General features: G+C 73.1%; 98 protein-coding genes, 3 tRNA genes and 4 pseudogenes (2 of these 105 running past the window's edge). 47 read left to right on the top strand and 58 right to left on the bottom strand.

Annotated elements, in window-relative coordinates:
- From ADK41_RS24320 to ADK41_RS43420, 3 genes and pseudogenes are all read left to right on the top strand, one after another.
- A protein-coding gene (locus ADK41_RS24320; RefSeq protein WP_030818231.1) for an SCO2521 family protein crosses the window boundary here: on the top strand, positions 1-784 show its 3' portion. 224 nt of this gene lie to the left of the window's left edge; only the last 784 of its 1,008 coding nucleotides appear in the window; its start codon lies off the left edge, out of view; the stop codon is at positions 782-784.
- 80 nt (positions 785-864) lie between these two features.
- Positions 865-2,085, top strand: coding sequence for a hypothetical protein (locus ADK41_RS24315; protein WP_030818228.1), 1,221 nt, complete (start codon positions 865-867; stop codon positions 2,083-2,085).
- Positions 2,086-2,356: 271 nt separating this feature from the next.
- Positions 2,357-2,473, top strand: a pseudogene (locus tag ADK41_RS43420) (DNA-binding response regulator); the annotation flags it as partial.
- A gap of 10 nt (positions 2,474-2,483) precedes the next feature.
- Here ADK41_RS43420 and ADK41_RS43415 read toward each other — a convergent pair.
- Positions 2,484-2,804 carry a hypothetical protein gene (locus ADK41_RS43415; protein ID WP_030818222.1) on the bottom strand — a complete coding sequence of 107 codons (321 nt, stop codon included), beginning with the start codon at positions 2,802-2,804 and terminating at the stop codon, positions 2,484-2,486.
- A 344-nt stretch (positions 2,805-3,148) separates the two neighbouring features.
- On the opposite strand from ADK41_RS43415, the gene ADK41_RS24300 reads away from it, so the two are divergent.
- Positions 3,149-3,652, top strand: coding sequence for a GNAT family N-acetyltransferase (locus ADK41_RS24300; protein ID WP_030818219.1), 504 nt, complete (start codon positions 3,149-3,151; stop codon positions 3,650-3,652).
- A 146-nt stretch (positions 3,653-3,798) separates the two neighbouring features.
- Here the strand turns inward: ADK41_RS24300 and ADK41_RS24295 are convergent, their stop codons facing one another.
- From ADK41_RS24295 to ADK41_RS24270, 6 genes are all read right to left on the bottom strand, one after another.
- Positions 3,799-4,899, bottom strand: a complete 1,101-nt coding sequence (locus ADK41_RS24295; protein WP_030818217.1) for a serine hydrolase domain-containing protein — start codon at positions 4,897-4,899, stop codon at positions 3,799-3,801.
- 227 nt (positions 4,900-5,126) lie between these two features.
- Positions 5,127-6,605, bottom strand: a complete 1,479-nt coding sequence (locus tag ADK41_RS24290; RefSeq protein WP_030818214.1) for an alpha/beta hydrolase — start codon at positions 6,603-6,605, stop codon at positions 5,127-5,129.
- Between the two features lie 114 nt (positions 6,606-6,719).
- The gene (locus ADK41_RS43410; RefSeq protein WP_051842731.1) at positions 6,720-7,139 is read right to left on the bottom strand and encodes a DUF4328 domain-containing protein; all 420 of its coding nucleotides are present in this window, start codon (positions 7,137-7,139) and stop codon (positions 6,720-6,722) included.
- A 9-nt stretch (positions 7,140-7,148) separates the two neighbouring features.
- Positions 7,149-7,424 (bottom strand): hypothetical protein, encoded by a 276-nt coding sequence (locus ADK41_RS43405; RefSeq protein ID WP_234318493.1) that lies wholly within the window; start codon positions 7,422-7,424, stop codon positions 7,149-7,151.
- A 118-nt stretch (positions 7,425-7,542) separates the two neighbouring features.
- Positions 7,543-7,818, bottom strand: a complete 276-nt coding sequence (locus ADK41_RS24275; RefSeq protein ID WP_030818212.1) for a DUF397 domain-containing protein — start codon at positions 7,816-7,818, stop codon at positions 7,543-7,545.
- Positions 7,800-8,633, bottom strand: a complete 834-nt coding sequence (locus ADK41_RS24270; RefSeq protein ID WP_030818209.1) for a helix-turn-helix domain-containing protein — start codon at positions 8,631-8,633, stop codon at positions 7,800-7,802. The genes ADK41_RS24275 and ADK41_RS24270 overlap by 19 nt, the downstream gene beginning before the upstream one ends.
- 115 nt (positions 8,634-8,748) lie before the next feature.
- On the opposite strand from ADK41_RS24270, the gene ADK41_RS24265 reads away from it, so the two are divergent.
- The 4 genes from ADK41_RS24265 to ADK41_RS24250 are packed head-to-tail and all read left to right on the top strand — an operon-like array spanning position 8,749 to position 10,802.
- Entirely contained in the window at positions 8,749-8,958 is a 210-nt protein-coding gene (locus tag ADK41_RS24265; RefSeq protein WP_030818207.1) for a hypothetical protein, read from the top strand.
- Positions 8,955-9,170 carry a hypothetical protein gene (locus tag ADK41_RS24260; protein WP_030818205.1) on the top strand — a complete coding sequence of 72 codons (216 nt, stop codon included), beginning with the start codon at positions 8,955-8,957 and terminating at the stop codon, positions 9,168-9,170. The genes ADK41_RS24265 and ADK41_RS24260 overlap by 4 nt, the downstream gene beginning before the upstream one ends.
- A 21-nt stretch (positions 9,171-9,191) precedes the next feature.
- Positions 9,192-9,938, top strand: coding sequence for a DNA repair protein RecO (recO, locus tag ADK41_RS24255; protein ID WP_030818202.1), 747 nt, complete (start codon positions 9,192-9,194; stop codon positions 9,936-9,938).
- A 21-nt stretch (positions 9,939-9,959) separates the two neighbouring features.
- Positions 9,960-10,802 carry an isoprenyl transferase gene (locus tag ADK41_RS24250; RefSeq protein ID WP_030818199.1) on the top strand — a complete coding sequence of 281 codons (843 nt, stop codon included), beginning with the start codon at positions 9,960-9,962 and terminating at the stop codon, positions 10,800-10,802.
- 24 nt (positions 10,803-10,826) lie between these two features.
- On the opposite strand, the gene ADK41_RS24245 is transcribed toward ADK41_RS24250, so the two are convergent.
- The 4 genes from ADK41_RS24245 to ADK41_RS24230 all read right to left on the bottom strand — a co-directional run bounded on the left by ADK41_RS24245 (position 10,827) and on the right by ADK41_RS24230 (position 13,992).
- Entirely contained in the window at positions 10,827-11,237 is a 411-nt protein-coding gene (locus tag ADK41_RS24245; protein WP_030818196.1) for a Fur family transcriptional regulator, read from the bottom strand.
- Between the two features lie 63 nt (positions 11,238-11,300).
- Positions 11,301-12,203, bottom strand: a complete 903-nt coding sequence (locus tag ADK41_RS24240; protein ID WP_030818194.1) for a metal ABC transporter permease — start codon at positions 12,201-12,203, stop codon at positions 11,301-11,303.
- The gene (locus ADK41_RS24235; RefSeq protein WP_030818191.1) at positions 12,203-12,970 is read right to left on the bottom strand and encodes a metal ABC transporter ATP-binding protein; all 768 of its coding nucleotides are present in this window, start codon (positions 12,968-12,970) and stop codon (positions 12,203-12,205) included. The genes ADK41_RS24240 and ADK41_RS24235 overlap by 1 nt, the downstream gene beginning before the upstream one ends.
- A gap of 23 nt (positions 12,971-12,993) precedes the next feature.
- A complete protein-coding gene (locus ADK41_RS24230; RefSeq protein WP_030818189.1) occupies positions 12,994-13,992 on the bottom strand; it encodes a metal ABC transporter substrate-binding protein in 999 nt (332 codons plus the stop codon).
- Between the two features lie 161 nt (positions 13,993-14,153).
- Between ADK41_RS24230 and ADK41_RS24225 the strand changes: the two genes are divergently transcribed.
- Complete coding sequence (locus ADK41_RS24225) at positions 14,154-15,536, top strand: glycine--tRNA ligase (RefSeq protein WP_030818187.1); 1,383 nt, start codon at positions 14,154-14,156, stop codon at positions 15,534-15,536.
- A gap of 49 nt (positions 15,537-15,585) precedes the next feature.
- Here ADK41_RS24225 and ADK41_RS24220 read toward each other — a convergent pair whose 3' ends face one another.
- Both ADK41_RS24220 and ADK41_RS24215 read right to left on the bottom strand, forming a co-directional pair.
- Positions 15,586-15,828: a hypothetical protein gene (locus ADK41_RS24220; RefSeq protein WP_030818184.1), complete on the bottom strand. Its 243-nt coding sequence runs from the start codon at positions 15,826-15,828 to the stop codon at positions 15,586-15,588.
- 345 nt (positions 15,829-16,173) lie between these two features.
- Complete coding sequence (locus ADK41_RS24215; protein ID WP_030818181.1) at positions 16,174-17,619, bottom strand: MFS transporter; 1,446 nt, start codon at positions 17,617-17,619, stop codon at positions 16,174-16,176.
- A gap of 107 nt (positions 17,620-17,726) precedes the next feature.
- Here ADK41_RS24215 and dusB point away from each other — a divergent pair, with 107 nt between their 5' ends.
- Entirely contained in the window at positions 17,727-18,893 is a 1,167-nt protein-coding gene (gene dusB / locus ADK41_RS24210) for a tRNA dihydrouridine synthase DusB (protein WP_030818179.1), read from the top strand.
- Positions 18,894-18,903: 10 nt separating this feature from the next.
- Here dusB and ADK41_RS24205 read toward each other — a convergent pair whose 3' ends face one another.
- Positions 18,904-20,580 (bottom strand): CDP-alcohol phosphatidyltransferase, encoded by a 1,677-nt coding sequence (locus tag ADK41_RS24205; RefSeq protein WP_234318490.1) that lies wholly within the window; start codon positions 20,578-20,580, stop codon positions 18,904-18,906.
- A 569-nt stretch (positions 20,581-21,149) separates the two neighbouring features.
- On the opposite strand from ADK41_RS24205, the gene ppdK reads away from it, so the two are divergent.
- Positions 21,150-23,870, top strand: coding sequence for a pyruvate, phosphate dikinase (gene ppdK, locus ADK41_RS24200; protein WP_030818174.1), 2,721 nt, complete (start codon positions 21,150-21,152; stop codon positions 23,868-23,870).
- Positions 23,871-24,163: 293 nt separating this feature from the next.
- Positions 24,164-24,412 carry a hypothetical protein gene (locus ADK41_RS24195; protein ID WP_030818171.1) on the top strand — a complete coding sequence of 83 codons (249 nt, stop codon included), beginning with the start codon at positions 24,164-24,166 and terminating at the stop codon, positions 24,410-24,412.
- Positions 24,413-24,558: 146 nt separating this feature from the next.
- On the opposite strand, the gene ADK41_RS43400 is transcribed toward ADK41_RS24195, so the two are convergent.
- Both ADK41_RS43400 and ADK41_RS43965 read right to left on the bottom strand, forming a co-directional pair.
- Positions 24,559-24,921 carry a hypothetical protein gene (locus tag ADK41_RS43400; protein ID WP_234318505.1) on the bottom strand — a complete coding sequence of 121 codons (363 nt, stop codon included), beginning with the start codon at positions 24,919-24,921 and terminating at the stop codon, positions 24,559-24,561.
- Between the two features lie 50 nt (positions 24,922-24,971).
- Positions 24,972-25,490, bottom strand: a pseudogene (locus tag ADK41_RS43965) (hypothetical protein); the annotation flags it as partial.
- Between the two features lie 16 nt (positions 25,491-25,506).
- Here ADK41_RS43965 and ADK41_RS24185 point away from each other — a divergent pair.
- Positions 25,507-26,127: a hypothetical protein gene (locus ADK41_RS24185; RefSeq protein WP_051842727.1), complete on the top strand. Its 621-nt coding sequence runs from the start codon at positions 25,507-25,509 to the stop codon at positions 26,125-26,127.
- 32 nt (positions 26,128-26,159) lie between these two features.
- Here the strand turns inward: ADK41_RS24185 and ADK41_RS24180 are convergent, their stop codons facing one another.
- Entirely contained in the window at positions 26,160-26,603 is a 444-nt protein-coding gene (locus ADK41_RS24180) for an excalibur calcium-binding domain-containing protein (protein ID WP_030818162.1), read from the bottom strand.
- 173 nt (positions 26,604-26,776) lie between these two features.
- Here ADK41_RS24180 and ADK41_RS24175 point away from each other — a divergent pair, with 173 nt between their 5' ends.
- Complete coding sequence (locus ADK41_RS24175; RefSeq protein WP_030818160.1) at positions 26,777-27,361, top strand: DUF6461 domain-containing protein; 585 nt, start codon at positions 26,777-26,779, stop codon at positions 27,359-27,361.
- Positions 27,362-27,403: 42 nt separating this feature from the next.
- Here the strand turns inward: ADK41_RS24175 and ADK41_RS24170 are convergent, their stop codons facing one another.
- From ADK41_RS24170 to ADK41_RS24155, 4 genes are all read right to left on the bottom strand, one after another.
- Positions 27,404-28,561, bottom strand: coding sequence for an alkaline phosphatase PhoX (locus ADK41_RS24170; RefSeq protein WP_030818156.1), 1,158 nt, complete (start codon positions 28,559-28,561; stop codon positions 27,404-27,406).
- 319 nt (positions 28,562-28,880) lie between these two features.
- A complete protein-coding gene (nirD, locus tag ADK41_RS24165; RefSeq protein WP_030818153.1) occupies positions 28,881-29,231 on the bottom strand; it encodes a nitrite reductase small subunit NirD in 351 nt (116 codons plus the stop codon).
- Positions 29,228-31,834 (bottom strand): nitrite reductase large subunit NirB, encoded by a 2,607-nt coding sequence (gene nirB / locus ADK41_RS24160; protein WP_030818151.1) that lies wholly within the window; start codon positions 31,832-31,834, stop codon positions 29,228-29,230. The genes nirD and nirB overlap by 4 nt, the downstream gene beginning before the upstream one ends.
- Positions 31,834-33,051, bottom strand: coding sequence for an NAD(P)/FAD-dependent oxidoreductase (locus tag ADK41_RS24155; protein WP_030818149.1), 1,218 nt, complete (start codon positions 33,049-33,051; stop codon positions 31,834-31,836). The genes nirB and ADK41_RS24155 overlap by 1 nt, the downstream gene beginning before the upstream one ends.
- A gap of 206 nt (positions 33,052-33,257) precedes the next feature.
- Between ADK41_RS24155 and ADK41_RS24150 the strand changes: the two genes are divergently transcribed.
- Positions 33,258-34,040, top strand: coding sequence for a sulfite exporter TauE/SafE family protein (locus ADK41_RS24150; RefSeq protein ID WP_030818146.1), 783 nt, complete (start codon positions 33,258-33,260; stop codon positions 34,038-34,040).
- Positions 34,041-34,170: 130 nt separating this feature from the next.
- On the opposite strand, the gene ADK41_RS24145 is transcribed toward ADK41_RS24150, so the two are convergent.
- The 6 genes from ADK41_RS24145 to ADK41_RS24120 all read right to left on the bottom strand — a co-directional run bounded on the left by ADK41_RS24145 (position 34,171) and on the right by ADK41_RS24120 (position 39,532).
- Positions 34,171-34,821, bottom strand: a complete 651-nt coding sequence (locus tag ADK41_RS24145; RefSeq protein ID WP_030818139.1) for a class F sortase — start codon at positions 34,819-34,821, stop codon at positions 34,171-34,173.
- A 116-nt stretch (positions 34,822-34,937) separates the two neighbouring features.
- A complete protein-coding gene (locus tag ADK41_RS24140; RefSeq protein ID WP_030818136.1) occupies positions 34,938-35,483 on the bottom strand; it encodes a hypothetical protein in 546 nt (181 codons plus the stop codon).
- 385 nt (positions 35,484-35,868) lie between these two features.
- Positions 35,869-38,031, bottom strand: coding sequence for a molybdopterin oxidoreductase family protein (locus ADK41_RS24135; RefSeq protein ID WP_051842725.1), 2,163 nt, complete (start codon positions 38,029-38,031; stop codon positions 35,869-35,871).
- A 114-nt stretch (positions 38,032-38,145) separates the two neighbouring features.
- A complete protein-coding gene (locus tag ADK41_RS24130; protein WP_030818132.1) occupies positions 38,146-38,547 on the bottom strand; it encodes a hypothetical protein in 402 nt (133 codons plus the stop codon).
- Complete coding sequence (locus ADK41_RS24125; RefSeq protein ID WP_030818128.1) at positions 38,544-38,792, bottom strand: hypothetical protein; 249 nt, start codon at positions 38,790-38,792, stop codon at positions 38,544-38,546. The genes ADK41_RS24130 and ADK41_RS24125 overlap by 4 nt, the downstream gene beginning before the upstream one ends.
- A gap of 32 nt (positions 38,793-38,824) precedes the next feature.
- On the bottom strand, positions 38,825-39,532 hold the full coding sequence (locus ADK41_RS24120) for a SanA/YdcF family protein (protein WP_030818125.1): 708 nt from the start codon (positions 39,530-39,532) through the stop codon (positions 38,825-38,827).
- A gap of 212 nt (positions 39,533-39,744) precedes the next feature.
- On the opposite strand from ADK41_RS24120, the gene ADK41_RS24115 reads away from it, so the two are divergent.
- The 6 genes from ADK41_RS24115 to ADK41_RS24090 all read left to right on the top strand — a co-directional run bounded on the left by ADK41_RS24115 (position 39,745) and on the right by ADK41_RS24090 (position 47,608).
- Complete coding sequence (locus ADK41_RS24115) at positions 39,745-40,524, top strand: sirohydrochlorin chelatase (RefSeq protein WP_037803066.1); 780 nt, start codon at positions 39,745-39,747, stop codon at positions 40,522-40,524.
- Between the two features lie 139 nt (positions 40,525-40,663).
- A complete protein-coding gene (locus ADK41_RS24110) occupies positions 40,664-41,938 on the top strand; it encodes a deoxyguanosinetriphosphate triphosphohydrolase (RefSeq protein WP_030818121.1) in 1,275 nt (424 codons plus the stop codon).
- A 93-nt stretch (positions 41,939-42,031) separates the two neighbouring features.
- On the top strand, positions 42,032-43,297 hold the full coding sequence (locus ADK41_RS24105; protein WP_030818119.1) for an NAD(P)/FAD-dependent oxidoreductase: 1,266 nt from the start codon (positions 42,032-42,034) through the stop codon (positions 43,295-43,297).
- A 154-nt stretch (positions 43,298-43,451) separates the two neighbouring features.
- The gene (gene dnaG, locus ADK41_RS24100; protein WP_030818116.1) at positions 43,452-45,377 is read left to right on the top strand and encodes a DNA primase; all 1,926 of its coding nucleotides are present in this window, start codon (positions 43,452-43,454) and stop codon (positions 45,375-45,377) included.
- Positions 45,378-45,548: 171 nt separating this feature from the next.
- Entirely contained in the window at positions 45,549-46,697 is a 1,149-nt protein-coding gene (locus tag ADK41_RS24095; protein WP_234318502.1) for an RNA polymerase sigma factor, read from the top strand.
- Between the two features lie 173 nt (positions 46,698-46,870).
- Entirely contained in the window at positions 46,871-47,608 is a 738-nt protein-coding gene (locus tag ADK41_RS24090) for a hypothetical protein (protein ID WP_063756453.1), read from the top strand.
- A 43-nt stretch (positions 47,609-47,651) separates the two neighbouring features.
- Here ADK41_RS24090 and ADK41_RS24085 read toward each other — a convergent pair whose 3' ends face one another.
- The 4 genes from ADK41_RS24085 to ADK41_RS24070 form a co-directional block, all read right to left on the bottom strand.
- Positions 47,652-49,580: an ABC transporter ATP-binding protein gene (locus ADK41_RS24085; protein ID WP_030818110.1), complete on the bottom strand. Its 1,929-nt coding sequence runs from the start codon at positions 49,578-49,580 to the stop codon at positions 47,652-47,654.
- Positions 49,580-51,313 carry an ABC transporter ATP-binding protein gene (locus ADK41_RS24080; RefSeq protein WP_030818108.1) on the bottom strand — a complete coding sequence of 578 codons (1,734 nt, stop codon included), beginning with the start codon at positions 51,311-51,313 and terminating at the stop codon, positions 49,580-49,582. Before ADK41_RS24080 ends, ADK41_RS24085 begins: the two co-directional genes overlap by 1 nt.
- Before the next feature lie 115 nt (positions 51,314-51,428).
- Positions 51,429-52,880: an FGGY family carbohydrate kinase gene (locus ADK41_RS24075; protein WP_030818105.1), complete on the bottom strand. Its 1,452-nt coding sequence runs from the start codon at positions 52,878-52,880 to the stop codon at positions 51,429-51,431.
- Positions 52,881-52,942: 62 nt separating this feature from the next.
- Positions 52,943-53,248 carry a YtxH domain-containing protein gene (locus tag ADK41_RS24070; RefSeq protein ID WP_030818103.1) on the bottom strand — a complete coding sequence of 102 codons (306 nt, stop codon included), beginning with the start codon at positions 53,246-53,248 and terminating at the stop codon, positions 52,943-52,945.
- 169 nt (positions 53,249-53,417) lie between these two features.
- On the opposite strand from ADK41_RS24070, the gene ADK41_RS24065 reads away from it, so the two are divergent.
- From ADK41_RS24065 to ADK41_RS24055, 3 genes are all read left to right on the top strand, one after another.
- A tRNA-Asn gene (locus ADK41_RS24065) sits at positions 53,418-53,490 on the top strand.
- Positions 53,491-53,495: 5 nt separating this feature from the next.
- Positions 53,496-53,568 (top strand) — tRNA-Asn (locus ADK41_RS24060).
- A 177-nt stretch (positions 53,569-53,745) separates the two neighbouring features.
- A tRNA-Ile gene (locus ADK41_RS24055) sits at positions 53,746-53,822 on the top strand.
- A 380-nt stretch (positions 53,823-54,202) separates the two neighbouring features.
- Here the strand turns inward: ADK41_RS24055 and ADK41_RS42230 are convergent.
- Both ADK41_RS42230 and ADK41_RS24050 read right to left on the bottom strand, forming a co-directional pair.
- Positions 54,203-54,367, bottom strand: a complete 165-nt coding sequence (locus ADK41_RS42230) for a hypothetical protein (RefSeq protein ID WP_167353485.1) — start codon at positions 54,365-54,367, stop codon at positions 54,203-54,205.
- A 64-nt stretch (positions 54,368-54,431) separates the two neighbouring features.
- Positions 54,432-55,112: an ANTAR domain-containing response regulator gene (locus tag ADK41_RS24050; RefSeq protein ID WP_030818102.1), complete on the bottom strand. Its 681-nt coding sequence runs from the start codon at positions 55,110-55,112 to the stop codon at positions 54,432-54,434.
- Between the two features lie 226 nt (positions 55,113-55,338).
- On the opposite strand from ADK41_RS24050, the gene ADK41_RS24045 reads away from it, so the two are divergent.
- On the top strand, positions 55,339-55,695 hold the full coding sequence (locus ADK41_RS24045) for an STAS domain-containing protein (protein ID WP_030818101.1): 357 nt from the start codon (positions 55,339-55,341) through the stop codon (positions 55,693-55,695).
- Entirely contained in the window at positions 55,692-56,645 is a 954-nt protein-coding gene (locus tag ADK41_RS24040; RefSeq protein ID WP_030818099.1) for an anti-sigma factor RsbA family regulatory protein, read from the top strand. The genes ADK41_RS24045 and ADK41_RS24040 overlap by 4 nt, the downstream gene beginning before the upstream one ends.
- A 20-nt stretch (positions 56,646-56,665) precedes the next feature.
- Here ADK41_RS24040 and ADK41_RS24035 read toward each other — a convergent pair whose 3' ends face one another.
- The 7 genes from ADK41_RS24035 to ADK41_RS24005 form a co-directional block, all read right to left on the bottom strand.
- Positions 56,666-57,703 carry a rod shape-determining protein gene (locus tag ADK41_RS24035; RefSeq protein WP_030818097.1) on the bottom strand — a complete coding sequence of 346 codons (1,038 nt, stop codon included), beginning with the start codon at positions 57,701-57,703 and terminating at the stop codon, positions 56,666-56,668.
- 127 nt (positions 57,704-57,830) lie between these two features.
- On the bottom strand, positions 57,831-62,810 hold the full coding sequence (locus ADK41_RS24030; RefSeq protein ID WP_051842718.1) for an SAV_2336 N-terminal domain-related protein: 4,980 nt from the start codon (positions 62,808-62,810) through the stop codon (positions 57,831-57,833).
- Complete coding sequence (locus ADK41_RS24025; protein WP_030818093.1) at positions 62,800-63,864, bottom strand: AAA family ATPase; 1,065 nt, start codon at positions 63,862-63,864, stop codon at positions 62,800-62,802. The genes ADK41_RS24030 and ADK41_RS24025 overlap by 11 nt, the downstream gene beginning before the upstream one ends.
- A gap of 32 nt (positions 63,865-63,896) precedes the next feature.
- A complete protein-coding gene (locus tag ADK41_RS24020) occupies positions 63,897-65,594 on the bottom strand; it encodes a trypsin-like peptidase domain-containing protein (protein ID WP_030818091.1) in 1,698 nt (565 codons plus the stop codon).
- Positions 65,591-65,932, bottom strand: a complete 342-nt coding sequence (locus ADK41_RS24015; RefSeq protein ID WP_030818088.1) for a CU044_2847 family protein — start codon at positions 65,930-65,932, stop codon at positions 65,591-65,593. Before ADK41_RS24015 ends, ADK41_RS24020 begins: the two co-directional genes overlap by 4 nt.
- A gap of 75 nt (positions 65,933-66,007) precedes the next feature.
- Positions 66,008-67,369, bottom strand: a complete 1,362-nt coding sequence (locus ADK41_RS24010; protein WP_030818084.1) for a carboxyl transferase domain-containing protein — start codon at positions 67,367-67,369, stop codon at positions 66,008-66,010.
- Positions 67,362-68,843, bottom strand: coding sequence for an acyl-CoA synthetase (locus ADK41_RS24005; RefSeq protein WP_030818081.1), 1,482 nt, complete (start codon positions 68,841-68,843; stop codon positions 67,362-67,364). The genes ADK41_RS24010 and ADK41_RS24005 overlap by 8 nt, the downstream gene beginning before the upstream one ends.
- A 292-nt stretch (positions 68,844-69,135) precedes the next feature.
- Here ADK41_RS24005 and ADK41_RS24000 point away from each other — a divergent pair, with 292 nt between their 5' ends.
- Entirely contained in the window at positions 69,136-70,008 is an 873-nt protein-coding gene (locus ADK41_RS24000; RefSeq protein ID WP_030818078.1) for an ATP-grasp domain-containing protein, read from the top strand.
- Here ADK41_RS24000 and ADK41_RS23995 read toward each other — a convergent pair.
- Positions 69,989-70,620, bottom strand: a pseudogene (locus tag ADK41_RS23995) (hypothetical protein). The gene ADK41_RS24000 and the pseudogene ADK41_RS23995 sit on opposite strands and share 20 nt — an antisense overlap.
- Before the next feature lie 166 nt (positions 70,621-70,786).
- Between ADK41_RS23995 and ADK41_RS23990 the strand changes: the two are divergent.
- Together ADK41_RS23990 and ADK41_RS23985 are read left to right on the top strand one after the other, a co-directional pair.
- Complete coding sequence (locus ADK41_RS23990; protein WP_030818075.1) at positions 70,787-71,554, top strand: IclR family transcriptional regulator; 768 nt, start codon at positions 70,787-70,789, stop codon at positions 71,552-71,554.
- 1 nt (position 71,555) lies between these two features.
- Positions 71,556-72,410 (top strand): SMP-30/gluconolactonase/LRE family protein, encoded by an 855-nt coding sequence (locus tag ADK41_RS23985; protein ID WP_030818072.1) that lies wholly within the window; start codon positions 71,556-71,558, stop codon positions 72,408-72,410.
- 131 nt (positions 72,411-72,541) lie between these two features.
- On the opposite strand, the gene ADK41_RS23980 is transcribed toward ADK41_RS23985, so the two are convergent.
- The 5 genes from ADK41_RS23980 to ADK41_RS23960 all read right to left on the bottom strand — a co-directional run bounded on the left by ADK41_RS23980 (position 72,542) and on the right by ADK41_RS23960 (position 78,177).
- The gene (locus ADK41_RS23980; RefSeq protein WP_106979337.1) at positions 72,542-73,945 is read right to left on the bottom strand and encodes an FAD-dependent monooxygenase; all 1,404 of its coding nucleotides are present in this window, start codon (positions 73,943-73,945) and stop codon (positions 72,542-72,544) included.
- Positions 73,935-75,134: an MAB_1171c family putative transporter gene (locus ADK41_RS23975; RefSeq protein WP_030818067.1), complete on the bottom strand. Its 1,200-nt coding sequence runs from the start codon at positions 75,132-75,134 to the stop codon at positions 73,935-73,937. Before ADK41_RS23975 ends, ADK41_RS23980 begins: the two co-directional genes overlap by 11 nt.
- Positions 75,135-75,165: 31 nt before the next feature.
- Positions 75,166-76,347 carry an MAB_1171c family putative transporter gene (locus ADK41_RS23970; RefSeq protein WP_030818065.1) on the bottom strand — a complete coding sequence of 394 codons (1,182 nt, stop codon included), beginning with the start codon at positions 76,345-76,347 and terminating at the stop codon, positions 75,166-75,168.
- The gene (locus ADK41_RS23965; protein WP_234318489.1) at positions 76,344-76,841 is read right to left on the bottom strand and encodes a toxin; all 498 of its coding nucleotides are present in this window, start codon (positions 76,839-76,841) and stop codon (positions 76,344-76,346) included. Before ADK41_RS23965 ends, ADK41_RS23970 begins: the two co-directional genes overlap by 4 nt.
- Positions 76,842-76,950: 109 nt before the next feature.
- Positions 76,951-78,177 carry an MAB_1171c family putative transporter gene (locus ADK41_RS23960; RefSeq protein WP_030818060.1) on the bottom strand — a complete coding sequence of 409 codons (1,227 nt, stop codon included), beginning with the start codon at positions 78,175-78,177 and terminating at the stop codon, positions 76,951-76,953.
- A 301-nt stretch (positions 78,178-78,478) separates the two neighbouring features.
- Between ADK41_RS23960 and ADK41_RS23955 the strand changes: the two genes are divergently transcribed.
- Both ADK41_RS23955 and ADK41_RS23950 read left to right on the top strand, forming a co-directional pair.
- Positions 78,479-78,751 (top strand): family 43 glycosylhydrolase, encoded by a 273-nt coding sequence (locus ADK41_RS23955; RefSeq protein WP_030818058.1) that lies wholly within the window; start codon positions 78,479-78,481, stop codon positions 78,749-78,751.
- Positions 78,752-78,846: 95 nt separating this feature from the next.
- Complete coding sequence (locus ADK41_RS23950; protein ID WP_030818055.1) at positions 78,847-80,352, top strand: alpha-N-arabinofuranosidase; 1,506 nt, start codon at positions 78,847-78,849, stop codon at positions 80,350-80,352.
- Positions 80,353-80,370: 18 nt separating this feature from the next.
- On the opposite strand, the gene ADK41_RS23945 is transcribed toward ADK41_RS23950, so the two are convergent.
- Positions 80,371-83,211 (bottom strand): glycoside hydrolase family 35 protein, encoded by a 2,841-nt coding sequence (locus ADK41_RS23945; protein ID WP_030818053.1) that lies wholly within the window; start codon positions 83,209-83,211, stop codon positions 80,371-80,373.
- 293 nt (positions 83,212-83,504) lie between these two features.
- Between ADK41_RS23945 and ADK41_RS23940 the strand changes: the two genes are divergently transcribed.
- On the top strand, positions 83,505-84,155 hold the full coding sequence (locus tag ADK41_RS23940) for a DUF4360 domain-containing protein (protein ID WP_030818051.1): 651 nt from the start codon (positions 83,505-83,507) through the stop codon (positions 84,153-84,155).
- Between the two features lie 66 nt (positions 84,156-84,221).
- Here the strand turns inward: ADK41_RS23940 and ADK41_RS23935 are convergent, their stop codons facing one another.
- From ADK41_RS23935 to ADK41_RS23920, 4 genes are all read right to left on the bottom strand, one after another.
- A complete protein-coding gene (locus tag ADK41_RS23935; protein WP_030818048.1) occupies positions 84,222-85,433 on the bottom strand; it encodes a helix-turn-helix domain-containing protein in 1,212 nt (403 codons plus the stop codon).
- A gap of 217 nt (positions 85,434-85,650) precedes the next feature.
- Positions 85,651-86,592 carry a hypothetical protein gene (locus tag ADK41_RS23930; protein WP_030818045.1) on the bottom strand — a complete coding sequence of 314 codons (942 nt, stop codon included), beginning with the start codon at positions 86,590-86,592 and terminating at the stop codon, positions 85,651-85,653.
- A gap of 38 nt (positions 86,593-86,630) precedes the next feature.
- On the bottom strand, positions 86,631-88,214 hold the full coding sequence (locus ADK41_RS23925) for a DUF6801 domain-containing protein (RefSeq protein ID WP_030818043.1): 1,584 nt from the start codon (positions 88,212-88,214) through the stop codon (positions 86,631-86,633).
- Positions 88,215-88,320: 106 nt separating this feature from the next.
- Entirely contained in the window at positions 88,321-88,956 is a 636-nt protein-coding gene (locus ADK41_RS23920) for a hypothetical protein (RefSeq protein WP_030818041.1), read from the bottom strand.
- A gap of 719 nt (positions 88,957-89,675) precedes the next feature.
- On the opposite strand from ADK41_RS23920, the gene ADK41_RS23915 reads away from it, so the two are divergent.
- The 15 genes and pseudogenes from ADK41_RS23915 (at position 89,676) to ADK41_RS23845 (ending at position 104,236) form a co-directional block, all read left to right on the top strand.
- A complete protein-coding gene (locus tag ADK41_RS23915; protein ID WP_030818038.1) occupies positions 89,676-90,686 on the top strand; it encodes an ABC transporter ATP-binding protein in 1,011 nt (336 codons plus the stop codon).
- Complete coding sequence (locus ADK41_RS23910) at positions 90,683-91,447, top strand: MlaE family ABC transporter permease (protein WP_030818036.1); 765 nt, start codon at positions 90,683-90,685, stop codon at positions 91,445-91,447. The genes ADK41_RS23915 and ADK41_RS23910 overlap by 4 nt, the downstream gene beginning before the upstream one ends.
- A 6-nt stretch (positions 91,448-91,453) precedes the next feature.
- Positions 91,454-92,260 carry an MlaE family ABC transporter permease gene (locus ADK41_RS23905; RefSeq protein WP_030818033.1) on the top strand — a complete coding sequence of 269 codons (807 nt, stop codon included), beginning with the start codon at positions 91,454-91,456 and terminating at the stop codon, positions 92,258-92,260.
- Between the two features lies 1 nt (position 92,261).
- Positions 92,262-93,515 (top strand): MCE family protein, encoded by a 1,254-nt coding sequence (locus tag ADK41_RS23900; protein ID WP_030818027.1) that lies wholly within the window; start codon positions 92,262-92,264, stop codon positions 93,513-93,515.
- On the top strand, positions 93,512-94,570 hold the full coding sequence (locus tag ADK41_RS23895) for an MCE family protein (protein ID WP_030818024.1): 1,059 nt from the start codon (positions 93,512-93,514) through the stop codon (positions 94,568-94,570). The genes ADK41_RS23900 and ADK41_RS23895 overlap by 4 nt, the downstream gene beginning before the upstream one ends.
- Positions 94,567-95,652 (top strand): MCE family protein, encoded by a 1,086-nt coding sequence (locus ADK41_RS23890; RefSeq protein ID WP_030818023.1) that lies wholly within the window; start codon positions 94,567-94,569, stop codon positions 95,650-95,652. The genes ADK41_RS23895 and ADK41_RS23890 overlap by 4 nt, the downstream gene beginning before the upstream one ends.
- Positions 95,649-96,671, top strand: a complete 1,023-nt coding sequence (locus ADK41_RS23885; RefSeq protein WP_030818021.1) for an MCE family protein — start codon at positions 95,649-95,651, stop codon at positions 96,669-96,671. The genes ADK41_RS23890 and ADK41_RS23885 overlap by 4 nt, the downstream gene beginning before the upstream one ends.
- Positions 96,668-97,987: an MCE family protein gene (locus ADK41_RS23880; protein ID WP_078661724.1), complete on the top strand. Its 1,320-nt coding sequence runs from the start codon at positions 96,668-96,670 to the stop codon at positions 97,985-97,987. Before ADK41_RS23885 ends, ADK41_RS23880 begins: the two co-directional genes overlap by 4 nt.
- Positions 97,984-99,261, top strand: coding sequence for an MCE family protein (locus tag ADK41_RS23875; protein WP_030818016.1), 1,278 nt, complete (start codon positions 97,984-97,986; stop codon positions 99,259-99,261). Before ADK41_RS23880 ends, ADK41_RS23875 begins: the two co-directional genes overlap by 4 nt.
- Positions 99,258-99,773 (top strand): hypothetical protein, encoded by a 516-nt coding sequence (locus ADK41_RS23870; protein WP_030818007.1) that lies wholly within the window; start codon positions 99,258-99,260, stop codon positions 99,771-99,773. Before ADK41_RS23875 ends, ADK41_RS23870 begins: the two co-directional genes overlap by 4 nt.
- A 437-nt stretch (positions 99,774-100,210) precedes the next feature.
- A pseudogene (locus ADK41_RS44100) lies at positions 100,211-100,726 on the top strand (nuclear transport factor 2 family protein); the annotation flags it as partial.
- 27 nt (positions 100,727-100,753) lie between these two features.
- The gene (locus tag ADK41_RS23860; RefSeq protein ID WP_030818003.1) at positions 100,754-101,302 is read left to right on the top strand and encodes a nuclear transport factor 2 family protein; all 549 of its coding nucleotides are present in this window, start codon (positions 100,754-100,756) and stop codon (positions 101,300-101,302) included.
- A gap of 45 nt (positions 101,303-101,347) precedes the next feature.
- Positions 101,348-102,127, top strand: coding sequence for a hypothetical protein (locus ADK41_RS23855; protein ID WP_030818000.1), 780 nt, complete (start codon positions 101,348-101,350; stop codon positions 102,125-102,127).
- Between the two features lie 63 nt (positions 102,128-102,190).
- Positions 102,191-103,447 (top strand): lytic transglycosylase domain-containing protein, encoded by a 1,257-nt coding sequence (locus ADK41_RS23850; RefSeq protein WP_030817997.1) that lies wholly within the window; start codon positions 102,191-102,193, stop codon positions 103,445-103,447.
- A 225-nt stretch (positions 103,448-103,672) separates the two neighbouring features.
- Complete coding sequence (locus ADK41_RS23845) at positions 103,673-104,236, top strand: hypothetical protein (protein WP_030817994.1); 564 nt, start codon at positions 103,673-103,675, stop codon at positions 104,234-104,236.
- Between the two features lie 7 nt (positions 104,237-104,243).
- On the opposite strand, the gene ADK41_RS23840 is transcribed toward ADK41_RS23845, so the two are convergent.
- The 7 genes from ADK41_RS23840 to ADK41_RS23810 all read right to left on the bottom strand — a co-directional run.
- On the bottom strand, positions 104,244-106,046 hold the full coding sequence (locus ADK41_RS23840) for a pyridoxal phosphate-dependent aminotransferase (protein ID WP_030817990.1): 1,803 nt from the start codon (positions 106,044-106,046) through the stop codon (positions 104,244-104,246).
- 158 nt (positions 106,047-106,204) lie between these two features.
- Complete coding sequence (locus tag ADK41_RS23835; protein ID WP_030817987.1) at positions 106,205-107,359, bottom strand: aldose epimerase family protein; 1,155 nt, start codon at positions 107,357-107,359, stop codon at positions 106,205-106,207.
- Between the two features lie 55 nt (positions 107,360-107,414).
- Positions 107,415-108,662 carry a multiple monosaccharide ABC transporter permease gene (gene mmsB / locus ADK41_RS23830; RefSeq protein ID WP_030817983.1) on the bottom strand — a complete coding sequence of 416 codons (1,248 nt, stop codon included), beginning with the start codon at positions 108,660-108,662 and terminating at the stop codon, positions 107,415-107,417.
- Positions 108,659-110,209, bottom strand: a complete 1,551-nt coding sequence (mmsA, locus tag ADK41_RS23825) for a multiple monosaccharide ABC transporter ATP-binding protein (RefSeq protein WP_030817980.1) — start codon at positions 110,207-110,209, stop codon at positions 108,659-108,661. Before mmsA ends, mmsB begins: the two co-directional genes overlap by 4 nt.
- A 32-nt stretch (positions 110,210-110,241) precedes the next feature.
- Positions 110,242-111,351, bottom strand: a complete 1,110-nt coding sequence (gene chvE / locus ADK41_RS23820; protein ID WP_030817977.1) for a multiple monosaccharide ABC transporter substrate-binding protein — start codon at positions 111,349-111,351, stop codon at positions 110,242-110,244.
- Between the two features lie 140 nt (positions 111,352-111,491).
- Complete coding sequence (locus tag ADK41_RS23815) at positions 111,492-112,460, bottom strand: hypothetical protein (RefSeq protein ID WP_030817974.1); 969 nt, start codon at positions 112,458-112,460, stop codon at positions 111,492-111,494.
- Positions 112,461-112,583: 123 nt separating this feature from the next.
- Positions 112,584-112,968 carry the end of a zinc-dependent alcohol dehydrogenase gene (locus ADK41_RS23810; protein WP_030817970.1) on the bottom strand. Its footprint extends 620 nt past the window's final position, so 385 of the gene's 1,005 nt are visible here — the last part of the coding sequence; the start codon falls outside the window, past its right edge; the stop codon is at positions 112,584-112,586.

Below are 112,968 nucleotides of genomic sequence, written 5' to 3'. Positions count from 1 at the left end.
GATCCGCGCCGTCGGCACCGTCGCCGCCCGGGCCTCGCTCACCGAGGGGCGCGTCCTGCAGAGCTCCGCCCACTTCCGCGTCCCCGCCGCCGGCCCCGACCACCGACGCCCCTGGGGCCACTACCTCGTCCGGCCCGGAACGGTCGAGCCGTTCGGGAGACTGCCGCACGAGGCGGTCGCCCAGGGCCTGCTGAACGGCGGGCGGCACGGCGAACTCGACGTCGGGCTGATCGCCGACGGACTCCTCACCCGCCTGCTGCGCCACCCCCTGCTCGACCAGCGCCCGCCCCTGAAGTCCCGTCCCACCCGGCTGCGCTGGGTGGCCCTGCCCGCCGAACGCGACGAAGGGCCGTCGATCGAGCGGTTCACCCTCGCCGAGGACGAACTGCGCACCGTGCGGCTCCGCGTCCCCCCGGGCACGCCCAGCGGCGAGGTCGCCGGGCTCTGCGACGACCTCGCCCTGCACGACTGGCTGCTCACCACCGTCGTCCGCATCCTGGACGGCATCCGGCTGGGCGCCGCGGAACCGCCCGCCCGGCCGCGGCCCCGGCCCGGCGAGGACCGCCCCGCCGTCGTCACGGCGCTGCGGCCCGCCGTCGACCACCTGCTGCACCTGTGGATGCCACGGGCCCGCGTCGCGCACGAACTCGCCCCCCTCTGGGAGGCGCTGGAGGACCGGCCCGGCTTCACCCGCCAGTGGCGGACCCTGGTGCAGCGCATCCGGGACCAGCTCGCCCTGCACGCGATCCCCCCACTCCACCGGGAGGCCGAGATGACCCCCTGACCGCGGGCCCGGCCCGCACCACCCCGACGCACATCCCCGCACCCCGATCCGACGCGTATCCCAACGGGGGGAGAAGCGAGATGAGCACGGCACAGTCACCCCAGCCCGAGGAGACGGCACCCCCGCCCGGCGCGGGGGGCGCGCCCGGGAGCGAGGGCGCCCCGGCGATCCCCGGCCCGACCCGGCCGCCCGGCGCCCCGGACGGCACACCCGCACGCCCCCGGGCGCAGTCGCCCGACCGGGCCGAGTGGACGCGCAGACTCCTGACCGGCCTCACCGTCGGCCTCGTCGTCTGGGGCGTCGCCGCACTGCTGAGTCCGGGGGCCGGGGCGCTCAGGCAGCTCGCCGCCGCCGCACTCTGCGCCACCGCCGCGGTGGCCGTCCCCCTCCTCCTCGCCCGGGACCGGGGACCCGACGAACAGACCCTGCGGACCCAAAGCGCCCTCGCCGAGACCGCCGCCACCGTGCGGGACGGGCTGGAGCGGCACGACGACGACCTGCGGGCCGCCCTGGAGCGGCACGACGACCACCTGCGGACCGGCCTGGCCCGGCACAGCGAGGACATCCGGCAACTCGTCGAGAACCGCCTCGCCCAGCAGGCCCCGCCCCCCGAGTCCTACCCGCCGCTCGACCGCGTCCGCACCGAAGGCGTACCGGAACTGGCCAAGCGGTTCGCCGAGGCCCTCTCGCCCGGACCGTCCATCCTCTACACGTTCGTCCGCCTGGAGATGCAGCGGGTGCTCGGTCACATGGCGGCGCTGACCAGCATGAGCGTGGAGTGCCACGGCGAGAACCACGACTGGATGCTCACCCTCACCCACGCCGCCGAGCGTTCCGTCGACGCCATCAGCACCTCCGTCGACCGTGAGTTCTGGAACAGCGAACCCGCCAGCCGCTACCTCGACGCCCAGCGGGAGGCGATCGAGGAACACGGGGTGCCCGTGCGGCGGCTGTTCCTGCTGGCGAGCGCGCGCGAACTCGACGACCGGCTGCTGCGGCTGTGCGACGAGCAGCAGGCGCTGCACATCGAGGTCCGGGTGGCCGTACTGCCCGAACTGCCGCCGCACCTCCAGCGCGGCACCACCGACGACTTCATCGTCTACGACGAGGAGGTCTCCTTCGAGATCGAGCAGGACCTGCGCGACGTCAACGTCAGGACCCGGCTCATCGCGCGCCGGGACCACGTCCAGGACCGGATGAAGCGCTTCCGGGAACTGTGGGAGGCGGGCATGAGCATCCGTGAACTGGAGGTACGGGTCGACGACGAGGAGGACGGCACCTGGATGGTCGACCGGGCGTAGCTCCCGGCGTTACTCCCCCGGGAGCAACGCCGTCCCCGTGCCGCCCTCCGGAGTACCCCGCAACTCGATCCCACGTCCGACGATCCGCGCCCCTTCCGCCGGGAGTCCGGGAACCGACCCGGACACCCGAGCGGAGGGGAGCTGCGACCCATGGGGGACGCAAGGACGGACGGACGACGACGGCGCCTCGTGCCCTGGCCGGTGGTCGGGCTGTGGCTGGCCGCGCTCGTGCTCGTCGGGCCGCTCGCCGGCGAGTCCACCGACCTCGTGCCCGCTCACCGCGAAGACCCACGTCAGCCGGACCATGGGCAGGCTCGGGGCGCGGGACCGGGCCCGACTGGTCATCGTGGCGTACGAGTCGGGGCTGGTGGCGCCGGGGAGGGCGTGAGCCCGCCGCATCAGAGGGAGTGGTGCAGCCAGCGCTGGATGGTGCTGTTGACGCTGCCGGACAGGGCGCTCAGGCTCTCGATGGCCTCACGGTCCTCGGGCCGGGGCGGGATGCCGGCGGCGGTCAGGGCGGCGTGCAGCTCCAGCCGGCGGCGGTCGCGCGGGTCGATGCCGGTGTTCAGCCGGGTGGCCGGGTCGGGCGGGGCCAACAGGTAGTCGCCCTCCGACTGTCCGCCCGCCGGGGGCCACCAGACGGTGGCCCCTCCGCCCTCGACGGCGCAGGGGTCGACGAAGGCAGGGTTCGGGCCATGCTCGAAAGCGGTCGCGGTCACGTCGGTCTCCTCACCGAGGGGTGTCGGTTCTGCAGGACAGGAGACCGGTCGTGGGAGGACCGGTTGCGACCCGGGGGAAACGTCACGCCAACGGAGTCATCGGCAGCTCATCGTCCGGTCCGACGAACGCCTCCGGACGCCGTCCGCCTCCCCGGATCGCCCGGTGACCCGACAACGGGGCGGCACGGGGCGGCTGTTGGTAACATCGCGCCGACGCGACAGACGCGTGATCACGGGACAGGGAGGTTGATGAATATGGCCGCCGTCGGCCCTCATCGGCATGCCCTTGTCCGGCCCGCGACAGCAGAGCGCGGCCCGGTCGTCTCAACGACCAGGAGAAACACGTGTCTTCTTCTTCACCCGCCCACGCCGACCTGACCACCGAACGTCTCGTCCTTCGGCCCTGGACCATGGACGAGGTCACCGCGGTCCTGGACGGCACCAGGTCCGCCCACTGGGCGGAGGACTTCCCCGCCGAAGGCGACCGCGTCATCGCCGGTCTCTTCGACCAGCACCCCGTCTGGCTCACCCCGTACGGCCACCGTCTGGTCGTCGAGCGCGCAAGCGGCTCGGTGGTGGGCTCCATCGGCCTGTTCTGGCCCCCGAGCGAGGGCGTCCTCGAAATCGGATACGGCATCGTGGCCTCCCGCCGCGGTCGCGGCTACGCCACCGAAGCCACCCGGGCCCTGACCGGGCTCGCCCTCACCGCACCGGACGTCCACACCGTGTCCGCCCACGTCGAACCGTCCAACCCGTCCTCGGTTCGCGTCCTGGAGAAGGCCGGCTTCCAGCAGTGGGCCACCGAAGGGGACACGATCCGGTACAGGATCACGAACCCGGGCAGCTGACGGCGACCGCCCCCGGGCCCTGGAGGCGGTGTCTCCAGGGCCCACCGCCATGACCGGGCGCCGGCCGGACCGGCGGAACGGGCCCCGGGCGGAACGCGGAGGCGACGCCGACGCGTCCGGGTGGTCGAGGCGTCCGCGCGGCCCCGTCACCGGCTCCCGGCACACAGGGCCGCGTCCACCGCTCGCTGGAGATGGCGCAGGCTGTCTCCCTCGGCCGCCCAGGTCGTGGTGTAGACGGTCACGGTGCCGCGACCGCCCGTGGCCCTCCCGCCGCCCACCGAGTTGCCCGGCAGATCGCCGCCGTGGCCCCAGTAGGAACCGCCACAGCTGAGCGGGATCGAGGCGACGCCGTAGCCGTAACGGCTGCCCGCCGGATAGACGTCGCGGCCGCTGACGTCGGTGGTGTCCCGGGTCATCAGGCGCACCGCCCAGCCGGGCAGCAGCCGTCCGCCGAACAGGCCGTCCCAGAACGCGTTGAGGTCCTCGGGCGTGGAGACGAGTCCGCCGGACGCGCCGAACTCGTACCCCGGCAGCTCGGTCACGTCCACCCGGCCCGCCTGCGGGTACGCCGGGTGAAGACCGTAGTTGCGGGCGTGCGGTCCGCGCAGGGTGAACTCACCGGGCGCGGGCCAGTAGGTGTCGTCCAGGCGCAGCGGGCGCAGAATCGTGCGTTCGACGTACGTGCGGAAGTCGGTCCCCGACACCCTGTCGATCACCATGCCCAGCACCAGGTAGTTGGTGTTGGAATAGTTCCAGTCGGTGCCGGGCTCGAAGAGGGGTTCCTCCTTGAGCGCGAGGGCCAGATAGTCCTCGGACGTGCCGGGCCGGCTCCAGTCGACCAGCCCGGAGTACTCCGGCAGGCCGCTGGTCTGCTTGAGCAACTGCCGTACGGTGACGGTGCGCCCGGCGAGCTGGGGTACGTAGGTGCCCGCGCGGTCGTCGAGCCGTATCCGTCCGTCCACCACCAGGCGCATCACGGCTGCCGCGGTGAATGCCTTGGTGTTGCTGGCCAGCCGGAACCGGCCCTGCGAACCGGCCATCGCACGGCCCGATTCCAGGTCCGCGACGCCGGCGGTACGCGTCCTCCTGCCGTCGTACGCGAGGGCGCCCGGCACCCCGTCCTCCTCGACGAGCAGATCCAACTGCTGCTGTACCGGGTCGGACTCGCGGGCCGCCGCCGCGGGCGCAAGGGCCCCGGTGATCGTGGCGGCGAGCAGGACTGCGACGGCGAAGCGTTTGCGATGCATGTGTGTTCCCCCTGGTAGTGGCCGACTGGCGCGGCCGGAGCGTTCGCTCACCCACGACTTTGTCAAGCACCCGCCCGGAGATCACTACGGCCAGAACCCGAATCGGATTGGGGTCAACCCCCTTGACAGAACCCGGTGTCCGATGGCTTCGACCGAGGACATGAGGGACGGCCGGCATACGCGCCTGCGGAGGCGGCTGTGACCGGCCGCGCATCGGTTCTCGTTCCCTAGCGGCAGTACGTGTCCTGCCGGGGGCGCTCGCCGGTGGCCAGGTAGTGGGAGACCGTGCGGTCGCCGCACTCGTTGCCGTTGGCCAGGTAGGCGTCGTGGCCGGTGGAGTCCACGGTGACCATGACGGCGCGGCGGCCGAACGCCTCGCGGAGCTTCAGGGCGCCGCCGAGCGGAGTGGCGACGTCCCGTTCGTTCTGGATCAGGAGGACGTTGGACGGTCCCCGGCCGGTGATCCGTACGGGCGCCTCGCGGGGCTGGTACGGCCAGGCGGCGCACGGCATCGCGTTGCGGGGCATGCCGGCGGTGAGCGGGAACTTCGCCCGGCTCTCGGCGACGTCCTTCCGGTACACGGCGGCGGACCCGGGCCAGGCCACGTCGTTGCAGAGCGTCCCGACGCCGACGGCGGTCACGTTCTGCAGCACCGACTCGGGCGGGGCGGCCGGTGCGGGCGGTACGGTGCCCTGCCGGGCGGCCCGCATCAGCTTGGCGAGGGTCGGGTAACGGCTGGGCCGGTAGAGGCTGTCCAGCATGGTCTGGCGCAGGACGTTGCCGTTCAGCTCCTCGGGGTTGGCACCGGGCCAGGGGATCGGTTCGCGGTCGAGGCGGGCGGCGAGCCGCAGGAACAGCGGACGGACCTCGGCGGCCGTGTCCGCGACCCGGTCCGGGTTGCCGGGCGCCGACGCCCACGCCGCGAAGTGCGGGAACGTGTCCTCGACCCCCTGCTCGTGCCCGGCGAGCCAGGCGCGGGCCACGCGGGTGGGGTCGGGGTCGTCGTTGCTGTCCAGCACGATCCGGTCCGTGCGGTGCGGGAACATCTGGCTGTAGACGGCTCCGACGTACGTCCCGTACGAGACACCCCACGCGGAGATCCTCCGCTCGCCCAGCGCGGCGCGGAGGCGGTCGAGGTCGCGGGCGTTGTCGCGCGTGCTGAGGTGGCGGATCAGCTCACCGCCGTTGCGTGCGCAGGTGGTCGCGACGCGCTCGGCGGTGGCGATGTTCCCGTCGATCGAGCCGTCCGGGGCGGGCCAGGGGCGCAGCTTGGAGGTGGCGAGGTCGGCGTGGTCCAGTCCGCAGCCGACGGAGGCGGAGGGGGAGACGCCGCGGGGTGCGAAGCCGATCAGGTCGTACTGGTCGCGTACGCCCTGCGGCAGCTTCTGTCCCTTGCCGGAAGGGTCGTTGAGGCTGGAGCCGCCCGGTCCGCCGGGGATGAGGAAGAGGGCGCCGCGGCGGGATGTGGGGTTCTCGGCGGGGATGCGGGAGACGGCGAGGGAGATCTGCGGGCCGTCGGGGTCGGCGTGGTCCATGGGGACCCGGAGGGTGGCGCACTCCTGGCGGGGGTCGGCGCCGGCCGTGCCCGCGCAGGATCCCCAGGCGAGGGACGCGGGTACGGCTTGGGCGGTCAGGGGTGGGAGCAGGGCGACGAGGAGGGCGGCGGGTACGGCGGTGAGGGCGAGGGTGCGTGTGGTTGACGGCATGCGTACGAGCTTTGTCGCAGCACGGCCCCGCTCACATCCGGGCAACGCCCCTGTTCTTGTTGGGGTTTGCCCCAGGGGGTTGTGAGGGGCGCCTGTCTGCGCGTGGCTCGACGGTCACGCCTCGACCGGCGTCCGGGACAGACCCTCGGTCGCCTTCAGCCGTTGCAGGGCTGTCAGCCGTACGGCGAAGACCACGGCGGCCCCGGCGGTGGCGGCGTACAGAAGGTCGACGGCGAGGTACAGCGTCACGGCGTCGCTGAGCCCGGCGAGCGAGTCGGTCATGTCGAGGCGTGCGGAGGTGTACCGGCCGAGCAGGGTCGCCCCGACGAACAGGCCCCACCACAGGTTCACCGGCCACATCGGCAACCGGTGCGATCTCCCCTCGGTCGGCAGCAGTGCGCAGGCATTCCACATGTCGGCCGCGATGCGGTACGGCAGCCACAGGTTGGCCACGGGGATGAACCAGGCACCGATCGCCCACCCGGGTCCCTTGCGGAACCAGTTCGGTGCCAGGGGCTCGATGCGACGGCGCATCAGGAAGAATCAGGTGATGAAGAGCACCGCGCAGAACAGGCTCGTGACCACCTGGACCCGCCCCGCACTCTCGTACAGCGAGTACGCGGCCTCCAGGTTCGACGCGGTCACGTCGCCGTCGATCACCGCGTGGAGCCGGACACCGGTGTACACGGCGAACAGGTCGCCGAGCGCGGTGGCGGCGAACGCCGCCACCACGGCGACGAGGAGGCCGCGCGAGGCGAGTGGCGGCATGCCGCCGGGCAGCGGCGGACGCGGTCTGAGTTCATCCTTGGATGTGAGCATGGCGATGGCCCCCCACGGGCGGTAAGACGGCAGACACCCGCGGAAGATCGCGCGCGGACGCACGATACGTCGGACGGCGAGCGGCCGTTCACATCAATTCGCCTGCTGTCAGGGCCTCTTAGCGACCGATGCCGCCCATGAACTCCGTCCAGGCCACCGACCCGACGACGATCACCGGACCGCCGGTCACTTTGCTGTCCCGGACGGGGACGACACCGGGGAGTCCGGCGGCGACTTCGACGCATTCCTCGCCGCCACTGCCACCGCTGTACGTGCTCTTGCGCCAGCGGGCCGCGCCGGGGAAGTCGTGGGCGACCTCGACGCAGTTGCCTCCGTTGCCGTCGCTGTAGGTGCTCTTGCGCCAGCGTGCCTCGCTCAGGTCGTACTCGCGCATCGTCTGAAGCCTTCCGCCGCTGATTCGATCAGGGCCAGCGACGCCTCCGGTGGCAGCGCGTCCGCCCTGAGCAGATCGTATGCCCACTGCGCTCGCTTCACCACGGCCGGATCGTCCAGCAGACTTCCTGAATACACCGCCTCTGTATAGGCCGTCGGCGGTGCGTCGTCGAACTCCATGAGCCGTAGGTCTCCGGTCATCACGGCGTACCCGCCAGCCGTGTACGGCAACACCTGCGCCACTACCGCCCGCTCCCGCGCGAGTCTCGCGACGTGCTCCAGTTGCTCCGCCATCACGGCCGCCCCGCCGACTGGGATCCGCAGGACGTTCTCGTGCAGGATCGCCCAATACACCGGTCGCGACTCGTCCTTGAGGATGCGCCCACGCTCTACGCGCCCCGATACCTTCTCGTCGATGAACTCATCGAGCGCGAACGGATTCATCGCCAGGGTGACCGCCTTCGCATAGGCCGGTGTCTGCAACAGTCCCGGGACCAGTGCGGGAGCGAACTCACAGATACTCGTTGCCAGTGTCTCCAGCTCCGCCGCCTTCGCGAAGTAATCCGCATACCGCCGGTCATCAATCAGCTTCCGGCACAGCCGCTCGAAAATGCCGTCGGTTTGCAGCGCGTCGTCGATCCGCTGGGCCACATCCAATTGTGGCTTACGAATCGCCTGTTCGAACTGGCCGATGTAGCCGCCCGACACGAAGACCCTCGTACCCAGCTCCACCTGCGTGAACCCCGCGTCCTCGCGCCGGCGCTTCAGTTCCGCGCCGAAGAACTCCCACGCCGCTTGACGTGAACCATTGGCCATAACCAACCCCCTTGTGAAGACCCGCACTTGTAGCGCACGGCCTCCTTTCGAGTGTAGGTGTGACACGGCATTCTGGAGGCGCGAAGAATGAAACCGGAAAAGCGAGGGGATCACCGTGGAGGCACGACACCCGGCGCTCTGCGCCGAAGAAGCGGAGGATGTGGTGAAGGAATTGCGGGCGGCGCTCGCGAAGGCCGGAATTTCCCTGCCGTCACTGGGGCTGGACCCGGTGAGCCTTGCGCGGGAAGCGCCCTGTCCGCTCGTGGAACTGGGGCGGTGTTCCGTGGAGACCGCGCGGCGGATCGCGGCGGCGGTGGTGCGGTGAGGCCGCCCGTCGGCGCGCATGTCGTGGACACCCGGACCGAGCGGATCGGCGTGGTCACGGGGCATGAGGGGCCCTACGTCCAGCTGAGGCCGTACGGCGGCGGCCGGGAGTGGGACGCCGACCCCGGTGCCGTACGGCACGCCACGCCCGCCGAGCGGCTGCGCGCGGCGACGGCGTACGCCAATGCCCGGAGCCGGGGGGACGTGCCGTGAGCATGGGCGACAATGGATGCCATGAGTCTGTTCCGCGACGACGGCATCGTGCTGCGCACCCAGAAGCTGGGTGAGGCGGACCGGATCATCACCCTGCTCACGCGCGGTCACGGGCGGGTACGCACGGTGGCGAGGGGCGTGCGCCGGACGAAGTCGAAGTTCGGCGCGCGCCTCGAACCGTTCTCGCACGTGGACGTGCAGTTCTTCTCGAAGGGGAGCGAGCTGATCGGCCGCGGTCTGCCCCTGTGCACGCAGAGCGAGACGATAGCGCCGTACGGGGGCGGGATCGTCACCGACTACGCGCGGTACACCGCGGGCACCGCCATGCTGGAGACCGCCGAGCGGTTCACCGACCACGAGGGCGAGCCGGCGGTGCAGCAGTACCTGCTGCTGGTCGGGGCCCTGCGGACACTCGCCCGGGGCGAGCACGCGCCGCACCTCGTGCTCGACGCGTTCCTGCTGCGCTCCCTCGCCGTCAACGGGTACGCGCCCAGCTTCACCGACTGCGCGAAGTGCGGCATGCCCGGGCCGAACCGGTTCTTCTCGGTCGCGTCCGGCGGTTCCGTCTGCGTCGACTGCCGGGTGCCCGGCAGCGTCGTACCCTCGCCGCAGGCCCTGGGACTCCTCGGAGCGCTGCTTACGGGAGACTGGGAGACCGCGGACGCGTGCGAGGCGCGGTACGTCCGGGAGGGGAGCGGGCTGGTGTCCGCCTACCTGCACTGGCACCTGGAGCGCGGGCTGCGTTCGCTGAGGTACGTCGAGAAGTAAGCGCGAGGAGACGAGAGACACATGGTGGTACGCGGGTTCCTGGGGCGTCGGCGCCGGGAGTACAGGACGCCGGAACCGCACCCGTCCGGCGCGCGGCCTCCGAAGCTTCCCGGGGAACTGATCCCGAAGCACGTGGCGATCGTCATGGACGGCAACGGGCGGTGGGCGAAGGAGCGGGGGCTGCCGCGCACCGAGGGGCACAAGGTCGGCGCCGAGCGGGTGCTGGACGTGCTCCAGGGCGGGATCGAGATGGGGGTCGGCGCGATCTCGCTGTACGCCTTCTCCACCGAGAACTGGAAGCGGTCGCCGGACGAGGTGCGCTTCCTGATGAACTTCAACCGGGACTTCATCCGCAAGTCCCGTGACCAGCTCGACGAGCTGGGCGTGCGGGTGCGGTGGGTCGGGCGGATGCCCAAGCTGTGGAAGTCGGTGGCCAAGGAGCTGCAGATCGCCCAGGAGCAGACGAAGGACAACGACCGGCTGACGCTGTACTTCTGCATGAACTACGGCGGCCGGGCGGAGATCGCGGACGCGGCGCAGGCGCTCGCGGAGGACGTGCGGGCCGGCCGGCTCGACCCGTCGAAGGTCGACGAGAAGACGCTGCAGAGGTACATGTACTACCCGGACATGCCGGACGTGGACCTGTTCCTGCGGCCGAGCGGTGAGCAGCGCACGTCGAACTACCTGCTGTGGCAGAGCGCGTACGCCGAGATGGTCTTCCAGGACGTCCTGTGGCCGGACTTCGACCGGCGCGACCTGTGGCGGGCGTGCCTGGAGTTCGCCTCCCGGGACCGGCGGTTCGGCGGGGCGATCCCGAACGAGGAACTGCTGGCCATGGAGGGCCGGTCGGGCGACGCCGAGTAGGGGCCCGGTCCCGGCGCGGCGGCGCTACGCCGCCGCGCAGTCCGCGCAGGTGCCGAAGATCTCGACCGTGTGGGCCACGTTGACGTAGCCGTGTTCCGCCGCGATGGCCTCGGCCCATTTCTCCACCGCCGGGCCCTCCACCTCCACCGCCTTGCCGCAGGTGCGGCAGACCAGGTGGTGGTGGTGGTCGCCGGTGGAGCAGCGGCGGTAGACGGACTCGCCGTCGGCGGTGCGCAGGACGTCGACCTCGCCGGCGTCGGCGAGGGACTGGAGCGTGCGGTAGACCGTGGTGAGCCCGACCGAGTCGCCCTTGTGCTTGAGCATGTCGTGGAGTTCCTGCGCGCTGCGGAACTCGTCGACCTCCTGGAGACAAGCCGCCACGGCGGCACGCTGCCGGGTGGAGCGGCCCTTCACGGGCGGTCCTGCGGTCGTCACCGGATTGCCTCCTCACATCTGGCCCTCTGCCCGGGCCATTGTGCCAGTCCGGGCGGAGGGCGGTCAGGCGCCGACCTCGTCGGCGGCCTCGCGTCCGGCCGGAATGGCGCACTCGGCCGGGTCGCCGCCCGGTCGTTCGGCGGCCAGCGCCCGGGCGCGGCGGCGGGCCAGCGGGGCGGCCAGCGCGGTCAGCGCGATGAACGCGGCGATGGTCAGCAGCACGATCGTCGCGCCGGGCGGCACGTCCTGGTAGTACGAGGTGACCGTGCCGCCGATGGTCACGCTGACGCCGATCGCGACGGCGATGGCGAAGGTCGCGGCGAAACTGCGGGTGAGCTGCTGGGCCGCCGCGACGGGCACCACCATGAGCGCGCTCACCAGCAGCAGGCCGACCACGCGCATCGCGACGGAGACCGTGACCGCGGCCGTGACCGCCGTGAGCAGGTTGAGGAAGCGCACCGGCAGGCCCGTCACACGGGCGAACTCCTCGTCCTGGCTGACCGCGAACAACTGCCGGCGCAGACCGACGGTGATCAGGACGACGAACGCGGCCAGCAGGCAGATCGCGGTGACGTCGGACTCGGAGACCGTGGACAGGGAGCCGAAGAGGAACGAGGAGAGGTTCGTGGTGGAGCCGCCGGGGGCGAGGTTGATGAACATGACGCCGCCGGCCATACCGCCGTAGAAGAGCATCGCGAGGGCGATGTCGCCGCGGGTCCTGGCGTACCAGCGGACCAGTTCCATGAAGACGGCGCCGAGGACGGAGACGAGCGTCGCCATCCAGATCGGGGACCAGCTGAGCAGGAAGCCGAGGCCGACGCCGGTCATGGCCACGTGGCCGATGCCGTCGCCCATGAGGGCCTGGCGGCGCTGGACCAGGTAGATGCCGACGGCGGGGGCGGTGACGCCGACCAGGACGGCGGCGAGCAGCGCCCGCTGCATGAAGGCGTAGTCGAGGATCTCCATCAGCTCAGCAGTCCCGTGCGGATCGGTTCGGCGCCCGCGGGTGCGTGCGGGTGGACGTGGTCGTGACCGGGCAGCGCGTGCTGGCCGACGGCCTTCGGGGGCGGTCCGTCGTGCAGGACGCAGCCGTCGCGCAGGACGACCGCCCGGTCGATCAAGGGCTCCAGCGGGCCCAGTTCGTGCAGGACGAGGAGGACCGTGGCGCCCCGGGCCACCTGGCTCCTCAGCGTCTCGGCGAGGATCTCCTGGCTGGCCAGGTCGACGCCCGCCATCGGCTCGTCCATGATCAGCAGTTCGGGGGCGGCGGCGAGGGCGCGGGCGATCAGGACCCGCTGGTGCTGGCCGCCGGAGAGGGCGTCGACGGAGTCCTTGGCGCGGTCCGCCATGCCGACGAGGTCCAGGGCGTGGCGCACGGCCTCGCGGTCGGCCTTGCGGAAGAGGCCGAAGCGGGTGCGGGCCAGGCGGCCCGAGGAGACGACCTCGGTGACCGTGGCGGGCACGCCGCCGGCGGCGGTGGTGCGCTGCGGGACGTAGCCCACGCGCGCCCAGTCGCGGAACCGGTGGCGCGGGGCGCCGAACAGCTCGATCTCGCCGGCGCTGACCGGTACCTGGCCGATGACGCTGCGCACGGCCGTCGACTTGCCGGAGCCGTTGGCGCCGAGCAGGGCGACGACCTCGCCGCGGCGCACGGTGAGGTCGATGCCGCGCAGGACGGGGCGGGAGCCCAGCTCGGCACGGACGCCGCGCAGGGAAATGACGGGCTCGGTCATGCCGTCCTCCGGTGGTTCGTCGGTCACTTGGCGCCCAGGGCCGTCCGGAGGGCCTTGAGGTTGGCCTCCATGACCTGGAAGTAGTCGTCGCCGCGGGAGGCGTCGGTGATGCCCTCGAGCGGGTCGAGGACGTCCGTCCCGAGCCCGGTGTCGCGGGCGAGGGTCTTGGCGGTCTTGTCGCTGACGAGCGTCTCGTAGAAGACGGTGGTGACGCCGTCGGCCTTCGCCGTCTCCTGGAGTTCCTTCACGCGCGCCCCACTGGGCTCGGACTCGGGGTCCAGGCCGCTGATGGCCTCCTGGGTCAGGCCGTAGCGCTCGGCGAGGTGGCCGAAGGCGGCGTGCGTGGTGATGAAGACGCTGTTCTTCCGGTCCGCGAGGCCGGCCTCGAACTTCTCGTCGAGGTCGTTCAACCTGCCGACCAGGGCCGCGGTGTTCTTCCGGTAGTCGGCGGCGTGGTCCGGGTCGGCCTTCTCGAAGGCCTTGCCGACGCCCTCGGCCACCTCGGCGTACTTGACCGGGTCGAGCCAGACGTGGGGGTCCTTGCCGTCCTCGTGCTCGTGCTCGTGGCCGTGCTCCTCCTCGGCGTGCTCGTGGCCGTGCTCGTCCTCGGCGTGCTCCTCCTCGTGCCCGTCGGCCTCGGCGCCGTGCCCCTCCAGGGAGGTCAGGGTCGCCGCGTCGATCTTCACGGCGACCGGGGACTGGCCGATGGCCTCGTCGACGGAGGGCTGGAGGCCCTTGAGGTAGAGCGCCGCGTCGGACTCCTCGAGCCGCGCGGTCTGCCGGGCGCTGATCTCCAGGTCGTGCGGCTCCTGGCCGGGCTCGGTGAGACTGGTGACGCTGACGTGCTCGCCGCCGATCTGCTCGGCGAGGAAGGCCATCGGGTAGAACGAGGCGACGACGTCGAACGTGCCGCCGTCGCCCGCGGCGGCGCTGTCCGAGGAGCAGGCGGTCAGGGTGCCGAGACCGAGGGCGGCGACCGCGGCCAGCGCGGCCGTGGATATGTGGTGTCGTCGTACGTTCATGACACTCATTTTCAACAAATATGGAAACCGTTGTCAACAAAGCGGGTGAGAGCGCTGTAGGGGACACCGAATTGGTCGCGGGGCAGGCCCCGCCGGTAGCCTGAGGCCTTCGCTGGAAGCAATCTCGCTTCGTCGCCCGTCGTCGTAATGAAGAGAGCACCGTGGCCGCCGACAAGATCGACACCATCGTCAGCCTGAGCAAGCGCCGTGGCTTCGTATTCCCCTGCAGTGAGATCTACGGCGGCCAGCGTGCCGCCTGGGACTACGGACCGCTGGGTGTCGAGCTCAAGGAGAACCTGAAGCGCCAGTGGTGGCGCTACATGGTCACCTCGCGCGAGGACGTGGTCGGTATCGACTCGTCCGTGATCCTGGCCCCGGACGTGTGGGTCGCCTCCGGCCACGTCGCCACCTTCACGGACCCGCTGACCGAGTGCACCTCCTGCCACAAGCGGTTCCGCGCGGACCACCTGGAGGAGGCGTACGAGGAGAAGAAGGGCCACGCCCCCACGGGCGGCCTCGCCGACCTCAACTGCCCCAACTGCGGCAACAAGGGCACCTTCACCGAGCCCAAGCAGTTCTCGGGCCTGCTCTCCACCCACCTCGGCCCGACGCAGGACTCCGGCTCCATCGCCTACCTGCGCCCCGAGACCGCCCAGGGCATCTTCACCAACTTCGCCCAGGTGCAGACCGCTTCGCGCAAGAAGCCGCCGTTCGGCATCGCCCAGATGGGCAAGTCCTTCCGCAACGAGATCACGCCCGGCAACTTCATCTTCCGCACCCGCGAGTTCGAGCAGATGGAGATGGAGTTCTTCGTCAAGCCGGGCGAGGACGAGAAGTGGCAGGAGTACTGGATGGAGCAGCGCTGGAACTGGTACACCGGTCTCGGCCTGCGCGAGGAGAACATGCGGTGGTACGAGCACCCGAAGGAGAAGCTCTCCCACTACTCCAAGCGCACCGCTGACATCGAGTACCGCTTCCAGTTCGGCGGCAGCGAGTGGGGCGAGCTGGAGGGCGTCGCCAACCGCACCGACTACGACCTCGGCGCCCACTCCAAGGCCTCCGGCCAGGACCTGGCCTACTACGACCAGGAGGCCGGCGAGCGCTGGACGCCGTACGTCATCGAGCCGGCGGCCGGTGTCGGCCGGGCGATGCTCGCCTTCCTGCTCGACGCCTACATCGAGGACGAGGCGCCCAACGCCAAGGGCAAGATGGAGAAGCGGACCGTGCTGCGGCTCGACCACCGCCTCGCGCCGGTGAAGGTGGCCGTGCTCCCGCTGTCCCGCAACGCCGAGCTGTCGCCGAAGGCGAAGGGGCTGGCGCAGGCGCTGCGGCAGAACTGGAACATCGAGTTCGACGACGCCGGCGCCATCGGCCGCCGCTACCGCCGCCAGGACGAGATCGGCACGCCGTTCTGCGTCACCGTCGACTTCGACACGCTGGACGACAACGCGGTGACCGTGCGCGAGCGCGACACCATGAAGCAGGAGCGCGTCTCGCTCGACCAGATCGAGGGGTACCTGGCGGCCCGCCTGATCGGCGCCTAGTACTGGTCGTTTCGCGGGTTTTTCGTCGAGGCCCCCGGTGCCGGACCGTTCAGTGGTCCGGCACCGGGGGCCTCGCGCTCGGCACCCGCCGGTTCGACGGGTCCACCGTCGCCTGGTGCGCCTGTGCCAGGTGCTCCTGCGCCTTGAGCCACGGCAGGAACCGGGCGCCGCTGTGCCAGCCGCAGGTGGCGCACCGGACCGTCCGCCGCGTGCCGGTGCGTTGGATGTGGACGACGTAGGCGCGGCCGTGCAGGTCCCAGCGGCTGACCTTGCTCGTGTCGATCTGCGGCATGACTCCTCCGGAGGCCGGGGCGGTGGTCGCCGTTCTACTGCCCCGCGTTCAGCGCGGGCAGTCGTGCCTTCCCCGGTGCCTCGCCGCCCCGGAGGGCGCCCCCGGGGCGGCGAGGAGCGTGCGCGGGGCGACGTTCCGTGGCCGCGTGGGTGTGGGCCGGGGGGTGTTCGCGCAGCCCGGCGCTCGCGGGGTGCCGCCGCGCCCACCCGTGCCGCCCTGCGGCACGATTGCCCGCGGGGCGGCGGGGCGGCGGGGCGGCGGACGGCGGGGCGGCGGACAGAGGACCGCGGGGCGGCGGGGCAGCGGGGCAGCGGACGGCGGGCAGCGGACAGCGGGGCGGTGGTCTCAGGCGGTTGCGTCCGCGCTCCGGCGCATCTCCGTCGACTCCAGGCGTTCCGCCGTCCGTTCGGCGGTTGTGCGGGCCCAGCGGCCCGAGGTCAGCGCGCCCACGGCCAGCACCGCGAGGCCGCACCCCACGAGGATCCACCAGCCCGGCCGCGCCGCCGTCACGAACGTCTCCGCGTACGACGACGAACCCACCCCCGCCGCCAGCACCGCGCCGATCACCGCCACCCCCAGCGCCTGCCCCAGCTGACGGCTGGTGGACGCGACCGCCGAGGCCACCCCCGCCTGGGCGGTCGGCATGCCGGAGACGGCCGTGTTGGTGATCGGGGCGTTGACGAAGCCGAAGCCGACGCCGAACAGGGCGTAGCCGAGGAAGAGGGTCGTGTTCGACGTCTCGGCCTCGAAGAGGGCGAAGAGGAGCCCGCTCACCGTCATCGCGGTCCCCGCGATCAGCAGCGGCAGACGCGGGCCCCGGCTGCCGACCAGCCGGCCGGAGAGCGGGGCGCACAGGAAGGTCGGGACGGCCATCGGGAGCATCCACAGACCCGCGTCCAGGGCGCTCAGCCCCCGTACGTTCTGCAGGTACAGCGTGGACAGGAACAGGAAGCCGCCGAGCGCGGCGAACGCGCTCACGGCGATCACCGTGGCCCCGCTGAACGGAGCGGAGCGGAAGAAGCGCAGGTCGACGAGGGGTTCGCGGCGGCGGGACTCGTAGCGCAGGAGGGCGAGCAGGGCGATCAGCGCGACGGCGGCGAAGGGGGCGGTCACCGGGAGGGAGGCGTGCGGGGCCTCGATGATCGCGTATGTCAGGGAGCCGAACAGGACGATCACCAGGAGCTGGCCGACCGGGTCCGGGCGGCGGGCCTTCGGGGCGCGGGACTCCGGGACGAAGCGCCAGGTGAGCAGCAGCGCGGCCAGGCCCACCGGCAGATTGATCCAGAAGATGGAGCGCCAGCCGACCGACTCCACCAGCAGCCCGCCGACCAGCGGTCCCGCGGCCATCGAGATGCCGACGACCGCGCCCCACGCGCCGATCGCGCGGGCCCGCTCGCGGGGGTCGGTGAAGGTGTTGGTGATGATCGACATGGCGACCGGGTTGAGCATCGAGCCGCCGACCGCCTGCACCATCCGGAACACGACCAGCCAGGACAGGTCCGGGGCCAGGGAGCACAGCACCGAGCCGAGGGTGAAGACCACCAGGCCCGCCATGAACACCCGTCTGCGGCCGATCCGGTCGGCCGTGGAGCCCGCGAGCATCAGCAGGGAGGCCAGGACGAGCGTGTACGCGTCGACGGTCCACTGCAGACCCGAGGTGCTCGCGTGGAAATCCCTCTGCAGGGCGGGCAGGGCGACGTTGAGGACCGTGTTGTCCAGGCTCACGATCAGCAGGCTCATGCAGCAGATCGCGAGCACCAGCATGCGGCGGCCGTGGCTGAGCTCGGGCATGGGTGCCATCGTACGCGCGTTTCGATAGTGCGGTTAACTAATGACCGGTACACGGTCTTCGTGCGCCGACGTACCGGGTGCCCCTCGGCATGCGGGACAATGGGGCAATGTCCACGCCCACGCCCACCCTGAACGCGGCCCCGAACACGACCCTGCGCATCGGCCCGCACGCGGTCCTGCCGCCCGTCGTGCTCGCCCCCATGGCCGGGATCACCAACGCCCCCTTCCGCACCCTGTGCCGGGAGTTCAGCGGCGGCAAGGGCCTGTTCGTCAGCGAGATGATCACCACCCGGGCGCTGGTCGAACGCAACGACAAGACCATGCAGCTGATCAGGTTCGACGCGAGCGAGAAGCCGCGCTCCATCCAGCTGTACGGCGTCGACCCGGCGACCGTCGGCAAGGCCGTCCGCATGATCGCGGAGGAGGACCTCGCCGACCACATCGACCTCAACTTCGGCTGCCCGGTCCCCAAGGTGACCCGCAAGGGCGGCGGCTCGGCCCTCCCGTACAAGCGGAACCTGCTGCGCTCCATCCTGCGCGAGGCGGTCGGCGGGGCCGGGGACCTGCCGGTGACGATGAAGATGCGCAAGGGCATCGACGACGACCACCTGACCTACCTGGACGCCGGCCGGATCGCCGTCGAGGAGGGCGTGACCGCCATCGCGCTGCACGGCCGCACCGCCGCCCAGCACTACGGCGGCACCGCCGACTGGGACGCCGTCGCCCGGCTGAAGGAGCACGTCCCGGAGATCCCGGTGCTCGGCAACGGCGACATCTGGTCGGCCCGGGACGCGCTGCGGATGGTGCGCGAGACCGGCTGCGACGGGGTGGTCGTGGGCCGGGGCTGCCTGGGCCGGCCGTGGCTGTTCGCGGACCTGGTCGCGGCCTTCGAGGGGCGGACGGACGCCTGTGCGCGGCCCACCCTGCGCGAGGTCGCCGACGTCATGGTCCGGCACGCCACGCTGCTGGGGGAGTGGATCGGCGACGAGTCGCGCGGGGTGATCGACTTCCGCAAGCACGTCGCCTGGTACCTGAAGGGCTTCGCGGTCGGCTCCGAGATGCGCAAGCGGCTCGCGATCACCTCCTCGCTGGAGGAGCTGCGGGCCGGGCTCGACGAGCTGGACCTCGACCAGCCCTGGCCGGCCGGCGCCGACGGCCCCCGCGGCCGTACGTCCGGCAACAACCGGGTGGTGCTGCCCGACGGCTGGCTGAAGGACCCGTACGACTGCGCGGGCGTCGGCGAGGACGCGGAACTGGACACCTCCGGGGGCTGACGGGGGCTGATCAGCCCTTCGTGGGGCGGGGCGTGGACCCGTAGGCCGTCAGGAAGCGGTCGCGGAAGGAACTCATCTTCCACACGGGCGCGTCCTGCGCCGGGCGGAGGCCCTCCGTCCAGTTCCAGGCGTCGATCTTCTCCAGCACCTCGGGGTCCTTGGCGACGACCGACACCGGCACGTCCCGGCTCGCGCGGTCGCCGCTGACGCGGGCGATGGGCTGGTGGTCGCCGAGGAAGACGAGGACCGTGTCGTCGGTGCCGTAGCGCTCCAGCCACTGGGTGAGGCCGGCGACCGAGTACGCGATCGCCCTGCCGTACTCCCGCCGGGACTCGGTGGAGTCGGCGATGACGTCGGACGTCTTCCTGCCCGCCTTCTCGATGGCCCCGAACACCGAGCCGTCGCCCAGTTCGTCCCAGTCGACCAGCTCCGGCAGGGGCGCCCAGGGCTGGTGGCTGGAGGTGAGGATGATCTCCGACATCAGCGGCCGGTCGCGCTCGCGGCCGTGCTCCAGGCGCTGGAAGGCCTCCAGGGCGTACTGGTCCGGCATGGTCGACCAGCTGAACTTGGGCCCCCGGTAGCCGAGGTCGAAGGCGTCGTAAACCTTGTCCAGGCCGTACCACCGCGCCTCCGGCCAGGCCTTTTGCACGCCCGGCATGACGCCGACGGTGTCCCAGGCGCCCGTCTTCCGGAACGCCCCGGTGAGGGTGAGGCGGTCGCCGGAGGTGACGGTGCGGTAGCGCTGCTGGTTGTCGATCCACAGGCCGGACAGGGCCGTGGAGTGGCCGAGCCAGCTGCTGCCGCCGTACGTCGCCGAGGTGAGCCAGCCGCTGCGGGCGTGGTAGCCGGCCCTCGCGAGCGCGGCGGTGCGGGCGTCGAGGGTGCGGGTGACGCCGGGGGCGATCAGCGGGTCCTCGACGGCTGTGCGGCCGTAGCTCTCGATGAAGGCGAAGACGACGTCCTTGCCGCGCAGGTCCGGGACGAGCAGGTCGGGGGGAGTGGCGCCGAAGGCGTCCGTCCGCGCCTCCTTCGCGAACGCCGCCTCGTCGCGCAGGGTGTCCACCACGCGCCGCGTCTGCCCCTTCAGGGCGCCCGCGGCGCGGTCGGAGGCGACCGGCGTGCCGGAGACCTGGACGCCGAGCGCGGCGCAGGCGACCCACGCCGTCCCCGCGATCAGCGCGCCCCGGGTGGCGCGGACGCGGTGCCGGGCCAGCAGGTCGCCGAGCCGGACGGTGGCCAGCGCCGTGACGGTCACGAGGAGCAGGGCGAGGACGACCGCGCCGACGGCGGCGGCGGTCGCGGCCGTGGAGCCCATCGAGTCGGCGAGATAGCTCCGCGCGTCGTCGAGCAGCCCCCAGTCGAGTACGACGTTGAAGCCGCGGCCCAGGTACTCGGTGAACCCGATGTCCAGCAGGTTCAGCACGGTCAGGACGCCGATGCCCGCCCCGTACAGCGCCGCCACGACGATCCGCGGCCGGCGCGGCAGGGCGAGCAGCAGGACGGCCCCGACGATCGCCTCCGCCGGTATCCGCGTGAACCGGTCGGGCCGCAGCCCCGGGGCGGTGTTCGGCAGCAGGAGGGCGCCGACGACGAGGGCGGCGGCGAGGACGTGCAGCGTCCGACGGAGGGCGCGGGCGGCGGCGGGGTGCGCGTCGCGCGCGTCGCGCAGGCGTGTGAAGACAGGCAACCCGGGGGTTCCTTCCGTGCCGAGCCCGGTGGGAGGCGGACCCGGCGTGGGGGTCCGGGTCCGCCGTCGTTCCGTACGGGCGGAGTGGACGGTGTGTTCATCCGACCGGGGATGTCGTGCGCCGGGGGGTGCCGGGGCGCCGCGGAGGGGGTGGGGCGCCGGGGCCGGGGGAGCGGGGTGCCGGAGACGGTCCGCATGGTGAAATCCGGCGCGCTGTGGCAGCGTGATTCTCGCCACCCTTGATGAGGGTGGCGCTCAGATGAGCGGATCATGGGTGGCTGTACTTCTCAAAGGGTGGCACTCGGTGCCACCTCTTGATCGTTCATCGAGCGAAATCAAACGTGGAGATTGTCGCTCACATGAGCGACTGGGGGGCGAGGGAGGAGGGTTGCGCGTTCAAGAGGTGAAAACATTCGGCCGTCCCGGCTTGCCACGCTTTGACTTTCGATCCGCTGGCGGATGAGTGGTTACAGGCGCATGACGCACAAGTGGACGTACCCAGAAGCCTTTGATCTGGGTACATTCCTCGACGTCAGGGCAGCCACCGCGTCCTCGAGGAGTCGAGACCCGTGTCGGAAAACAAAGACCCCCACGTAGCGAAGTTCGTTTACGACTTCACCGAGGGCAACAAGGACCTGAAGGACCTGCTCGGCGGCAAGGGCGCCAACCTCGCCGAGATGACCAACCTGGGCCTTCCCGTCCCGCCCGGCTTCACCATCACCACCGAGGCCTGCAAGACCTACCTCGACAGTGGCGAGGAGCCGGCGGCACTGCGTGACGAGGTGAGTGCGCACCTCGACGCCCTCGAAGCGACCATGGGCAAGAAGCTCGGCCAGGCCGACGACCCCCTCCTCGTGTCGGTCCGCTCCGGGGCCAAGTTCTCCATGCCGGGCATGATGGACACCGTCCTCAACATCGGCCTCTCCGACAAGTCCGTGCAGGGCCTCGCCCGGCAGGCCGGCGACGAGCGGTTCGCGTGGGACTCCTACCGGCGCCTCATCCAGATGTTCGGCAAGACCGTCCTCGGCGTCGACGGCGAGCTGTTCGAGGACGCGCTGGACGCGGCGAAGGCGGCCAGGAAGGTCACCGTCGACACCGAGCTGGAGGCCGCCGACCTCAAGAAGCTCGTCACCAAGTTCAAGAAGATCGTCAAGACCGAGGCCGGCCGGGACTTCCCGCAGGACCCGCGCGAGCAGATGGACCTCGCCATCAAGGCCGTCTTCGACTCCTGGAACGGCGACCGCGCCAAGCTCTACCGCCGCCAGGAGCGCATCCCGCACGACCTCGGCACCGCCGTCAACGTCTGCTCCATGGTCTTCGGCAACCTCGGCCCCGACTCCGGCACCGGCGTCGCCTTCACCCGCGACCCCGCCTCCGGACACCAGGGCGTCTACGGCGACTACCTGCAGAACGCGCAGGGCGAGGACGTCGTCGCGGGCATCCGCAACACCGTGCCGCTCGCCGAGCTGGAGTCGATCGACAAGAAGTCGTACGACCGGCTCATGCAGATCATGGAGATCCTGGAGAACCACTACAAGGACCTCTGCGACATCGAGTTCACCATCGAGCGCGGCCAGCTGTGGATGCTCCAGACCCGCGTCGGCAAGCGCACCGCGGGCGCCGCCTTCCGCATCGCCACGCAGCTGGTCGACCAGGGCCTGATCGACGAGGCCGAGGCGCTGACCCGCGTCAACGGCGCCCAGCTCGCCCAGCTGATGTTCCCCCGCTTCGACGAGAGCGCCAAGGTCGAGCAGGTCGGCCGCGGCATCGCCGCCTCCCCGGGCGCGGCGGTCGGCAAGGCGGTCTTCGACTCGTACACCGCCGTGAAGTGGTCCCGCTCCGGCGAGAAGGTCATCCTGATCCGCCGCGAGACCAACCCCGACGACCTGGACGGCATGATCGCCGCCGAGGGCATCCTCACCTCGCGCGGCGGCAAGACCTCCCACGCGGCCGTGGTGGCGCGCGGCATGGGCAAGACCTGTGTCTGCGGCGCGGAGGAGCTGGAGGTCGACACCAAGCGCCGCCGGATGACCGTGCCCGGCGGGCAGGTCGTGGAGGAGGGCGACGTCGTCTCCATCGACGGCTCGTCCGGCAAGGTCTACCTGGGCGAGGTCCCGGTCGTCCCCTCCCCGGTCGTCGAGTACTTCGAGGGCCGGATGCACCCGGGCGCCGACGACGCCGACGAACTGGTCGAGGCCGTGCACCGGATGATGGCCTTCGCCGACCGCAAGCGCCGGCTGCGGGTGCGGGCCAACGCCGACAACGCCGAGGACGCGCTGCGCGCCCGCCGCTTCGGCGCCCAGGGCATCGGCCTGTGCCGTACCGAGCACATGTTCCTCGGCGACCGCCGCGAGCTGGTCGAACGCCTGATCCTGGCCGACACCGAGGCCGAGCGCGAGGAGTCCCTCAAGGCCCTGCTCCCGCTCCAGAAGCGGGACTTCGTGGAGCTCTTCGAGGCGATGGACGGCCTCCCGGTCACCATCCGCCTGCTCGACCCGCCGCTGCACGAGTTCCTGCCCGACATCACCGAGCTGTCGGTCCGCGTCGCGCTCGCCGAGTCCCGGCAGGAGCCGCACGAGAACGAACTGCGCCTGCTCCAGGCCGTGCACCGGCTGCACGAGCAGAACCCGATGCTGGGTCTGCGCGGCGTCCGTCTCGGCCTCGTCATCCCGGGCCTGTTCACCATGCAGGTGCGGGCCATCGCGGAGGCGGCGGCCGAGCGCCGGGCGGCCAAGTGCGACCCCCGTGCGGAGATCATGATCCCGCTGGTCGGCACGGTCCAGGAGCTGGAGATCGTCCGCGAGGAGGCCGACCAGGTCATCGCCGAGGTCGAGCGGACCACCGGCACCAGGCTGAAGCTCGCCATCGGCACGATGATCGAGCTGCCGCGCGCCGCGCTGACCGCCGGCCAGATCGCCGAGGCGGCGGAGTTCTTCTCCTTCGGCACCAACGACCTCACCCAGACGGTGTGGGGCTTCTCCCGGGACGACGTGGAGGCCTCCTTCTTCACGGCCTACCTGGAGAAGGGCATCTTCGGGGTGTCGCCGTTCGAGACGATCGACAAGGACGGCGTGGGCTCGCTGGTCGCCGCCGCCGCGAAGGCCGGCCGCGCCACCCGCCCCGACCTGAAGCTCGGCGTCTGCGGCGAGCACGGCGGCGACCCGGAGTCGGTCCACTTCTTCCACCAGGTCGGCCTGGACTACGTCTCCTGCTCCCCGTTCCGCATCCCGGTCGCCCGCCTGGAGGCCGGCCGCGCGGCCGTCACGTCGGCGGGCAGCGACCACCGCTGAGTCCTGCGGGGCACCTGAACCCCGGAGCCGTCGTCTGTCACCCGACCACCCTCACCGATCGGCGACGGCTCCGGATCACGAAGAAGGGCGGGCCCCTGTGCGGGGGGCCCGCCCTTCGGCACACCACGGCGCCCGAACCCCCTTCCGATGTCGCTTGTTTCGGTGTGTTCCGGGGCAGGAACAGGTCAGCCGGCATGCCGGATGCCGCTCAGGGGAGGGGCCGATGAGCTGGAGCGAGTTCAAGAAGGCGCAGCGAGTTCAAGAAGGCGCTGGGGGAAGCGGCGGGCGAGGCGGTGGTCAGCTACCCGTTCGTCTCCGCCGTCACCGAGTGGCTGCACATGGCGGACGGCGACGCACTGGACGCGATAGCCGAGTACGTCGCGGGGGCGACGCCCACGGTGCTGGAGAAGATGGACCGGCACCTGCGTGAGACGACCGTCAACGAGTACAAGAACGAGCAGCGGAACCGGCTGGTCGTCCTCTACGCCTGCTTCAAGTACCTGGAGGCACAGAAGACGGGGAGATTCTCGGCGCGTTGGTGACGGCGGCTCCGGTCAGCGCCGCGGTGACCACGTGCCCGTCGGGGTGAGGGCGTCCCGCAGCGCTTCGAGGGAGCGCAGCAGCCCTCTGACGGAGTCCTGGTCGCCGTCGGCGGCGACCACGCTCCTTTGGCCGCCGTGCCGGACCGTCAGCCGGTGCGTCTCGACCGGCAGGGGGCCCAGGCGCCGGGGCTCGGACTCCGGGAGAAATCACAGGACCACAGATCGGTGTGCGCCACGGCGAACGGCACGGGCAGCGGCGGCCGGAGCCTCACGCCCCACGTGGTGACCACCGCGAGGGACACCTGCCCGGTCAGTGGATCGACCGGACGCTCGGGCCGCCACACCAGCAGCAGCTCCTCGCCGGGTCCGGTGGGACACCAGCGGTGTACGGAGTCCAGTTCCGCCGGTGAGAGCGCCGCCGGGTCCCTGAGCGGCTCCGGGACGAGGTCCGGCCGGCGCCGCACGTCCAGGACCGTCCGCCGTATGTCCGCGACGGCCGCGGGCACCATCCGGCCCAGCACCGCCCCCCAGCACCGCCCCCCAGCGCCGCCGCCGCGTGCGCCGCCGCCCGCTCCTGGGAGCCGGCGGCGTCCGCCTCGGCCTTCCCGCCGTCGGCGTGGTCGCTGATCCCACGGATGCTCAGCACCGGAAGGCCGCCCGCGAGACGGGCGGCCTGGGCGACGCCGGCGCTCTCCATCTCCACTGCGACGGCATCGCCGTGGACGGTCCTGAGGCGCTGGGCCCGGCGCCTACCGCTCTTCCCGTCCGGGTGCTCCCCGGGGCCCGCCCGACGTGGGGCATTCACGACCGGCCTCCGGTCGGGCAGCGGCACTTCGAGACCACCACCCCGCACACGCGCGGCGAGCCCTTGCCGGGTCGGGGCGGAGCCCCGGAGGTGCTTGACGCGCTTGCCGTTCGTCAGGTCGGCCCGGTCGCTCACGGTCACCCCGGTGCGTCTGCTCGGGCTGCTGTCCTTCGACGGCGGGTCCCGATGTAGTGTCCCGTGCCGGACTTGCACAGCCGCCACGGCGGGGAACACGGGGGACGCGGTGCCGTTTCGGATACGCAGGAGCAGCATCAGGCCGCTGAGCAGCATGGGCGGGTACGCCGTCGACCCCTGGCGGTCGTTCCGGCGCACGGTCGGGGTGGTGCTCTTCGGGTGGGCCGCCGCGGCCGTCACCGCGGGGGCGTCCTACCTGGCGCTGCGGTGGGTGTGGGTGCCCATCGCGGTGGGGGTTCCGCTGTGTCTGGCGTTCGCCGTGTTCCTGATGCTGCTCCATCGTGCGGGGTGGATCGCCCTGCTGTCCTTCGTGCCGGGGCTGTTCATCCTCGTCGGGGCCGTCCAGTACGCGCCCGAGGCGGCGTTGGAGGTGCGCGGGGTACGGGAAAGCGTGGCGATCGTGGCGGACAGTGTGGACGAGACGGGCGGTGACAACCACCGGTTCACGCTGCGGACGGCGGACGGGGAGGAGTTGGCGGAGCGGTTCACCTACAACGGTTCCGGGGCGCCAAGGGCGGGCGACCGGTTCGACGTCCTCCGCGATCCGGAGGGTGTGGCGCCCATGGAGCGGGCGGACGAGGTGGACGCGGCGGGTCGGCTGAACGGTCTGATCGGCGGGCTCGTGGCGTGGACGCTGATGGCGGTCCTCGCCGGGCGGCGCGGGCATGTGCGGCGCCGGTGCGGGAAGACCGACTCCCTGCTGCTGTCCCTGTAGGGGCGGGGAGCCGGTCTTCCCGCGGGGCGGTGTCAGCGGGCGCCGTCGCGGCGCCTGCGGGCCGCGATCATCACGCCGCCGCCCAGGAGCACGACGGCCGCGCCGCCGGCCGCGATGTACGGCGTGGTGTCGCTGCCACCGGTCTCGGCGAGGTCGGTGCCGCCGGCCTGCTCCTTGTTGTCGGAGCCGGTGTTCTCGGTGGTCCCGGTGTCGTCGCCGGTGCCGGTGTCGGTCTCGGCCTCCTCGTAGGGTTCGAAGTCCGCCGGCGGCTTGTCGCAGCCGATGCCGTCGCCGTCGCGGTCCAGGTGCTCGCCGTAGTGGTCGCTGGCCGCGGGAATGTTGGCGTGTCCGTTCGCGTACGCCTCGGAACAGTTCTCGAACGGGGTGTTGCCGCCGTGCGCCACGGCGGTGGCCGGTACGGCGGCCAGGGCGAGTGCGGCGAGGAGCGCGGCGGCGGAGGTACGGAACGGGTGCATGGTGAAGAGCCCCCCAGATCGGGCGATTGCGTGTGCTTGGTGCGAGGGTGACGAAGCTACCGGGGGGTGCGTGTCGAGTGGGGCATATGAAAGGCTTGTGATGTGAACGTGACGTGACTGGAGGGTAGCTCTCCGCTACCGGTGGTCCTTCGCGGCGGGAGGGGCGGGACGGTATGGCATCCACGTTGTTCGACGCGCTGGGGAGCGAGTACTTCTGCGTGACCGCGGTCAGGGGCCTCGGTGAAGCGGACGTGCTGGTCCGCCTGGGTGCCGACGGTTCGGAACCGCCCGTGCGGTGCCGCATCGACGGGGCGTACGACGCGTTCGACCCGGACGGCTGGGCCGTGCGGCTCCACTGCCCGCCGGGGACGGGATGGGTGTACGTGTTCGACGCGTTCCCGCAGACGGGCGTCGTGTTCCGGAGGCCGGTGCTCAGGAGGCTCTCGGCGGGCACGGAAGCGGTGTCGGTGTGGAAACTCCTCGACAGCACCACCCGCGTGGCTCATGTCCGGGACGGGGAGGTCCTCGCTCTGTTCGACTCGTGGAGGTTCGAGCCCGCCTCCGGGCCGGAGCCGCACCGGCTCAACCATGCCCTGGAACGGGTGGGCTTCTTCGTGGACGACGACGAGGCGGACGACGAGTTCAGCGACCCCGCCGCCGCCCTGGAGGCGGTGGAGCGGGAGTTCGGCCTGGGGGTGGATCCCCGGGCGGTGGCGGGGCCGCTGCCGAGCGTCATCGTTCCCGTGCGGGCCGACTGAGCGGCGGACGGCCGGACGCAGCCGGTGCCGTCGCCGTCTCCGTTACGACCGGAAGGGTCCCCGCACCTCGTACGTGATCCCGCCCGACGAACTCCCGCTCGTGCCGCGCTGGCTGGAGAAGTACAGGCGGGTGCCGTCGGGGGAGAAGGCCGGGCCGGTGATCTCGGAGCCCGACTGGCCGCCGACGCGGAGGAACGGGGCCACCACGTCGTCGGGCGTGATGACGCAGATCTCCATGGTGCCGCCGTCCTCGGCCACGAACAGGTCGCCGGAGGCGGCGCCGGTGACGTTGTCGACGCCCGTCAGGGGAGCGCCACCGCCCGTCACCAGTGAGTCGTCGTAGGCGAGTTCGATGGTCTGGGCGGACGCGTCGTACTGCCAGACGCGGTTGTCGCCCTTCGTGGTGAACCAGCAGGTGTCGTCGGCGTAGTAGCAGCCCTCGCCGCCGTTGAAGCGCTTGGCGCCGGAGACCTGGTTGCGGGTGGCGGTGGCGCCGGACGGGTCCGGGACCCGCGCCCAGCTCACCGGGCCGCTGGCGCCGCTGCCGGCGACCAGCACCTCCAGGGTGCCGGACGACAGATCGCCCCAGGTGGTGGGCTTGAAGCGGTAGAAGCAGCCGTCCGACACGTCCTCGGTCAGGTACACGACCTTGCGCACCGGGTCGGCCGCCGCCGCCTCGTGCTTGAAGCGGCCCATCGCGTCACGGCGGACGGCCGCCTTCACACCCCAGGGGTCGGTCTCGTAGACGTACCCGCGGTCCACCTCCTCGCAGGACAGCCAGGTGTTCCACGGGGTCTTCCCGCCCGCGCAGTTCTGCCGGGTGCCGGACAGGACGCGGTATGCGCCCGTGATGGCGCCGGTGGCCGAGAACTTCAGCGCGCTCGCCCCGCCGGAGGGGTTGATCTCCGAGTTGGAGACGTAGATCCAGCCCGAGCCGTCGGCGTAACAGGCACCGCCGTCGGGGGCGTCGTGCCAGGTGTAGGAGGTGCCGGTGACCATCCGGCCGGAACGGGCGACGACCCGGCTGGTGAAACCGGCGGGCAGACTGATGCCGTTGGCGTCCGCCGCCCCGAGCGGACCGTACGGGCCGCTGCCGGGCTGGGCGGGCGCGGCGTACGCCGCGCCGCGCCACAGGGTCCCGCCGAGCACGGAGGAGGTGCCGCCGACGGCGGTCGCACGAAGGAAGGTACGACGTTCCACTGTCGCTCCAAGAGGTGCCGTGACCGTCCCGCCGCCGGTCGGCGGCGGGAGCGTGCGGTCACGGAACCTAGGGGTGCGGAATGGACGCCTCATGACCGGGGGCGTACCGGCGGATGACCATCCCGGGGGCCTGCGGCGGTACAGCCGTCCGGCGGCGGGAACCCGGTCGGCCGGGTGCGCTCGCGGGGCGTGGTCCGGGCCTCCGGGACGGGTGGGACGGGCCTGAAACGGGTGGGCGGAACCGATGTGACCCGATGGACCCGGCCCGCCGGGCGGAACGACCCGGACCCGACAGGAACCCGACAGGCGCCCCGCCGGATCAGACGGCCTTCACCTCGTACGCCGTCACCCGCACCGTCTCGTCGTCCAGGCACTGGCCCGTCTCCAGGTCGAAGCGCTGCTTCAGGAGCGGGGAGGCGACGAAGGGGCGGCCCCGGTGGGTGCCGGTCAGGCCGCGGGAGAGGACCGCCGCGCCGGTGAAGGGGTCGCGGTTGTCGAGGGCGTAGAGGCGGCCGGCGCGGTCGGCGAAGAGGGCGGCCTGGCGGCCGTCGGGGAGGAGGACGGCCACCCCGCGGCCCGGGAGCAGCGTGCTCAGGTCGCAGGCCGTGAACCAGTCGCCGGCGAGGTGGAGCCGGACCTTCAGATCGGTGGTCTCGAGTGCCAGGGTCATCGCGTGACGCTTCCTTCCAGGATCTCGTCGGCGGGGTGCAGGCCGATGCTCAGCAGCGGCAGGTCGGGCTTCATCTGGTCGCGCTCGGGGACGAAGGCGACCACCGGGTCGGGGGTGTCGGGGGCGTTCACGAAGGACACGAAGCGGGCCAGCTTCTCCGGGTCGTTGATGGTCTCGGCCCACTCGTCGCGGTAGTGCGCGACATGGGCGGCCATCAGGGCCTCCAGTTCGTCGCAGATGCCGAGCGAGTCGTGGACGACGACGTCCCGTACGTGGTCCAGGCCGCCGGGGACGCGGTCCAGCCACACGCTGGTGCGCTCCAGGCGGTCGGCGGTGCGGATGTAGAACATCAGGAACCGGTCGATCAGGCGGATCAGTTCGGCGTCCGAGAGGTCCTGTGCGAGCAGGTCCGCGTGGCGCGGGGTGGCGCCGCCGTTGCCGCCGACGTACAGGTTCCAGCCGCCCGCGGTGGCGATGACGCCGAAGTCCTTCGACTGGGCCTCGGCGCACTCGCGCTGGCAGCCGGAGACCGCGGACTTGAGCTTGTGCGGGGAGCGCAGCCCCCGGTAGCGCAGTTCCAGGTCGATCGCCATGCGGACGGAGTCCTGGACGCCGTAGCGGCACCAGGTCTGACCGACGCAGGACTTCACCGTGCGCAGCGACTTGCCGTAGGCGTGCCCCGACTCGAAGCCGGCGTCGACCAGGCGGGCCCAGATGACGGGGAGTTGCTCCACCCGCGCGCCGAACATGTCGATCCGCTGGCCGCCGGTGATCTTCGTGTAGAGGCCGAAGTCGCGGGCGATCTCGCCGATCACGATCAGCTTCTCCGGGGCGATCTCACCGCCGGGGATGCGGGGCACGACCGAGTACGAGCCGTTCTTCTGCAGGTTGGCCAGGAAGTGGTCGTTGGTGTCCTGCAGCGCCGCCTGCTCGCCGTCCAGGACGTGGGTGCCGGCGCCGATCGTCGGGGCGAGGGAGGCGATGATCGAGGCGACCGTCGGCTTGCAGACCTCGCAGCCGTCGCCGCCCCGGGCGTCCTGGCGGCCGTGCCGGTCGAGCAGGTCCCGGTAGGAGGTGATGCGCAGGGCGAGGACGATCTCGTACAGCTCCTCGCGGGTCTGGGAGAAGCAGGCGCACAGGCCCTTGTCGACCTCGACGCCGCTCGCCTCCAGCTCGGCGTTGATGAGCCGGCCGAGGACCTTGACGCAACTGCCGCACGTCGTACCGGCCTTGGTGCACTTCTTCACCTCGGGCACGGTGGTGCACCGGTGCTCGGTGACCGCCTCGCGGATCGTGCCCTTGCGGACGTTGTTGCAGGAGCAGATGATCGCGTCGTCCGGCAGCGCGGACGGGCCCAGCTGGACCGGGGCGCCGGCGCCGGCCGGCAGCACCAGCGACTCGGGCGGGACCGGCGGGACGGAGCCGGTGAAGGCCTTCAGCGTGCCGTACGCCTCCGCGTCGCCGACCAGGATGCCGCCGAGCAGCGTGCCGTCGCGGCCGATGACCAGCTTCTTGTACAGGCCGGCGCGGGAGTCGGAGTAGACGACGTCCAGGCAGTCGTCGGTGGCGCCGTGCGCGTCGCCGAAGGACGCCACGTCCACACCGAGCAGCTTCAGCTTGGTGGACAGGTCGGCGCCGGTGAACGCGGACTCGTCCTCGGCGATGGTCGCGGCGGCCGTCTCGGCCTGCTCGTAACCGGGCGCGACCAGGCCGTACACCCGGCCGTCGGCGGCCAGCGCGCACTCGCCGATCGCGAACACGCGCGGGTCGGCGACCGTACGGCACTGCTCGTCGACCGCGATGCCGCCGCGCTCGCCGACGGTGAGGCCCGAGGCGCGGGCCAGCTGGTCGCGGGGGCGGACCCCGGCCGAGAACACCACCAGGTCGGTGGCGAGTTCGGAACCGTCCGACAGCCTCATGCCGGTGACCGCGCCGTCCTCGCCGACCACGACCTCCTGCGTGCCGACGCCGGTGTGGACGGACAGGCCCATCTCCTCGATGGTGCGCAGCAGCGCCGCGCCGCCGCCCTCGTCGACCTGGACGGGCATCAGCCGGGGCGCGAACTCCACGATGTGGGAGGTGAGTCCGAGGCCCTTGAGCGCGCCCGCCGCCTCCAGGCCGAGCAGACCGCCGCCGACCACGGCGCCGGTCGTCGACTTCCTCGCGTACTCCTCGATCGCGAGCAGGTCCTCGATGGTGCGGTAGACGAAACAGCCCTCGGCGTCCTTGTTCGGCACCGGCGGCACGAACGGGTAGGAGCCGGTGGCCAGCACCAGGACGTCGTAGCCGACGACCAGCCCGGAGCGGGCCGTCACCGTGCGCGCCGCACGGTCCACGGTCTCCGCCGGGTCGCCGACGTGCAGCTCGATGCCGTGCTCCGCGATGAACGCCGTGTCCGTCAGGGACAGGTCCTCGGGCGTCCTCCCCGAGAAGTACGAGGTGAGCTGGACCCGGTCGTACGCCGGGCGCGGCTCCTCGCACAGCACGACCACCCGGTGCGTGGCGGTCAGGCCGCGCCCGGCGAGCGCCTCGAGGAAGCGCTGGCCGACCATGCCGTGGCCGACGAGCACGATCGTGGGGGGTGCCTCCGGGGTGGCGGTCATCAGGAGCCTCCATCGTTGGTGAGCAGGTGGAGCAGGGGCCCGCCGGCGGACGGGAGCGGCTCTGCTCCCTCCCAGGCGCGTGCGAGGGCGCCGACGGTGCCGAGTTCGCCGACGAGGACCCCGCCGACCAGGCGGTCGTCGCGGACGACGACCTTGCGGTAGGTGCCCCGGGTGGCGTCGGCGAGCTGGACGACGTCGTCGCCCGGCAGCGCCTCGGTCTCGCCGAAGGCGGCCAGGTCGAAGGGGCTGTCCGGCCCAGTGAGGGTGAGCCGGGTCAGGGAGCGGGTGCCGGTGTAGCGGGCGCCGGCGTCCCCGGCGAGCAGCGCGGCGAGCGCGTCGGCCTGTTCGAGGGCCGGGGCGGCCAGCCCGTACACCGTGCCGGCGTGCTGGGCGCAGTCGCCGACGGCGTGGACGTACGGGTCGGAGGTGCGCAGCTCGTCGTCGACGACGACGCCCCTGCGGACCTTCAGACCCGCCGCCTGCGCGAGGCCGGTGCGCGGGCGCACCCCGCAGGCCAGGACCACGAGGTCGGCGTCGAGGGCGTAGCCGTCGGCCAGCTCCACCGAGCGGACCGCGCCGCCGACGCAGCGCACGTCCCGCACCCGGCACTCGGTGTGCGCCTCCACGCCGAGGCCGGCGAGGTGCCGCTCGACGAGCCGGGAGGCGGCCGGGTCCAGCTGGCGTTCCATGAGCCGCTCGGACTGCTGGGCGAGGACGACCTGCGCGCCGCGCACGGCGAGCGCGCGGGCCGCGGAGACCCCGAGCAGTCCGCCGCCGATCACCACCACCCGCGCCCCGGGCCGTACCGCCCCGGCCAGGCCCAGGCAGTCGTCCAGGGTGCGGAACGCGTGCACGCCCTCGGGCAGCTCGTGGCCGGCGGTGAACAGGCCGCGCAGCGGCGGCAGCACGGGGTTGGAGCCGGTGGCCAGGACCAGCCTGTCGTATGCGATCACCGAGCCGTCCGCGCAGGCGACGGTCCGCCCGGCGCGGTCGATGCCGGTGACCCGGGCGCGGGTCAGCTCCGCGGGCGCCGGCAGGGCGATCACCTCGGGGCTGTAGCGTCCGGCCAGCACCTCGGCGAGCAGCACCCTGTTGTACGGGCGGTGCTCCTCCTCGCCGATCAGCGTCACGGGCGTGCCGAGCTCGCCGAGCCGCCGGGCGAGTCGTACGCCCGCGAGGCCGGAGCCGATCACCACCACACGCTCGTTCGAGGTCATGTCCCCGAGCGTGCGGTGCGGGTGTTACCCGGTGGCATCACCTCTGTTTCCCGTGCGGAACGCTGCCCTCAGCGGGGAGCGGGCAGGGGTGTGAGGGTTCCGGGCCCCGGACGGGGACCGGGTGTGAGGGGGCCGGCCCCGCGCCAACCTCAACAAACGCTCATCTTGATGGACGCAGCATCTACCCCGTCCCTAGGCTCACGGCCATGCCCGACATCTCCCTGACCACGGTCGTCCTGCTCTGTCTGGCCGCCCTCGCCGCCGGCTGGATCGACGCCGTGGTCGGCGGCGGCGGGCTGCTGCTCCTGCCCGCCCTGCTGCTCGGCCTGCCCGCCGGCACCCCCGCCGCGCACGCGCTCGGCACCAACAAGGCGGTCGCGATCGTCGGCACCACGGGCGCGGCGGTGACGTACGCCCGCAAGGCGCCGGTCGACGTGAGGACCGCCGTGCGCATCGGCCTCGCGGCCCTCGCCGGATCGTCGGCCGGGGCGTTCTTCGCGGCCGGGATGAGCACCGAGGTCCTCAAGCCGGTGATCATGGTGGTGCTGCTCGCGGTGGCCGCCTTCGTGATCCTGCGCCCCGCCTTCGGCACGGCCCCCGCCACCGGTCCGGCGACCCGCCGCCAGATCCTCGCCGCGATCGGCCTGGCCGGCCTCGGCATCGGCTTCTACGACGGGCTCATCGGCCCCGGCACCGGCACGTTCCTCGTCCTGGCGCTCACCGCCCTGCTCCACCTCGACCTGGTCACCGCCTCCGCCACCGCCAAGATCGTCAACTGCTGCACCAACGCCGGGGCCCTCGCCACCTTCGCCTGGCAGGGCGCGGTGCTGTGGCAGCTGGCGGCGCTGATGGCGGTGTTCAACCTGGCGGGCGGCACGCTCGGCGCGCACACGGCGCTGAAGAAGGGCAGCGGCTTCGTCCGCGTCGTCCTGCTGACGGTGGTCTTCGCGCTGGTGGCGAACCTGGCGTACGAGCAGTGGCTGGCCTGAGCCTCCCGGCGCCGGCTTGAGCGTCCCGGCGCCGGCCGGCCCGGGCGGGCGCCGGCCGGGTGGTCGTCGACGCCGACGGCGCCCCCGCCCCCCGGCGCTCGCGGTCCGTCCCCGGCCGGCGTCCTCCGGCTCAGCGGCTGCCGGTCAGATGGGCGTACACGACGACGTTCCCCCGGTAGCCGGTGGTCCGGGAGTAGCCCCCGCCGCAGGTGATGACCCGCAGCTCGGGGCGGGGCGCCGTGCCGTACACCTTCCCGTCGGGGAAGTCCCGCGCGTCGTACACCTCGACGGCGTCCACCGTGAACACGGCGACGGTGCCGTCGCGGCGGTCCACCTCGATGGTGCTGCCCTTGCGCAGGGCGCCGAGCGAGTAGAAGACGGCGGGGCCGTCGGCGTTGTCGACGTGGCCCGCGACGATCGCGGTGCCCCTCTCGCCGGGGGTGGCTCCGGCCTCGTACCAGCCGGCCAGGTTCGCGCGGTCGGCCGGGGGGACGTCGAGGCTGCCGGTGCTCGTCAGGCCGAGGCCGGTCAGGGGCGCGTCCACGTCGATCGCGGGGATGCGGACGCGGTCGGGAGGGGAGGGCGGCAGCGCGGGGGCCGCACTCCGGCCCGCGCTGCGGTCGTCGTCCCCCGTGCGCGCCTGGGCGGCGGACGGCTGCGGCGGCGCCTGCGTCCCGGTCCCGTCGAGCAGCAGCCACATCCCCGCACACAGCGCGCACACCGTGACGGCCGCTATCGCTGTGTTGCCCGGACCCCCGGTCCGGCGGAACCTGCGGCGCATCACGGACTGACCTCATCTCGAGTGGGCCCCGTGCCCCCCTCCGGGCCGCGAGGGGCGTCGGACCCGGAGGGGGAGGGGAGGTGCGGTACCGGCGGACGGGCAGCGGAGGGTGCCCGTCAGATGCCATCGCCTCTCGCCCGGCGATGCAGGAGCCAGGTACCGCCCGCGGCGGCGACGGCGAGAGCCGTCACGCCGGCCGCGGTCTGTACGGGGTCGGGGCCCAGAGCGCCCCCGACCCCCGTCTTCACACTTCCTCGTGGAACCATCTGCCGCGCGTCGGGCGTCAGCGTGACCACCAGGTCACCGGCCACCCGCCGGCTGCTCCCGTCGCACGTCGCGACGATCTCGTACGTCCCCGGCTGCGCGCTCGGCGGCACCCTGAACTGTCCGATCGCGTCCCGTTCGTGCGTGCTCGGCGCCAGCGTGAACCGACCGGATCCCACGGCGGTGGCGTCGCCCGCCGCGGTCCCCTCGTCACCGCAGGCCGCGGTGTTCACCGTGACGTGCGATCCGGGCGCGACCGAGGACGGGTACACCTCCAGGTTCCCGGTCGGCGGGCCGGCGGGCTCCCCGGCGTACGCGGGCGCGGCGAGCAGCCCCGCGGCGGCCACGGCGAGCGCGGCGCCGGTCATGCCGGTCAGCGGCCGGGCGGTACGTCGCATCGATGCTCCCTCGGGCGGGCCACGGCCCGCGGCATTCCCGTGTGCCGCCGTCGGACGCGTCCCTGCCCCTTCGAGGTAAGTGCCATCGGGCCGCCCCCGCTCCCCGAGGAAGCGTCGGGAGGCGGGCCGAACGGGTGGCGGACGTACCCGTACGGCCGCCCTCCTCGCCGCGTTTCAGCAGGTCACCGACGCCGTGCGGATGCGGTCGCGACAAAGCACCCGAAGGTGGCGCACACGGGGTGATCGGGTGACCGGCGCGTCCGCGGGGAGCGCGCACCGGTGTGCCGCCGGTGATGTGGGCCCTCGGGCTCCGGTGGCCGGCCCGGGCCGGCGGGGGAGTGCCGGACGACGGGCGCGCCGGCGATGTCGTCGCACGGCCCCGCGTTCACGCCGGGGACACGGCGGGCCGGACGACGGCCGGCACGGACCGAGCGGCCCGCACGGGCCGTACGGCCTCCACGCGGACCGCGCACACCTTGAACTCCGGCATGCGGGAGGTCGGGTCGAGGGCAGGGTTGGTGAGGGTGTTGGCACGGCCCTCACCGGCCCAGTGGAACGGCATGAAGACCGTGTCCGGCCGGATCGCGGCCGTGATCCTGGCCGGCGCCACCGCCCGCCCCCGCCGGGACACCACGGCCACCGGGTCGCCCTCGGCCGCGCCGAGCCGCTCCGCGAGCCGGGGGTGCAGCTCCACGAACGGGCCGGGCGCGGCGGCGTTCAGCTCGTCCACGCGCCGGGTCTGGGCGCCGGACTGGTACTGCGCCACGACCCGCCCGGTGGTCAGCAGCACGGGGTACTCGGCGTCGGGCTCCTCGGCGGCCGCCCGGTGCGAGACCGGCGCGAACCGCGCCCGCCCGTCCTCGGTGGCGAACCGGTCGAGGAAGAGCCGGGGGGTGCCGGGGTGGACGCCGCCCGTCGGGTCCCCGGGCGCCGGGCACGGCCAGAACACGCCGCTCTCCTCCGCCAGCCTGCGGTAGGTGATCCCCGAGTAGTCCGCGGGCCCGCCCGCGCTGGCCCGGCGCAGCTCCTCGAAGACCTCCTCGGGATCGGTCGGGAACCCCTTCTCCGGGCTCCCCTCCCCGCCCAGCCGCGCGGCCAGCTCGTGCATGACCTCCAGGTCGCTGCGGACGCCCCGCGGCGGCGTGATCGCGCGCCGCCGCAGCAGCACCCTGCCCTCCAGGTTGGTCGTCGTCCCCGTCTCCTCCGCCCACTGCGTCACCGGCAGGACGACGTCGGCGAGCGCGGCCGTCTCCGACAGCACGACGTCGCACACCGCCAGGAAGTCCAGCGAGCGGATCCGCTCCTCGACGTGCGCGGCGCGCGGCGCCGACACCACCGGGTTGGAGCCCATCAGCAGCAGCGCGCGGATGTCCGTGCCGAGCGCGTCGAGCAGCTCGTACGCGCTGCGCCCCGGCCCCGGCAGCGCGTCGGGGTCCACGCCCCACACCCCGGCGACGTGCGCCCGCGCCGCCGGGTCGGTGAGCTTGCGGTAGCCGGGCAACTGGTCGGCCTTCTGGCCGTGTTCGCGCCCGCCCTGCCCGTTGCCCTGCCCGGTCAGGCACCCGTACCCGGACAGCGGCCGGCCCGCCCGCCCCGTCGCCAGGCACAGGTTGATCCACGCGCCCACCGTGTCCGTGCCCTTGGACTGCTGCTCGGGCCCGCGCGCGGTGAGCACCATCGCGGCCTCCGGCGCGCAGAACAGCCGTACCGCCTCCCGCAGCCGGGGGACGGGCACGCCGGTGATGCGCTCCACGTACTCCGGCCAGTGCGCCATCGCGGCGGCCCGGGCCTCCTCCCAGCCGCTGGTGCGCTCCCGGATGTACGCCTCGTCGGTGCGCCCCTCGGCGACGATCAGGTGCAACAGGCCCAGCGCCAGCGCGAGATCGGTGCCGGGGCGCGGCGCCAGGTGCAGATCGGCCTGCTCGGCGGTCCTCGTGCGGCGCGGGTCGACGACGATCAGCGTGCCGCCGTTCTCCCGCAGCTCGGTGAAGTACCGCAGCGACGGCGGCATGGTCTCCGCCGGGTTCGACCCGACGAGGATCACGCACCCGGTCCGCGGGATGTCCTCCAGCGGGAACGGCAGTCCCCGGTCGAGACCGAACGCCCTGCCCCCCGCCGCCGCGGCCGACGACATGCAGAACCGCCCGTTGTAGTCGATCTGGGAGGTCCCCAGCACCACCCGCGCGAACTTGCCCAGGCTGTACGCCTTCTCGTTGGTCAGTCCGCCCCCGCCGAACACCCCGACCGCGTCCGCCCCGTGCTCCGCACGCGTCCGCCCCAGCCCCTCGGCGACCCGCTCCAGCGCCTCCTCCCAGGAGGCCGGCGCCAGCGCGCCCCCCTCGGAGCGCACCAGCGGCGAGGTCAGCCGCACGCTCGACGACAGCACGGCGGGCGCCGTGCGCCCCTTCCCGCACAGCGCCCCCCGGTTCACCGGGAAGTCCGCGCGCTCGCTCACCTCGACGGCTCTCCCGTCGGGGGCCGGCGTCAGATTCATCCCGCACTGCAGGGCGCAGTAGGGGCAGTGCGTGGGCGTCACGGTCTCTCGCATACGGCCCAGGCTGCGCCGCCGGTGTTACGCACCGCGCCGGCCGCTGTTACACCCCGGGTACGGCGGCCTCCCCGCCGTCGGCGGCCCGCGGTGAGGCGCCGGCGGGCTCCCCGCTCAGACGCCGACGAGCCGGACACGGTCACCGCACAGCCGGGACATGTCATCGATGTCGGACGTCAGTATGACCACCGGGCCCGGCTGGCGCAGCGCCATCTCGGCCACCGTCGCGTCGATCGCGTACTTGTGCCCGTGCAGGCCGACGGACTTGAGCAGCTCCGCCGCCGCTTTCGCCGCCTGCTCGGTCACCGGCTCGACCCTGACGCGGGACAGTGCCCACCGCAGCCGGGCCGTGTTCACCCGCGCGTGACTCACTTCGACGATGGTGTTGGCTCCGACGACGAAATCGGCACCCGTCGCATGGAACACCTGGAACATCGCGGCGATCTTGCGGTCCTGGGCGATCCAGGCGGAGAGGCCCTCGGCGTCCAGGACTACGGTCTCGACGTGCCCGCTCACGCCGCGCTCGCCGACCCACCGGCACCGGTGTTCCCGAAGATCCGGGAGTGGGCCTCCGCCAACTCCTCCTCGGTGAAGGCTCCGTGCTCCTCCTGATGGCACAGCAGATCGGCCCCGAGCAGCTGGTGCCGCAGCTGACGCGCCACCGCTTCGGCGACATAGCCGGAGACGTTGTCGGTGAGCTTCTTCAGTTCGGCGACCTGCTCCGTCGGGAGCGTCACCGTGATCCGCGTCGTATCCGCCATGGAGGAGAGCATACTGGAGTATGCGCAGCGCGTCAGTCCGACGTCCCGGAGCCGTCGTGGACGCCGGCCAGCGCCCGCCCCACCCCCGGCTCCCTCGGGCCGAGGAAGTGCGGGTCCGGGCGGAACGCGGCGTCCAGTGCCGCCTTGCCCGCCGCGAAGATCTCCCTGACGCCCCCGTAGTACCAGGTCACGTCGTGGCGGTCGTCGACGCCGACGCCGTACGGGGTGACGCCGGCCGCCTCGCACAGGGCCACCGCGCGGCGGATGTGGAAGCCCTGGCTGATCAGCACCGCGCGGTCCACGCCGAAGATCTTCTTCGCGCGGACGCAGGAGTCCCAGGTGTCGAAGCCCGCGTAGTCGCTGACGATCCGCGTGCCGGGGACGCCGTGCCGGGTGAGGTAGGCGCGCATCGCGTCCGGCTCGTCGTACTCCTCGCGGCTGTTGTCGCCGGTGACCAGCACCACCTCGATCCGCCCCGCGCGGTACAGCTCCGCCGCCGCGTCCAGCCGGCGCGCGAGGTACGGCGACGGCTCCCCGTCCCACAGCCCCGCGCCGAAGACCACGGCGACGTCGGTGCGCGGCACGTCGGCGGCGGTGCGCAGCCGGTCGTCCGTCGTCACGCGCAGCCAGGCCGCCGGCAGCAGCGCCAGCACGCACACCGCCACCACCGCCCGCACGAGCCGCCGCCACTCCGTGCGGGTACGCGGCGGACGCGGACGGCGGACTCTGAAACGGCGCATCGGACGGGCCCTCCCCGGTCGGTCCTCGACCGGGGGAGACGCCCCGCCGGGCCTTCCGGTTCGCCCCACTCCCTGTGACCGGTTTCACGGCTCGGGGTGAACCGGCGGGCCGGACCGCCTCACACCCGCCGCCGTCCGCGGGGTGAACCGCTGGAAAACGCCCGTCACATCCGCGCAACGGGAAGGCAACGTGCCGCGTCCACGATCGGTGCATGACGGCGTACCCCCTGAACGACCGCGACACCCGGCCCGCCCTCGTCGTCGTGGCCCACGGCAGCCGCGACCCGCGCGCGCTGAGCACCGTACGGCGGCTCCTGGACCGCGTCCGCGTCCTGCGGCCGGACCTGCCCGTGCACCTGGGCCACATCGAGCTGAACGCGCCCCTGCTCCCCGACACCCTCGCCGGGCTGGACGCGCACGGCACCGGGGCCGCCGTCCTGGTGCCGCTGCTGCTCAGCCGGGGCCACCACGTCAAGCGGGACATCCCCGAGACGGCCGCCGGGGCGCGGCTGCACACGCGCGTGGCCGCCCCGCTCGGCCCGCACCCCCTCCTCGTGGACGCCCTGCACGCTCGCCTCACCGAGGCCGGCTGGCGCACCCCGGCGGACCCGGCGGCCCGCCGCGCGAGCGCGGTCGTGCTCGCCGCCGCGGGCTCCCGCGACCCCGAGTCGAGGATCGACACCGGTCGCACCGCGCGGCTGCTCGCCGAACGCCTCGGCGTCCCCGTGATCCCCGCCTATGCCTCCGCCGCGTCCCCCACGGTCCCCGAAGCCGTCCGCGCCCTGGCCGCCCGGGGCCGCCACCGCGTGGCCGTCGCCTCTTGCTTCAGCGCCCCCGGCCGCTTCGCCACGGAGTGCGCGGCGGCGGCGCCGGGTATCGCCTCCGCCCCCCTCGGCGTCCACGAGGCCATGGCCCGCCTCCTCCTCCACCGCTACGACCAGGCTCTGCGGACTTCGGCCACCGCACCCCTGGAGCCGGCGGCAGCCGTCTGAGGGGACGCGGGGCCGTGCCGGCCCGCGGCTCCGCCGCATGGGTGGGGGCGGAGCCCCAGGGAAGGGAAGGGCGGCGAGGGCGAGGAGAACCGGACGCGTAAGGCACCCCGCTGTCACCCCTCCCCCTTAATGTCATGGCATGGAAGGCACCGCACTCACCACCGCATACGACTCGACGTCGGTCGCCCGCTGGGCCCCCGAACCCGACAAACGCCCCGGCCGCACCGCCTTCCAACGCGACCGCGCCCGCATCCTGCACTCCGCCGCCCTGCGCCGCCTCGCCGGAAAGACGCAGGTCGTCACCCCGGGAGAGCACAACCAGGTCTGGGACGCCAGCCCCCGCACCCGCCTCACCCACTCCCTCGAATGCGCCCAGGTCGGCCGCGAGCTCGGCGCCGCCCTCGGCTGCGACCCCGACCTGGTGGAGGCCGCCTGCCTCTCCCACGACCTCGGCCACCCGCCCTTCGGGCACAACGGCGAACAGGCGCTGAACGAGTTCGCCGAGGACTGCGGCGGCTTCGAGGGCAACGCCCAGTCGCTCCGCCTCCTCACCCGCATCGAGCCCAAGCGCTTCACCCCCGAGGGCTCCGTCGGCCTCAACCTCACCCGCGCCGCCCTGGACGCCGCCACCAAGTACCCCTGGCCCCGCGGCGCCCACCCCACCGACCCGGCCTCCCCGAAGTTCGGCGTCTACGAGGACGACCGCCCCGTCTTCGACTGGATCCGCGAGGACGCCCCCGGCGCCCGCACCTGCTTCGAGGCCCAGGTCATGGACTGGGCCGACGACGTGGCCTACTCGGTGCACGACGTGGAGGACGGTCTGCACGCCGGCCACATCGACCCCGACTGCCTGCACGCCGATCCGGAGCGGGAAGCCGTCTTCGCCGTCGCCGTCGGCCGGTACGTTCCCGCCGGCACCGACCCCGCCGAACTCGCGGAGGCCCTCGACCGCCTCCTCGACCAGGAGTGGTGGCCGCACGGCTACGACGGCACCGCCGTCGCCCAGGCCCGCCTCAAGGACGCCACCAGCCAGCTCATCGGCCGCTTCTGCCTCGCCGCCGAAGGCGCCACCCGCCGGGCCCACGGCGGCGGGCGCCTCACCAGGTACGGCGCCGAGCTGGTCGTACCGCGCGGCACCCGCATGGAGTGCGCGGTCCTCAAGGCGGTCGCCGACCGCTACGTCATGCAGCGCGCCGAGCAGGAGCTGCTCCGCGCCGACCAGCGAGTCGTCGTCCTGGAGCTGGCGCAGGCGCTCACCTCCCGCGCCCCCGACGGCCTGGACCCCCAGTTCCGCACCCTGTTCGACCGGGCCCCGGACGACCGCGCCCGCAAGCGCGTGATCGTCGACCAGATCGCGTCGCTCACGGACGCCTCGGCCCGCTCGCTTCACGCCCGGCTCACGGGGCAGGCATGAGCCGTATGGCCTGATCGGCTCACTCCCCCTTCCGGCAACACCCTGCGTGCGGGACGCTCGCAGGTGGCGACACCCTCAAGAGGAGGCATCGACGTGGTCGACGCGGATCAGACATTCGTCATCGTCGGAGGCGGCCTGGCCGGCGCCAAGGCGGCCGAGACGCTGAGAGCGGAGGGCTTCACCGGCCGCGTGATACTGATCTGCGACGAGCGCGACCACCCCTACGAGCGTCCGCCCCTCTCCAAGGGCTACCTCCTCGGCAAGGCCGAACGCGACAGCGTCTTCGTCCACGAGCCGGCCTGGTACGCGCGCCACGACGTCGAACTGCACCTCGGCCAGACCGTCGACGCCGTCGACCGCGCCGCGAAGACCGTCCGCTTCGGCGAGGACGGCACCGTCGTCCGCTACGACAAGCTGCTGCTCGCCACCGGCGCCGAGCCCCGCCGTCTCGACATCCCGGGCACCGGCCTCGGGGGCGTCCACCACCTGCGCCGCCTCGCCCACGCCGAGCGCCTCAAGGGCGTCCTGGCCTCCCTGGGCCGGGACAACGGCCATCTGGTGATCGCCGGCGCCGGCTGGATCGGCCTGGAGATCGCGGCGGCGGCCCGCGGGTACGGCGCGGAGGTCACCGTCGTCCACCGCGGCCGGACCCCGCTGCACTCGGTCCTCGGCCCCGAGCTCGGCCAGCTCTTCGCCGAGCTGCACAGCGATCACGGGGTGCGCTTCCACTTCGGCGCCACGCTCACCGAGATCGTCGGCCAGGACGGCATGGTCCTCGCAGCCCGCACCGACGACGGCGAGGAGCACCCCGCGCACGCCGTCCTCGCGGCGATCGGCGCGGCCCCGCGCACCGCGCTCGCGGAGTCGGCGGGGCTGGAGCTCGCCGACCGCGCGGACGGCGGCGGCGTCCTCGTCGACGAACGGCTGCGCACCTCCGACCCGGACGTCTACGCGGCCGGCGACGTCGCGTCCTTCCCGCACGCCCTCTTCGGCGCCCGGCTGCGGGTGGAGCACTGGGCCAACGCGCTGAACGGCGGGCCGGCGGCCGCCCGCGCCATGCTGGGCCGGGAGGAGGTCTACGACCGCGTGCCCTACTTCTTCACCGACCAGTACGACCTGGGAATGGAGTACTCCGGGTGGGCGCCGCCGGGCTCCTACGACCAGGTGGTCGTGCGGGGCGACGCGGGGAAGCGCGAGTTCATCGCGTTCTGGGTGAAGGAGGGGCGGGTGCTCGCGGGGATGAACGTGAATGTGTGGGATGTCACGGACCCCATCCAGAGGCTGATCCGCTCCGGCGCGCGGGTGGACACGGAGGCGCTGGCGGATCCGCACGTACCGCTGGAGAGCCTCGTCGCCTAGGCGGCTGCCGGGTTCCGTCCTGTCACGGGTGCGGGTGCGGGTGAGCCGTGGCTTCCCGCGCCCCCGCGGCGAAGCCGCACGTGTCACGGCCCCGCGCCCCTTGCGGGGCGCCGCACCTCCCGGGGATGTCACAGCGCACCCGTAGAATTCACGCGTGGCTGGGCGGATCAACGATGAGGACGTGAAGGCGGTTCGGGACGCGGTTCCGATCGACGCCGTCGTCTCCGAGTACCTCCAGCTGCGGAACGCGGGCGGCGGGAACCTCAAGGGGCTCTGCCCCTTCCACGACGAGAAGTCGCCGTCCTTCCAGGTCAGCCCGAGCAAGGGACTCTTCCACTGCTTCGGCTGCCAGGAGGGCGGCGACACCCTCACGTTCGTGATGAAGATCGACCACCTCTCCTTCTCGGAGGCGGTCGAGCGCCTCGCCGGACAGGCCGGCATCACCCTGCGCTACGAGGAGGGCGGGTACAACCCCTCCCACCAGCGCGGCGAGCGCATCCGCCTGGTCGAGGCCCACAAGGTCGCCGCCGAGTGGTACGCGGAACAGCTCGCGACCTCCCCCGAGGCCGACACCGGCCGCGCCTTCCTCGCCGACCGCGGCTTCGACCAGGCCGCCGCCGTCCACTTCGGCGTCGGCTACAGCCCGCAGGGCTGGGACCACCTCACCCGCTTCCTGCGCGGCAAGGGCTTCAGCGACAAGGAGCTGCTCCTCTCCGGCCTCTCCCAGGAGGGCCGCCGCGGCCCCATCGACCGCTTCCGCGGCCGGCTGATGTGGCCCATCCGCGACATCGGCGGAGAGGTCGTCGGCTTCGGCGCCCGCAAGCTGTACGAGGCGGACACCGGCCCGAAGTACCTCAACACCCCCGAGACCGCGATCTACAAGAAGTCCCAGGTCCTCTACGGCATCGACCTGGCGAAGAAGGACATCGCGAAGTCCTCCCGCGCGGTCGTCGTCGAGGGCTACACCGACGTCATGGCCTGCCACCTGGCCGGGGTGACGACCGCCATCGCCACCTGCGGCACCGCCTTCGGCGGCGACCACATCAAGATCCTGCGCCGGCTGCTCATGGACAACGGCAGCGCGCGCGTGATCTTCACCTTCGACGGTGACGCGGCCGGCCAGAAGGCGGCCCTGCGCGCCTTCGAGGACGACCAGAAGTTCGCCGCCGAGACCTACATCGCCATCGCCCCCGACGGCATGGACCCCTGCGACCTGCGCCTCGCCAAGGGCGACGAGGCCGTCGCCGACCTGGTCGAGCCCCGCACCCCGCTCTTCGAGTTCGCCCTCCGCCAGATCGTGGTCCGCTACGACCTGGACACCCCGGCCGGCCGGGCCGCCGCCCTCGACGAGGCCGCCCCGATCGTCGCCCGGATCAAGAACAGCGGCGCCCAGCACGAGGTCGCCGTCCAGCTCGCCGGGATGCTCGGCATCCTCGACACCCAGTTCGTGGTCAAGCGGGTGGCGCAGCTGGCCCGCTGGGCCCGCGAACGCGGCGGCAAGGGCCCCGCCCCCGACCGGCAGCAGCGCGGCGGCGGCCGGCAGCACGCCTCCGTCCCGGACCGGCCGGCTCCGGGCGGCCCCGCCCTCAACCTCCGCAACCCGGTCTTCGCCACCGAACGCGAACTGCTCAAGCTCGCCCTCCAGCGTCCGGAGCTGGTCTCCCCGGCCTTCGACGCGTACGGCGTCGACGAGTTCACCGCCCCGCCCTACGCGGCCGTGCGCCAGGCGATCCTGGACGCGGGCGGCGCGGAGTACGGCACCCAGGACCCGCAGGAGTACCTGATCCGGGTCCGCGAGGCCGCCCCCGACGACACCGTCCGCGCCACGGTCACCGAACTCGCCGTCGAGGCGATCATGCTGCACCGGGGGGTCAAGGAGGTCGACGAGACCTACGCGGGCGCCCAGCTGGTCACCGTCCGGCGCCGCGCGGTCGAGCGCCGCATCCGTGACGTCGCCAGCCGCCTCACCCGCCTCAGCACCCATGGCGACCCGAGCGAACTGGCCGCCGTGCAGAACGAGTTGTGGGTGCTCCAGCAGTACGACCAGGCCCTGCGGGAGCACGGCGCGGCCGCGCTGTGAGGGCGGCCGGGGACGGGCCCGGATTATCGGTCGGTCACCGGCCGGACGCAAAAAGTCACCGCACGCCCCTCGTGGGGACGATGTGCCGTACGCCACACTGGACCCGGTGCCTGAGCCCCGGAGCGCGGCCGATCCGTCACCGGCGGGTCCCGGACCTCCGCGGTTCCGCTCATCGCGTACGGGACGGACAGCGGCGAGGCCGTCGACTCCGTTCCCGAAGTACCGCTGCCCCACCCCCTGGCGGCGATCATCCTGGAGGTCGCACCCGTGCAGACCCGGACCCTCACCCAGCCCGACGCCGACGTCCTCGTCGCCGTGCCCGCGCAGGACCGCGTCGCGCACCACCCCGAGACACCGGCCGAACCAGCCGAACCCGTCGAGCCGGTCGCACCCGTCCGCCCCGAGACCGGCGGCCCCTCCTCGGACCTGTTCCGGCAGTACCTGCGCGAGATCGGGCGCATCCCGCTGCTGACCGCCGCCGAGGAGGTCGAACTCGCCCGCCGGGTCGAGGCGGGGCTGTTCGCCGAGGAGAAACTGCGGCTGGCCCCCGATCTGGACAGCCGGCTCGCCGTCGACCTGGACCGGCTCGTCGTCCTGGGCCGGATGGCCAAACGACGGCTGATCGAGGCGAACCTGCGGCTCGTCGTGTCCGTCGCCAAGCGGTACGTGGGCCGCGGGCTGACCATGCTGGACCTGGTCCAGGAGGGGAACCTGGGGCTGATCCGGGCGGTGGAGAAGTTCGACTACGCGCGCGGGTACAAGTTCTCCACGTACGCCACGTGGTGGATCCGGCAGGCCATGTCGCGTGCGCTGGCCGACCAGGCCCGGACCATTCGGGTGCCCGTGCACGTGGTGGAGCTCATCAACCGGGTGGTGCGGGTGCAGCGGCGGATGCTGCAGGAGCGGGGGTGCGAGCCGACGCCGGCGGAGGTCGCCGCGCACCTCGGCCTGCCGGCCGAGCGGGTGGGGGAGGTGCTCCGGCTCGCGCAGGAGCCGGTCTCCCTCCACGCGCCGGTGGGCGAGGAGGACGTGGCGCTCGGCGACCTCATCGAGGACGGCGACGCGGCGAGTCCCGTGGAGTCGGCGGCGTTCCTGCTGCTACGGGAGCATCTGGAGGCGGTGCTGTCGACGCTGGGGGAGCGGGAGCGGGAGGTGGTGCAGCTGCGGTACGGGCTGGTCGACGGGCGTCCCCGGACGCTGGAGGAGATCGGCCGCCTCTTCGGCGTCACGCGCGAGCGCATACGGCAGATCGAGTCCAAGACGCTGAACAAGCTCCGCGACCACGCCTTCGCCGACCAGCTGCGCGGCTATCTGGACTGACGGCACCCCGCGCCGCACGGCTGCCGCGACGGAACGGCATCTCTCCTCGACTAACCGCGTGTGTAGAGAAATTACGTATTTCCGCTGACTCCGCACTCGCTGTGTTCTGTCACCGTCTTCCCAGACGTGACCTCGGTGCCGACGTGCCGAGCACAGGTGTCCGAGGAGTGAGCATGCGAGTGGACGGACTGCGGCGGGTTCCGGCGGCCGTGGCGATGCTGGCGGCAGCGGCTCTGCTGGCCGGCTGCGGTGGCGGCGACGAAGGGTCCGCGGACGGCGGGAGCGGTGCCGCGGCCGAGGGCTCGTCGAAGGGGGCGCCGGCCGGGCAGGCGGGCGGAGGCCCGCTGGACGCGGCCGGCCTGGAGAGCGCGGCGGTCACCGAGACGGACCTGCCCGACTACACCTTCACCGTCTTCAAGCAGGGCACCGTCCTCGGCGGCAAGGGCGAACCGGCCGACCCTGCGGTCTGCCAGCCCATCGAGGACATCCGCCTGCGCTCCCCCGAGCCGGCACCGGCCGCGGCGGCGGCCCGCTCCGTCCACCCGAACACGGACGTGCAGGAGACCGAGATCGCGCTGTACGCCTACGACAAGGCGGCCGACGCCGAGGAACTCCTCACCCGTGTCCGCGAAGCGGCGAAGAACTGCCCCGCCGGGTACGAGGACGACACCGGTCTGAACCCGACCGTCACCGCCCTCGCCGACCCCGATCCCGGCCCGGGCGACGAGGCGGTCGCCTACCGGCGGGAGCTGTCCGGCACGGCGCACTGGTACCGGGTGGTGCGCAGCGGCCCCCACGTCGCCGTGTTCGGCTGGAAGAGCATGGTCGCGCACAAGAACGCGGGCGAGGCCCCGGCCGAGGTGATCACCGCCCAGCTGAAGAAGCTGACGGAGGCGGCCGGCACGGGCTGAGCCGGAGGGGCCGGTGTCCGGCCCCTCCGGCGTTCGGGGAGCGTCAGTCGACCTCCGCCACCGCCTCCGCGAACTGGGCCTTGTACAGGCGGGCGTACGCCCCGCCCGCCGCCAGCAGCTTCTCGTGCGCGCCCTGCTCGACGATCGCGCCGTTCTCCATCACCAGGATCGTGTCCGCGTCCCGGATCGTCGACAGCCGGTGCGCGATCACGAACGACGTACGCCCGTGCGCCAGTTGCGCCATCGCCTTCTGGATCAGCACCTCCGTGCGCGTGTCCACGGAGCTCGTCGCCTCGTCCAGCACCAGGATCACCGGGTCGGACAGGAACGCCCGGGCGATCGTGATCAGCTGCTTCTCACCCGCGCTGACCCCCGAGCCCTCGTCGTCGATCACCGTGTCGTACCCGTCGGGCAGCGTCCGGACGAACCGGTCCGCGTGCGCCGCCCGGGCAGCCTCCTCGATCTCCTCCCGGGTGACCTCGCGGGACGCCCCGTACGCGATGTTCTCCGCGATGGTGCCGCCGAACAGCCAGGTGTCCTGCAGCACCATGCCGATGCCGGCGCGCAGTTCATCCCGGGACATCTTCGCTATGTCCACCCCGTCGAGCGTGATCCGCCCGCCGGACACCTCGTAGAACCGCATCAGCAGGTTCACCAGCGTCGTCTTGCCGGCCCCGGTGGGTCCGACGATCGCCACCGTGTGGCCCGGCTCGACCGTCAGCGACAGGTCCTCGATCAGCGGCTTCTCGGGGTCGTACCGGAACGACACGTGCTCCAGCGCCACCCGTCCGCGCCACCGCTCGGGCCTCTCGCCGGGCGAGGCGTCCGCCTCCTGCTCCTCGGCGTCGAGCAGCTCGAAGACCCGCTCCGCCGAGGCGACGCCCGACTGCACCAGGTTCGCCATCGAGGCGAGCTGCGTCAGCGGCATCGAGAACTGCCGCGAGTACTGGATGAACGCCTGCACGTCACCGATGGACAGCGTGCCCGACGCGACCCGCAGGCCCCCGACGACCGCCACCAGCACGTAGTTGATGTTCGAGACGAAGAACATCAGCGGCTGCATGACGCCGCTGTTGAACTGCGCCCTGAACCCGGCCTCGTACAGCGCCTCGTTCTCCTCGGCGAACGTGCGCGCCGACTCCTCCTGCCGCCCGAACACCTTCACCAGGGTGTGCCCGGTGTACATCTCCTCGATGTGCGCATTGAGCGTGCCGGTGCTGCGCCACTGCTGCACGAAGTGCGGCTGCGACCGCTTGCCGACGCGGGTGGCGACGACGAACGACAGCGGCACCGTCACCAGCGCGACCAGCGCGAGGATCCAGGAGACGTAGAACATCATCGCGAGCACACCGATGACGGTGAGCAGCGAGTTGATCAGCTGGCCCATCGACTGCTGGAGCGTCTGCCCGATGTTGTCGATGTCGTTGGTGGCGCGGCTGAGCACCTCACCGCGCTGCCGCTTGTCGAAGTACGACAGCGGCAGCCGCGACAGCTTCGCCCGCACGTCCTCGCGCATCCGGAACACGGTGCGGTTGACCGCCCGGTTCACCAGCCGGGTCGCCACCGCCATCAGCAGGCCGGCGACGCCGAACACCGCCAGCGCGACCAGCAGGACGTCGCCCACCGCCGTGAAGTCGATGCCCTCGCCGGGGGTGAAGTCGGTGCTGCGGAGCATGTCGGCGACATCGCCCTCGCCCCGCTCCCGCATCGAGTCCAGCACCTGTTCCTTGGTGGCGCCCTCCGGCATCTCCCGTCCGACGATGCCGGAGAAGACCAGGTCGGTCGCCTCGCCGAGGATCTTCGGTCCGATCACGCTGAGCCCCACGCTGAGCACGACACAGGCCAGCAGCCCGTAGATCGTCAGGCGCTCCGGCCCGAACCGGGCGATCAGCCGTCTGCTCGACCCCTTGAAGTCGATCGACCGCTGGTCGGGGCCGCCCCCGGCCATCATCCGTCCTCCGGGCCCCGCCATCAGGCAGCCTCCGCTTCCGTCAGCTGGGAGAGCACGATCTCCCGGTAGGTGTCGTTGTCCGCCATCAGTTCGTGGTGCCGGCCGGCGCCGACGACCCGGCCCTCGTCCAGGACCACGATCCGGTCGGCGTCCCGGATGGTCGCCACCCGCTGGGCGACGATCACCACGGTCGCCCCGGCCGTCTCCCGTCCCAGGGCCGCCCGCAGGGCCGCGTCGGTGGCGTAGTCGAGCGCGGAGAAGGAGTCGTCGAAGAGGTAGATCTCCGGGCGCTGCACCAGCGTCCGGGCGATCGCGAGGCGCTGGCGCTGACCGCCGGAGACGTTCGTCCCGCCCTGGGCGATCGGCGCGTCGAGGCCGCCCTCGAGCCGCTCCACGAAGTCCTTGCCCTGCGCCACCTCCAGCGCGTGCCACAGCTCCTCGTCCGTGGCGTCCGGATTGCCGTAGCGCAGGTTCGTCGCCACCGTGCCCGCGAAGAGGTACGGCTTCTGCGGCACGAGTCCGACCGTCCTCGCCAGCAGCGCCGGATCGACGTCCGCCACGGGCACGCCGTCCACCAGCACCTCCCCGTCGGTCGCGTCGAACAGCCGGGGGACGAGACCGAGCAGCGTGGACTTGCCACTGCCGGTGGAACCGATCACGGCCGTGACCTCACCGGGCCGCGCCACCAGGTCGACCGACTTCAGCACCGGCTCCTCGGCGCCCGGGTAGCAAAAGCCCGCACCCCGGAGCTCCAGGTGCCCGTGCCGGCGCAGCTCGGTGACGGGCGCGGTGGGCGGCACCACGCTGGAGGAGGTGTCCAGCACCTCGTGGATGCGCTCGGCGCACACCTCGGCGCGCGGCACCATCATGAACATGAAGGTGGCCATCATCACGGACATGACGATCTGCATCAGATAGGCGAGGAACGCGGTCAGGTCGCCGATCTGCATCCCGCCGCTGTCGATGCGGTGCGCGCCGAACCACACCACCGCGATCGACGACAGGTTGACCACCGTCATGACCACCGGGAACATCAGCGCGAGCAGGTTGCCCGTGCGCAGCGAGACGTCGGTCAGCTCGGTGTTGGACCTCCCGAACCGCTCCTGCTCGTACGCGTCCCGCACGAAGGCGCGGATCACCCGGTTGCCGGTGATCTGCTCGCGCAGCACCCGGTTCACCGTGTCGAGCCGCTCCTGCATGGTCCGGAACATCGGACGCAGCCGCCGTACGATCAGCGTCACGCAGACGCCCAGCACCGGCACCACGGCGACCAGCACCCCGGACAGCGGAACGTCCAGGCCGAGCGCCATCACGATGCCGCCCACGCACATGATGGGCGCCGACACCATCAGGGTGAACGTCATCAGGACCAGCGTCTGCACCTGCTGGACGTCGTTCGTCGTACGGGTGATCAGCGAGGGCGCGCCGAAGTGGCCCACCTCACGCGCGGAGAACGACTGCACCCGGTCGAACACGGCGGCGCGCACGTCCCGTCCCAGTGCCGACGCGGTCCGGGCGCCGTAGTACACGGCGCCGATGTTGCACACGACCTGGACCAGCGAGACGCCGATCATCAGGACGCCGTGGCTCAGGATGTAACCGGTGTCGCCCTCGACGACGCCGCCGTCGATGATGTCCGCGTTGAGCGTGGGCAGGTAGAGCGAGGCGCAGGTCTGCAGGAACTGCAGCAGCACCAGGAGGGTGACGGGTCTCTTGTAGGGCCTCAGATGGGTCCGCAGCAGTCGTATGAGCACGCTGAATCTCTCGGAGTGGTCGGCGGGGGCGTTGGTTGCCCGTGGCCCCTATCGTCGAACACTCCACCCGCGTTACCTCAACCGAATTAACCGGCCCGGCCCGGCCCTTGCCGCGCTACGGGCGGAACGCCCCCGGATGCGTCTGCTCGCGCACCGACACGTACTGCTGGCGCACCGCCTGTCCCACCGCCAGGTCCTCCCCGGGGTCCAGCACCTGCGCCACCGGGCCCTGCCAGGCCGGTGGGGTGCGCGGATCGAGGGCGCCCTGCGACGCGCCGAGCGCCCACGCCGCCTGCCGGGCCGCGCCGATCGCCGCGTAGTCCGCGGGCTGCGGCACCACCACCTGCGCCCCGAACAGCGCGGGCGCCGCCGACTGCACGGCCGGCAGCTCCGCGGCCGGACCCAGCAGGAAGACCCGCCGCACCTCCACGCCCCGGCCGCGCAGCACGTCCAGCGCGTCCCCGAGCCCGCACAGCATCCCCTCGAACGCGGCCCGCGCCAGGTGCTCCGGCTTCATCGACTCCCGCCGCAGCCCCGCCAGCGTGCCGGCGGTGTGCGGCAGGTTCGGGGTGCGCTCGCCCTCCAGGTACGGCAGCAGCACCAGTCCGTGCGCCCCCGGCGTCGACTTCATCGCCAGATCGGACAGGCTCTCCAGATCGGGCAGCCCGAGCAGTTCGGCGGTCCCGCGCAGGGCGCGCACGGCGTTCAGGGTGGTGACGACGGGCAGGTGCATGCCGGTCGCGTCCGCCAGAGAGGTGATCATCCCGTACTGGTCGACGAGCGCCTCGGGGTGCACCGCCATCACGGACCCGGACGCGCCCAGCGACACCACCGCGTCGCCCAGCCCGATCCCGAGCCCGAACGCCGCCGCCATCGTCTCGCCCGTACCGGCGGAGATCAGCAGCCCCTCCGGCGTCGTACCGGCCGCGTCCGCCGGGCCGATCACCTCGGGCAGCATCGCCTGGTGGCCGAGCGCCAGTTCCACCAGATCGGACCGGTAGCCGCCGGTGGCCGCCGCCCAGTACCCGGTGCCGGAGGCCCCGCCCCGGTCGGTGGTGCGCCGCACCGGCCGGCCGAGCAACTGCCACACCAGCCAGTCGTGCGCCTGCAGCAGCACGGCGGTGCGCGCCGCGTTCTCCGGTTCGCTGCGGGCCATCCAGCGCAGCTTCGTCACCGGCTGTCCGGCCCCCGGAACACAGCCCACGGCCCGCGCCCACGCCTCGCGCCCGCCGAGCGCGTCGATCAGATCGGCCGCCGCGACCTGCGCCCGCTTGTCGCCGCCGGTCATCGCCGGCCGCACGGTGTTGCCCTGCGCGTCCAGCGGCACCAGCGCGTTCGCCTGCGCGGAGACGCCGATGGCCTGCACGCCCTCCAGCAGGCCGCCGCCCGCCGCCTCACCGAGGGACAGCAGCCAGGCCTGCGGGTCGACGTCGGAGGGACGGCCGCCCTCGGCGCCCTGGATCGGATGCTGGGCGTATCCCTGCCGGAGCACGGCTCCGGTGTCCGTGTCACAGACGACGATGCGAGTGAAGTCTGGCGCGCTGTCCAGTCCGGCGACTATCCCCATACGGCGAATTTTGCCGCATGGGGAGGGATGGGTGGGGCGCGGGCGGCGTCGCGGGGGCGTCCCTACGTGTTGCTGGTGCCCCAGTCGTCCTCCGCCGGGCCGTGGGCCGTGCGTTCGCGGAGGGTGCGGACCCGCTGGGCGACCGAGTCGGGCATGCGGTCGCCGACCCTGTGGCTCACCGCCTGGTAGGCCTTGTCCGCGAACTCGCGGCTCTGCTGCGCCGCGCTCTCCGCGGTGTTGCGCACCGCGGGGTTGCGGGTGAGCTGCTGTGCGGACCTCCGCAGCTGCTCGTATCGCTCCCGTCCGGCTTTCGTGCCCAGCACGTAACCCACGGCTGCTCCGGCGACGAACGTGAGCCGGTACTTCATGGCGGCCACCCTTCCGTTGTTCCAGTCTGCGAAGGTCCTGCGGCGCGCTGACAGCGCCGGGGAGTACCGATTGGCGGAGCACCCCCCTGCTTGCGCTAATGTATGTGTCGCAGCGAGCGCGCGCCCCCTGGCGGATACCCAGGCGGGTGCGTTCGATGCAACGAGGCATTCCTCCGTAGCTCAATTGGCAGAGCAGCCGGCTGTTAACCGGCAGGTTACTGGTTCGAGTCCAGTCGGGGGAGCTCGGTCCTCCGTAGCTCAATTGGCAGAGCAGCCGGCTGTTAACCGGCAGGTTACTGGTTCGAGTCCAGTCGGGGGAGCATGCTGAACGAGGACCCCGTAGGGGTCCTTTTTCATGTCCGGGGGAACCGCGCGGGGGTCGGCGAAGTCTCCATGGTCACGAAGACCGCACGCGGCCGACCATCCGAAGCAGGAGATCGTATGAGCGGCTATGCTGCGGCAGACGGCGCGCACACATGTACGCGACACGCCGTTATGGGGCGGTAGCTCAGCCGGTTAGAGCAGCGGACTCATAATCCGTCGGCCGTGGGTTCGAGTCCCACCCGCCCCACCAGTGCGTCAGGGGGGAACGCCCGCTCCGCCGTCGAGGGGTGAGCGGCGTCCTCCCCGAATCCCCTCGGAAGCCCTCTTCTCGGGCCGGCTTCCACCCCCTCACCGCGAAGGGGCGTCCGGCGGCCCGGGACAAACCGACAGAACGTGCTCCCGGGGTCCGGTCCCCGCCCGCCGCGTGTCGGTGGGGTGTCTTGCCGACGTACACGACGTACGCAGATGAGGGCGGATGTCCGTCATGCAGCTCGACCTGGATGACGACGCGCTCGCCGAGGCGATGCGTCCGAAACGGCCCCGGCACCGTCGCGGCCGTCCTGAAGGACGTGAAGTGGAGGGGCGAGAGCCGCCGAGATCCCCGAAGGACGCACCCTCACCCCCGGCGGTTCAGCCGTCCTCGGGGTTGTCGTCGGACGTGGCGGGGGCGTCCGACGGGTCGCGTTCGCCCTCCGCCTGGGACGGGGTGGAGTGCGGTACCTCGGGGGTGGTCCACTCGTCGTCGTCCCGGTCGCCCTCGGCCTGGGACGGAGTGTGTTCGCTCAGCTCGCTCATGGCGCTGCCTCCCGATCTCGGGGCCGGTGGTCGTCCGTCGCCGAGTACCCCGCGCGGGCCGGTGTCACCGTGACGAACGGCGGGCCAGGGCCCGGGACAGGGCGGAGCGGACCTCCTCGGGCGGGGGAGCGCCCTGCGCCCCCGCGCCGGCGGTGAGCGCCTCCGCGACCGCGCGGAGCTTGGTGTTGGACAGCTGGGACGCCTCCCGCAGGATGTGCCAGGCCTCCTCCGAGGTGCAGCCGTACGTGGCCATCAGGATGCCGCGGGCCTGGTCGATCACCGGACGGGAGACGATCGCCCGCCGCAGCTGCTCGACCTCCTCCTGGAGCACGTGCAGCCGCTCCTCCCGTTCCAGCGCCACCGCCGAGACGGCCCGCGGCGGCGCGTCCTCGGGCGCCGGGGAACGCAGCGGGTCCGCGGTGTCGAGGCCGGCGAGTTCCAGGATGCGGCGCGGCTGACCGTTCCAGCGGGTGGCCGTGACCGGGATCGACCGCCGCCGGCCGTGGTCGCGCAGCACCTCCAGGAATTCCAGACCCGCCGTGTCCATGAAGTACACGCCGCTCATGTCCAGGTCGACCCGCGCCGTGCCGTCGGGCAGCCGCGCCAGCCTCTCCGCCAGGGCCTGGGCGCACCCGCGGACCAGTTCGCCGCGCGGGGTGAGCAGCACCCGGTCCGCGTCCGTGCGGCCGCCGATGACCAAGGGGGCCGGCCTTCCGGGGAGGGGAAGGGATGCCTCGGAGGTCATGTCACCGCCTTGTCGGTGCTCGTGGGGGTCGGGGGGCTCGTCGGCGCTCGTGGAGGGCCGGGGGCGTGACGGGGTTCGGCCGCCGCCGGCACCGGGGCGGTAGGCTGCGCACTGTCCCGGCCGCACCGGGGGTGCGCCTGCCCACCCCCGCGGCGTACTACACACCGAGCCGGGGAATGGCCGGGAAACGACGGGGTACTACAGGTCCGGGAGCGGGGAGAGACGGGTGGCGGGTGATCGCCGGCGGACGCCGTACGCGCCCGGGATCCCGGCGCCGTGTCTGACGGTGCGCCCGCTGGCGGGCGGCCGCGGTGTCCGTGCGGCCGGGGAGATCGGCCTGGCCACGCATACGATCTGGGAGCGCGTGCTGGAGCAGGCGGTGCGTGAGGGTGAGGCCGTGTACTACCTGGAACTGTCCGAGGTGACGTTCGTCGACGTCGCCGGCGCCGGCGCGCTCGCGGCGGCCGCCGGGCGGCTCGGGGAAGGCCGCCGGTTCGTGGTGCGCCGCCCGCCGCCCGCCCTGTGCCGGGTGCTGGACATGTTCTGGCCCGGCCTGCCGGCGATCGAGGTGTCGATGTCATGAGTGCCGCGGCCGAACTCCTGGAAACCCCCTCCGGGCCCTTCGCCCACCCCGCCCTCTTCTACCGGGACGACCAGGAGTACCTGGAGGGCACCGTCCCCTTCGTGCGCGAGGGACTCGCGGCCGGCGAGCCCGTGGCGGTCGCCGTGCCCGGCGACCGGCTGCGGATGGTCCGGGACGCGCTCGGCGACGCCGCGGACACCGTCCGCCTCCTCGACATGCGCGAGGCCGGACGCAACCCCGGCCGGATCATCCCCGGAGTGCTGCGCGCCTTCGCCGACGCCCACCCGGCCGGGCAGCGGGTGCGGATCGTCGGCGAGCCCGTCTGGGCCGGCCGCTCCGCGACCGAGTACCCGGCCTGCGTCCAGCACGAGGCACTGATCAACGCCGCCTTCCGGGGCCGCACGGTCACGATCCTGTGCCCCTACGACGCCGTGCGCCTGCCCGCGCACGTCCTCGCCGACGCCCATGCCACTCATCCCACCGTCATCCCGGCCGGCGCCCGCCCGGCGCGGGCCAGCGAGGCCTACGCCCCCGACGCGGTCGTCGCCCGCTACAACGAGCCGCTGCCGCCGGCGGCGGACGCGATGACCTTCCCCTTCGTCGCCGGGTCGCTGACCTCGGCCCGGCACGCCGCGTCCGACGAGGGACGGCGGCTCGGCCTCACCGGCGTCGTCCTGGAGGACCTGGCGCTCGCCACGGCCGAGCTGACCACGAACAGCGTGGTGCACGGCGGCGGTTCGGGGGTGCTGCGGGTCTGGGCCGAGGACGGCCACGTGCTGTGCGAGGTGCGCGACGGGGGCCGGATGACCGACCCCCTCGCGGGGCGCCGCCCCCCGTCCCGCGACCAGCGCGGCGGGCGCGGCCTGCTGATGGTCAACCTGATCGCCGACCTGGTGCGCGTGCACACCGGGGACGGGGGCACGACGATCAGGTGCTGGTTCTCCCGCTGACGCTCGTCCGCCCGCCCGGCTCAGGCGCGCAGCGGGTCCAGCACGATCGGCGCGATCCTGCCCTCCAGCATCTCGCCCAGCCCCTGTACGGCGCAGAGCTCCGGCTGCTCGGCGATGTTCACCGGCATGCCCGTCGCCTGACGCAGCATCTGGTCGAAGCCCGGCAGCAGGGCGCTCCCGCCGACCATCATGATCCCCCGGTCGACCAGGTCGGCGACCAGGTCCGGCGGGCACTCCCGCAGCACCTTGCCGATGCCGTCGAGGACGGCGGTGAGCGGCGTCTGGATGGCCCGCCGCACGGCGGCCGTGTCGACCCGCACGGAACGGGCCAGCCCGGTGGCCACGTCCCGCCCGTGGATCTCCGTCGACTCCGGCCCCTGCGGGGTGAGCCCGTTGCCGTGCAGGGCGAGCTGCAGGGGCCGTACGGACTGGCTCGGCAGCACCAGCTCGTGCTGGTGGCGCAGGTGCTGCACGATCGCGTTGTCCACGGCCTCGCCGCCGACGGGGACGCGCTCCGCCGTCACGATCGCCCCGAGGGAGAGCACGGCCACCTGCGTGGCCGCCGCACCGCACACCATGATCATGGCGGCCTCGGGCCGCTCCACCGGCAGACCGCAGCCGACGGCGGCGGCGATGAGCGTGTCGACCAGCTCCACCCGGCGGGCGCCGAGACCGACCAGGGTCTCGATCGTGGCGCGCTGGGCGAGCGGGTCGGCGTCGTGCGGGACGCAGGCGGCGGCCCGCAGCCGGGGCTTGCGGCGCAGGGTGCGGCGCATCCTGTCGCCGATCAGTTGCCGCAGCATGCGCTGCGCCATCTCGATGTCGACGACCGTGCCCCCGGAGACGGGACGCACGACGCGGATGTAGTCCGGCGTGCGGCCCGTCATCTTCTCCGCGAACTCCCCGACCGCCATCAGCGCTCCGGTACGGGTGTTCACGGCGGCGGTGGACGGCTGGTCGACGACGAGTCCGGCGCCCTTGACGTACACCCGGGTACGGGCCGCCCCCAGGTCGACGGCGAAGTGGCAGCGGCGCAGCTGCTCCAGACTGGCGGTCACGGCGGTTCCTCCCGAGTGCGCGCCCAGCGGCCCGCCGGGCGGCGGACCTCTCAGGCATCGTGCGCGGCGGGCGGGTGCGGGCGCCTTTCCTGGGGGGCCGGGCGGGTGCCCGCCGAACGGGGCGGGCTCAGGAGTCACCGCGCGGCGGCAGGGCGCGGACCGCTTCGAGCAGGGGGCGCAGGCCCGGCACGGTGAGACTCGCCGGACCGGACCGGCGGAGGACGCCGTCGGTGTGCCGGCAGCCGATGAAGGGCACCCCCGCGGCCCCGGCGGCGGCGCTCTCCACGGCGGTCGACCCGATCATCACGCAGCGGGCCGGGACGGTGCCGAGCCGGTGGAGGGCGCGGCGCAGGACGTCCGGGTGGGGCATCAGCAGGGAGAGGTCGGCGGAACGGCCGTGCACGCCGCCCGCCAGGTACGGGGTGAGGCCCACCCGGTTCAGGAAGGCCTCGGCCGCGCCGGCCGCGTGATCGGTGACCACGGCCGGCCGCAGGCGTCGGGCGGACAGCGCGCGTACCAGGTCGATGGCCAGGGGCTCGGGGCGGGCCGTGCGGGCGGCTCTCGTCTCGTGGCGGTCCAGGGTCGTGCGCACTTCCTCCACCATGGGGTGGCCCGTCAGCGCGCGCAGCAGTTCGACGGGGGTGATGTCGTCCCCCGCGGGCGTCACCGGACGGCCCTCCGGCGCCAGTGGCCGTCTGCCGGACAGCGCGTCCTCGGGGTCCCGCCCCTCGACGGCGAGACGGGCGAGGACCCGCACCACCTCGGCCGCCCGGCTGTCGTGGAACAGCCTGGTGAGCGTGGTGTCGAAACCGACGATCACGGCGTCGGCGGCCATGAGCACGTCGGCGGGTCCGATCTCCGGGTGCCGTGCGATGCGCGACGCGCGTGCGGCGGGGAGGGCGCTGACCAGGAGGTCCCAGCGGACGGTGCAGTGGGGCACGCCGTGCGTTCCGAGCCGCTCCAGGAGCGCGTGCCGCAGCTGTGCCCGGCCGGCGGAGGGAAGACGGTCGGCCGTCTCGCGCAAGCGGGTCGCGACGTGACGGCGGAGGAAGCCCCGCACGTCGTGCGGGCCGCCGCCGGCCAGGGCGACCGGGTCGGAGACCCGCCACACGGCCTCGCCCCGGACCACGGCGACCGAGCCGTGCCTCAACTCCGGCCCCCTCAGCTCCAGCGCGGTGCGGTGCTCGGTCAGGTCGACCTCGTAGTAGCGGTCGGCGCCGGGGACGCGGCTGGTACCCAGCCCTCCGCCGGGCAGCGCGTAGACGACCGTCCTCGTCGAGCCCTGCGACGGCGGGAGGTGACCGGCGGGCAGGGGGAAGGGGCCCAGCACCGGGGGCAGCGGGGCGGTGTCGCGGGGGAAGGCGGTGTACCAGCCCACCGTCCGCTCGCCGTCGAGGGGCCGGACCGACTCGGTGAGCTCCCGCTCCGTCGCCAGTTCCCGCCGGAGGGACGGTGCGAGGGCGAACACGCCGTGTGCCCCGGACGAGTCCAGTGCCGCACGGACCGCTGCCTCGGCGGGGAGTTCGGCCCGCCCTTCGTCCCACATGCGCAGGACGGTCACGATCAGCCGGGGCCCGCCCACCACCCGGAGCATGTCCGGGAACCCCCGCAGCGCGGCACGCAGCAGGGGCGCCGTCGGGCCGCCCGGCTGCATGAGGACCGTGCAGCCCTCGTCCCGCTCGAGGAACCGGTACGCCTCCGCGGGCGTTCCGGCGGCCGTCAGCATCCGGGTGACCGCCCGTCCCAGGGCCGCCACGGTGTCGGGGTGCTCGGGGCCGTCCGCCACGTCGAAGAAGAAGCCGGTGAGGGCATCGGACGGGTCCACGGGATCCTGTCCGGCGGGTGTCGCGGACCCGTCGTCCTCCGAGGCTGACGGGCGTGCCTCGGGAGGGATGCCGGGGGGCCTGGAGACGTACGCGGGCCGGTCACCGAGCGGGTCCGGGGGCGAGGACGTCGTCGGGTCCCAGGCGGGGTACGTGCCCTCGGGCAGCTCGTCCGGTGCGGCGAGCGGGTCGTACTCCGGCTCGTCGGGCGGTGTCCCGGAGGCGGGGTCGTCCCGTGCGGGGCCGTCGAGCTCCTCGCGCAGTTCGTGTCCCAGGGCCAGCAGCTCCGGGTGCCGGCCGCCAGCCAGTTCGTACTCCTCGTACACCGCCAGCGCTTCCTCGGCCCGGCCCTGGCGCCGCAGGGCGATGAGGTGGAGGCGGCGGAAGTCCTCGCGGGAGGGGTGGGCGCGTACCAGGGCCTCCAGGTCCGCCGCCGCGCGCGCCGGGTCCCCGAGGTCCAGGGCGAGTTCCGCGCGTTGGCGGTGGAGGTTCAGACGGAGCTGGACCAGGCGGGTGCGGGCGGTCCGGGCGGCGGGGCCAGGGACGTCCGCGAGGGGTTCGCCGCCGTGCCAGAGTTCCAGCGCCTCGGTGATCAGCGTGTGCGCCTCGGTGAGGGCGTCCCGTCGGCGTGCCTCGTCGGCCCGGCGGACCAGGTCCTCGCAGTGCACCACGTCCACGTGGTCGGCGCTGGTGTGCAGGGCGAAGCCGTGGGAGAGCGTCGCCAGCACGCCGGGTCCCAGGGCGTCGCGCAGCCGGGACGCCGTCACGCCCAGGACCGCCATGGCGTTGTCCGGTTCGTCGGGGGCGCTCCACATGCCCCGTCTGAGGTCGTCGTGCGTCACGGTACGGCCGTGCTTGAGCAGCAGCACGGCCAGCATGGCGCGCTCGTCCGGTCCCAGTGCGGGGGAGCGGCCGGCCAGTTCGACGCCGAACGGGCCGAGGGCGTGGTAGCGGCGCCGCTCCTCGTACGTCGCTTCGGCGAGGCGCGGCAGTTCCGGGTCGAGGAGCAGGTCCCGGCCCCGGGTCTGTGCCTCGGCGGAGGGGGACATCAGCAGTTCGAGCGCGCGCGCGTACTTCTCCCGCAGGTCCTGCGGGAGATGGCCGAGGTTGCGCGGATCGAGGGGAACCGTCAGCCGCGCGGTCCCCCACGCCAGCATCAGCAGCATCTCGCACAGGGCCCTCAGGTCCTCCGACCGTCCCGCCGGGCCCGAGGTCCGGCCGGGTTCGAAGAGGCTGAGCCGCACCGTTCCGTCGGGCAGCAGCACCACCCGGGACAGACCGAGCCCGCCGTGCGTCAGGCCCGCCGCGTGCAGGGCGGTGAGGGCCCGCGCGAGCTGGGCGCCGACCGACACCAGCAGGGGAGTGGGCAGGCGGTAACCGTTGGGTGCGGCGAGGGAGTTGAGGGCCACGCCGTCCAGGTGCTCCATGACGACGTACGGAATGTCGCCGTCGAAGCCGGTCGCGTGGACCCGCACCACGTTCGGATGGCCGAGCCCGGCCAGCAGGCGGGCGTCACGCCGGAACGCCTCACGCCACATGGGGTCGGTGGTCCTGCCGTGCAGCCGCAGGACCACCGTCCTGTCCTCCTCCGTGTCCTCGGCCTGCCACACCGTCCCGGTCGGTGTGATCCGTCGCACCAGCCGGTACCGGCCGCCCACCAGACGCGGGGGCCCTTCGGAGCCGGGCGGCGACGCCGCCACGTCCCCGCCCGTCAGCCGTCGTGCGCTGTCCGTGCCGATCGACGCGATCGCCTCGCCGTCCACGGCGGTCGCGGTGCCGGACCGGGCCGGCACCGACGCCCGGAAGTCTCCCGGTGCCCGGCCCGCCCGGTCGTCGATCAGGGCGCCGACGCGGTGCAGCAGGGCGGTGGTATCGTGCCGGGCCGAGCGGGGCAGGCCGCGCAGCAGCAGCTCCCGTACGCCGGGGCGGAAGGCGTAGGAACCGGGTGGCCCGGGGACGGCGGTGAGCATGCCGCTGAGGATCACCTCGGCGAGGTGCTGGGGGCGCGGGTCCGGGTCGGTGGCGGCCTGCACCAGACGCATGACCGGCAGATCGGGGCGGCTCAGGGCCAGATGGCCGGCCAGGCGGAAGGCCTCGGGGGAGGCGGTGCCGCGGAAGCGGAGGACCAGCTCCTCGGGGGAGAGGCGGCCGAGGTCCGTGCGGCCGTCGGCGTCCGCCGGGAAGGGCCGGCGCAGGTCGGCCACCGCCGCCGGGAAATCCGTCCCGCCCGGGGCCGCGACCAGCCGCGCCCAGTTCGCCAGCCAGTCCGGAGCCGGTTCCAGCACGGGCAGCGGCAGCGTCCCGTCCGGCGCGTGCCGGACCGCCGTGCCGGGGGTGTCGTAGGGCGTGAACGTGAGCGTCGCGGAGGGTGCGGCGGGGTGCGGGGCCGAGAGCCGGCCCGGGACGGTGGGCAGGGCGGTGTCCCGCCACAGGTGTTCCGGGAGCGGCTGGACGACGGCCAGGGGCATGCGGTGGGCCCAGCGGCGGAGGACGCCGTACCACAGGTCGCCGGCGGGGCCCCGGCGCCACTGCGGGCCCATGCAGTCGCTGATCACCAAGGTGACGCAGCGGCCGTCGGCCGGGGCGTGCGCGCCGGGACCGCGCACCGTGCCGTCGGGACCGACGGACAGCAGGGTCACCGTGCGGAAGACGCCGGACCGGGCGAGCGCCGTGTGCAGTTCGCGGATCAGGGGACGCCACACCGGCATCGTGGGGCCGGTGTCGTGCACCAGGTTCAGCCGCAGCCAGCGTTCCCGGGCGGGCCGCATGACGGGCAGCCACCAGTCGGGAGCGGCACCGAGACGGGCGATGCGGTCGGCGGTCGCCCTCTCGTCCAGTTCCCTGCCCACGGGAGCGTCCACCCGGCGTTTGAGCGGGCGCAGGGACCGTTGCAGTGCCAGGGGGCGGCGCAGCATCGGGGGCGCCGGGGCCAGCAGGGCGGCGTGGGGTTCGCCCGGCACGTCGCGCGAAGGGCCCGGGGACGGCAGCCGGAGGGGGACGCGGGAGGGGGCGGCGGGAGGAGAGGGCGGCGTGGACTCGGGCGGAGGCGGCGGGGGAGGCACGGACGGTGAGGGCCCGGCGGGCCGTTCGGGGGCGGCGGGCTCCGGCGGCGGCGCGTGCGGGCCGGTGCCGGGTTCCCGGTCCATGGTCCGCGCCAGCCACAGCAGTTCGGCCAGTTCGAGCGGGGCCGGGCGCGGGCCCCCGGCCGCCTCGGCCAGTACGTCGGCCAGGCGGGCCAGGGCGTCCGGGGAACCGGGGCCCTCCGCAGGCCGGTCAGAGGGCATCGGCCTGCGGGGGCTGCCCCAGGTACGGCATCAGCTGCTCCGCCAGGTCGTCGAGGGACTCCGCGCCGAGTCCGGAGACGCCGGCCAGGTAGATCGCGTTGAGGAGCTGGTCGGTGGCCAGGTCTCCGGTACCCGCCCGGGCCAGGAAACGCTCGATCAGGTCCTGCGCGTACGCGTCGGGCTCCCCGAGGTGCGCGCGGACGATGTCGGCGAGCTGCCGGTCGTCCGGCTGCCGCAGGCGCAGCGTGACACAGCGGCGCAGGAAGGCGGGCGGGAACTCGCGTTCGCCGTTGCTGGTGAGGACGACGAAGGGGAAGGACCGGCAGCGGACACGGCCGTGCTCGACCGGCACCCGTTCCCCGGTGCCGTCCACCATCACCTCCGCCCGCCCGTGGCGGCGGTGCCGGGCGGTGCGCACCAGCTCGGGAATCTCGTACTGGCCCTCCTCCAGCACGTTCAGCAGGTCGTTGGGCAGGTCGAGGTCGCTCTTGTCGATCTCGTCGATGAGCAGGGCGCGGGGGCGGGTGTAGGGGAGGAGCGCGGTGCCCAGGGGGCCGAGGCGCAGATGGTTCTCCACCCCCGACTCGTCGTCGGCTCCCTCACCGGAGGAATCGCCGCGTGCCCCGTCGTACCGCTCGGCGGGAGGTCCGGCCGTCCGCCGTGCCGCGTACAGCCGGGAGAGCGGGTCGTACTGGTAGAGGCCGTCGTGCAGCGTGCTGCGGCTGGTGATGTTCCAGCGCAGCACCGGGCCGAGGCGCAGCTCGCGGGCCACCGCGTAGGCGAGCGAGGACTTGCCGGTGCCGGGCGGGCCGGTGACCAGCAGCGGGCGGCGCAGATACAGGGCCGCGTTGACCAGCTGGACCGTCCGCGGTGTCGCCCGGTAGGTCGCGGCGCGGTGGCTGCGGTCGGGGGAGACGGCGGCGGCGTCGGCGCCCTCGTCGGGCGGGTCGAGTGCGGGGCCGCCGTCGAAGTCCCGCCAGGGCGGGGGCGGCGGCAACCGGGTGATGCCGTCGTGTGGCTCCTCGGTGCCGGTGTAGACGGGCCACAGGGGCATGGGCTCTTCTCCGTGAGGGCTCGGCGGACGGGTCAGGCGACGGGGGAGTGAAGGGGCGCGGCGGTCTCCGGGAAGCAGCGCGGGTCGTCCCACAGCAGCTGCACGTCCCTTGCCCAGTGCCGGTCCGCCTCGTCGGCGGCGTCCGCGGTCAGGCGTAACGACAGAACGTGGTGCGGTAGGTCGGCGGGCGGCACACCGGCGACGGACTCGGCGAGCTCGTCGAGGAAGGCGCCGCCCGGACAGGGGCCCTCGTGGCCGGCCTCCGGGCAGCCCGTGCGGGACCACAGCAGCACGGGAACGGGGACGGTCAGGCCGACCTCGAAGTGCTCTCCCGCGGCCGCGGGGGACGAGGCGAAGCCGATCAGGTCCGCGCCGTCGTCCCACAGCCGCTTGCGGAGCCTCTGCGGCCGCTCCGGCGTGCCGCACTCGATGCGGTGCACGGCCGCCGCCGGCCCCCCGTCCAGCTTCTGCCACTTCTTGTGGAGCTGGTGACGCAGCCGGCCGCTGCGGTGACGGGCGCGGTCCGCCACCACCAGCGGGTAGGCGCAGCCGAGCGGGGTGGGGTCGTCCGCGCCGCACTCCCAGCGCGCCACCGGCTCGTTCAGCCGGCCGCGCGGCAGCACGAAGGCGAGCAGCTCGTCGGCTCCCGGGACGAGCTGGGCGACGGCCTCGTCGATGTGCTCCTGGACGTAGGCCCGTACCCCGGACCACGGCAGCCGGCGGGCGCCCACGGGGCGGCGCCGTCCGTCGCGGTACGCGGACACCTCGACGGTGACATGGTCGGGGCCGGCCCCGCTGTGCTCGATGTCCACGACGACGGGCGACCAGGCGGCGGCCCGCCCGGGCGATCCGTCCGGGGCCGCGTCACCCCGGCCCCCTCGGTCGCCGGGGCCGTCCAGCAGCTCCCGTACCCGGGCGGCGAACCGGGACACCGCTTCCGGCGCGGACACCTCCCACTGCACGTACGCCGCCGCCGACGCCAGGGAGCCGAACCCGCCCTTCGGCAGGGCGGGGCCGAAGGCGCCCACGGCGTCGACGTACAGCCGGTCGTGATCGCACGTCAGCCCGTCCCGCTCGGCCCGCCGCACGAGGTCGTACAGCTCCCTCAGCTCGTTCGGGGTGTGGCCCGGAGTCGGCACCAGTTCGCCCAGACCGCTCCAGTAGCGGGCCATGACCTCGGTGGGCAGCATGCGGCCCGCGCGCACGTCCCGGCCACCCGCGACGGCCGTGACCATGCCGACCACCGAACCGTCGGCCAGCGTCACCGCCGCTCCGCTGAATCCGTCGGCCAGTGGCTGTCCGTGTCCGGAGACGGCCTCCAGCTGCACCCACTCGCCGGCGATCAGCGGACCGGGCACCGCGCGGTACAGCGCGAGGGCGCCCTCGTCGTAGCCCCGCGGGAAGCCGTACGCGATCAGTTCGGGCGAGGGGATGTCGCGCTCCGCGCCGGGCGACGCGAAGACGGCCGGGGCGAGCGGCACCTCCCGCTCCAGCTCCAGCACGGCCACGTCGCCGGGGTCGGTGTCGCCGCCCCGCCAGCCGCCGTGGACCGCCACCGTCGCGGTGACCGCGCCCAGTTCGGCGCGGTTGGGGAAGCTCACGGACACCGCCGACGTGTCGCTCGCCGCTATGACGTGGGCGCAGGTGAGCACGTGACGCGCCGAGACGAGGAAGCCCGCGCCGACCGCGTTCCCGCACTCGATCCGGGTGTGCCAGGCGGCGCTGCTCATCGGCGGTCGGCGACCTCGTGGTCCGGCTCGGGCGCCCAGCTGAGCTTGACGACCAGGTGCCCCTCGGCCGATCCCTTGGCGATGACGGCACCGGCCTCCGCGGTCAGTTTCACCCCGAACTCCAGCTCCACCGCGTCCGGTTTGAGGGAGCCGTCGCGGAACACCCGCAGCGCGGACTCGGCCGCCGCCCGTACGCCCTCCAGGGAGCCCTCGAAGGTACGCGCCGCCTGGGCCGGGCCGTTGCCGCGCGAGACGAGCCGGGCCCCGGACTCGTCCACCACGCCCTCCACCACGACCATCGTGCCGCTCTCGGTCGTGAACTGCGTCAACCCGTCCATGGCGCGACCTGCCCCCCGTGGTGTGCGACTGCGGTGAACTCCTATGTTACGCGCGGTGTTCGACGTGTCACGGGATCAGTCGGCCGGGTGCTCCTCCGTACGGTCCGCCGGTCCCACGACCCCCCGGACCACCCCCAGCTCCACCAGGTCCTGCGGGCGGACGCGGAGCCGGTCCGCCGTGTCCTCCACCTCCTCCGGGGGCCGTTTGAGGATGGCCGCCGCGAGTTCCGGGGCGATCACCGAGAAGTAGCTGTCCGGGGTGGCCCAGGTGTTGCCGGGGGCGGCGAGGGCCAGCGCGCCGCCGGAGCCGCCCTCGCCGACGACCAGCGTGGTGACCGGCGTGCGGGCGGCGGCCACGGCGCCGAACAGGTCGGCGATGGCGGCCCCCGCCCCCTGCCGCTCCGCCTCCGCGTCGTTCGCCGCGCCCGGCGTGTCCACCAGCGTCAGCACCGGGATGCCGAGCCGGTCCGCGAGCCGGACCAGCCGGGCGGCGGTGCGGTACCCGGCGGGACGGGTGGCCGTCCCGGTCTGCGCCGCGTAGGCGACCGTACGGCCCTCCCGCTCACCGAAGCCGCACAGCATGCCGTCCGGGTCCGTGCCGCCGCAGCGGTCGCCGCCGAGGGCGACGCGGGAGGTGAGACAGGCGTCCAGGTAGGCGGCGGCGCGCGGGCGTTCGGGGGAGCGGGCGCGCCGGACGGCGTCCCAGCCGGTGGCCGGGAGGTCCGCCCTGCCCAGCGGGGGCGGCGGCGGGACCGGCTCGGCGGAGGGACGGGTCAGCAGCCGCAGCCAGCGGCCCAGCGTCCCCCGCAGTTCCTCCGGCCGTACCAGCGCGTCCGCCGCACCCGCCGCCACCTGCGCCTCGGCCGTGTACGCCGCCGGGTCCGCGTCCGCGGGCCGCACCCGGGAGCCGGCGAAACCGACCTGCGCGCCGGGCAGGGCGAGGACGACGTCGGCGCCCGCGCCCAGGGTGGCCCAGCCGCCGCCGGTCGTCGGGTCCCGCACCACCGCTATCTGCGGCAGCCCGGCCTCCCGGGTGAGCGCCGACTCGCGCGCCACCCGCTGGAGCTGGGTGAGGGCGAGCATGCCCTCCTGCATCCTGCTGCCCCCGGTGGCGACCAGCGGCACCACCGGCAGCCGGTGCGCGCGGGCGTGGGCGTACGCCGCCACCAGACGGTCGCCGGTGCGTTCGCCGAGCGAGCCGCCGAGGAAGCCGAACTCGAACGCGACGAGGACCGCCCGGGTGCCCTCGACGCTCGCGGTGCCGCAGACCACGGACTCCCGCTCGCCGGTGCGCTCGGCGGCACGGGCGCGGGCGGCGCCGTAACCGGGCCAGCCGAGCGGACCGTCGGGCCGGGACTCCCGTGCCGGGTGGGGGAGTTCGGTGAAGTCGTCGGTGACGAGGGCGAGGACCGCGCGCGCGGACGGACGGTCAGCCACCGGACAGCGCCCGCTTCATGATCTTCCCCATGTCGTTGCGGGGGAGCGAGTCGAGGTGGTGGAGCACGCGCGGGCGCTTGTGCGGGGCGAGGCGCCCGGCGACATGGCCGGCCAGCTCCTCCAGACCGGGTGGCGACTGCGGATCCGCCGGTACCACCCACGCCACGATCCGCTCGCCCAGATCGGCGTCCGGCTCCCCGGTCACCGCGGCCTCCCGCACCCCCGGATGCTCCAGCAGCGCGTTCTCGATCTCACCCGCGCCGATCTTGTACCCCCCGCTCTTGATCAGGTCGGTGGCCCTGCGGCCGACGATCCGGACACACCCGTCGGCGTCGCGCACCGCCATGTCGCCGGTGCGGAACCAGCCGTCGGCGGTGAAGGCGGCGGCGGTGGCGTCCGGGCGGTTCAGGTACTCGGTGAACAGGTTCGGGCCCCGCACCTGGATCTCGCCGACGCCCTCCCCGTCCAGCGCCGCGATCGGCGTGCCGTCCTCCTCCACGAGTCGCAGCTCCACCCCGGGCAGCGGCACGCCCACGGTCCCGGCGCGCGGCTCGCCGTCCGCCCGCACGCCGGGCCGGGGGGCCGGGGGCGTCCACCGGGACGAGCACAGCATCAAGGTCTCCGTCATGCCGTACCGCTCGATCACCCGCCGGCCGGTCGCGGCGGCGATCCGCTCGAGGTCGTGCACCGGCAGCGCGGCCGACCCGGACACCAGCAGCCGGGCCCCGGCGAGTGCCCCGGCGAGCTCCGGGTCGCCGGGCAGGGCCTCGGCGATCCGGTGGTACATCGTCGGCACCCCGAACAGCATCGTCGCGCCGTCGTTCAGCTCGCGCGCCACGCCCTCGGTGGTGAACCTGCCGAGGTGCCGCACGGACCCGCCGCGCCGCAGCGGGCCGAGGACGCCGAGGACGAGACCGTGCACGTGGAACAGCGGCAGCCCGTGCACCAGCACGTCGTCGCCGGTCCACCGCCAGGCCTCGGCGAGGGCGTCCAGGGTGGCGGCGACCGCGCGGCGGGGGAGGACGGCGCCCTTGGGCGGGCCGGTGGTGCCGGAGGTGTAGACGATCAGGGCGGGGTCCTCGGGGTCCCGCGCGCGGTCGTCCGGGAACGTCCCTCCGGCCGCCGGGTCCACGTCGACGCGGGGCAGCTCGTCCAGCGGGGCGGGGAGCTCCTCGCCGGGCGCGGCGAGCACCAGGTCCGGGGCGCTGTCGGTCAGGATGTGACCGAGCTCCTTCCCTCCCGACCTCGGGTTGAGCGGCACCACGGTCACCCCGGCGAGCAGCGCCCCGGTGACCGCGACCGCGGTCTCCAGGGCCGGCGTGGCCCATACGGCGACCCGGCGCGCCCGAGCCAGGCCCCCGGCCACCGCCCCGGCCGCCGAGGCGAGTTCCCCGTACGTCAGTGAGCGCGCGCCGAAGCGCAGGGCGGGCCGGCCGGCCGGGCCGTCGGTCAGGGGCGGGAGGAGAGAGGACACGTGGCGTACTCCTTGACTGGCTGTCGTCCGAGGGCCGCGGGGGTGGGACCCGAGCCGATCGTCGCGCGGATCGGGCCGCTTTTTCCACCGCGTCCGCCACCGCGTCCGTACCCGCGTCCGTCCCCGCGCGGCCGATGCCGTCCGGACCGCCGGCCCCGTCGGCGCCTCCCTCCCCCCTCCGTCCCGCGTCTTCGCCGTCGATGCGGGGGCTTCACCGGACGTGAGGGCCGAACGGCCGTCGAAGTTGCTAGCCTGCTCGTCGATCAGCTGTTCGCATGAGGAGGGAGCCGTCGTGCCCCGTATCGCGCTCGCGACCTGCCGGCCCGGACCCGAGGTCGCCGAGGACCGGGATCTGCCGGGGCTGGTGCGGGCGTTGGCGGAGGCGGGGGCCGAGGCGTCCGCCGAGGTGTGGGACGACGCCGCCGTCGACTGGGCCCGCTTCGACCTCGTCGTGATCCGCTCCACCTGGGACTACAGCTGGCGGGCGGCGGAGTTCACCGCGTGGGCCGAGCGGTGCGGCACGCTCACGCGGCTGGCCAATCCGGCGGACGTGGTGCGCTGGAACACCGACAAGCGCTACCTCGGGGACCTCGCCGCCGCCGGCGTGCCGGTGGTCGACACCCGGTACCTGGCGCCCGGGGACGCCCCCGACCTCCCGGACGACCACGAGTACGTCGTCAAGCCGGCCTCCGGCGCCGGCGCCCGGTTCGCCGCCCGCTACACACCCGACGAGCACGCCACCGCCGTACGGCACCTTGGGCGCATGCACGCCGAGGGCTTCACCGCGATGGTGCAGCCCTATGTGCGCGGCATCGACACCACGGGTGAGCGGGCACTGCAGTACTTCGGCGGGAACCTGCTGCACGCCAGCCGCAAGGGACCCGTCCTCGCCCCCGGCACGCCCTACGACCGGCGCAAGGTGGCCCACCCCGGGCTGACCGACTGGACCCCGACCCTCGAGGAGGCCGCCGTCGCCAGGAAGGCGCTGGCCTCCGTGCCGGGCCGGCCCGAGCTGCTGTACGCGCGGGTCGACCTCGTGGACGGGGAGGACGGCCGGCCCCGCGTGATGGAGCTGGAGCTGGTCGAGCCGAACCTGTTCCTGTGGCTGCACCCGGAGTCGGCGCCGCGCGTGGTGGAGGGGATCCTCAAGGCCGCGACCCGCTGACCGCCGTACGCTGCGGCAGGCCCCAGGCGAACTCCGCGGCCACCTCGCGCGGTACGCCGCTCGCGTCCGGGACGGTGAAGGCGAGCCCCCACCGCGTCGGGGCCGAGCCCTCCAGGAGGCGGGCGGGCGCGAAGGCGCGGGCGGCCTCGTCCACCGTGCAGGACCAGGGGGTGAGGTCCTCCAGCGTGCGGAGGGCGGGCGGTGCGGCGTCCGGCGCGCGGACCAGCCACTCGTTCCACACCGCCCCCTTGCCGGCGACGAGCGCCTCGAAGCGCAAGGAGGGCCAGAGCGGGACCGGCCACCGCCACGCCTCGCCGTCCAGGTCGCCGATCCTGTGCGGGGTCCGGGACTCCGGCTCGCCGAGCACCGAGCGGATGGGGGTCCCCCCACGCCGTTCCAGGCAGTGGGGGAGGGAGAGGGGCGGGCGGGAGCGCGGCGAGCGGGCCGGCGCCTGTTGGCCTCACGCATGTCCGCGGGGCGGACGCCCAGCCGGCGCCGCGCGTCCTCGACCGGGCCGGGGTTGTGGTCGGCCATGCGGCGCAGCAGCACGAGCTGGAAGTCGAGCGGGGTGAACGGCTCGGTGGTTCGTCGTCCGGTGGGCACGTGACCCATCGTCGCGCACCGGGGCCGCTCCGGGGTCCCGTGCGCGACGGTGATCGTGACCGTCCCATTGCCCGGGGTGGGTCGGTATGGCTAGCCTGTGTGTTCGTCATTCCGATCGCCTGTTGAAATCTCGAACGATCGCAGGCGCCTGAGACACATAGGGAGGGGGCCGGTCGTGGGACGCCTCGTACCAGCCGTGACCCGGGCTCTCGACATTCTCGAGCTCTTCCTCGACGGGGACGGCACGCTCTCCGCCCCCGACATCGTGCGCAGGCTGCAACTGCCGCGCACCACCGTGCACGAACTGGTGACCACGCTCGCCGCCCGGAAGTACATCGTCCCGGTGGCGGGCCAGCCCGGACGCTACCGGCTCGGCGTACGCCCGTACCAGCTCGGCGCCCGCTACGCCGAGCATCTCGACCTCGCCGCCGAGGGCCAGCAGGTCGCCCGCTCCGTCGCCGAGACCTGCGACGAGACGGTGCACGTGGCGATCCTGGAGGACACCGACGTCATCTACATCGCCAAGGTGGACTCCACCCACGCGGTGCGGATGGTGTCGGCGGCCGGCCGCAGGCTGCCCGCCCACTGCACCTCCGTCGGCAAGATGCTGCTGGCCTCCCTTCCCGAGCACGAGCTCGCCGCGCGCGTCCCCGACGACGCCGAGCTGCCCGCGATGACCCCCAACAGCATCACCGACGTGGCCGCCCTGCGCGAGACCCTCGTGGAGATCCGTGCCCGGGGCGTCGCCGTGGAGAGCCGCGAGTCCAACCCGGACGTCTCCTGCGTCGCCGCCCCGGTGCGCGACCGCACGGGACAGGTGGTCGCCGCGCTGTCCATTTCCGTACCGATGATCCGCTGGAGCGACGAACGACTCGGCGAGCTGGAGCAGCTCGCCGTGAAGGGCGCCGCCGAACTGTCCGAGCGCCTGGGCCACCGGAGCTGACATGACACACACCTACGACGTCGCCGTCCGCGCGGAGGCGACCCTGGGCGAGGGCCCCACCTGGGACCCGGCCGCCGGCCGCCTGCTGTGGATCGACATCCTCGGCTCCCGCGTCCACACCTACGACCCGGCCACCGGCCGGCGCACCCTGCGCCGCACCGAGCAGCACGTGGGCGCCGTCAAGCCCCGCGCGGGCGGCGGACTCGTCCTCAACCTGCGGGACGGCGTCGGCCTGCTCGACCCCGACGACACCTTCCGCTGGCTGCACCGCGAGGTCGTCCCCGGCCGCCGCGCCAACGACGCCGCCGTCGCCCCCGACGGCAGCCTGTGGGCGGGCACCATGCGCTACGACGAGGCGCCCGGCGGCGGCACGCTCTCCCGTGTCACCGGCGACGGCACGGCCGACGTCCTCCTCGACGACGTGGCGGTGAGCAACGGCGTCGGCTGGAGCCCCGACGGCCGGCTGATGTACTACATCGACTCGCCGACCCGCCGCATCGACGTCTTCGACGTCGGCGAGGCGGACGGCAGGATCACGAACCGCCGCTCGTTGGCCGCGATCGAGGACGGGGCCGGCTTCCCCGACGGCCTGTGCGTCGACGCCGACGGCTGTGTGTGGGTCGCGCTGTGGGACGGCGGCGCGGTGCGCCGCTACACCCCCTCCGGCGAGCTGGACCGGGTGATCCCGCTCCCCGTTCCCCTCGTCACGGCCTGCGCCTTCGGCGGTCCCGACCTGACCGACCTCTACATCACCACGGCCCGCGTGGGCCTCGTCTCCCCGCATCCCCTGGCGGGCTCCCTGCTGGTGGTGCCGGGCGTGGGCAAGGGTCTTCCGCAGCCTCCGTTCGCGGGCTGACCTTTCTTCGCCCCCGCCGCCCCTTCCCGTTCCCGTCCCCCGGGGGCGCTGCCCCCGAACCCCCGCTCCTCGAACGCCGGAGAGGCTGGCTTCCAGCCTCTCCGGCGTCGGTGGGGGCGAAGAGTCCCGGCTCATGCCCCCGTACGGTCGAGCCTCCGCAGGACCTCGCGTTCGCCCGGGGTCAGCGGAGGCTCGACCGACGGGGGGAGCGGGGACCCGGCCAGGGCCGCCAGCATCGCCGAGGGCCGGAACGCACGGGTCGGCGCCGTCCGCAGACTGGTGACGTCCCACACCGCCGAGGCCGCCGCGTAGGATCCCGTCGCCGCCCTCATCAGGCGCCGCGTGTACGCCGTCACCACGCGGTCGGCCGCGGTCGGCCGGCCGCCCCGCACCCCCGGATACAGCACGTCCTGCCCCACCGCCAACGACCACGCCGGGTCCGCCGCGCGCGCCGCCCCCCGCACCACCCGCCGGCCCAGACCGGGCGCGCCGAGCCCCCCGCCCCGCCCCAGTTCCCGGCTGAGGACCCGCGCACCGAACGCGGCCACCGACATCCCGTGCCCGTACGCCGGATTGAACGTGGCCAGCGCGTCCCCGAGTACCAGGAACCCCTCCGGCCACCGCGGCATCCGCTCCAGGTACCGCCGCACATTGCTCGTCGACCGGCTCAGGTGCACGTCCGTGAGCGGCTCCGCACCGGAGATCAGCCGCCCCACGATCGGGTCCGGCAGATCGAGCGCGTACCGCAGGAACCCCGCCGGATCCGCCGGCGGCTCACCGCCCCGCGAGCCGCCGCAGCTCACCAGCCAGCGGCCCCCCTCGATCGGCATGACCATCGCGCTCCGCGCCGGCCGCGACACGTACGGGTTGGCCTGCACGACCGTCAGCGGGAACCGCTCCGCGCCCTTGGGCACCCGGTACACGCGCGACGCGTTGACCAGGCCGGAGTCCACCGCCCGCTCCTCCACGCCGGTCAGCCCGAGCCCGTCCAGCCAGCTGACGACCCGCGTGCCGCGTCCGCTCGCGTCGACGACCAGGTCCGCCTCCAGGTCCGTGTCCCCGCCGGGCGCCGCGATCCGCACCCCGCGCACCCGCCCCGCGGAGCCCGTCAGCCCCACCACCGCCGCCTTGCGGACCTCCACCGGCACCTGTTCCCGTACCGTCGTGCGCACCGCCCAGTCCACCAGCGCCCGGCTGCACGTCACCATCGCCGGGCCCTCGCGCCGCCACCGCCGCAGCCAGCCCTCGGACGTGAGCGCCAGCATGCCCGAGCTGAGCGGGATCTCGTGGGCCCCGGCGGCGAGCAGCCGCGCGCGCAGCCCCGCGCCCGGCAGCAGCTCCTCCATGGCGTCCATGCCGCCCGCCATCAGCAGATGCGCGTGCCGCCCCTGCGGCAGCCCCCTGCGGTGCTCCGGGCCGTCCGGCAGCGCGTCGCGGTCCAGGACGATCACCTCGTCCGCTCCCGCACGGGACAGCACCGCCGCGGCCAGCATGCCGGCCAGGCCGGCACCGATGACGACAGCTCTACGCGACATGGGGCTCCTCGGGTTCGGTCACGGTCGGGGCAGGCGGCGCCGCGCCCCCGCGCGCGGCGGGAGGGCGGTGCAGCTCCTGCGCCAGCTCCACCAGTCCGCCGGTGCCGGAGACCTCGGTGGCGTGCAGCCGGTACGTACCGGCGGTCTCGGGCGGTTCCTCGCGGGCGGCGGCCCGGCGCGCCGCGTCGGCGAGCATGGCCGCCTCCGCCGCCAGCCGCGCCTCGTGGGGGGAGCGGCCCGCGCGCAGGGCGGCGTCCCGGGCCCGCTCGCGGAGCCGATGGTCGAAGTACGGCGCCAGTGCGAGCAGCGCGTCGTGGATCGACACCTCGCGCCACTGCAGCCGCGCCCGCGGCAGCTGCCACCAGGCGACCTGCGGCTTGGGCGCGGTCGGCACCGACCCCACCAGCGACCACAGCGGGCCCAGCCGCCGGTAGTCGCCGAGACCCCGCCACTGCGCGAGGACGGACGGCAGCAGCCTCGGCAGCGCGAACCCGGCCGACCACAGCAGCGCGGCCAGCGCGGCCATCGGCGGGGCGACCGTGGTGGACAGGAAGTCCAGGTCATGGCCCGACCAACGGGCCGCCACCGCCGTGTACTTGGTCAGCTGGAACCCCACCACGTCCAGCAGCGCCCCCACGAGGATCAGCCGCAGCCCGGTCCGCAGCAGTCCGTCGACCTCGCGCCCCCACTTGACGCAGACGACGCACATCACCAGCATCGCCGCGCTGTGCCCGATCAGGTACAGCAGGATCATCTCCCGCATGAACGGGGTGGTGGCGTAGTACGTGTCGAGGTCCGTCAGCCGCTCGGCGTCCGCCTCGGCGAGCGCGAACAGGACGACGATGGCGGCCACCAGCAGGCCGTAGGCGGCCACGCTGCGCAGCACCATGCGCCGCACCCGCTCCCGCGACCCGCCCCGCCAGTTGATCAGCAGCACCAGCACCGCGCAGCTGTACGCGGAGAGCATCCCGTAGGTCAGCGGGGCCCCGAAGTTGGGGACGCCGGTGAGGGAGTTGACGGCGGCCAGGGTGGCCGGGGCGGCGCACACGAAGACCAGGGCGCCCAGGGCGATCGCGGCGCAGGTGGACAGGGTGAGCGGGTTGCGCGGGGCGGCCGTGCGCGGGCGGCGGAACAGCAGCACGGACGTCATCCCGAAGACGAAGGCCGCCAGGTAGACGACGAGGCTCATACCGGCCGGCTCCTCTCGTCCGGGGCCCGGTTCACGCGGTCCCCGCCGTGGTCGTACGGCTCGGCACCGCGGCGGCCGCCGGCGCCGGGGCCGGGCCGGCCAGCGCGTCGGCGATCCGGACCAGGACGGCCGGTTCGGGCGCCCGGCCCGGAAGCCGGCCGCCGTCGCGCGGCGGGACCCGGCGCCCCGGCTCCGCCTCGTCGCGCACCGCCGCGGTGATCACGGCCGCCCACGCGGCGGCCTCCGCGCGCTCCGCCTCCCCCGTCGCCGCCAGCACACCGGCGCGGGTCCGGTCGTACAGCTCCCGGTCGAAGTAGGCGTCCAGGTGGCTCAGTGCGTTGTGGACACTGGTCTGCCGCCACATCAGCCGTGTCGTGGGGGAGGCGAGCCCGGGCCGGGGCAGCCGCAGCGCCCGGCGGGTGAGGAGGTCGTCCAGGGCCCGCTCCAGCGGTTCCAGCCGGGCGTACGTCCGCCGCGCCCGACGCCACTCGGCGACCCGGGGCGCCGCCAGCGGCACCAGCACCCCGACGACCGTCAGCAGGGCGCCGAGCCCGGCGGCGGCCGGGGAGACGGTGGTGCCCAGCCGCGACCAGTCCCGCCCGGACCAGCGCGCGCCCACCGCGACCAGCTTGGCCACGCTGTACCCGGCCCCGCACAGCGAACCGGTCCCGAGCAGCGTCAGCCCCGCCCGCAGCCCGCCTCGCACCCGGCGTGCCCAGCGCAGCGACGACACGGTGGTGACGGTCACCGCGGTGAGGTGCGCGACCAGGTACAGCACGATCATCTGGGCGATGAACGGCGTCGTCGCGTAGTAGGTGTCCAGGTCGGTACGGCGCTCCACGGGCGCCTCGCCGAGCGTGAACGTCACCGCGATGCCGAGCACGACCACGGCGTAGGCGAGCAGCCAGCGGCGGACGGTGCGGCGCACCCGGGGCCCGCCGCGCCAGTGCACGACGAGGACCTGGGACGCGGCGCAGTACCCGGTGATCGCCACGTAGGTGACCGGCGCCGCGAGGTTCGGCACGTCGCCGATCCGGTTGACGGCGCCGACCGTCGGCGGCGCCCCCAGGAAGAAGCACAGCCCCGCGAGGCCCAGCACCGCGCAGATCGTCCGCAGGTACGGGTCGCGCCGGTGCCGCAGCAGATCGGGGGCCTTCACCAGCAGGCCGAGCCACAGCACCCCGCAGCTGACGTAGTTGAGCAGGCCGTTCACCGCTTCGTCCCGCGGTGGTTGAGCGCGGCCCCGATGCGTCCGGCGAGGTCCCGCGGGTCCCCGGGGCCGCCGCCCTCCGCGGCGTACACCGAGTCGGTGGAGGCCTCCAGCCAGGTGCGCAGCCGGCGGCCCATCAGCATGCCGAAGCGGTCGGCCTCCTGTTCCTCGGCCAGGCTGAAGTCGGTGCGGGCGGCGACCGGTCCGGGCCGCCCGCCGGCGTGTGCCGGCCGGCGGTTCATGTGCCACACCTCGTGGCAGAGGATCACGATCTGGTGCCACACGGCGGCCCGCTCGTCGACGACCACGTCGTCGTGGTGCTCGCGCTCCAGCCACAGCCCGCTCGCCGTGTGCGGGGGGAACGCCGCCCGGTGGACGACCACGTCCCGTCCCCGCCAGGCGCTGACGGAGGCGACCAGCGCCTCGAACAGGACCTCGGGGTCCGCCGGGACCGCCACCCGGATGGGGTCGATGAGGGCGTCAGCGAGACGACGCATCTCCTTCCCTGTACGCACCGCTGTCTCCCTGTTTTCCTGGGTGCCGCCCGGTCACCTGTGCAATATGCCAAGTCGGGTGCCGTCCCGGCCAGTTCCGTGGGCGACGCGGTCACTCGGCGACCGCCGCGGCGCCCCCGGGCGCCGCGGCGAGCGCGCGGACCTCCCGGATCAGTTCGGGGTGGCGCAGGGCGCGCGAGACGGCCCCGATCTCGCGCAGCAGCTCGGTGGTGTCGAGTTCGTGGCCGCGGTGCGCACCGGTCCCGGCCTCGACGGCGTCGAGGATCACCACGGCCGCGGCGAGCGCCCGCGCCCGCTCCGGCGGGAGACCGAGGCCCAGGGCGGCGGCGTACGACCGCTCGCGCAGCCGCTCGTCGGTGCGGCGGGCCAGCGGCAGCAGGACGTCCCGGATGAACGTCTCGCGGCGGGTCAGGCGCAGTTCGGGGCCGGCGCGCAGCACGAACGGCAGGCCGGAACCGTGCACGGACCTCATCAGCGCGTACAGGGGCCGCAGCCGGCGGTGGGCCAGGCGCAGCCGCCAGCGCTCGTGCAGGTACTGGCCGGCGTGCGGCAGGATGAAGCCGACCGCGATCGACACCGCGGACGCGCACGCCAGCGCCGGGGCCACGTTCAGACTGAGCCAGTCCAGGTCGTTCCCGGTCCAGCGCGCCCCCACGGCCGTGAGCTTGGCGGCGTCGAAGGCCAGGTTCAGCGCGTATCCCACGCCCAGGAACTTCAGTCCCCAGCGCAGCCAGGCGTCGAGTCCGTCGGCGCGGATCCAGTTCCAGATCAGCTTCGAGGTGATGAGCACGGCGGTGGTGTGCGCGAGGAGGTACAGCAGGATCTCCTCGCGCATGAACGGCGTCGTCGCGTAGTAGGTGTCCAGGTCCCGGGTGCGCTCCACGGGCACGTCCGCGAGGACGAACAGCACCCACAGGGCGACGATCACGCCTCCGTACGCGCAGAGCACCCGGCGGGTGGCGCGGCGGGTGGAGGCGGAGTGCTCGGGCGGCCCGTCGCGCCAGGCGACGATCAGCACCAGGCAGGAGCCGCAGAAGGCGGTCAGCAGCGAGTACACCCAGGGCGCGGAGATGTTCGGCACGCCCGTGACCCGGTTGACCCACGCGATGGTCGACGGGGCGACGAACACGAACACCGCGCAGGCGAGCAGCAGCAGCCCGCCGACCGCGCGCAGCAGCGGATCGTTCCACAGCCGGATGATCGTCGGCAGTTTGATCGCCAGGGCGGCGGCGAGGACGACGGCCGGGATCCACCAGAAGGACGTGTAGAACGCGCTGAGGAACGAGGCCGGACCCACGGCCGCGTCCGCGAACCCCATCCCGCCCCCTCGCTCCCACCGGCCGCCGAAACCAAGGCCGTTCGAGCCTACGCCGGACGTGTCCGCGTCGTGCGGGGAACGTCCGCGGGAAGTCCCGCCACGAGTTCTTGTCCGATCCATTGACGCGCCGGTCCATCGCCCTTACGGTCCGTTCGAAGTTACGGGCGTCATTCGATATTTCGAACAATCGACGAACGGGTGGGGCAGGGCATGGGACGACCTGGCCTGGATCGCAGGCAACTCCTCGCCGGACTGGGCGGGTTGACCGTCGCCGGGAGCTTGGGCTTCGCGGCGCTCGGGCGTGAACAGCACGTACAGGATCAAGGTCGGCCGCTCGGCATCGGTCACCGGCCCGTACGTGGACAGCAGGGGCACCCCGATGCTGGAGGGCGGCGGCGACCTCCTGCCGGCCGGCCACGGCAGGCACGTGGGCACGGGCGGCCAGTCGGTCCTCCGTGACGAGGGCCGGGACGTTCTGGCGTACCGCTATCACGACGCGGATGACGAAGGCACGCCAAAGCTGGGGACGAACACCCTGAACTGGCGGAGAGGCGGCTGGCCCTCCGTCCAATAGGGGCGCGGGGCCGTGTCGATGTGCGGCTCCGCCGCGCGGGCGCGACCGGCCCTCCACCCAGCCGCAGACGAGACCGAACCCCCGAAAGGAAGAAATTGCGCACCGCCCGTTTCACCCTGGACCCCGCCTTCACCGTAGGTGAGGTGAACCCCCGTATCTTCGGCTCGTTCGTAGAACATCTGGGCCGCTGCGTGTACACCGGCATCTTCGAACCCGACCACCCCACCGCGGACGCGGAAGGCCTCCGCCGGGACGTCCTGGACCTCGTCAGGGAGCTCGGCGTCACCGCGGTCCGCTACCCCGGCGGCAACTTCGTCTCGGGCTACAAGTGGGAGGACTCCGTGGGCCCCGTGGAGGACCGCCCCCGCCGCCTCGACCTCGCCTGGCGCTCCACCGAGACCAACCGCTTCGGCCTCTCCGAGTACATCGCCTTCCTGAGGAAGATCGGCCCCCAGGCCGAGCCCATGATGGCCGTCAACCTCGGCACCCGAGGCGTCGCCGAGGCCCTGGAGCTCCAGGAGTACGCCAACCACCCCTCCGGCACGGCCCTGTCGGACCTGCGCGTCGAGCACGGCGACAAGGACCCGTTCGGCATCCGCCTGTGGTGCCTCGGCAACGAGATGGACGGCCCCTGGCAGACCGGTCACAAGACCGCCGAGGAGTACGGCCGCATCGCCGCCGAGACCGCCCGCGCCATGCGCCAGATCGACCCCGGCGTCGAGCTGGTCGCCTGCGGCTCCTCCGGCCAGTCCATGGAGACCTTCGCCGCGTGGGAGGCGACGGTCCTCGAGGAGACGTACGACCTGGTCGACTACATCTCCCTGCACGCCTACTACGAGCCGCTCGACGGCGACGTCGACTCCTTCCTCGCCTCCGCCGTCGACATGGAGTCCTTCATCGAGAACGTGGTCGCCACCTGCGATTACGTCGGCGCCCGCCTCAAGTCCAAGAAGAAGATCGACCTCTCCTTCGACGAGTGGAACGTCTGGTACCTGTCCCGGACCGAGGCCCAGGTCAGCGCCCTGGACTGGCCCGAGGCCCCGCGTCTGCTGGAGGACAACTACAGCGTCACCGACGCCGTCGTCTTCGGCTCGCTCCTGATCGCCCTGCTCCGGCACGCGGACCGCGTCACCGTGGCCTGCCTCGCCCAGCTCGTCAACGTGATCGCCCCGATCATGACCGAGCCCGGCGGCCCGGCCTGGCGGCAGACGACGTTCTTCCCGTTCGCCCAGGCATCGAAGCACGGCCGGGGCGAGGTGCTCGACGTCCGCGTGGACTCACCGACGTACGGGACGAAGAAGTACGGCGAGGCCGACCTGCTGCACGCCACCGCCGTGCGCGCCGAGGACGGCACGGTCACCGTCTTCGCCGTCAACCGCAGCCGCACCGGGTCCCTGCCGCTGGAGGTCGCCCTCAACGGCCTCGACCTCACCTCGGTCGTCGAGCACAGCGCCCTCGCGGACGCCGACCCCGACGCCCGCAACACCCTCGCCGAGCCCGAGCGGGTCACCCCCCACCCGGTCGACGGCACGACCCTGGACGACGGCCGGCTCTCCGCCGTCCTGGAGCCGCTGTCCTGGAACGTGATCCGGCTGGCGTGAGCCGCCGGAGCGGTGGACTCACCTCCCCGGCGAGTCCACCGCCTCCACCGGGACCCCGCCCAGCGCCGCGCCCAGCAGCGTCAGCCGTACGTCGCGCGGGCCCGAGGGCGTGGTCCCGTCGGACAGCACCGCCAGGGCCAGTGTGTTGGTCCCCTGTGTGCGCAGGATCCCGTTCGGCAGGACGAAGGTGTGCTGGGGGCCCACATCGTTGATGTACTGGCCCATGTTCCAGCCGTTGAGGAAGATCTGGACCCGGTAGGCGCGCTCCGGGTCGTCGTCGATCGTGAGTCCGATCGAGGCGTCCACGTCCGCGTCGACGTCGAGCCGGAAGTCCGTCCGGTACCAGGTCACCCCCTGCCGCCGCTCCTCCCGGGGGAACTCCGCGCCCGGCCACTCCCGGTCGTCGAACCCCGGCAGGTGCCAGCCCTCCCGCTCCCCGTACAGCCCGCCGTTGTTCAGCGGTCCGCGCACTCGGTCCGGCGCCGCGGCGCCCCGGATCCGCCACTCCACGTCCCGGGACGCGCCCCCGAACCGGGCCGACACGAGCCCGCGCGCGGCCTTGTGCGTGTCCTTCGCCCGCTCGTCCCCGTCGTGCTGCATCGGCCGTACCAGCACCGACAGCACGTGCGGGCCCCGCTCGCGCCACTCCTCCGGCACGTCGAAGGAGGCCGTCGCCGTCCACGTGCCCCGCCGGGCGGTGTCCTCGTCCGGCGCCGGCATGCGGTGCGCGCCCAGCGGGCGGCCGTCCAGCCAGGCCATCAGCAGCCCCTGCGTACCGGTGCTGTAGGACAGCGACACGGACGTGACGCCGCGGGTGTCCGCGAACCGCCCCCGGTACCAGACGTCGCCGTAGTGGAAGCCGTGGTCGTCCGCGAAGAGGACGGGACCGCCCCCGGGCACGGGCGTGGTGCTGTGCGACGAGGCGAGACCGGCGGCCGGCCACGCCGAGTCGTCGAAACCGGCCTCGGACTCCGGGTTCTCCGCCCGCCGGCGCCAGCCCTCCAGCGCGGGCAGCCGCACCTCGGGCGCGCCCGGCAGCAGCCCCTCCATCAGCAGGCTCCCGGCCCGGCTGACATGGGTGCGCACCGGCCGCCCGTTCCAGGTCACGGCGGTGATCCCGCGCGGTGCCCACACCTCCAGGCCGGTCTCGCCGACGAGGTCGCCGACGAGATGGGCGGTGGAGCCGCGCAGGGTGACCGAGCGCAGCAGCGCCGGGCCGTAGACCAGCACCGGACCGGACGGGGTCTCGTACGGCCACAGGCGCAGCGCGGTCGCGTCGTCGGCGAACAGCAGCACCATGGGCGTCTCGGAGTCCCCGCCCACGAGCAGCACCCGGCTCAGCCCGCCCACGCCCAGCGGCACCACGACGTTCAGCCTGCCCCGGTCGTAGGACCAGCCGGGCTCGTCGTCCAGCCGGTAGGTGAGCGGCTCGGTGTCGCAGTCCAGCGCGACCTGCGCCGTCTCACCGCTGCGGCCCGTGAACAGGGCGATGTCCTGCCGTCCGACGGTCGTGTTCAGCATGGGCTGCGCGGTGGTGTACGCCAGTCTCCGCCGGCCCAGTGCCAGCCCGGTGGCGAGCAGCTTGGCGTCCCGCGCGCCGACGGTGACGGGGACGTCGACGCCGGTGCCGGGCAGCATCGATTCGACCGGCTCCCCGGAGTCGTTGTGCAGGACGTACACCTGGGCGCCGGTGTCCGGATTGGCCAGGTGGCGCACCCTCAGCCGGTCGTCCTCGGCCCGCACCTCCCGCGCCGGGTCCAGCCGGGCGAGGTCGGGCACGGTCCGCAGCAGATGGCCGAGCTGCTGGAGCGCGGCCAGCTTCGGCGTCGGCCGGCGGCCCTCGTCGATCGCCGCCCCGTGGTCGTACGAGGTGTAGACGCCCGGCGAGGGCAGCCAGCCCCACGAGGTCCCGCCGAACGCCACGCGGACGTTGTGCACCGTGACGCCGTCGGCGAGGCTCGCGAGGTGGTCGCGCCGCTCGCGGGCCGCGTCGTACGCGCGCCGCACCTCCGCGTACCCCTTGCCGCCGGAGGCGGCCCCGCCCCACGGGTCGGCCGCCCCGCCGGCCGCCCCGGCCAGGACCCGGGGCGCTTGCCGGCCGGTCCCGAGGTCGCCGAAGCGCCCGTCCGCGTGGAACAGCGGTACGTCGATGCGGTCGGCGCGCGCCTTGTCGTACAGGTGGGTCAGGTAGGCCCGCCCGGCCGGGTCGTCGGCGAGGACCTCGATCCCGTCCTCGAACTGGTACAGCAGCACGGTGCCGCCGCCCGCGGTGAACAGGTGCCGGACGGCGATGCGGTTGACGGCGCTCAGCCACGCGTCGACGTGCCGCAGGTACTCCGGGTCGGTGGTGCGGGCACGGCCCCCGGTGGCCGTCAGCCACCCGGGGAAGCCGCCGGCGTCGAGATCGGCGGACCCCAGGTACGGGCCGGGACGCAGGATGACGTACAGCCGCTCCTCGGCGGCCGTGGTCAGGAAGAGGTCCAGGTCCCGCACCCCGGTGAAGTCGTACTGTCCGGGCGCGGGGGAGTGGTGGTTCCACGGCACGGGGACGCTGACCGCGTTGCACCCGCCCGCGCGCAGCTTCTGCAGCACGTCCCGCCACAGGGACGGGCTGGGCAGCCGGAAGGGGTGCATCTCGCCGGACCACAGCACCAGGCGCCGGCCGTCGACCAGCAGCGAGTACCGGTCGTGGCCGATGTGGTGCCGCTTGCCGTCCGCGCTCGGGGGAGGGGGCGGCGGACCCGTCGGCACGTCGCGCGGCCCGTGCGTGCCGGTCGCCGCCCCGCCGCTGCCGGCCAGCGCGAGACCGAGCGCCGCCGTACCGGCCAGGGCGGTGAAGGTACGCCTGCTGAGCTCCAAGGGAGCGCCTCCTGTAGTGCTGCCACACGGGGTGCCGGTGGGTCATTGTCCACGAACCGGCACTCCCGCGTTCACCTGAGGGTCCCGTTGCGCCTGGTTCCTCCCGTTTCGGTGGGGTGGAAGTGAATGGCCGGAGTTCACCCTGTCCACCGGTCGCGGGGCTCCGTACGATGCGAGCGCTCCCGGCCCTCACCGCGCCTCCATGCCTCCTTCACGGGTCCGGGAGCGCGTGTGCGTGCGTTTTTGGCATGTACATGACCCTTCAATCACCCCCCACCGAAGGATGGAGAACCATGGCTGGTGGACTGCTCCTGAGCGCGGCGGCGGCCGCGCTCCTCACCGCCGCGTTGCCCGCGCACGACCCGTCGGCCGGTTTCGAGGACCCGCCGCCGGACAAGATCGTCATCAAGGTCGCCACGGTGAACGGCTCGGGATGCCCCGCGGGTACGGCGGCCGTCGCCGTCTCGGCCGACAACACCGCGTTCACCGTGACGTACAGCGACTACCTCGCGCAGGCCGGCGGGAACTCCGCCCCCACGGCCTCCCGCAGGAACTGCCAGCTCAGCCTGCTGGTGCACGTCCCGCAGGGCTTCACCTACGCCATCGCCGGCGCGGACTACCGGGGCTTCGCCTCGCTCCAGCCCGGCGCGAGGGGCACGCAGCGGGCGTCGTACTACTTCCAGGGCTCCTCGAACACGGAGTACCGCACCCACCCCTTCGCGGGCCCCTACGACGACAACTGGCAGGCCACGGACGAGACCGACTGGGCCCAGCTGGTCTACGCGCCCTGCGGGGTCCAGCGCAACTTCAACATCAACACGGAGCTGCGGGTGAGCGCGGGCGCCTCGTCCTCCGACGAGGTCAGCTTCATGACCATGGACTCGACGGACGGGGACATCAGCACCGTGTACCACCTCGCGTGGAAGGAGTGCCCGCAGGACTGACCGGCCGCCGGGGGCGGGCGGGCCGGCGCGGATCCGCGGGCCCGCCCGCCGTGCCCGCGGCGGGGATCAGTCCCCGGCGTCGTGGCCGCGCAGATGGAGCGAGCGCAGGGCCGCCTCGAGGGCGAAGCGGCGGTCGGGGTCGGTGAGCCGGTCGCCCAGGTGGGCGTCCAGGTTCCGCAGGCGGTAGCGGACGGTCTGGGCGTGGACGCCCAGTATCCCGCCGACCTGCTCGGCGGGCGCCCGGGTGGAGACGTGGACCCGGAGCGTCTCGACGAGCCGGCGGCGCCGGCCGGCGGGCAGCCCGTCGAGCGGGGCCAGTTCGCGGGCCGCGAGCTGGTCGACGAGGGCGGGGTCGGACAGCAGCCACAGCGTGATCAGGTGGTCCTCGCAGCGGACCAGCGGGGCGTCGGGCACCACGCCGTCGTCGACGAACTGGAGCACGCGGCGCGCCCAGCGGACGGAGTCGGCGGCCTGCGCGAGCGGCACGGTCAGGCCCACCGCGGCGCGGGTGCCGGACAGGGCCGTGCCGAGCATCGCCAGGCGTTGCGGGGTGAGGTCCCCGGGGACGAGCAGGTGCGGCTGCGGGATGTCGAGGTCGGCGAGGACGTCGCCGTCGAGAGCCGCCTGGATGGGGGCCGGCGCCGGGGGACGGAGGGCGACGAGGGTGCACGTGCGGGGGAGTTCCCAGGCGGCGGCCTCGCACAGTTCGGAGACGGTCGTCTGGGGCAGCGGCGACGAGGCCAGGATCAGGTGCAGTAACCGTCTTCGCAACGCGAAGACCTCGGACGCGGCCCGCTCCCGCACCTCCGCGTACCCCTCGCGGGTGACCGCCTCCAGCTCCTCGACGTACGAGAAGAGGGCGTCCGCGAAGGCGAGGATGAGGGCGGGGGAGAGGTTGTACTGCCTGCCCACCGACTTGGCCCGGCGCAGCGCGATGCGGGCGCCGAGCCGGTAGGCGCCCTGCAGGGTCTCCAGGTCGCGGCCCTCGTAGGCCTCCACCCGGCCGAACCTGCGCAGGAGTTCGTCCCGCAGTTCCGAGCTCCTGCCGGGGTCGGCCACCCGGTCCACGAAGGCGACCAGGGCCTGTTCCACGCCCTGGCGGACCGCGTCCCCGTTGGGGCCGTTGAGCAGCCGGCCGTACACCGGGTAGGCGCGGGTGACCTCGGCCCGTATCTCGTTCAGCAGCCCCGGCAGTTCCGGCCGTATGAAGGCCGCGAACTTCCGGGGCAGGGGCTCGAGCGGTTCACCGACCTCCGGGGACCGTGTGATCGAGGGCATGAGTCACCTCTTGCTCTGCGACGTGTCCGGCGGGGTGGCCGGGCGGGCGTCGTCCGGCCGGGTGGCGGACGGCGCCCGGACCGGTCCACCAGATCATGCCGGTCTGAAAAGCTGAAGCTAAATCAACTTTCTTTTCCTGTACACGGGTTGAGCAGAATTGCCTCGCCGTCGCACGGGCCGGCCGCCGTAACGGCCGGGAACCGCTGCCGCGTGGCCGTTACCCGACGGCGGAGTGCCAGTTCTCCGCGAGCACCCGGCCGGCCTCGGGGGCGACGGTGCCGGGCGCGTTGAGGCCGGCGAGGTGGGTCCGGGTGTCGTTGAGGGTGAGGCTGTTGTTCCCGGCGGCGGAGGGCAGCCCGGTCTTCGCGTTGACCGCGGCGTTGATCAGGCCGACGTTCAGGCCGCAGCCGGTGGCGCCGGGGACCGCGAAGGAACTGTCGTTCTGGGTGGCGCCGGTGAGGGCGATCCGGCTCATCTCGCCGGATTCGTCGGACGTGCCGTCGCCCCGGAAGAAGCTCATCCCGAACTCGGGGTAGGTGCGGTTCTCCGGGCGCAGGAGGATGGGGTGGGAGGCCGTGCCGATGTAGCACTTGCCGCCCAGGAGCGGGTTCTCCAGGTGGATGCGGACCGGCAGGGCGACGATGGGCATGTCGGTGAGGACGCCCGCGGTCTGGTCGAAGGCGTAGGGCGAACCGACGGACTCCATGGTGGCGGTGATCTTGTTGAGGGTGGAGCCCTCGAGCGTCTCGCACAGGGACGTGATCACGGGGATGCTGCTCGGGCACATCAGGCCGAGCAGGCCGCCGGGCACGGTGGCGGAGTCGGCGACGAGCGCGCCGGAGGGCGGGGCGACGACGCTGCTGGTGCCGTCCGCGTTCTGGACGATGCCCATCTGCAGGTTGGTCCTCCCCGTGACCACGGTGGTCTTGCCCAGCTTGATGGAGCCGCCGGCGGAGGTGGAGACCACGCACTGCGGGGTCTTGTCGAAGCCGTCGGCGGCCAGCATCGCCGGGGCGTCCACGGGGCAGCGGGTGAAGGGGGCCCACTCGCCGTTCAGCACCGGCTCGGCGGCGGTCGCGGTGCCGAGGGAGGCGAAGGCGCCGAGCGCGGTCAGGGCGGAGACGGTGGCGATCCTGGTGCGGGTGGTGAGCAGGGGCATGGGTGGTGGCCTTCCGTGGAGGAGGGAGGAGGAGCGGCTCAGCGTTCGGGTACGGGGATCACGTACGGCTGCAGGTCGCGGGTGCACTGGGGTGCGTTGAACTCGTCTCCGAACACCGGGTTGGCGATGCTGCAGGTCTGGCCCTGGACCTGCTTGAGGAGGTTGCCGGGGCCGGAGACGGAAGCCGTGAGGAGGCGGTCGAGGTTCTCGCCGCCGGCGTCGCAGCCGGTGAAGGCCGGGACGGTCGTCTCACCGGACAGGGAACCGCCGGACAGGAGCAGGTAGCCGGTGGCCGGCAGGCCGAGGTCCTGTTCGCCCCTGCCGTACAGCACCAGGTGGTCACCGGGATGGTTCGCGGGATCCGGGTCGGCGGAGGTGAGGGACGTCTCGGTCCTGCAGCCGGGGCCGACGTCCAGGGGGGTTCCGTTGACCTCGAGGGCGGTCACCCGCAGGACCAGCGGGGCCCGGACGTAGGTGTCCGTGATCGTCCTGAAGTCGGACCAGCGCATCTTGATGCGCGAGTCGATGGTGATGGGGCCCGTCTGCTCCAGCACCATGGTGGCCGTCACGGGGGTGAAGCCGAACGTCAGGAAGGTGCTCTCGAAGGGGGGCGTCTGCTTGCGTCCCTCGTAGTGGAAGTCGGCCGTCGACGCGGTGTCGAAGATGAGGTACTCCGGGTCGGGAGGGCCGTCCACGGGGTTCCCCTGCTCGATCAGCATGCAGGACGGCGGCAGGAGCGAGGCGCCCTTCAGCTTCCTCACGTTGGTGTAGCCCGTGACGTAGGCGTTCAGCGACGCAGGCGTGGGCGGGTGCGCGTCGTCGTAGCGGCACGGCGGCGCGTCGCGGTCCGCGGCGGCGCCGGGCGGGTCCCCCGCCGCCTTCGGGGCGCGGTCGCCCTGGCGGTCCTGCGGTGCGCCCGGTGTTCCGGAGGAGGGGGCGGGTGCCTTGGGGGCGGAGCCGGACGGGGACGGTGAGCCGCTCGGGCCGGCCGTGTCCGTACCGACCCGGACGGTGGCCAGCAGCCCGTCCTTGGGGGTGTCCTCGGCGGGGGAGCAGTCGAGGGTCAGCGTGCCGGGGCCGGCGGCGGTCCCGTCCGCGGCGCCGAGCTCCAGGTCGACGGCGAGGTTCCCGGCGGAGAACGTCAGATCGCCGTCGCTCCGCCCGGTCACCGACGGGACGTCACCCGTCGCGGTCAGCGTCAGCGGTCCGGCTCCGGGAAGGGCGGCCGGCTCCGCGGCGCCGTGCCAGGTGGCCTCGGCGGCGGCCTCGTCCTGGGCGACGCCGACGGTGAGGCGGGTGGCGGCCCGCGCGGTGGCGGCCTCGAGCGCGGTGAGGTCCGCGACCGCGTCCGCCGGCAGTTCCACCGTGGTGGTGACGTCGACGGGCGAGATCGCCTCGCCCGCCTCCACCCGGTCCGGGAACGCCGCCGAGACCCGTACCCCGACGGGCTGCCGTCCGGACGGGAGCGCGCAGACGTAGCGGAGTTCGGCGTCCACCTCCTGGGTGCCCGCGGCGGACGCCGCGGCCGGGACCGTGGCGGCGAGCACGACGAACGCGCCGATCGCCGCGCTCCTGGCACGGACCCGCGACGGCCGTGGCGCGGCGGCTCGTTGGCCTTTCATACGACTCCACTCGAGTAGGGGAGGGCCGGCGTCCGCCGGACGTGGCGCAGCGCCCGCGTCCGCCCGGCCGGGAACGCCGGCCGGGCGGACGCGGACGGGTGGCGCCCTACGGGTTGGAGCCGACGATGGCCGGGGTGACGCCGTTCGACGCCTTGATGGCGTAGTTGCCCTTGAAGACGGGCTTGGTGGCGGTCGTGACCACCGCACCGCAGTTGACGGGGGCGGGGTTGGAGCTGACGGCCAGGTCACCGGAGACGCTGCTGACGGCCAGGATGCCGGTGGAGTTGGTGTAGGTGGACGTGGCCTTGCCCGTCACCGTGAACTTGCAGGCCCCGGCGGTCACATTGGCCTTGACGTTGCCGATGTAGCCCTTGGTGACGCCGGTCGAGGCGGTGTAGTCCTGCGCGACGACGGTCCAGGGGGTGACCGCCGTGGTGGTGACGTTGCCCAGGACACTGGTGCACGGCGCCCCGGAGGTGCCGAAGTTGATGGCGTTGATGGTGGCGACCGTGGCCGGGTTGCCCGTGGTGCTCGCCATGCCGCCCGAGGCGCTCGAGGTCGTGCACGTCATCGGGATGGTGGCGGTCAGCACGATGTTGCCGACGTTCGTCGCCGTGTAGCTGCCCGTCGGGGTGACGGTCCACACCGTGGACGGCGCCGCCGAGGCGGGGGAGAGGGTGAGGGCGAACGCGGCCGTGGCCGCACCCGCCACGACAGCGGCCCTTCTGAGGGTTTTCTTCATGGCTGGGGGAGTCTCCTCGTGGATTGACCGGCAGAGATGGGCCGTGGCCGAAGCGTTCGAGGGGCGGCCGTGCGGCCCGCGGCTCGGTGTTCCCTGTCCGCGAGCCATGACGTTACTTGCGGGAAACTTAGCCGAACAATGCCGCCGTTCATGATTCTTTGAAAAGCGAAACCAACTGTTCCCGGGGTGAGCGGTTCGCGGGCCGTCTTGCTCACCTGACGTCAATGCCGAGATTTTCGGCCGACGTCCGGAAGTGTTCCGTGGAACGTCCGCCGTGGAGCCGTTCCGCTCACCCGGTGACAGTTTCGAGGGTGTGTTCTGTGTGCGCCGTGACAGGTTTTCCGTGGCTGGAGTCGGTCCCCCGGAAAACTCGGATTCCACTCTTGCCCGTCAAGGTTACTCGGCCGTAACGTGCCGGTGTGGTGCTCGGTTCCAGGTCGGTGGCCCCCGTCGGCCGGAGCCATGACGGATGCTTTCCGGCCGCGCCCTTCCACCGGGGCCGGACGTCCGTCGGCGGGGTCTCGCGAATCCACGCCCCCGGAGCCGCGAGGCCCCGTCTGTCTCCCCGGAGACAAGTACGGGTGCGGCATGTTGTCCGCGCGGTGACAAAGTCCGGAAAGCCGACGGGAAACCGCCGTCGCACCCGTTGTCAGTGCGTTCCGCGCCGACTTAACGTGCGCCGGCGACGCGCGTGAAGCCACACGTCCGCTGGAGGTGACATGGGAATCGAAGTCGTGGTCGAGGGCCTGACCAAGTCCTTCGGCAGGCAGAGCATCTGGCGGGACGTGACACTCACCCTTCCCGCCGGAGAGGTGAGCGTGATGCTGGGGCCGTCCGGCACCGGGAAGACCGTTTTCCTGAAGTCGCTCATAGGACTGCTCAAACCCGAGAAGGGCCGTGTCCTCATCAACGGGGTGGACATGGTGAACAGTCCCGAGAGGGATGTGTACGAGACCCGGAAACTGTTCGGGCTCATGTTCCAGGACGGAGCCCTCTTCGGGTCCATGTCCCTCTTCGACAACATCGCCTTCCCGCTGCGCGAGCACACCCGCAAGAAGGAGTCCGAGATCCGCCGCATCGTCATGGAGCGGATCGAGGTCGTCGGGCTGCTGGGCGCGGAGGGCAAGCTCCCGGGGGAGATCAGCGGCGGCATGCGCAAGCGGGCCGGCCTGGCCCGCGCGCTCGTGCTGGACCCGCAGATCATCCTCTGCGACGAGCCGGACTCCGGGCTCGACCCGGTCCGCACCGCCTACCTCTCCCAGCTGCTGATCGACCTGAACGCGCAGATCGACGCGACGATGCTGATCGTCACCCACAACCTCGACATCGCCGCCACCGTGCCGGACAACATGGGGATGCTCTTCCGGCGCGAGCTCGTCACCTTCGGCCCGCGCGAGGTGCTGCTCACCAGCGAGGAGCCGGTCGTGGCCCAGTTCCTCGCCGGCCGGCGCGAGGGCCCCATCGGGATGTCCGAGGAGAAGGACGCGGCCGCCCTCGCCGCCGAGGCGGACGCCGTCGGCGCCGCCGCGGCCCGGCCCCGCGCCATCGTCCCGCAGCTGGAGCCGTCGCCCGGCCTCCCGCCGCGCCGGGCCGTCGCCCGGCGGCGCGAGCGTGTCATGGGCATGATCGACCAGCTGCCGCCCGCCGCGCGCTCCGCCATCCGCCGGACCTACGAGCGGGGCGCCGGGGCGCCCACCCTGCCGCTGCCCGCCGCCGGGAGCGGCGCATGATCACCGGTGCGCTGCGGCAGACCGGACGGCTGTTCGCACTCGCCGCCGAAGTGGGCCGGGCCGTCTTCCGAAGACCCTTCCAGTTCCGCGAGTTCGTCGAGCAGTTCTGGTTCGTCGCGAGCGTCACCATCCTGCCCGCCGCCCTCGTCTCGATCCCCTTCGGCGCCGTCATCGCGCTCCAGGTCGGCTCCCTGACCCAGCAGCTGGGAGCCCAGTCGTTCACCGGGGGCGCCAGCGTCCTCGCCGTCGTCCAGCAGGCGAGCCCGCTCATCGTGGCCCTGCTGATCGCCGGCGCCGGCGGCTCCGCCATCTGCGCCGACCTCGGCTCCCGCAAGATCCGCGAGGAGCTCGACGCCATGGAGGTCATGGGCGTCTCGCCCGTGCAACGCCTCGTCGTGCCCCGGGTCCTGGCCACCATGGGCGTGGCGGTCCTGCTCAACGGCCTGGTCTCCGTCGTCGGCACCCTCGGCGGCTACTTCTTCAACGTGATCATGCAGGACGGCACCCCCGGCGCCTACCTGTCCAGCTTCTCCGCCCTCGCCCAGCTCTCCGACCTGTACATCAGCGAACTCAAGGCGCTGGTCTTCGGATTCATCGCGGGCATCGTCGCCGCCCACCGGGGCCTCAACCCGCGCGGCGGCCCCAAGGGCGTCGGCGACGCCGTCAACCAGTCCGTCGTCATCACCTTCCTCCTGCTCTTCTTCGTGAACATGGTGATGACGGGCATCTACCTCCAGATCGTCCCGCCGAAGGGAGGCTGAGGCCCGATGGCCTCCCCGCTCGCCCTGCTCGACCGCTCCGGCGACCACCTGCTCTTCTACGCCCGGGCGCTGCTGTGGGTCCCGCGGACCCTGCACCGCTACCTCAAGGAGGTGCAGCGCCTCCTCGCCGAGGTCGCCTTCGGCTCCGGCGGCCTCGGCGTCATCGGCGGCACCATCGGCGTGATGATCGCGATGACGCTCTTCACCGGAACCGTCGTCGGACTCCAGGGCTACGCGGCCCTCGACCAGATCGGCACGGCCGCGTTCACCGGATTCGTCTCCGCCTACTTCAACACCCGCGAGATCGCCCCCCTCGTCGCCGGACTCGCCCTCTCGGCGACCGTCGGCGCCGGCTTCACCGCCCAGCTCGGCGCCATGCGCATCAACGAGGAGGTCGACGCCCTGGAGGGGATGGGCATCCGCTCCATGCCCTACCTGGTCACCACGCGCATCATCGCCGGGGTCGTCGCCATCGTCCCGCTCTACGCGATCGGGCTGCTCTCCTCCTACCTGGCGTCCCGCTACGTGACCGTCCTGTTCAACGGCCAGTCCCGGGGCACGTACGACCACTACTTCAACCTGTTCCTCTCCCCGACGGACGTCCTGCTCTCGGTACTGAAGGTGCTGGTCTTCAGCGTGATGGTGATCCTCGCCCACTGCTACTACGGCTACCGCGCCACGGGCGGTCCCGCCGGCGTCGGCGTCGCCGTCGGCCGCTCCGTGCGCAACGCCATCGTGCTGATCAGCGTCACCGACTTCTTCCTGTCGCTCGCCCTGTGGGGCGCGACCACGACCGTGAAGGTGGCGGGGTGAGATGAGCACAGCGCGAGGCGAGACGCTGCGCCACCGGTGCGCCGGGGTGGTGTTCCTGCTGGTGCCCGCCCTGCTGGTCTGGCTGGCCGTCGCCGTCTACGACAAGAGGTTCACCGACTCCGACCCGGTGGTCGTCGAGACCGACGGCGTCGGCAACGAGATGCACCTGGGCGCCGAGGTCAAACTGCGCGGCGTCGTCGTCGGCGAGGTCCGCGCCATCGACGCCACCGGCGACGGGGCCCGGCTCACCCTCGCCATGAAACCCGGCGCCCTCGACCACGTCCCCTCCGACGTCCGCGCGCAGATGCTGCCGACCACCCTGTTCGGCGAGCGGTTCGTGGCCCTCGTACCGCCCGAGGCCCCCTCGGACCGGCCGCTGGCCGCCGGGGCCGTCATCCCCCAGGACCGCTCCGAGAACGCCGTCGAACTCCAGCAGGTCCTCGACGACGTCCTGCCGGTGCTCACCGCGGTCCAGCCGCAGAAGCTGTCCGCGACCCTGTCGGCCGTCTCACGGGCGCTGGAGGGACGCGGCGACCGGCTCGGCGACACGCTCGTGCGACTGGACGCGCACCTGAAGGAGTTCAACCCCCACCTGCCCACCCTCAACCGGGACCTCAAGCACCTCGTGAAGGTCGGCCATGTCTACGCGGACGCCGCACCCGACATCATCACGGCGCTCACCGACCTCACCACCACCAGCGGCACCCTCGCCGAGCAGGAGGCCGCGTACGCCGGCACCCTCGGCGCCACCACCCGGGCGGCCGAGGACATGACGGCCTTCCTGCGGAGGAACGAGGACACCATCATCCGGCTCAGCGCCACCGGCAGGCCCACCCTGGAGCTGCTCGCCGAGTACTCCCCCGCCTTCCCCTGCACCCTGCGCACCCTCGCCGAGTTCGTGCCCGCCATGGACAAGGCGCTCGGCAAGGGCACCGACCGGCCCGGCATCCACGTCGACGTCACCACCGTCCCCTCGCGCGGCGCCTACCTCCCCGGCCGCGACACCCCGGTGTACGACTCCGGCGGCGGCCCCCGCTGCCCCTCCGTGCCCTACCTCGGCACCCTCCCCCGGCCCGCCGCACAGGCGTCCGCGGCGGCCGACCAGGACCTCGGACCCGCCAACTCCCCGCAAGAGAACGACCTCGTCAACGAACTGCTCGCACCCGCCGCCGGACGGCCCCCCGGGGACCTGCCCGACTGGAGCAGCCTGCTCGTCGGTCCGGCCTACCGCGGCACGGAGGTGACCCTCGGATGACCGCCCCGGACCACGCGCACACCCGGCGCCGCCCGCTGACCGGTCCGCTGCTCAAGTCCCTGGTCTTCGTGGTGGTCACCGGCATCGCCACGGCCGTGCTCGGCCTCAGCGTCGCCGACACCGGTGTCCGTACCGGCACGCACGCCTACCGGGCCCTGTTCACCGACGTCACCGGACTCGTCGACGGCGACAGCGTACGGATCTCCGGGGTGGAGGTCGGCGAGGTGACCGACGTCCGCGTCGTGCGACGGCGCACCGCACAGGTCACCTTCACCGTCCGCGACGACCGCCGGCTGCCCCGGTCGGCCACCGCCGCCGTGAAGTACCTCAACATGGTCGGCCAGCGCTACCTGGCCCTCGACCGCGGCAGCGGCGACCTCACCGGCGCGCTCGAAGCGGGCGACACCATCCCGCTCGACCGCACCACACCCGCCCTCGACCTGACCCTGCTCTTCAACGGGTTCAAGCCGCTGTTCGAAGGACTCTCCCCGAAGGACGTCAACGAACTCGCCGGATCGATCGTGCAGGTGCTCCAGGGCGAGGGCGCCACCGTCGACGGGCTGATCCGCCACATCGGCTCGCTCAGCACGACCGTCGCCGCCAAGGACGAGGTGATCGGCCAGGTCGTCGACAACCTCACCACCGTCCTGAAGACCCTCAACGACCGCGAGGACGGCTTCGACGACCTCGTCGTCACCCTGCGGGACCTCGTCACCGGCTTCAACGACGACCGCGAACCCCTCGGCGAGGCGGTCGAGGCCATGGGCGACCTGACCACCGTCACCGCCGACCTCCTCGAGGACGGACGCGCCCCCCTGAAGCAGGACATCCGCGAACTGGGCCGGCTCTCGACGGGCCTGGGCGCACACACCCCGCGGATCGAGGACTTCCTCGACCGGACCCCGGCCAAGATGACCGCCCTGGCCCGCCTGTCCTCCTACGGATCGTGGTTCAACCTCTACCTCTGCGAGGCACGCGTGAGCGGAGTGAGCACCTCCGACGGCTCGAAGCCGCCGACCGGCATCGCGATCACCGAATCGAGGTGCCGCGGATGAGGCCCTTCGCTCGGCGCGACCGGACCGGCCGGCCGGCCGGGGCCCGGCGCCCGCGGCTCAAACCGGTCAAGGAGCGCGACCCCGTCGCCGTCGCCGTCGTCGGACTGCTCGCCCTCGCCCTGCTCGCCGCCCTCGTCTACCACGTGGACCGGCTGCCGTTCGGCGGCGGCACGCACTACAGCGCCGACTTCTCCGAGGCCGCCGGCCTCGACGAGGGCGACGAGGTGCGCATCGCCGGCGTCAAGGCGGGCGAGGTCACCGGCGTCGCCCTCGACGGCGACAGGGTGAAGGTCACCTTCGAGGTCGAGGACGCCTGGATCGGCGACCGGACGACCGCCGCCATCGCCATCAAGACCCTCCTCGGCGACAAGTACCTGGCACTCGACCCGCTCGGCTCCGGCCGGCAGGACCCCGGCAGCCGCATCCCGCTGTCCCGCACCACCTCCCCCTACGACGTGACACAGGCGTTCCAGGACCTCGGCTCCACCGTCGAGGACATCGACACACGGCGGCTGGCGGAGAGCTTCGAGACCATCTCCGACACCTTCGAGAACTCCCCGCCCCATGTCCGCAAAGCCGCCGACGGCCTGTCCGCGCTGTCGAGGTCCGTCTCGAAGCGCGACGCGGAACTCTCCGAACTCCTCGAAGGCAGCGCCCGGTTCACCAAGACGCTGCAGAACAGGAAGTCCAGCTTCGAGACGCTCATCGAGGACGGCGGCTCCCTGCTCGGCGAACTCCGGGACCGCCGCAGCGCCATCCGGGCCCTGCTCAAGGGCAGCAGGGAGCTCGGCACCGAGATCAGCGGCCTCGTCGACGACAACGAGAAGCAGCTCGGCCCCACCCTCAAGGCCCTCGGCCGGGTCACCGGCGTCCTGGAGAAGAACAACGACCAGCTCGGCAAGACCCTCGCACTGGTCGGCCCGTACTACCGCCTCGTCGGCAACACCCTGGGCAACGGCCGCTGGTTCGACAGCTACCTGTGCGGCGTCGTCCCCCGCGACTACCTGCCCGAGACGTCCCTGCCCGAGACCGGCTGCCTGCCGCCGAAACAGGCGGCGGCCCCGGGGAACGGTGAACGATGAGCAGACGCAGAAAAGTCCTCACCGGCCTGCTCGCCCTCGCGGTGCTCGTCGCCGCGGGCCTGACCGCGGTCCGGGTCCTCGCCTCCGACGGCACCCGCCTCACCGCCTACTTCGACCGCGCCGTCGGCGTCTACGCCGGATCCGACCTGCGCATCCTCGGCGTGCGGGTCGGCGAGGTGGAGTCGGTGCGGCCACAGGGCACCACGGTGCGCGTCGGCCTCCTGCTGGACGAGGGCGTGAAGGTCCCCGAGGGCGCGCGGGCCGTCGTCGTCGCACCGAGCGTCGTCGCCGACCGCTACGTGCAGCTCACCCCCGCCTACCGCTCGGGCCCCGCCCTCGCCGAGGGCGCCGTGCTGCCCGCCGCGCGCAACCGCACCCCCGTCGAGATCGACCAGCTCTACGAGTCGATCACCGAACTCGGCGAGGCACTCGGCCCGGACGGCGCCAACTCCGCCGGCGCCCTGTCCGAACTGCTGCGCACCGGCGCCGCCAACCTCGACGGCAACGGCGAGGCCATCGGCGACGGCATCGAGGAGTTCGGCAAGGCGGCCAGGACCCTCGACGGCAGCAGCGGCGACCTGTTCGGCACGCTGCGAAGGCTCCAGACCTTCACCACCATGCTGAAGGAGAAGGACACCGACGTGCGCACCGCACAGGAACGCCTGGACGAGGTCGTCGGCTTCTTCGCCGACAACAAGGACGACCTCGCCGGCGCGCTCGAAGAGCTCGGCACCGCCCTCGGCCAGGTCAAGACCTTCATCGAGGACAACCGGGACGAGCTGAAGGAGAACGTCGACCGGCTCGTGCCCCTCACCCGGACCCTGGTCGAGCAGCGGACCTCGCTCGCCGAGGCGCTGGACGTGGCGCCGCTGGCCGCGGGCAACGTCGTGGACGCCTACAACCCCGACACCCGCACCCTCGACGGCCGCGCGAACCTCAACGAGATCAGCATGGGCGGACCGCTGCTGCCGCTGCCCGCGGCGGGCGGCTCCGCAGCCACCGGGGAGGGGGAGCGATGAGGCGCGGCACACGGCGCCCCGGCCCGAGGGCCGAGGCGGTGAAGCGCGGCGCGCTCACCACGGGCGGCGTCGCCGGCCTCACCCTGGGCGGGCTGATCGCCCTCGGCCTCGGCTTCGCCCTGGCCCTCGGCGCGGTCACCGTCGAACCGCCGCGCTTCGACGGCATCGAGGACCTGCCGCTGCCCGGCGGCGCCGACCTCGGCGACCACCCCTACACCGTCACCGCGGAACTCCGGGACGTGCTCAGCCTGGTCCCGCAGTCCGCGGTGAAGGTCGACGACGTCGCCGTCGGCCGGGTCACCGCCGTCGAACTCGGCCGCGACGACTGGTCGGCCCGCGTCACCATGAGGATCAACGGCGACGTACGGCTGCCCGCCGACGCCACCGCCCGCCTCGAACAGTCCAGCCTGCTGGGCGAGAAGTACGTCCAGCTCGTCGCGCCCGACCGGGGGACCGCAACCGGGAGGCTGGAGGACGGGGCCGTCATCCCGGTCTCCCGCACCAGCCGCGGCACCGAGGTCGAGGAGGTGTTCGGCGCGCTGTCCCTGCTCCTCAACGGCGGCGGGGTCAACCAGCTCAGGACCATCACCCGGGAGCTCGACGCGGCGCTCGACGGCCGCGAGCCCGAGGTCCGCTCCGTACTGAAACGGGTCAACACCCTGGTGACCGACCTCGACGACCACCGGGGCGACATCACCGACGCCCTCGACGCCGTCGACCGGCTCTCCACGACCCTCGCCACCCGCAAGGACGACGTCGGCACCGTGCTCACCGACCTCTCGCCCGGGCTGAGGACGCTCGAGGAGCAGCGCGGCTCACTGCTGACCATGCTGCGCTCCCTCGACACGCTCTCCGGCGTCGCCGTCACCACCATCGACGCGAGCAAGGACGACATGATCGCCGACCTCAAGGCCATCGCGCCGACCCTGAAGGCGCTCGCGGACGCGGGCACGGACCTGCCCGACTCACTGGAGGTGCTGCTGACGTACCCGTTCACCGACGAGGTGCTGCGCGGGGTGAAGGGCGACTACCTCAACGTGTACCTGGACATGGTCGCCGTGCCCGGGACCCAGGTGATCCCGCCGCTGGCGTCCCAGGACACCGCGTCGCCCTCCGCCCCGGCGGACGGCGGGCCGGCGGCGGCCGGCAGGGAGCGGTCCGGGGGGAGGACGGACGGGGAACGGGAGTCCGCCCCGCCGTCGGCCCCGTCCCGGCGGCCCTCGCCGACGCCGTCCTCCCCCCTGCCCCTGCCCTCCGTCCCCGCCACCGGGACGACGGCCGACCCGGCGGCCGCGCGGGGAGGTGAACCGGGGTGATCACCCTCGCCGTACGGCTGAAGAACCTCGCCTTCCTCGTCGTCGCCGTCCTCGCCCTCTCCTTCCTCGGCATCCGCTACGCCGACCTCGGGCGGTACGTCGGGGTCGCCGACTACTACACCGTCGACGTACGACTCCCGCGCACCGGAGGGCTGTTCACCCACTCCGACGTCACCTACCGGGGCGTTTCCGTGGGCCGCGTCGGACCGATCGGCCTGACCGCCGACGGTGTCGTCGCCGAACTCCGCATCAAGAAGTCCGCCCCGCGCATCCCCGCCGACACCCGCGCCGTGGTCGCCGGGCTCTCCGCGGTGGGCGAGCAGTACATCGACCTGCGGCCCGAGAGCGGCGGCGGCCCCTACCTCGCCGAGGGCGCCCGCATCGAACAGGCCGACACCCAGGTGCCCGCGCCCGTCACCGACGTGCTCGCCGGCGTCGACGACCTCGCCGGCTCCATCCCGCTCGACGACCTGCGCACGGTCGTGGACGAGTTCGGCAAGGCCTTCGAGGGCCACGGCGACGACCTCCAGGTCCTGCTCGACAGCGGCAGCGACTTCGTGGAGGCCGCCGACCGCGCCCTGCCGTCCACCACCCGGCTCATCACCGACGGCGAGACCGTCCTGCGCACCCAGGCCGAGGAGGAGCGGGCCATCCGCGACTTCGCGGTCGGGGCGGAGGAACTGGCCCGCACCCTCAAGGGCTCCGACGCCGACCTGCGTCGCCTCCTCACCGTCACCCCCGAGGCCGCCACCCAGGTCAGCGGCGTCCTGCGGGACCTCGACCCGAGCCTCGGCGTCGTCCTCGCCAATCTGCTCACCACCTCCGAGATCGCCGTCACCCGGCAGCGCGGCACGGAGGAGCTCCTCGTGAAGTACCCGGCGGCCGTCGCCGCCGGAGCCACCGCCGTCGACGGAGGGAAGCTGAACCTCGGCATGGCCGTCACCTTCTTCAAGCCCCTGCCCTGCACCGCCGGATACGGCGCCACGCGCTACCGCAACGGGCTCGACCTCGGCACCACGCCCGCCCTCAACACCGGCGCGGCCTGCACCGCCTCCGCCGCGGACGGGTTCAACGTGCGCGGTTCGGCGAACGCCCCGAAGGGCGGCCCGGTGCCCGACCCGGCCAGGCCCGGATCCCTGCCCTCCGGCAGCGGCGCGGCACGGACGGGCGGGCCGGCCGCACTGCCCGGGGCCCTCGCCCTGCCCGGCCAGGGCGGCGAGGCGCCGCGGGACATGGCGGGCCTCCTCGCCCCGGCCGACGGGAGCACACGATGACCGGGGCCCGCGTCCTCACCGGCGTGGGGCTGGCCCTGGCGCTCGGCTTCTGCGGCACCGGCGCGTGGACGTACGCGCAGGCACGCACCGACGACGCGCTCGCGTACGGCAGGGAGCGCGACCGGGCGCTCGCCGACGGACGGGCGGGCGTCGCCGTGCTCACCACGCTCGACGCCTCCACCCGGCATCGGGCGGAGCGGTCCATCCGGGCCTGGCGCGACGCCTCCACCGGACCGCTGCGCGAGGAACTGGGCCGCACCGAGGCGAAGGCGGGCGCCTCGGCGCGCGGCACGGTCACCGAGGCGGCCGTCACCGCGCTCGACACGCGGGCCGGCACGGCCAAGCTGATCACCACCGTCCGCGTCGAGGTCACGCCCGCCGGAACGAAGAAGCCGGCCGCCGACCGCAAACGCCTGGAGGCGGTCCTGGCCCGCACGGGCGAAGGGGAGTGGAAGGTGAAGGCGCTGAGCGCGGTGCCGCTCTCGGAGGAGCGGGAGGACGGGGACCGATGACGCCGACACGGCTGCTGCGCGGCGGCAGGGCACGGAATCCCGCCCGGGACGCGGCCCCGGGCACGGGTGCCGACGGGGATCCGGCCCCGGGTGCGGAGGATCTCGGTGCGGGCTCGTCCTCGGGGGGCGTGTCCGTGCGGGACGCGGCCCCGGCGCCCGATGACGCGGCCTCCGCGGGAGGGGCGCCCGGGAACGGTGGGGCCGAGGGCGGGACGACCGGGAGCGGGTTACCCGGAGGCGGGACGTCCGACGACGGACCCCCCGCCGCCGGGCCTTCCGAGGGCGCACGCTCCGGCAGGAAGCGTCCCGGGGACGAGCAGCCTTCCGGGGACGACGGGCCTTCCGGGGACGACGGGCCTTCCGGGGACGAGCAGCCCTCCGGGGACGACGGGCCCTCCGGGGGCGGGTCCTCCGCGGGCCGGGCGGACGGCGCCCGCGCACCCCGGCCGCCGGGCGGCCGGCTGCGGCGGGCCGTCCTCGCCGGGGTCGCCGCGGCGCTCGTCCTCGGCGGCTGCGGCTTCCTCTACGGCGCCCACCGGCTCGAGTCGGCCGAGTCGGCCCGAAACCGCGCGCTCACCGACACCGAGGCCACCCACCGCGTCGCCGGCGAGATCGCCGACGCCCTCGCCCGCGTCTTCTCCTACACACCGGACGGCACCGCGGCCGCCGAGCGCTCCGCGCGCTCCGTCCTCGGCGGTCGCGCCGCCCGCCAGTACCAGGACCTCTTCGCCCAGGTCCGCGAGGACCTCACCGAGCAGCGCGTCACCCTGAACACCCGTGCCGTCCGCACCGGGGTGATCGAACTCGACGGCGGGAGCGCACGCCTGCTGGTCTTCCTCGACCAGACCTCCCGCCGCGGCGAGGACGAGGCCACCACCGCGGCGGCCCAGCTCACCGTCACGGCCCGGCTGGAGAACGACCGTTGGCGGATCGTCGACCTCAAGGCCCGCTGATCCGTGCGCGGGAGACTGGAGCACCCCATGAAACGCGCGGTCCGCGTCCTCACCGCACGCCGCCCCCGGCCGCTGCCGTCGCTGGTCGTCGCCCTCACGCTCGCCGCGGGCGGCTTCGCGGCCTGGGCGGGGCAGGACTGGTACGGCGCGGCCCACGACGACCGGGCCGCGTACGCGGCGCAACGGGACGAGGCGCTCGCGGCCGGGGAGCAGGCCGTGCAGAACCTCAACACGCTCGACCACCGGGACCTGAACCAGGGCCTCGACCTGTGGGAGTCGTCGACCACCGGTGAGCTGCACGACCAACTGAAGTCAGGACGAGCCGAGTTCGCGGATCAGGTGAGAGCGGCGAAGACGGTCACCACGGCCCGGGTGCTGTCGGGCGCGGTCGCCGAACTCGACGACCGCGCGGGCCGCGCCCGGGTGCTGATCGCCCTGCGCGTCACCGTCAGGGCGTCCGACGGCGCGAAGACCGACAAGGACAGCCGCATGCTCGGCGAACTCACCCGCACCGGGGGCCGGTGGAAGCTGAGCGCCCTGGGCCAGGCCCCCGTGGGCGGCGCACCGACCGGCTGACCCGGCTCCGTACCGCGCACGCCGCCGCACCGAGAGGACAGCACGATGTCGACGACCCGCCACCACATCAACCGCCAGCGGCGCCGCCAGGCCCGCGGGACCCGGCCCACCCCCTCCGCCGGGGTCCCGCAGGGCGCCGGGGGCCGGGGCCGCGCGGGTGGCACGGCCGTCCTGCCGCCCGCCGTCTCCCCGTCCCCCACCCGGCCGGACGGAGAGGACGGAGCGGACGGGCAGGACGGGAAGGCGCCCGCGGCCGGTGAACGGGCGGCCCGTGTCCGGCCGCGCCGCCCGGTGGGCCTCGCGCTGCTCTGCGCGCTGACCGTGCTCCTCGGCGGCTTCGCCGGCTGGGCGCACGCGAAGGCCGAAGCGCTCCGGGACGACCCCGCGCGGCGCAACACCGCCCTGACCGACCTCGCCCGCACCGGCGAGATCGAGGGACGGACGGCCAAGGCCGTCGACCGGCTCTTCTCCTACGACCACACCGACCCCGGCGCCCTCCAGAAGGCCGCGCGGGACCTCCTCACGGGGAAGGCCGTCGACCAGCACCGCACCCTGCTCGCCGACGTCCGCGAGCGGGCCGACGCGCAGAAGGCGGTGATCACCACGACGGTCACCGAGAGCGCGGTCGAACGGATCGACGGCCACCGCGCCCGGGTCCTCGTCTACGCCGACCAGAGCAGCGTCGCCACCGCCGGGGACAAGACCGCCTCGGACGCCGCGGACGCCTCGGACGAGGGCGCGTACGCGGGCGCCATGCTCGCCGTCGACGTCGTGCACCGCGACGGACGGTGGCTCGTCTCCGGCATCGACACCTTCGGCCGCTGAGGGCCGTGCGACCGACGGACCCCACGGGCGTGACCGCCCCCGCATCCGACAGGAGTGACAGCCATGCCCGTACGCCGCGCACGACGTCCGCGCACCGGCCGGACCCGCAGGGGACTGCGGACGACCGCCGTCACCGTGGCGGCCATGGCGGCCCTCACGGCCTCCCGGGCCCCCGGACTCGTCGGGGACGCGCGGGACGCCCACGCCGCCCCGCCCGCCGACGACGCGCGCGGCACGGCGGCGGGCGCCCCGTACGCCGATCCCGCTCCGCCCGGTGACGGCTCCTACCACACCGAACTCCCGCCCCTGGCGACCCCGGACGCCGCCTCGGTCGCCCCGGCGCTCGTGCGGGACCTCCGCTCCCAGTCGGGCATCCCGGCCACCGTGCTGCGCGCCTACCGCGCCGCCGAGGCCTCGGTCGGCAGGACGGATCCCGGCTGCCGGCTGCCCTGGGAGCTGCTCGCGGCGATCGGCAAGGTCGAGTCCGGCCAGGCGCGCGGCGGCGCGGTCGACCGGAACGGCACCACGCGGGGCCGGATCACCGGGCCACCGCTCGACGGCCGGGGGTTCGCCCTGATCCGGGACACGGACGGGGGCGTCCACGACGGTGACACGGTCTACGACCGCGCGGTGGGACCGATGCAGTTCCTGCCGTCCACCTGGGCCCGCTGGGGCGCGGACGGCAACGGCGACGGCCGCGCCGACCCGAACAACGTCTTCGACGCGGCCCTGGCGGCCGGCCACTACCTGTGCGCGGGCGACCGGGACCTGGGCCGGGCCGCGGACCTGGACCGGGCGGTCCTCGGCTACAACCACTCGCGCCCCTACCTGAGGCTGGTCAGGTACTGGCTGGACTTCTACAGCCGGGGGGTCCACACCGTCCCCGACGGCGAGGGCGTCATCCCGAGGAGTCCCGGCGCGGGCGGCGCCACCCCGGCGACCGGGCCCGCCGACGACGGGAACGGCGGCAACGGCGGAAAGGGGAACGGGAACAAGGGCGGGGGCATCGTCATCGGTCCCGACCCGAGCACGCCGGGCAGCCCCCGGCCGTCTCCGTCGCCCTCCGCCCCGACGCCGTCCCCGTCGCCGTCCTCCCCGTCCCCGGAGCCCTCCCCGACGGCTCCTCCGACGAGCCAGGAGCCCTCGCAGCCGCCCGGCGAGTCCCCCACGGAGACCCCGTCGCCGGACCCGACGGACCCGAGCCCGACGCCCACCGACCCGGACGACTGCTCCGCGGAGCCCGCGCCCCCGTCCCCCGGCCCCACCGCCTCCCCGACCGCCTCGCCCTGCCCGTCCCCGACGGCCACCGCGTCCGGCTGAAGGGGGCCCGGAGGGGACCGGTGTCGAGAGGGGCCGCGCGGGCGGCCTCCTTCGGCGGCTCCGTGACGACACCCACCGGCTGGTGAACGTCGCCACCGGAAGGGTGTTGGATGGGGAGAGCCGTTTCTCCGCCGACGGCGCCGGCCTCCAGCAGTGGTCCCATGGTCGCCGGCGGTGGAGGCTCGGCCCGGCGCAGGGCACGGGGCAGGAGGGCGAGTGGGGCGGATGGATCTGGACACGCTGGTCGACAGGGCGCGGGACGCCTTGCACGCGGGCGGGGAGGAGGCCGACGTGTGCGCCGGTCTCGTCCGGGCCACCGGCGATCCGCGCGCCGCCGCACTCGCCACCTGTTTGGCCCTGGGGATCACGCGGACCGAGGCCGAGCGGCGGCTGGCGACGGAGGAGGCGGCGGGCGCCTTCGACGGGACGGGCCCCGGCGGTGAGGAGGTCCTCGCCCTCCTGCTCCAGGCCGGGGGCGTCTTCGTCGTCGACCGCCGGCTCGACGCGCACGAGCAGCGGATACGGGACCTGCTGGGCGCGGCGTGCACGGCGTACGGGGCGGGCCTTCCGAGCGGGTTCGCCGTCAGCCTGTCGCGGTGGTTCCGCGCCGGTGAGCTCGCCCGGGCCTACCGGGGGCTCGCCTCGCGGCAGCGGGTCAGGGACGACGGCGATCCCGCCGCCTACTGGTCGGCCCTCGTCGCCGCCGGGGAACTCCTGCCGGAGGGCGACGGGATCGAGGAGGCGCGGGAGCGCTGCCGCCGGATGGCGGAGCGGCACCCCGCCCCCTGAGGAGGGTTCAGCCCACCTGGCCCATCCCCGCCGCGTCGGGCCAGGCGGTCTGCGGTCCCGGCCAGCCCGTCGCCGGGGCCGCGGAGAGGCCGTCGGTGCCCCTGACCTGGGCGGCCGTCAGGCCGCCGCGGGCGGGGACGCCGGGCGGGGTGAGGCCGGCGGGCGGCGTCTGCACCGGGTACGCCGCCGCGGCGGGCATCGGCGCCTGTGTCACCTGTGCCGCCTGCGCCACGGGCGCGAGCGGCTGCGCGGGCTGCGGGAGCGGCTCCGGAACCTGCGGGGGCACGGGCTGCGCCACGGGCGGGGGGACGGGCCGCGGGACCTCCTGCGGTGCGGGCTGCGGCACGAACTGCGGTACGGGCTGCGGTACCGGCTGAGCGATCGGCTGAGGCACCCCCGGCACCCCCGGCACCCCGGCCCCGGCCCCCGTCCCGCCCCCCGTCACCACCGAGGCGGCGGCCGGCGCCGGCATCCCGCCGCCCGCGCCCACCGCCGGTGCGGACGCGGCGGCGGGGAGCGGCATGCCGGTGCCGACGGACGGAGCGGCGGCGAGCCCCGGGGCGCCGGCGCCGGCGGCCTGAGCGGCGAGCCCCCGCATGCCCGCCCCGTTGGTCTGGCTCACCAGGCGGTCCACGGCCGCCGTGCCCGAGCTGTAGCCGGTCCCCGTAGCCTGCTCGGGCGCGGCGGCTCCCCTCCTGGACGTCCCGTAGAGCACCTGTTCCAGGCCGGACACCAGGCGGCGCACGTCCACCTGGGGGCGTACCACGAGACGCAGGAAGCGGCTGGAGGAGCCGATCTTGTTGCCGCACTCGCGGACCAGGATCCGGTGCTCGGTGAGCATCCGGTCCCGGACCACGGTGCCCTCGGCGCCCACGGGGAGGCGCACGAAGAGGAAGTTGCCCTGGGACGGGTAGACCGTCAGTCCGGGCAGCGAGGAGAGCTGGCCGGACATGTCCATCCGGTCGCGGCGCACCTGGTGCAGGCTCCGGGCGTATTCGGCGCCGTGCTCCTTCAGCATGAACACCACGTGCTCGGCGAAGGAGTTGAGGTTCCACTTGGGGAGCATCGAGCGGATCTTCCCCGCGAGCGCGGGGTTGGCGACCAGGTAGCCGAAGCGGATGCCGTGCAGGCCGAAGTTCTTGCCGAGGCTGCGCAGCACGATGACGTTGGGGCGCAGCATCGCCTCCTGCACCACGCTCGGCTCGTTCTCCGCGTCGGCGAACTCCAGGAAGGACTCGTCGATCACCACCAGGTCCAGGTCGGCCATGGCGTCCATGAACTGCACGACCGCGTGCTTGTGCAGGAAGCCGCCGTCGGGGTTGTTGGGGTTGCAGATCACCGCCACCCGGGTGCCCCTGGCCCGTATGAACTCGGCGTACTGGGCGAGGTCGAGGGCGAAGCCGCCGGCCTCCTGGAGGGGGAACATGTCGACCCGTTTGCCGGTCTCCATGGGCTGGTCGGTCCAGCGGCCGAAGGTGGGGACCGGGACGGCGAGGGACTCACGGACCAGGAGGTGGTCGATCCAGGTGATCAGCTCCGTGGAGCCGTTGCCCATCGCCACGCACTGCGGCGGCAGCTGGAGCAGGCCGCACAGTTCGGCCGTGATGGTGTCGGCGCTGCTCGGGTAGTACGTGACGATGTCGCGCAGCCGGCCCGCCAGGTCCTCGAACATGGCGGGGGTGGGGAAGTACGGGTTGCAGGGGATGCAGAAGTCCACCGGGCCGGCCCCGTCGCTCTCCCGTGTCAGCGCCGCCATCGACGGGCTGTGCGCCGCGGTGCTGCGGAACAACGAGGTGACGTTGTCGGCCATGGATCCTCCGTGTGCGACGGGCCCGTCGGGGAGGGGGCCGGGCCCGTCATGCCTGGGTGGCCCGTGCGGGGGAGCACGGGCCACCCGGGAGTACGGAGCGGGGCGCGCCGCCGTTCAGCTCATGTGAGGAAAATGTGACGGCGGCGGTCCTCCGGGGCTCATGCCCCGAACGAATGGACCGTCGTCGTCCGGTACGTCTGCCCCGGCCGCAGCACGGTCGACGGGAACGACGGCTGGTTCGGCGCGTCCGGGAAGTGCTGGGTCTCCAGGCACAGCCCGTCGCCCTGCCGGTAGACCCGGCCGCCGGTGCCGACCAGGGTGCCGTCGAGGAAGTTGCCGGAGTAGAACTGCAGGCCCGGCTCGTTCGTCGCGATGCTCAGCGTGCGGCCGGAGGACGGGTCGCGCAAGCGAGCGACCTGCTCGGGACGGCGGGTGATGCCCTTGTCGAGCACCCAGTTGTGGTCGAAGCCCTGCCCGTACAGCACCTGCTGGTGAGCGGTGCGGATGTCCCGGCCGATCGGCTTGGGCCGGCGGAAGTCGAAGGGGGTGGCCGCGACCCGCGCCAGTTCGCCCGTGGGGATCAGCCCCGAGTCGACCGGCGTGTAGCGGGAGGCGGCGATGGACAGCTCGTGGTCGTATATGGAGCCGCTGCCCTCGCCGGCGAGGTTCCAGTAGACGTGGCTGGTGAGGTTGACGACGGTGGCCTTGTCGGTGGTGGCCTCGTAGTCGACGCGCCAGTCGCCGCCGCGGGTGAGGGTGTACGTGACCTTCGCGCGCAGCGTGCCCGGGTAGCCCATCTCGCCGTCGACGCTCGTGTGGTACAGGTACAGGCCGACGTCGGAGCCCCGGGTGAACGGCTCGACGTCCCAGACCCGCTTGTCGAAGCCCTGGGCCCCGCCGTGCAGGCTGTTCTCGCCGTCGTTGACGGAGAGCTGGTACTGCTTCCCGTCGAGGGTGAAGCGGCCCTGGTCGATGCGGTTGCCGTAGCGGCCGATCAGGGCGCCGAAGTAGGGGCTGGAGGCGACGTACTCCTCGACGGTGCCGAAGCCGAGGGAGACGTTGGCGTACCGGCCGCGGCGGTCGGGGATCTCCAGGGACTGGACGACGCCGCCGTAGGAGAGGACCTTCATCCGGGTGCCGCCGTTCTCCAGCGACCAGCTGTGGACCTTGGTGCCGTCCGCGAGCCTGCCGAAGAGCGACTTCACCGGCTTCCCCCTGCCCGGCGAGGCGTGCGCCGTCCCGCCGAGGGCGGTGGTGGCGGCGACACCGGCCGCCGCGGCTCCTGCGATGACCGTGCGTCTGTTCAGTTCCATCCGTGCGGCTCCCGAAAAGGAAGGGGCCCCGCCTTCCGGCGGGGCCCGAGCTGACTTACGAACCGGACTTGCGCTTGTTCCACACGTCGAAGCCGACCGCGGCCAGCAGGACCAGGCCCTTGATGACCTGCTGCCAGTCGGTGCCGATGCCGACGAGGTTCATGCCGTTGTTCAGCACGCCCAGGACCAGACCGCCGATGATCGCGCCGAGGACCGTGCCGACGCCGCCGCTCATCGACGCGCCGCCGATGAACGAGGCGGCGATGGCCTCCAGCTCGAAGTTGAGGCCGGCCTTGGGAGAGGCCGCGTTGAAGCGGGCGGCGAACACCAGACCCGCCAGGGCCGCGAGCATGCCCATGTTCAGGAAGACCAGGAAGGTGACCTTCTTGTCCCGCACACCCGACAGCTTGGCCGCGGGCAGGTTGCCGCCGATGGCGTAGATGTGGCGGCCGACGACGGCGTTGCGCATCACGTAGCCGAAGCCGACGAGCAGCGCGCCGAGGATCAGCAGCACGATCGGGGCGCCCTTGTAGCTGGCCAGCAGCATCGTCACGACGAGGATGGCGGCGCCGAGCGCGACGAGCTTCAGCAGGAACAGCTTGGCGGGGAGGACCTCGAGGTCGAACTCCTTCTGGCGGCGGCGGTCGCGGACCTCCTGGAGGACCACGAGCGCGATCAGTCCGATGCCGAGGAGCAGGGTGAGGTTGTGGTAGTTGGTCTCCGGGCCGACCTCCGGCATGAAGCCGTTGGCGACCGTCTGCAGACCCTTGGGGAACGGGCCGAGGGTCTGGCCCTCCAGGAAGATCTCGGTGAGACCGCGGAAGGTCAGCATGCCCGCGAGGGTCACGATGAACGACGGTATGCCGCCGTAGGCGATGAACCAGCCCTGTATCGCGCCGGCCAGCGCGCCCACGGCCAGGCAGAGGATCACCGCGACCGGCCACGGCAGGTCGTTCTTCACCATGAAGACGGCGGCCATCGAGCCGACGAACGCCGTCAGCGAACCGACCGACAGGTCGATGTGGCCCGCGATGATGACCAGCATCATGCCGATCGCGAGGATCAGGATGTAGCTGTTCTGCAGCACCAGGTTGGACACGTTGCGCGGCAGCAGCAGGTCGCCGTCGGTCCACACCGCGAAGAGCGCCACGATGAGGCCGAGGGCGATCAGCATGCCGTACTGGCGCATGTTGCGGCGCATGCCGTCCAGCATCAGCTGGAGCAGGCCGTCACCGCCGCCCGCCCCGTTCCCGCCCGGCGGCGCGGCCGCCGGGGTCTTGTCGGTGACTTCGGTGCTGCTCATCGGGATACCTCTTTGTCCTTCGTCATCTGACGCATCAGCGATTCCTGGGATGCCTCGGCCCGCGAGAACTCACCGGTCAGCCTTCCTGCGGCCATCGTGTAGATGCGGTCGCACATGCCGAGCAGTTCCGGCAGCTCGGAGGAGATGAAGACGACCGCCTTGCCCTCGGCGGCCAGTTTGTCGATGACCGTGTAGATCTCGTACTTGGCGCCGACGTCGATGCCGCGCGTCGGCTCGTCGAGGATCAGCACGTCCGGACCCGCGAAGATCCACTTGCTGAGCACGACCTTCTGCTGGTTGCCGCCGGACAGCTTGCCCACCGGCTCGAACACCGTCGGGGCCTTGATGTTCATCGACTTCCGGAAGCGCTCGGAGACCTGCCGCTCCTCGTGCTCGTCCACCACACCGCGCCTGGCCACCTTCTTCAGGGCGCTGAGCGAGATGTTGCGGTTGATGGTGTCGATGAGGTTCAGGCCGAAGTGCTTGCGGTCCTCGGTGACGTACGCGATGCCGTGCGCCACCGCCTCGGGGACGGTCTTCGTACGGATCTCCGTGCCGTCCTTGAGGACCGTGCCGGCGGCGTACCGGCCGTAGGTGCGGCCGAAGATGCTCATCGCGAGCTCCGTGCGGCCCGCGCCCATCAGGCCGGCGATGCCGACGATCTCACCGCGCCGCACCTCGAGGGACACGTCGTCGACGACCTTGCGCTGCTGGTCGATCGGGTGGTGCACGGTCCAGTTGCGGACCTCCAGGGCCGGGGCGGCGCCCTCCTCGGGCCGGTGCGGGGAGCGCTCCGGGAAGCGGTGCTCCAGGTCGCGGCCGACCATGCCGGAGATGATCCGGTCCTCGCTGGTCTCCGCGGCCTTCACGTCGAGCGTCTCGATGGTCCGCCCGTCCCGCAGGATCGTCACCGAGTCGGCGACCTTGCGGATCTCGTTGAGCTTGTGGGAGATGATGATCGAGGTGATGCCCTGTTCCTTCAACTCCAGGATCAGATCGAGGAGCTTGTCGCTGTCCTCGTCGTTCAGGGCAGCGGTCGGCTCATCCAGGATGAGCAGCTTCACCTTCTTCGAGAGCGCCTTCGCGATCTCCACCAGCTGCTGCTTGCCCACGCCGATGTCGGCGACGCGGGTGTCCGGGTGGTCGGACAGACCGACCCGGCGCAGCAGTTCGGTGGCGTGCTTGAGGGTGGCGTTCCAGTTGATGAACCCGCGCGTGGCGTGCTCATTGCCGAGGAAGATGTTCTCGGCGAGGGAGAGGAACGGCGACAGCGCCAGTTCCTGGTGGATGATGACGATGCCGCGCTGCTCGCTGGCCCGGATGTCCTTGAACTCGCAGGGCTCCCCCTCGAAGAGGATGTCCCCCTCGTAACTGCCGTGCGGGTGGACGCCGGAGAGGACCTTCATGAGGGTCGACTTGCCGGCGCCGTTCTCACCGCAGATGGCGTGGACCTCGCCCTTCCGGACGGTCAGCGTGACGTCCGACAGCGCCTTGACGCCGGGAAAGGTCTTGACGATCGAGCGCATTTCCAGGACGGGTCCCGCCATGGTCGTGCCTTCCAATCCTTGAAGGGGCCCGGTTACTTGAGCTGGTCCTCGGTGTAGTAGCCGCCGTCGACCAGGACCTGCTTGTAGTTGGACTTGTCGACGCTGACCGGCTGCAGCAGGTAGGCGGGGACGACCTTGGAGCCGTTGTCGTACGACTTGGTGTCGTTGACCTCGGGCTTCTTGTCGTCGAGAACCGCGTCGACCATGTTCGCGGCGACCTTGGCGAGCTCGCGCAGGTCCTTGAAGACGGTCTGGGTCTGCTGGCCCGAGATGATCGACTTCAGCGAGGCGACCTCGGCGTCCTGGCCGGTGACGACGGGCATGGCCTTGCTGCCGGAGCCGTAGCCGTCCGACTTCAGGGCGGACAGGATGCCGATGGAGATGCCGTCGTAGGGCGAGAGCACCGCGTCGACCCGGGCGCTGCGGTAGCTGGAGGTGAGCAGGTCGTCCATGCGCTTCTGCGCGGTGCCGCCGTCCCAGCGCAGGGTGGTGACCTGGTTGAGGTCGGTCTGCTTGGAGCGGACGACCAGCTGGCCCTTGTCCATGTACGGCTTCAGGACGTTCATCGCGCCGTTGAAGAAGTACCTGGTGTTGTTGTCGTCGTTGGAGCCGGCGAACAGCTCGATGTTGAAGGGGCCCTTCTTGCCGGCCTTCAGGCCCAGCTTGTCGACGATGTAGCCGCCCTGCAGCTCGCCGACCTTCTCGTTGTCGAAGGAGGCGTAGTAGTCGACGTTCTCCGTGCCGAGGATCAGCCGGTCGTAGGAGACGACCGGGATGTCGGCGTCCTTGGCCTGCTGCAGGACGTTGCCCAGGGACTTGTTGTCGATCGCCGCCACGATCAGGGCGTCCACACCCTGCGTGATCATGTTCTCGATCTGGGAGACCTGCTGGTCCGGGTCGTCCTCGCCGAAGACCAGCTTGGTCTTGAACCCCTTGGCCTTCAGCTCCTTCTCGACGTTGGCGCCGTCGGCGATCCAGCGCTCGGAGGACTTGGTCGGCATCGCGATGCCGACGGTGGCCCCGTCCGAACCGCCCTTGTTCTCCTCGCTGCCGCCCTCGCCGCTCTGGCCGCAGGCGGTCAGGGTGAGGGCGAGGGAGGCGGCCGAGGCGACGGCGGCGAGTGCGGCTCTGCGGTTACGCATGGTCATCATCCTTGATGTGGGTGCGGGGTCGGTCCGGACGGGCGAGACGCTTCCGGGGGAGTGAGGCAGGACACCGGGAAAGAGGTGTGTGCGATTGTGCGCGGCTGTGTCTACTTCTGTGAAGCCGAGTTTCCGGAACGTTATGACGGAATGTCGAACCGGCTCAGATCGCCCGGAAGCCGCGAACCGAGCGGCGCCATGTCGCCGTCCGCGCCGTGCCGGGCCAGCAGGTCCAGGGCCAGCCGGCCGCGCCGCACGCGCTCCTTCGCGGTCGCCAGGGTCAGCTCCCGCATGTGGTGCCCGTACGGGTAGATGCCGGGCGCCTTGGCCAGGCCGAACTTCAGGTACAGCGGGGCGCCGCGCCGGATGAGTTCGGCGACCTCGTACATCCGCACATAGCCGCCGAGGTCGTCGGGGGCCTCGATGTACATGTCCATCGGCGTGGCCGAAACCCGTCGTATCTCGGTGAGGTGATCGAGCGTCAGGTCGCTGGGCACGTTGATCGAGTCCGCGCCGAGCCCTTCGTAGACCGCGAAGGAGGCCGGGTTGACCGGTCCGACGAGCGCCGAGAGCTTCAGCGTGGTGTCGGCGGGCAGCAGCCCGGCCGCACGCGCCCGGTGCAGCGTCCACAGCACGCCCTCGTCGGCGACGAGCAGGCACCCGACGCCCAGCTCCGTGGCGCGCACGGCGTCCTCGACGCAGCCGGCGACCGCGTCGTGCCCCCGGGCGCGCAGTCCGGCGCCGCCCGAGTCGGTACGGGTGGAACCGCCGATGTCCCAGGTGCCGCGCGGGCCGGTGAACAGGCAGAGCTCGATGTCGCGCTCCGCGGTGGCCTCGACCATCTCGGTGATCTCGGCGTCGGTCAGCATCCAGACACCGCTGCCCTGGCTGATCCGGTGGATCGGCACGTCGAGGCGCGAGGCCTCCTTCAGGACCACGGCCAGCGCCTCGGGCCCCTCGCACGAGGGGACCTCGGTGCGCCAGCGGCCCCCGCCGGGGAAGGTGTGCGGCGAGGCGTCGGCGGGGTCGAGGGCGGGCGCGCTCATGCCGAGCGCGGTGAGGATCTGCTCACCGGGTCTGCGGGGAGCCGTGGCGGAAGCGTCGGTCACAGGGTGTCCTTTGGTTCGGTATGTCGGACGAAGTTCGCGGCTCGGGGTGCGAGTCGGGCGGGAGGAGGGCCGGTCGTACGCCGGTACGGGGGCCGTCAGGTCGCCCCCGTACCGGCGTACGGACTAGGGACGCAGCAGGACCTTGCCCACCTTCGGATCGCCTGACCCCACCAGCTCGATGGCCTGCGGGAACTCGGCGAGCGGCAGCTCGTGGCTCACCAGCGGCAGCGGATCGAGCAGCCCGGCGGCGAACACCCGCACGGTGTGCGCCCAGGCGTCCGGCGGAGCGCCGAAGACGGTGTGCACCTCCAGCTGCCGTACGACCAGGTCCGTGGGGTCGAGCCCGTCGGCGCCCGGCGCCGGGATGCCGGTGAGGACCAGCCGCCCGCCGCGCCGCAGCAGCGAGGCCGCGGTGCGGGCCGCGTCCGCGGACCCGGCGGTCTCGATCACCACGTCGAAGTCGTCCGGGAGCGCCTGGTCCTTGGTGCGGAAGTCGGTGGCCCCGTAC

The sequence above is a fragment of the Streptomyces caelestis genome (genome assembly GCF_001279005.1).
In the GTDB taxonomy this organism is placed as follows: Bacteria; Actinomycetota; Actinomycetes; order Streptomycetales; family Streptomycetaceae; genus Streptomyces; species Streptomyces heliomycini.
The sequence above is the reverse complement of the archived record's forward strand: the minus strand, read 5'-3'. Positions and strand labels throughout refer to the sequence as shown.

Coding starts and splice junctions, on each gene's coding strand:
- ADK41_RS24315 (WP_030818228.1), top strand. CDS start 865: ATGAGCACGGCACAGTCACCCCAGCCCGAGGAGACGGCACCCCCGCCC.
- ADK41_RS24295 (WP_030818217.1), bottom strand. CDS start 4,899: ATGCATCGCAAACGCTTCGCCGTCGCAGTCCTGCTCGCCGCCACGATC.
- ADK41_RS24290 (WP_030818214.1), bottom strand. CDS start 6,605: ATGCCGTCAACCACACGCACCCTCGCCCTCACCGCCGTACCCGCCGCC.
- ADK41_RS43410 (WP_051842731.1), bottom strand. CDS start 7,139: ATGCGCCGTCGCATCGAGCCCCTGGCACCGAACTGGTTCCGCAAGGGA.
- ADK41_RS43405 (WP_234318493.1), bottom strand. CDS start 7,424: ATGCTCACATCCAAGGATGAACTCAGACCGCGTCCGCCGCTGCCCGGC.
- ADK41_RS24275 (WP_030818212.1), bottom strand. CDS start 7,818: ATGCGCGAGTACGACCTGAGCGAGGCACGCTGGCGCAAGAGCACCTAC.
- ADK41_RS24270 (WP_030818209.1), bottom strand. CDS start 8,633: ATGGCCAATGGTTCACGTCAAGCGGCGTGGGAGTTCTTCGGCGCGGAA.
- recO (WP_030818202.1), top strand. CDS start 9,192: ATGAGTCTGTTCCGCGACGACGGCATCGTGCTGCGCACCCAGAAGCTG.
- ADK41_RS24250 (WP_030818199.1), top strand. CDS start 9,960: ATGGTGGTACGCGGGTTCCTGGGGCGTCGGCGCCGGGAGTACAGGACG.
- ADK41_RS24240 (WP_030818194.1), bottom strand. CDS start 12,203: ATGGAGATCCTCGACTACGCCTTCATGCAGCGGGCGCTGCTCGCCGCC.
- ADK41_RS24235 (WP_030818191.1), bottom strand. CDS start 12,970: ATGACCGAGCCCGTCATTTCCCTGCGCGGCGTCCGTGCCGAGCTGGGC.
- ADK41_RS24230 (WP_030818189.1), bottom strand. CDS start 13,992: ATGAACGTACGACGACACCACATATCCACGGCCGCGCTGGCCGCGGTC.
- ADK41_RS24220 (WP_030818184.1), bottom strand. CDS start 15,828: ATGCCGCAGATCGACACGAGCAAGGTCAGCCGCTGGGACCTGCACGGC.
- ADK41_RS24215 (WP_030818181.1), bottom strand. CDS start 17,619: ATGCCCGAGCTCAGCCACGGCCGCCGCATGCTGGTGCTCGCGATCTGC.
- dusB (WP_030818179.1), top strand. CDS start 17,727: ATGTCCACGCCCACGCCCACCCTGAACGCGGCCCCGAACACGACCCTG.
- ADK41_RS43400 (WP_234318505.1), bottom strand. CDS start 24,921: ATGGTGCCCGCGGCCGTCGCGGACATACGGCGGACGGTCCTGGACGTG.
- ADK41_RS24185 (WP_051842727.1), top strand. CDS start 25,507: ATGGGCGGGTACGCCGTCGACCCCTGGCGGTCGTTCCGGCGCACGGTC.
- ADK41_RS24180 (WP_030818162.1), bottom strand. CDS start 26,603: ATGCACCCGTTCCGTACCTCCGCCGCCGCGCTCCTCGCCGCACTCGCC.
- ADK41_RS24175 (WP_030818160.1), top strand. CDS start 26,777: ATGGCATCCACGTTGTTCGACGCGCTGGGGAGCGAGTACTTCTGCGTG.
- nirD (WP_030818153.1), bottom strand. CDS start 29,231: ATGACCCTGGCACTCGAGACCACCGATCTGAAGGTCCGGCTCCACCTC.
- nirB (WP_030818151.1), bottom strand. CDS start 31,834: ATGACCGCCACCCCGGAGGCACCCCCCACGATCGTGCTCGTCGGCCAC.
- ADK41_RS24155 (WP_030818149.1), bottom strand. CDS start 33,051: ATGACCTCGAACGAGCGTGTGGTGGTGATCGGCTCCGGCCTCGCGGGC.
- ADK41_RS24150 (WP_030818146.1), top strand. CDS start 33,258: ATGCCCGACATCTCCCTGACCACGGTCGTCCTGCTCTGTCTGGCCGCC.
- ADK41_RS24145 (WP_030818139.1), bottom strand. CDS start 34,821: ATGCGCCGCAGGTTCCGCCGGACCGGGGGTCCGGGCAACACAGCGATA.
- ADK41_RS24140 (WP_030818136.1), bottom strand. CDS start 35,483: ATGCGACGTACCGCCCGGCCGCTGACCGGCATGACCGGCGCCGCGCTC.
- ADK41_RS24135 (WP_051842725.1), bottom strand. CDS start 38,031: ATGCGAGAGACCGTGACGCCCACGCACTGCCCCTACTGCGCCCTGCAG.
- ADK41_RS24125 (WP_030818128.1), bottom strand. CDS start 38,792: ATGGCGGATACGACGCGGATCACGGTGACGCTCCCGACGGAGCAGGTC.
- ADK41_RS24120 (WP_030818125.1), bottom strand. CDS start 39,532: ATGCGCCGTTTCAGAGTCCGCCGTCCGCGTCCGCCGCGTACCCGCACG.
- ADK41_RS24115 (WP_037803066.1), top strand. CDS start 39,745: ATGACGGCGTACCCCCTGAACGACCGCGACACCCGGCCCGCCCTCGTC.
- ADK41_RS24110 (WP_030818121.1), top strand. CDS start 40,664: ATGGAAGGCACCGCACTCACCACCGCATACGACTCGACGTCGGTCGCC.
- ADK41_RS24090 (WP_063756453.1), top strand. CDS start 46,871: ATGCGAGTGGACGGACTGCGGCGGGTTCCGGCGGCCGTGGCGATGCTG.
- ADK41_RS24085 (WP_030818110.1), bottom strand. CDS start 49,580: ATGGCGGGGCCCGGAGGACGGATGATGGCCGGGGGCGGCCCCGACCAG.
- ADK41_RS24075 (WP_030818105.1), bottom strand. CDS start 52,880: ATGGGGATAGTCGCCGGACTGGACAGCGCGCCAGACTTCACTCGCATC.
- ADK41_RS24070 (WP_030818103.1), bottom strand. CDS start 53,248: ATGAAGTACCGGCTCACGTTCGTCGCCGGAGCAGCCGTGGGTTACGTG.
- ADK41_RS42230 (WP_167353485.1), bottom strand. CDS start 54,367: ATGAGCGAGCTGAGCGAACACACTCCGTCCCAGGCCGAGGGCGACCGG.
- ADK41_RS24050 (WP_030818102.1), bottom strand. CDS start 55,112: ATGACCTCCGAGGCATCCCTTCCCCTCCCCGGAAGGCCGGCCCCCTTG.
- ADK41_RS24040 (WP_030818099.1), top strand. CDS start 55,692: ATGAGTGCCGCGGCCGAACTCCTGGAAACCCCCTCCGGGCCCTTCGCC.
- ADK41_RS24030 (WP_051842718.1), bottom strand. CDS start 62,810: ATGCCCTCTGACCGGCCTGCGGAGGGCCCCGGTTCCCCGGACGCCCTG.
- ADK41_RS24025 (WP_030818093.1), bottom strand. CDS start 63,864: ATGCCCCTGTGGCCCGTCTACACCGGCACCGAGGAGCCACACGACGGC.
- ADK41_RS24020 (WP_030818091.1), bottom strand. CDS start 65,594: ATGAGCAGCGCCGCCTGGCACACCCGGATCGAGTGCGGGAACGCGGTC.
- ADK41_RS24015 (WP_030818088.1), bottom strand. CDS start 65,932: ATGGACGGGTTGACGCAGTTCACGACCGAGAGCGGCACGATGGTCGTG.
- ADK41_RS23985 (WP_030818072.1), top strand. CDS start 71,556: ATGACACACACCTACGACGTCGCCGTCCGCGCGGAGGCGACCCTGGGC.
- ADK41_RS23980 (WP_106979337.1), bottom strand. CDS start 73,945: ATGTCGCGTAGAGCTGTCGTCATCGGTGCCGGCCTGGCCGGCATGCTG.
- ADK41_RS23975 (WP_030818067.1), bottom strand. CDS start 75,134: ATGAGCCTCGTCGTCTACCTGGCGGCCTTCGTCTTCGGGATGACGTCC.
- ADK41_RS23965 (WP_234318489.1), bottom strand. CDS start 76,841: ATGCGTCGTCTCGCTGACGCCCTCATCGACCCCATCCGGGTGGCGGTC.
- ADK41_RS23960 (WP_030818060.1), bottom strand. CDS start 78,177: ATGGGGTTCGCGGACGCGGCCGTGGGTCCGGCCTCGTTCCTCAGCGCG.
- ADK41_RS23940 (WP_030818051.1), top strand. CDS start 83,505: ATGGCTGGTGGACTGCTCCTGAGCGCGGCGGCGGCCGCGCTCCTCACC.
- ADK41_RS23935 (WP_030818048.1), bottom strand. CDS start 85,433: ATGCCCTCGATCACACGGTCCCCGGAGGTCGGTGAACCGCTCGAGCCC.
- ADK41_RS23930 (WP_030818045.1), bottom strand. CDS start 86,592: ATGCCCCTGCTCACCACCCGCACCAGGATCGCCACCGTCTCCGCCCTG.
- ADK41_RS23925 (WP_030818043.1), bottom strand. CDS start 88,214: ATGAAAGGCCAACGAGCCGCCGCGCCACGGCCGTCGCGGGTCCGTGCC.
- ADK41_RS23920 (WP_030818041.1), bottom strand. CDS start 88,956: ATGAAGAAAACCCTCAGAAGGGCCGCTGTCGTGGCGGGTGCGGCCACG.
- ADK41_RS23915 (WP_030818038.1), top strand. CDS start 89,676: ATGGGAATCGAAGTCGTGGTCGAGGGCCTGACCAAGTCCTTCGGCAGG.
- ADK41_RS23910 (WP_030818036.1), top strand. CDS start 90,683: ATGATCACCGGTGCGCTGCGGCAGACCGGACGGCTGTTCGCACTCGCC.
- ADK41_RS23905 (WP_030818033.1), top strand. CDS start 91,454: ATGGCCTCCCCGCTCGCCCTGCTCGACCGCTCCGGCGACCACCTGCTC.
- ADK41_RS23900 (WP_030818027.1), top strand. CDS start 92,262: ATGAGCACAGCGCGAGGCGAGACGCTGCGCCACCGGTGCGCCGGGGTG.
- ADK41_RS23895 (WP_030818024.1), top strand. CDS start 93,512: ATGACCGCCCCGGACCACGCGCACACCCGGCGCCGCCCGCTGACCGGT.
- ADK41_RS23890 (WP_030818023.1), top strand. CDS start 94,567: ATGAGGCCCTTCGCTCGGCGCGACCGGACCGGCCGGCCGGCCGGGGCC.
- ADK41_RS23885 (WP_030818021.1), top strand. CDS start 95,649: ATGAGCAGACGCAGAAAAGTCCTCACCGGCCTGCTCGCCCTCGCGGTG.
- ADK41_RS23880 (WP_078661724.1), top strand. CDS start 96,668: ATGAGGCGCGGCACACGGCGCCCCGGCCCGAGGGCCGAGGCGGTGAAG.
- ADK41_RS23870 (WP_030818007.1), top strand. CDS start 99,258: ATGACCGGGGCCCGCGTCCTCACCGGCGTGGGGCTGGCCCTGGCGCTC.
- ADK41_RS23860 (WP_030818003.1), top strand. CDS start 100,754: ATGAAACGCGCGGTCCGCGTCCTCACCGCACGCCGCCCCCGGCCGCTG.
- ADK41_RS23855 (WP_030818000.1), top strand. CDS start 101,348: ATGTCGACGACCCGCCACCACATCAACCGCCAGCGGCGCCGCCAGGCC.
- ADK41_RS23850 (WP_030817997.1), top strand. CDS start 102,191: ATGCCCGTACGCCGCGCACGACGTCCGCGCACCGGCCGGACCCGCAGG.
- ADK41_RS23845 (WP_030817994.1), top strand. CDS start 103,673: ATGGATCTGGACACGCTGGTCGACAGGGCGCGGGACGCCTTGCACGCG.
- ADK41_RS23840 (WP_030817990.1), bottom strand. CDS start 106,046: ATGGCCGACAACGTCACCTCGTTGTTCCGCAGCACCGCGGCGCACAGC.
- ADK41_RS23835 (WP_030817987.1), bottom strand. CDS start 107,359: ATGGAACTGAACAGACGCACGGTCATCGCAGGAGCCGCGGCGGCCGGT.
- mmsB (WP_030817983.1), bottom strand. CDS start 108,662: ATGAGCAGCACCGAAGTCACCGACAAGACCCCGGCGGCCGCGCCGCCG.
- mmsA (WP_030817980.1), bottom strand. CDS start 110,209: ATGGCGGGACCCGTCCTGGAAATGCGCTCGATCGTCAAGACCTTTCCC.
- chvE (WP_030817977.1), bottom strand. CDS start 111,351: ATGCGTAACCGCAGAGCCGCACTCGCCGCCGTCGCCTCGGCCGCCTCC.